This window comes from Ralstonia sp. Ralssp110 (assembly GCF_047325135.1).
In the GTDB taxonomy this organism is placed as follows: domain Bacteria; phylum Pseudomonadota; class Gammaproteobacteria; order Burkholderiales; family Burkholderiaceae; genus Ralstonia; species Ralstonia mojiangensis.
In genome coordinates this window covers 3,049,078-3,160,684 of sequence record NZ_CP168610.1, presented here as the reverse complement: position 1 = coordinate 3,160,684, position 111,607 = coordinate 3,049,078, and the positions used below count along the sequence as shown (strand labels likewise).

Annotated in this window: 112 protein-coding genes (2 of these 112 running past the window's edge); 48 read left to right on the top strand and 64 right to left on the bottom strand. The window is 64.4% G+C overall.

All coding sequences use genetic code 11. The features are described from left to right. From ACEN9T_RS23760 to ACEN9T_RS23750, 3 genes are all read left to right on the top strand, one after another. A protein-coding gene (locus ACEN9T_RS23760) for an acyl-CoA dehydrogenase family protein (RefSeq protein WP_065860218.1) crosses the window boundary here: on the top strand, nt 1–997 show its 3' portion. It extends 161 nt beyond the left edge of the window; the window shows 997 of its 1,158 coding nt (coding positions 162–1,158); the start codon falls outside the window, past its left edge; it ends in the stop codon at nt 995–997. A 4-nt stretch (nt 998–1,001) separates the two neighbouring features. Further along, nucleotides 1,002–2,996, top strand: coding sequence for an acetyl/propionyl/methylcrotonyl-CoA carboxylase subunit alpha (locus ACEN9T_RS23755; RefSeq protein WP_413707219.1), 1,995 nt, complete (start codon nt 1,002–1,004; stop codon nt 2,994–2,996). Nucleotides 2,997–3,080: 84 nt separating this feature from the next. Beyond that, nucleotides 3,081–4,667 (top strand): AMP-binding protein, encoded by a 1,587-nt coding sequence (locus ACEN9T_RS23750; protein ID WP_413707218.1) that lies wholly within the window; start codon nt 3,081–3,083, stop codon nt 4,665–4,667. Between the two features lie 6 nt (nt 4,668–4,673). On the opposite strand, the gene ACEN9T_RS23745 is transcribed toward ACEN9T_RS23750, so the two are convergent. The 20 genes from ACEN9T_RS23745 to ACEN9T_RS23650 all read right to left on the bottom strand — a co-directional run bounded on the left by ACEN9T_RS23745 (nt 4,674) and on the right by ACEN9T_RS23650 (nt 25,770). Beyond that, nucleotides 4,674–5,339, bottom strand: a complete 666-nt coding sequence (locus tag ACEN9T_RS23745; RefSeq protein ID WP_413707217.1) for a TetR/AcrR family transcriptional regulator — start codon at nt 5,337–5,339, stop codon at nt 4,674–4,676. A 61-nt stretch (nt 5,340–5,400) separates the two neighbouring features. Continuing rightward, nucleotides 5,401–6,354, bottom strand: coding sequence for an MBL fold metallo-hydrolase (locus ACEN9T_RS23740; RefSeq protein ID WP_413707216.1), 954 nt, complete (start codon nt 6,352–6,354; stop codon nt 5,401–5,403). Between the two features lie 12 nt (nt 6,355–6,366). Beyond that, on the bottom strand, nt 6,367–6,633 hold the full coding sequence (locus ACEN9T_RS23735; RefSeq protein ID WP_413707215.1) for a DUF1289 domain-containing protein: 267 nt from the start codon (nt 6,631–6,633) through the stop codon (nt 6,367–6,369). Nucleotides 6,634–6,643: 10 nt separating this feature from the next. Next, nucleotides 6,644–7,144, bottom strand: a complete 501-nt coding sequence (locus ACEN9T_RS23730) for a YbaK/EbsC family protein (protein WP_092973654.1) — start codon at nt 7,142–7,144, stop codon at nt 6,644–6,646. A gap of 22 nt (nt 7,145–7,166) precedes the next feature. Continuing rightward, nucleotides 7,167–8,096, bottom strand: a complete 930-nt coding sequence (locus tag ACEN9T_RS23725) for a hydroxymethylglutaryl-CoA lyase (protein WP_413707214.1) — start codon at nt 8,094–8,096, stop codon at nt 7,167–7,169. Nucleotide 8,097: 1 nt separating this feature from the next. Further along, nucleotides 8,098–9,039, bottom strand: coding sequence for a 2-hydroxyacid dehydrogenase (locus tag ACEN9T_RS23720; RefSeq protein ID WP_413707213.1), 942 nt, complete (start codon nt 9,037–9,039; stop codon nt 8,098–8,100). Between the two features lie 86 nt (nt 9,040–9,125). After that, entirely contained in the window at nt 9,126–11,150 is a 2,025-nt protein-coding gene (locus tag ACEN9T_RS23715; protein WP_413707212.1) for an acetyl/propionyl/methylcrotonyl-CoA carboxylase subunit alpha, read from the bottom strand. 644 nt (nt 11,151–11,794) lie between these two features. Beyond that, nucleotides 11,795–12,874, bottom strand: a complete 1,080-nt coding sequence (gene bioB, locus ACEN9T_RS23710; protein WP_413707211.1) for a biotin synthase BioB — start codon at nt 12,872–12,874, stop codon at nt 11,795–11,797. Nucleotides 12,875–12,917: 43 nt separating this feature from the next. Further along, complete coding sequence (locus ACEN9T_RS23705) at nt 12,918–13,712, bottom strand: enoyl-CoA hydratase/isomerase family protein (protein WP_092973644.1); 795 nt, start codon at nt 13,710–13,712, stop codon at nt 12,918–12,920. Further along, nucleotides 13,709–14,647 (bottom strand): dienelactone hydrolase family protein, encoded by a 939-nt coding sequence (locus ACEN9T_RS23700; RefSeq protein ID WP_092973643.1) that lies wholly within the window; start codon nt 14,645–14,647, stop codon nt 13,709–13,711. The genes ACEN9T_RS23705 and ACEN9T_RS23700 overlap by 4 nt, the downstream gene beginning before the upstream one ends. A 30-nt stretch (nt 14,648–14,677) precedes the next feature. Next, nucleotides 14,678–16,285 carry a carboxyl transferase domain-containing protein gene (locus ACEN9T_RS23695; RefSeq protein ID WP_413707210.1) on the bottom strand — a complete coding sequence of 536 codons (1,608 nt, stop codon included), beginning with the start codon at nt 16,283–16,285 and terminating at the stop codon, nt 14,678–14,680. A 28-nt stretch (nt 16,286–16,313) separates the two neighbouring features. After that, on the bottom strand, nt 16,314–16,754 hold the full coding sequence (locus tag ACEN9T_RS23690; RefSeq protein WP_092973639.1) for a YchJ family protein: 441 nt from the start codon (nt 16,752–16,754) through the stop codon (nt 16,314–16,316). Next, nucleotides 16,754–17,443 (bottom strand): HAD family hydrolase, encoded by a 690-nt coding sequence (locus ACEN9T_RS23685; RefSeq protein ID WP_413707209.1) that lies wholly within the window; start codon nt 17,441–17,443, stop codon nt 16,754–16,756. Before ACEN9T_RS23685 ends, ACEN9T_RS23690 begins: the two co-directional genes overlap by 1 nt. 27 nt (nt 17,444–17,470) lie before the next feature. Further along, nucleotides 17,471–18,601: an acyl-CoA dehydrogenase family protein gene (locus ACEN9T_RS23680; protein WP_343661702.1), complete on the bottom strand. Its 1,131-nt coding sequence runs from the start codon at nt 18,599–18,601 to the stop codon at nt 17,471–17,473. A gap of 10 nt (nt 18,602–18,611) precedes the next feature. Further along, nucleotides 18,612–19,325 (bottom strand): SDR family oxidoreductase, encoded by a 714-nt coding sequence (locus ACEN9T_RS23675; protein WP_413707208.1) that lies wholly within the window; start codon nt 19,323–19,325, stop codon nt 18,612–18,614. A 9-nt stretch (nt 19,326–19,334) separates the two neighbouring features. Next, nucleotides 19,335–20,531 carry an acetyl-CoA C-acetyltransferase gene (locus tag ACEN9T_RS23670; protein ID WP_092973631.1) on the bottom strand — a complete coding sequence of 399 codons (1,197 nt, stop codon included), beginning with the start codon at nt 20,529–20,531 and terminating at the stop codon, nt 19,335–19,337. Nucleotides 20,532–21,212: 681 nt separating this feature from the next. Beyond that, on the bottom strand, nt 21,213–21,893 hold the full coding sequence (can, locus tag ACEN9T_RS23665; RefSeq protein WP_092973629.1) for a carbonate dehydratase: 681 nt from the start codon (nt 21,891–21,893) through the stop codon (nt 21,213–21,215). Nucleotides 21,894–21,916: 23 nt separating this feature from the next. Next, a complete protein-coding gene (aceK, locus tag ACEN9T_RS23660) occupies nt 21,917–23,755 on the bottom strand; it encodes a bifunctional isocitrate dehydrogenase kinase/phosphatase (RefSeq protein WP_413707207.1) in 1,839 nt (612 codons plus the stop codon). 159 nt (nt 23,756–23,914) lie between these two features. Next, on the bottom strand, nt 23,915–25,096 hold the full coding sequence (locus ACEN9T_RS23655) for an isovaleryl-CoA dehydrogenase (protein WP_004633702.1): 1,182 nt from the start codon (nt 25,094–25,096) through the stop codon (nt 23,915–23,917). A gap of 176 nt (nt 25,097–25,272) precedes the next feature. After that, entirely contained in the window at nt 25,273–25,770 is a 498-nt protein-coding gene (locus tag ACEN9T_RS23650; RefSeq protein ID WP_092973798.1) for a MerR family transcriptional regulator, read from the bottom strand. Between the two features lie 185 nt (nt 25,771–25,955). Between ACEN9T_RS23650 and ACEN9T_RS23645 the strand changes: the two genes are divergently transcribed. Further along, the gene (locus ACEN9T_RS23645) at nt 25,956–27,035 is read left to right on the top strand and encodes an MBL fold metallo-hydrolase (RefSeq protein ID WP_413707206.1); all 1,080 of its coding nucleotides are present in this window, start codon (nt 25,956–25,958) and stop codon (nt 27,033–27,035) included. Nucleotides 27,036–27,069: 34 nt separating this feature from the next. Then, complete coding sequence (locus ACEN9T_RS23640; RefSeq protein ID WP_045202377.1) at nt 27,070–27,456, top strand: antibiotic biosynthesis monooxygenase family protein; 387 nt, start codon at nt 27,070–27,072, stop codon at nt 27,454–27,456. Nucleotides 27,457–27,525: 69 nt separating this feature from the next. Here the strand turns inward: ACEN9T_RS23640 and ACEN9T_RS23635 are convergent, their stop codons facing one another. The 5 genes from ACEN9T_RS23635 to argS all read right to left on the bottom strand — a co-directional run bounded on the left by ACEN9T_RS23635 (nt 27,526) and on the right by argS (nt 32,659). Further along, the gene (locus tag ACEN9T_RS23635; RefSeq protein WP_413707205.1) at nt 27,526–28,371 is read right to left on the bottom strand and encodes a helical backbone metal receptor; all 846 of its coding nucleotides are present in this window, start codon (nt 28,369–28,371) and stop codon (nt 27,526–27,528) included. After that, nucleotides 28,368–29,168 carry an SDR family oxidoreductase gene (locus ACEN9T_RS23630; protein ID WP_413707204.1) on the bottom strand — a complete coding sequence of 267 codons (801 nt, stop codon included), beginning with the start codon at nt 29,166–29,168 and terminating at the stop codon, nt 28,368–28,370. The genes ACEN9T_RS23635 and ACEN9T_RS23630 overlap by 4 nt, the downstream gene beginning before the upstream one ends. A gap of 111 nt (nt 29,169–29,279) precedes the next feature. Then, nucleotides 29,280–29,936 carry a thiol:disulfide interchange protein DsbA/DsbL gene (locus ACEN9T_RS23625; protein WP_004633713.1) on the bottom strand — a complete coding sequence of 219 codons (657 nt, stop codon included), beginning with the start codon at nt 29,934–29,936 and terminating at the stop codon, nt 29,280–29,282. 161 nt (nt 29,937–30,097) lie between these two features. Next, a complete protein-coding gene (locus tag ACEN9T_RS23620; RefSeq protein WP_092973615.1) occupies nt 30,098–30,808 on the bottom strand; it encodes an SPOR domain-containing protein in 711 nt (236 codons plus the stop codon). 60 nt (nt 30,809–30,868) lie between these two features. Next, nucleotides 30,869–32,659 carry an arginine--tRNA ligase gene (gene argS / locus ACEN9T_RS23615; RefSeq protein ID WP_413707203.1) on the bottom strand — a complete coding sequence of 597 codons (1,791 nt, stop codon included), beginning with the start codon at nt 32,657–32,659 and terminating at the stop codon, nt 30,869–30,871. Nucleotides 32,660–32,836: 177 nt separating this feature from the next. Between argS and ACEN9T_RS23610 the strand changes: the two genes are divergently transcribed. Beyond that, nucleotides 32,837–33,160 carry a DUF1840 domain-containing protein gene (locus ACEN9T_RS23610; RefSeq protein ID WP_024976829.1) on the top strand — a complete coding sequence of 108 codons (324 nt, stop codon included), beginning with the start codon at nt 32,837–32,839 and terminating at the stop codon, nt 33,158–33,160. A gap of 128 nt (nt 33,161–33,288) precedes the next feature. Here ACEN9T_RS23610 and ACEN9T_RS23605 read toward each other — a convergent pair whose 3' ends face one another. The 3 genes from ACEN9T_RS23605 to ACEN9T_RS23595 form a co-directional block, all read right to left on the bottom strand. Beyond that, nucleotides 33,289–33,846, bottom strand: a complete 558-nt coding sequence (locus tag ACEN9T_RS23605; protein ID WP_260804037.1) for a ferritin-like domain-containing protein — start codon at nt 33,844–33,846, stop codon at nt 33,289–33,291. A 35-nt stretch (nt 33,847–33,881) separates the two neighbouring features. Next, a complete protein-coding gene (locus ACEN9T_RS23600) occupies nt 33,882–34,310 on the bottom strand; it encodes a DUF883 family protein (protein ID WP_092973609.1) in 429 nt (142 codons plus the stop codon). Nucleotides 34,311–34,454: 144 nt separating this feature from the next. Then, complete coding sequence (locus tag ACEN9T_RS23595; RefSeq protein WP_092973607.1) at nt 34,455–34,628, bottom strand: DUF1328 domain-containing protein; 174 nt, start codon at nt 34,626–34,628, stop codon at nt 34,455–34,457. Nucleotides 34,629–34,849: 221 nt separating this feature from the next. Between ACEN9T_RS23595 and ACEN9T_RS23590 the strand changes: the two genes are divergently transcribed. Further along, a complete protein-coding gene (locus ACEN9T_RS23590) occupies nt 34,850–36,292 on the top strand; it encodes a CHASE3 domain-containing protein (RefSeq protein ID WP_252691917.1) in 1,443 nt (480 codons plus the stop codon). 84 nt (nt 36,293–36,376) lie between these two features. Here the strand turns inward: ACEN9T_RS23590 and ACEN9T_RS23585 are convergent, their stop codons facing one another. The 6 genes from ACEN9T_RS23585 to ACEN9T_RS23560 all read right to left on the bottom strand — a co-directional run bounded on the left by ACEN9T_RS23585 (nt 36,377) and on the right by ACEN9T_RS23560 (nt 42,551). Next, nucleotides 36,377–36,517 (bottom strand): entericidin A/B family lipoprotein, encoded by a 141-nt coding sequence (locus ACEN9T_RS23585; RefSeq protein WP_092973605.1) that lies wholly within the window; start codon nt 36,515–36,517, stop codon nt 36,377–36,379. A gap of 72 nt (nt 36,518–36,589) precedes the next feature. Then, nucleotides 36,590–37,030, bottom strand: coding sequence for a response regulator (locus ACEN9T_RS23580; RefSeq protein WP_092973603.1), 441 nt, complete (start codon nt 37,028–37,030; stop codon nt 36,590–36,592). A 102-nt stretch (nt 37,031–37,132) separates the two neighbouring features. Next, nucleotides 37,133–37,765 carry a response regulator transcription factor gene (locus ACEN9T_RS23575; protein ID WP_009277190.1) on the bottom strand — a complete coding sequence of 211 codons (633 nt, stop codon included), beginning with the start codon at nt 37,763–37,765 and terminating at the stop codon, nt 37,133–37,135. A gap of 310 nt (nt 37,766–38,075) precedes the next feature. Next, nucleotides 38,076–38,501 (bottom strand): hypothetical protein, encoded by a 426-nt coding sequence (locus ACEN9T_RS23570; protein WP_413707202.1) that lies wholly within the window; start codon nt 38,499–38,501, stop codon nt 38,076–38,078. 241 nt (nt 38,502–38,742) lie between these two features. Continuing rightward, nucleotides 38,743–41,460 (bottom strand): methionine synthase, encoded by a 2,718-nt coding sequence (metH, locus tag ACEN9T_RS23565; RefSeq protein WP_413707201.1) that lies wholly within the window; start codon nt 41,458–41,460, stop codon nt 38,743–38,745. A gap of 50 nt (nt 41,461–41,510) precedes the next feature. Then, nucleotides 41,511–42,551 carry a homocysteine S-methyltransferase family protein gene (locus tag ACEN9T_RS23560; RefSeq protein WP_413707200.1) on the bottom strand — a complete coding sequence of 347 codons (1,041 nt, stop codon included), beginning with the start codon at nt 42,549–42,551 and terminating at the stop codon, nt 41,511–41,513. A gap of 152 nt (nt 42,552–42,703) precedes the next feature. Here ACEN9T_RS23560 and ACEN9T_RS23555 point away from each other — a divergent pair, with 152 nt between their 5' ends. Beyond that, nucleotides 42,704–43,096 carry a rhodanese-like domain-containing protein gene (locus tag ACEN9T_RS23555; protein WP_092973787.1) on the top strand — a complete coding sequence of 131 codons (393 nt, stop codon included), beginning with the start codon at nt 42,704–42,706 and terminating at the stop codon, nt 43,094–43,096. Nucleotides 43,097–43,201: 105 nt separating this feature from the next. Here ACEN9T_RS23555 and ACEN9T_RS23550 read toward each other — a convergent pair whose 3' ends face one another. The 4 genes from ACEN9T_RS23550 to ACEN9T_RS23535 all read right to left on the bottom strand — a co-directional run bounded on the left by ACEN9T_RS23550 (nt 43,202) and on the right by ACEN9T_RS23535 (nt 46,593). Continuing rightward, on the bottom strand, nt 43,202–43,459 hold the full coding sequence (locus tag ACEN9T_RS23550; protein WP_012760982.1) for a DUF3567 domain-containing protein: 258 nt from the start codon (nt 43,457–43,459) through the stop codon (nt 43,202–43,204). A gap of 318 nt (nt 43,460–43,777) precedes the next feature. Next, nucleotides 43,778–44,617, bottom strand: a complete 840-nt coding sequence (gene pcaD / locus ACEN9T_RS23545) for a 3-oxoadipate enol-lactonase (RefSeq protein WP_413707199.1) — start codon at nt 44,615–44,617, stop codon at nt 43,778–43,780. Nucleotide 44,618: 1 nt separating this feature from the next. Further along, complete coding sequence (locus tag ACEN9T_RS23540; protein ID WP_092973594.1) at nt 44,619–45,755, bottom strand: DUF3108 domain-containing protein; 1,137 nt, start codon at nt 45,753–45,755, stop codon at nt 44,619–44,621. Further along, a complete protein-coding gene (locus tag ACEN9T_RS23535; protein WP_092973592.1) occupies nt 45,721–46,593 on the bottom strand; it encodes an IclR family transcriptional regulator in 873 nt (290 codons plus the stop codon). Before ACEN9T_RS23535 ends, ACEN9T_RS23540 begins: the two co-directional genes overlap by 35 nt. An 82-nt stretch (nt 46,594–46,675) precedes the next feature. Here ACEN9T_RS23535 and ACEN9T_RS23530 point away from each other — a divergent pair, with 82 nt between their 5' ends. After that, on the top strand, nt 46,676–47,668 hold the full coding sequence (locus ACEN9T_RS23530) for a fumarylacetoacetate hydrolase family protein (RefSeq protein WP_092973590.1): 993 nt from the start codon (nt 46,676–46,678) through the stop codon (nt 47,666–47,668). A 3-nt stretch (nt 47,669–47,671) separates the two neighbouring features. On the opposite strand, the gene ACEN9T_RS23525 is transcribed toward ACEN9T_RS23530, so the two are convergent. Continuing rightward, nucleotides 47,672–48,580, bottom strand: a complete 909-nt coding sequence (locus ACEN9T_RS23525; RefSeq protein WP_413707198.1) for an IclR family transcriptional regulator — start codon at nt 48,578–48,580, stop codon at nt 47,672–47,674. A gap of 103 nt (nt 48,581–48,683) precedes the next feature. Here ACEN9T_RS23525 and ACEN9T_RS23520 point away from each other — a divergent pair, with 103 nt between their 5' ends. The 5 genes from ACEN9T_RS23520 to ACEN9T_RS23500 all read left to right on the top strand — a co-directional run bounded on the left by ACEN9T_RS23520 (nt 48,684) and on the right by ACEN9T_RS23500 (nt 53,945). After that, on the top strand, nt 48,684–49,688 hold the full coding sequence (locus tag ACEN9T_RS23520; RefSeq protein ID WP_413707197.1) for an LLM class flavin-dependent oxidoreductase: 1,005 nt from the start codon (nt 48,684–48,686) through the stop codon (nt 49,686–49,688). Between the two features lie 84 nt (nt 49,689–49,772). After that, nucleotides 49,773–50,936, top strand: coding sequence for an ABC transporter substrate-binding protein (locus ACEN9T_RS23515; protein WP_413707196.1), 1,164 nt, complete (start codon nt 49,773–49,775; stop codon nt 50,934–50,936). A 68-nt stretch (nt 50,937–51,004) separates the two neighbouring features. After that, the gene (locus tag ACEN9T_RS23510; RefSeq protein ID WP_092973582.1) at nt 51,005–51,823 is read left to right on the top strand and encodes an enoyl-CoA hydratase/isomerase family protein; all 819 of its coding nucleotides are present in this window, start codon (nt 51,005–51,007) and stop codon (nt 51,821–51,823) included. A 49-nt stretch (nt 51,824–51,872) separates the two neighbouring features. Continuing rightward, nucleotides 51,873–52,757: a PhaM family polyhydroxyalkanoate granule multifunctional regulatory protein gene (locus ACEN9T_RS23505; protein WP_413707195.1), complete on the top strand. Its 885-nt coding sequence runs from the start codon at nt 51,873–51,875 to the stop codon at nt 52,755–52,757. 3 nt (nt 52,758–52,760) lie between these two features. Next, nucleotides 52,761–53,945, top strand: a complete 1,185-nt coding sequence (locus tag ACEN9T_RS23500) for a patatin-like phospholipase family protein (protein WP_413707194.1) — start codon at nt 52,761–52,763, stop codon at nt 53,943–53,945. Here ACEN9T_RS23500 and ACEN9T_RS23495 read toward each other — a convergent pair whose 3' ends face one another. Next, nucleotides 53,946–54,641 (bottom strand): glutathione peroxidase, encoded by a 696-nt coding sequence (locus ACEN9T_RS23495; RefSeq protein WP_092973576.1) that lies wholly within the window; start codon nt 54,639–54,641, stop codon nt 53,946–53,948. A gap of 404 nt (nt 54,642–55,045) precedes the next feature. Here ACEN9T_RS23495 and ACEN9T_RS23490 point away from each other — a divergent pair, with 404 nt between their 5' ends. Both ACEN9T_RS23490 and rfaE2 read left to right on the top strand, forming a co-directional pair. Beyond that, nucleotides 55,046–55,900, top strand: a complete 855-nt coding sequence (locus ACEN9T_RS23490; RefSeq protein ID WP_092973574.1) for a ferritin — start codon at nt 55,046–55,048, stop codon at nt 55,898–55,900. Nucleotides 55,901–55,974: 74 nt separating this feature from the next. Then, on the top strand, nt 55,975–56,472 hold the full coding sequence (gene rfaE2, locus ACEN9T_RS23485) for a D-glycero-beta-D-manno-heptose 1-phosphate adenylyltransferase (protein ID WP_413707193.1): 498 nt from the start codon (nt 55,975–55,977) through the stop codon (nt 56,470–56,472). Between the two features lie 4 nt (nt 56,473–56,476). Here the strand turns inward: rfaE2 and ACEN9T_RS23480 are convergent, their stop codons facing one another. From ACEN9T_RS23480 to ACEN9T_RS23470, 3 genes are all read right to left on the bottom strand, one after another. Further along, nucleotides 56,477–57,262, bottom strand: a complete 786-nt coding sequence (locus tag ACEN9T_RS23480; RefSeq protein ID WP_413707192.1) for an SPOR domain-containing protein — start codon at nt 57,260–57,262, stop codon at nt 56,477–56,479. A 101-nt stretch (nt 57,263–57,363) separates the two neighbouring features. Further along, a complete protein-coding gene (locus tag ACEN9T_RS23475; protein ID WP_253536125.1) occupies nt 57,364–58,245 on the bottom strand; it encodes a type III pantothenate kinase in 882 nt (293 codons plus the stop codon). Further along, nucleotides 58,242–59,123 carry a biotin--[acetyl-CoA-carboxylase] ligase gene (locus tag ACEN9T_RS23470; protein WP_413707191.1) on the bottom strand — a complete coding sequence of 294 codons (882 nt, stop codon included), beginning with the start codon at nt 59,121–59,123 and terminating at the stop codon, nt 58,242–58,244. The genes ACEN9T_RS23475 and ACEN9T_RS23470 overlap by 4 nt, the downstream gene beginning before the upstream one ends. A gap of 186 nt (nt 59,124–59,309) precedes the next feature. On the opposite strand from ACEN9T_RS23470, the gene ACEN9T_RS23465 reads away from it, so the two are divergent. From ACEN9T_RS23465 to ACEN9T_RS23445, 5 genes are all read left to right on the top strand, one after another. Continuing rightward, nucleotides 59,310–60,434, top strand: coding sequence for an MlaE family ABC transporter permease (locus tag ACEN9T_RS23465; RefSeq protein WP_092973565.1), 1,125 nt, complete (start codon nt 59,310–59,312; stop codon nt 60,432–60,434). Continuing rightward, a complete protein-coding gene (locus ACEN9T_RS23460) occupies nt 60,431–61,309 on the top strand; it encodes an ABC transporter ATP-binding protein (RefSeq protein ID WP_092973563.1) in 879 nt (292 codons plus the stop codon). Before ACEN9T_RS23465 ends, ACEN9T_RS23460 begins: the two co-directional genes overlap by 4 nt. Then, on the top strand, nt 61,309–62,277 hold the full coding sequence (locus ACEN9T_RS23455) for an MlaD family protein (protein WP_413707190.1): 969 nt from the start codon (nt 61,309–61,311) through the stop codon (nt 62,275–62,277). Before ACEN9T_RS23460 ends, ACEN9T_RS23455 begins: the two co-directional genes overlap by 1 nt. A gap of 9 nt (nt 62,278–62,286) precedes the next feature. After that, nucleotides 62,287–62,952 carry an ABC-type transport auxiliary lipoprotein family protein gene (locus tag ACEN9T_RS23450; protein ID WP_092973559.1) on the top strand — a complete coding sequence of 222 codons (666 nt, stop codon included), beginning with the start codon at nt 62,287–62,289 and terminating at the stop codon, nt 62,950–62,952. 103 nt (nt 62,953–63,055) lie between these two features. Next, nucleotides 63,056–64,255 carry a VanZ family protein gene (locus ACEN9T_RS23445; RefSeq protein ID WP_413708503.1) on the top strand — a complete coding sequence of 400 codons (1,200 nt, stop codon included), beginning with the start codon at nt 63,056–63,058 and terminating at the stop codon, nt 64,253–64,255. On the opposite strand, the gene ACEN9T_RS23440 is transcribed toward ACEN9T_RS23445, so the two are convergent. Both ACEN9T_RS23440 and ACEN9T_RS23435 read right to left on the bottom strand, forming a co-directional pair. After that, nucleotides 64,243–65,487 (bottom strand): rhizoferrin export MFS transporter, encoded by a 1,245-nt coding sequence (locus tag ACEN9T_RS23440; RefSeq protein ID WP_413707189.1) that lies wholly within the window; start codon nt 65,485–65,487, stop codon nt 64,243–64,245. The two genes, ACEN9T_RS23445 and ACEN9T_RS23440, sit on opposite strands and share 13 nt — an antisense overlap. Further along, nucleotides 65,484–67,451, bottom strand: coding sequence for an NRPS-independent rhizoferrin synthetase (locus tag ACEN9T_RS23435; RefSeq protein WP_413707188.1), 1,968 nt, complete (start codon nt 67,449–67,451; stop codon nt 65,484–65,486). The genes ACEN9T_RS23440 and ACEN9T_RS23435 overlap by 4 nt, the downstream gene beginning before the upstream one ends. A 595-nt stretch (nt 67,452–68,046) precedes the next feature. Between ACEN9T_RS23435 and ACEN9T_RS23430 the strand changes: the two genes are divergently transcribed. Then, the gene (locus ACEN9T_RS23430) at nt 68,047–70,146 is read left to right on the top strand and encodes a phosphocholine-specific phospholipase C (RefSeq protein ID WP_413707187.1); all 2,100 of its coding nucleotides are present in this window, start codon (nt 68,047–68,049) and stop codon (nt 70,144–70,146) included. Nucleotides 70,147–70,322: 176 nt separating this feature from the next. Here ACEN9T_RS23430 and ACEN9T_RS23425 read toward each other — a convergent pair whose 3' ends face one another. From ACEN9T_RS23425 to ACEN9T_RS23415, 3 genes are all read right to left on the bottom strand, one after another. Then, a complete protein-coding gene (locus tag ACEN9T_RS23425) occupies nt 70,323–70,625 on the bottom strand; it encodes a hypothetical protein (protein WP_092973549.1) in 303 nt (100 codons plus the stop codon). Further along, the gene (locus ACEN9T_RS23420) at nt 70,622–71,692 is read right to left on the bottom strand and encodes an EamA family transporter (protein WP_413707186.1); all 1,071 of its coding nucleotides are present in this window, start codon (nt 71,690–71,692) and stop codon (nt 70,622–70,624) included. Before ACEN9T_RS23420 ends, ACEN9T_RS23425 begins: the two co-directional genes overlap by 4 nt. A gap of 186 nt (nt 71,693–71,878) precedes the next feature. Beyond that, a complete protein-coding gene (locus ACEN9T_RS23415; protein ID WP_413707185.1) occupies nt 71,879–73,324 on the bottom strand; it encodes a PAS domain-containing protein in 1,446 nt (481 codons plus the stop codon). A 268-nt stretch (nt 73,325–73,592) separates the two neighbouring features. Here ACEN9T_RS23415 and ACEN9T_RS23410 point away from each other — a divergent pair, with 268 nt between their 5' ends. From ACEN9T_RS23410 to ACEN9T_RS23390, 5 genes are all read left to right on the top strand, one after another. Continuing rightward, a complete protein-coding gene (locus tag ACEN9T_RS23410; protein ID WP_413707184.1) occupies nt 73,593–75,116 on the top strand; it encodes an aldehyde dehydrogenase family protein in 1,524 nt (507 codons plus the stop codon). Nucleotides 75,117–75,133: 17 nt separating this feature from the next. Continuing rightward, the gene (gene betA, locus ACEN9T_RS23405; RefSeq protein ID WP_413707183.1) at nt 75,134–76,855 is read left to right on the top strand and encodes a choline dehydrogenase; all 1,722 of its coding nucleotides are present in this window, start codon (nt 75,134–75,136) and stop codon (nt 76,853–76,855) included. Further along, the gene (locus ACEN9T_RS23400; RefSeq protein ID WP_413707182.1) at nt 76,855–77,664 is read left to right on the top strand and encodes a TorF family putative porin; all 810 of its coding nucleotides are present in this window, start codon (nt 76,855–76,857) and stop codon (nt 77,662–77,664) included. Before betA ends, ACEN9T_RS23400 begins: the two co-directional genes overlap by 1 nt. A 65-nt stretch (nt 77,665–77,729) precedes the next feature. Then, entirely contained in the window at nt 77,730–78,032 is a 303-nt protein-coding gene (locus ACEN9T_RS23395; RefSeq protein WP_413707181.1) for a CBU_0592 family membrane protein, read from the top strand. 246 nt (nt 78,033–78,278) lie between these two features. Further along, entirely contained in the window at nt 78,279–78,740 is a 462-nt protein-coding gene (locus ACEN9T_RS23390) for a hypothetical protein (protein WP_413707180.1), read from the top strand. Nucleotides 78,741–78,818: 78 nt separating this feature from the next. On the opposite strand, the gene lipA is transcribed toward ACEN9T_RS23390, so the two are convergent. The 3 genes from lipA to ACEN9T_RS23375 form a co-directional block, all read right to left on the bottom strand. Next, nucleotides 78,819–79,820: a lipoyl synthase gene (gene lipA, locus ACEN9T_RS23385; RefSeq protein WP_004633801.1), complete on the bottom strand. Its 1,002-nt coding sequence runs from the start codon at nt 79,818–79,820 to the stop codon at nt 78,819–78,821. A gap of 42 nt (nt 79,821–79,862) precedes the next feature. Then, nucleotides 79,863–80,552 carry a lipoyl(octanoyl) transferase LipB gene (lipB, locus tag ACEN9T_RS23380; protein ID WP_413707179.1) on the bottom strand — a complete coding sequence of 230 codons (690 nt, stop codon included), beginning with the start codon at nt 80,550–80,552 and terminating at the stop codon, nt 79,863–79,865. A gap of 159 nt (nt 80,553–80,711) precedes the next feature. Then, the gene (locus tag ACEN9T_RS23375) at nt 80,712–81,071 is read right to left on the bottom strand and encodes a DUF2917 domain-containing protein (protein WP_092973533.1); all 360 of its coding nucleotides are present in this window, start codon (nt 81,069–81,071) and stop codon (nt 80,712–80,714) included. A gap of 150 nt (nt 81,072–81,221) precedes the next feature. Between ACEN9T_RS23375 and ACEN9T_RS23370 the strand changes: the two genes are divergently transcribed. Further along, nucleotides 81,222–82,184 (top strand): transcriptional regulator GcvA, encoded by a 963-nt coding sequence (locus ACEN9T_RS23370; protein WP_092973781.1) that lies wholly within the window; start codon nt 81,222–81,224, stop codon nt 82,182–82,184. Nucleotides 82,185–82,255: 71 nt separating this feature from the next. Here the strand turns inward: ACEN9T_RS23370 and ACEN9T_RS23365 are convergent, their stop codons facing one another. From ACEN9T_RS23365 to ACEN9T_RS23350, 4 genes are all read right to left on the bottom strand, one after another. After that, complete coding sequence (locus tag ACEN9T_RS23365; RefSeq protein WP_092973531.1) at nt 82,256–82,555, bottom strand: YbeD family protein; 300 nt, start codon at nt 82,553–82,555, stop codon at nt 82,256–82,258. A gap of 20 nt (nt 82,556–82,575) precedes the next feature. Continuing rightward, nucleotides 82,576–83,778, bottom strand: a complete 1,203-nt coding sequence (locus ACEN9T_RS23360) for a D-alanyl-D-alanine carboxypeptidase family protein (RefSeq protein WP_092973529.1) — start codon at nt 83,776–83,778, stop codon at nt 82,576–82,578. A gap of 83 nt (nt 83,779–83,861) precedes the next feature. Next, complete coding sequence (locus tag ACEN9T_RS23355; RefSeq protein ID WP_092973527.1) at nt 83,862–84,509, bottom strand: alpha/beta hydrolase; 648 nt, start codon at nt 84,507–84,509, stop codon at nt 83,862–83,864. A gap of 33 nt (nt 84,510–84,542) precedes the next feature. Further along, a complete protein-coding gene (locus ACEN9T_RS23350; RefSeq protein ID WP_092973525.1) occupies nt 84,543–84,872 on the bottom strand; it encodes a (2Fe-2S) ferredoxin domain-containing protein in 330 nt (109 codons plus the stop codon). Between the two features lie 450 nt (nt 84,873–85,322). Between ACEN9T_RS23350 and ACEN9T_RS23345 the strand changes: the two genes are divergently transcribed. The 3 genes from ACEN9T_RS23345 to ACEN9T_RS23335 all read left to right on the top strand — a co-directional run bounded on the left by ACEN9T_RS23345 (nt 85,323) and on the right by ACEN9T_RS23335 (nt 90,068). Further along, a complete protein-coding gene (locus ACEN9T_RS23345) occupies nt 85,323–86,612 on the top strand; it encodes a dicarboxylate/amino acid:cation symporter (RefSeq protein WP_413707178.1) in 1,290 nt (429 codons plus the stop codon). 95 nt (nt 86,613–86,707) lie between these two features. Further along, entirely contained in the window at nt 86,708–88,726 is a 2,019-nt protein-coding gene (locus tag ACEN9T_RS23340; RefSeq protein ID WP_092973521.1) for a sensor histidine kinase, read from the top strand. Between the two features lie 25 nt (nt 88,727–88,751). Continuing rightward, the gene (locus ACEN9T_RS23335) at nt 88,752–90,068 is read left to right on the top strand and encodes a sigma-54-dependent transcriptional regulator (RefSeq protein ID WP_092973519.1); all 1,317 of its coding nucleotides are present in this window, start codon (nt 88,752–88,754) and stop codon (nt 90,066–90,068) included. Between the two features lie 57 nt (nt 90,069–90,125). On the opposite strand, the gene ACEN9T_RS23330 is transcribed toward ACEN9T_RS23335, so the two are convergent. The 3 genes from ACEN9T_RS23330 to ACEN9T_RS23320 all read right to left on the bottom strand — a co-directional run bounded on the left by ACEN9T_RS23330 (nt 90,126) and on the right by ACEN9T_RS23320 (nt 92,178). Then, complete coding sequence (locus ACEN9T_RS23330) at nt 90,126–90,863, bottom strand: DUF2278 family protein (protein WP_092973517.1); 738 nt, start codon at nt 90,861–90,863, stop codon at nt 90,126–90,128. A gap of 143 nt (nt 90,864–91,006) precedes the next feature. Next, entirely contained in the window at nt 91,007–91,561 is a 555-nt protein-coding gene (locus ACEN9T_RS23325; protein WP_413707177.1) for a TlpA disulfide reductase family protein, read from the bottom strand. Nucleotides 91,562–91,662: 101 nt separating this feature from the next. After that, nucleotides 91,663–92,178, bottom strand: a complete 516-nt coding sequence (locus ACEN9T_RS23320; protein ID WP_092973513.1) for an O-acetyl-ADP-ribose deacetylase — start codon at nt 92,176–92,178, stop codon at nt 91,663–91,665. 86 nt (nt 92,179–92,264) lie between these two features. Between ACEN9T_RS23320 and ACEN9T_RS23315 the strand changes: the two genes are divergently transcribed. Further along, the gene (locus ACEN9T_RS23315; RefSeq protein WP_092973511.1) at nt 92,265–92,834 is read left to right on the top strand and encodes a hypothetical protein; all 570 of its coding nucleotides are present in this window, start codon (nt 92,265–92,267) and stop codon (nt 92,832–92,834) included. Between the two features lie 96 nt (nt 92,835–92,930). Beyond that, a complete protein-coding gene (locus tag ACEN9T_RS23310; protein WP_092973509.1) occupies nt 92,931–93,584 on the top strand; it encodes a LysE family transporter in 654 nt (217 codons plus the stop codon). A 64-nt stretch (nt 93,585–93,648) separates the two neighbouring features. Here ACEN9T_RS23310 and ACEN9T_RS23305 read toward each other — a convergent pair whose 3' ends face one another. The 3 genes from ACEN9T_RS23305 to ACEN9T_RS23295 all read right to left on the bottom strand — a co-directional run bounded on the left by ACEN9T_RS23305 (nt 93,649) and on the right by ACEN9T_RS23295 (nt 96,335). After that, a complete protein-coding gene (locus ACEN9T_RS23305) occupies nt 93,649–95,181 on the bottom strand; it encodes a YifB family Mg chelatase-like AAA ATPase (RefSeq protein ID WP_092973507.1) in 1,533 nt (510 codons plus the stop codon). 215 nt (nt 95,182–95,396) lie between these two features. Then, on the bottom strand, nt 95,397–95,909 hold the full coding sequence (locus ACEN9T_RS23300) for a DUF1269 domain-containing protein (protein WP_092973505.1): 513 nt from the start codon (nt 95,907–95,909) through the stop codon (nt 95,397–95,399). Between the two features lie 168 nt (nt 95,910–96,077). Then, complete coding sequence (locus ACEN9T_RS23295; protein ID WP_413707176.1) at nt 96,078–96,335, bottom strand: accessory factor UbiK family protein; 258 nt, start codon at nt 96,333–96,335, stop codon at nt 96,078–96,080. Between the two features lie 12 nt (nt 96,336–96,347). On the opposite strand from ACEN9T_RS23295, the gene ACEN9T_RS23290 reads away from it, so the two are divergent. From ACEN9T_RS23290 to bfr, 11 genes are all read left to right on the top strand, one after another. Further along, nucleotides 96,348–96,485: a hypothetical protein gene (locus ACEN9T_RS23290; RefSeq protein ID WP_175537159.1), complete on the top strand. Its 138-nt coding sequence runs from the start codon at nt 96,348–96,350 to the stop codon at nt 96,483–96,485. Nucleotides 96,486–96,868: 383 nt separating this feature from the next. Continuing rightward, nucleotides 96,869–97,684, top strand: a complete 816-nt coding sequence (locus tag ACEN9T_RS23285; RefSeq protein WP_092973503.1) for a TorF family putative porin — start codon at nt 96,869–96,871, stop codon at nt 97,682–97,684. Nucleotides 97,685–97,730: 46 nt separating this feature from the next. Then, nucleotides 97,731–98,069, top strand: coding sequence for a P-II family nitrogen regulator (locus ACEN9T_RS23280; RefSeq protein ID WP_027678364.1), 339 nt, complete (start codon nt 97,731–97,733; stop codon nt 98,067–98,069). A 30-nt stretch (nt 98,070–98,099) separates the two neighbouring features. Next, entirely contained in the window at nt 98,100–99,641 is a 1,542-nt protein-coding gene (locus tag ACEN9T_RS23275) for an ammonium transporter (RefSeq protein ID WP_413707175.1), read from the top strand. Between the two features lie 367 nt (nt 99,642–100,008). Beyond that, on the top strand, nt 100,009–101,304 hold the full coding sequence (gene gshA / locus ACEN9T_RS23270; protein ID WP_092973498.1) for a glutamate--cysteine ligase: 1,296 nt from the start codon (nt 100,009–100,011) through the stop codon (nt 101,302–101,304). A gap of 31 nt (nt 101,305–101,335) precedes the next feature. Next, the gene (gene gshB, locus ACEN9T_RS23265; RefSeq protein WP_092973496.1) at nt 101,336–102,307 is read left to right on the top strand and encodes a glutathione synthase; all 972 of its coding nucleotides are present in this window, start codon (nt 101,336–101,338) and stop codon (nt 102,305–102,307) included. 119 nt (nt 102,308–102,426) lie between these two features. Next, nucleotides 102,427–102,882, top strand: coding sequence for a PTS sugar transporter subunit IIA (locus ACEN9T_RS23260; protein WP_027678360.1), 456 nt, complete (start codon nt 102,427–102,429; stop codon nt 102,880–102,882). Further along, nucleotides 102,851–103,120: an HPr family phosphocarrier protein gene (locus tag ACEN9T_RS23255; protein WP_004637085.1), complete on the top strand. Its 270-nt coding sequence runs from the start codon at nt 102,851–102,853 to the stop codon at nt 103,118–103,120. The genes ACEN9T_RS23260 and ACEN9T_RS23255 overlap by 32 nt, the downstream gene beginning before the upstream one ends. 46 nt (nt 103,121–103,166) lie before the next feature. Continuing rightward, on the top strand, nt 103,167–104,918 hold the full coding sequence (ptsP, locus tag ACEN9T_RS23250) for a phosphoenolpyruvate--protein phosphotransferase (protein ID WP_413707174.1): 1,752 nt from the start codon (nt 103,167–103,169) through the stop codon (nt 104,916–104,918). 228 nt (nt 104,919–105,146) lie between these two features. Next, a complete protein-coding gene (locus ACEN9T_RS23245) occupies nt 105,147–105,422 on the top strand; it encodes a bacterioferritin-associated ferredoxin (RefSeq protein WP_092973492.1) in 276 nt (91 codons plus the stop codon). 150 nt (nt 105,423–105,572) lie between these two features. Beyond that, on the top strand, nt 105,573–106,052 hold the full coding sequence (gene bfr, locus ACEN9T_RS23240; RefSeq protein WP_004637092.1) for a bacterioferritin: 480 nt from the start codon (nt 105,573–105,575) through the stop codon (nt 106,050–106,052). A 67-nt stretch (nt 106,053–106,119) separates the two neighbouring features. Here the strand turns inward: bfr and ACEN9T_RS23235 are convergent, their stop codons facing one another. The 3 genes from ACEN9T_RS23235 to gpmA form a co-directional block, all read right to left on the bottom strand. Next, a complete protein-coding gene (locus ACEN9T_RS23235; RefSeq protein ID WP_413707173.1) occupies nt 106,120–106,869 on the bottom strand; it encodes a HesA/MoeB/ThiF family protein in 750 nt (249 codons plus the stop codon). 69 nt (nt 106,870–106,938) lie between these two features. Further along, a complete protein-coding gene (locus ACEN9T_RS23230) occupies nt 106,939–108,555 on the bottom strand; it encodes a S41 family peptidase (protein ID WP_092973488.1) in 1,617 nt (538 codons plus the stop codon). Nucleotides 108,556–108,673: 118 nt separating this feature from the next. After that, nucleotides 108,674–109,420 (bottom strand): 2,3-diphosphoglycerate-dependent phosphoglycerate mutase, encoded by a 747-nt coding sequence (gpmA, locus tag ACEN9T_RS23225; RefSeq protein WP_024976760.1) that lies wholly within the window; start codon nt 109,418–109,420, stop codon nt 108,674–108,676. A gap of 174 nt (nt 109,421–109,594) precedes the next feature. On the opposite strand from gpmA, the gene ACEN9T_RS23220 reads away from it, so the two are divergent. The 4 genes from ACEN9T_RS23220 to ACEN9T_RS23205 form a co-directional block, all read left to right on the top strand. Then, nucleotides 109,595–110,017, top strand: a complete 423-nt coding sequence (locus ACEN9T_RS23220) for a rhodanese-like domain-containing protein (RefSeq protein ID WP_092973487.1) — start codon at nt 109,595–109,597, stop codon at nt 110,015–110,017. Nucleotides 110,018–110,035: 18 nt separating this feature from the next. Further along, the gene (grxC, locus tag ACEN9T_RS23215) at nt 110,036–110,293 is read left to right on the top strand and encodes a glutaredoxin 3 (RefSeq protein ID WP_413707172.1); all 258 of its coding nucleotides are present in this window, start codon (nt 110,036–110,038) and stop codon (nt 110,291–110,293) included. Between the two features lie 173 nt (nt 110,294–110,466). Beyond that, nucleotides 110,467–110,985, top strand: a complete 519-nt coding sequence (gene secB / locus ACEN9T_RS23210) for a protein-export chaperone SecB (protein WP_024973710.1) — start codon at nt 110,467–110,469, stop codon at nt 110,983–110,985. A gap of 107 nt (nt 110,986–111,092) precedes the next feature. Next, nucleotides 111,093–111,607, top strand: partial view of an NAD(P)H-dependent glycerol-3-phosphate dehydrogenase gene (locus ACEN9T_RS23205; protein WP_092973779.1) — the 5' portion only. It continues 502 nt past the right edge of the window; 515 of the gene's 1,017 nt are visible here — the first part of the coding sequence; its start codon is at nt 111,093–111,095; its stop codon lies off the right edge, out of view.

The window sequence follows — 111,607 nt, the reverse complement described above, 5'->3', positions numbered from 1 at the left end:
GCCCACCGAATTCGGCGGCCTGGGGCTCGACTATTCGTATGCGATGGCGATGGCCGAGACGCTTGGGCACATCCACTGCGGCGGCGTGCCGATGGCGATTGGCGTGCAGACCGACATGGCGACGCCCGCGCTCGCACGCTTCGGTTCGGACGAACTGCGCGCGCAGTTTCTCGCCCCCGCCATCAGCGGCGATGCGGTGGCGTGCGTGGGCGTGTCGGAGCCGAGCGCGGGCTCCGATGTGGCGAGCATCAAAACCACCGCGCGCAAGGACGGCGACGACTACATCATCAACGGCAGCAAGATGTGGATCACCAACAGCCTGCAGGCCGACTGGATGTGCCTGCTGGCCAACACATCCGATGACCCGGCCCACCGCAACAAGTCGCTCATCATCGTGCCGATGAACACAAAGGGCGTGTCGGTGGGCAAGAAGATCCGCAAGATCGGCATGAATTCGTCGGACACCGGCCTCATCTATTTTGATGACGTGCGCGTGCCCCAGCGCTACCGCATCGGCGAGGAAGGCAAGGGCTTCACCTACCAGATGCTGCAGTTCCAGGAGGAGCGCCTGTGGGCCGCGGCCAGCAGCCTGGCGACGATGACGATGTGCATCGAGACCACCGCCGAGTACGCACGCGAGCGCAAGCTGTTTGGCGCCAGCCTGCTCGACAACCAGTGGGTGCACTTCAAGCTGGCCGAGCTGAAGACGGAAGTGGAAGCGTTGCGCGCGCTCACGTATCGCGCGTGCGACCTGTACATCAACGGGCAGGACGTGACGGAGCTGGCATCGATGGCCAAGCTCAAGGCCGGGCGCCTGGCGCGCATCGTGCCCGATGCCTGCCTGCAGTTCTGGGGCGGCATGGGCTTCACGTGGGACAACCCGGTCTCGCGCTATTACCGTGACGGGCGTCTGGGCTCGATTGGCGGCGGTGCGGACGAGGTGATGCTCGGCATCATCTGCAAATACATGAACACGCTGCCGGGCAAGAAGGGCTAACGCGATGGCCACCTCGCATGCCGCATTCCGCTCGATCCTCATCGCCAACCGGGGCGAGATTGCGCTGCGCATCATGCGCACTGCGCGTCGCCTTGGCATGCGCACCATTGCCGTGTATTCCGAGGCTGACCGCGATGCGCCGCATTGCCGCGCGGCCGATCTTGCGTTGTCGATTGGTGCATCGCAACCGCAGGCGTCATACCTGAACGTTGCGGCGTTGTTGGAGGCCGCGCGCAAGTCGGGTGCGCAGGCGGTCCATCCGGGCTACGGCTTCCTTGCAGAGAGCGATGCCTTTGCCGGCGCATGTGCGGATGCCGGCCTCGTCTTCATCGGCCCACCCGCAGATGCCATCCGCGCAATGGGCAACAAGGCCGGCGCCAAGCGCCTCATGGAAGCCGCCGGCGTGCCGTGCGTGCCGGGCTATCAAGGCGAAGACCAATCGGCCGAGCGCATGGCCGAGAAAGCCGCACGGATTGGCTATCCGGTGATGATCAAGGCGGCCGCTGGCGGCGGCGGACGCGGCATGCGGCGCGTAGACCGGGCGGAGCAGTTTGCGGCGGCGCTGCAGTCCGCGCGCTCCGAAGCGGAAAACGCGTTTGGCTCGGGCGAGTTGATCCTCGAAAAAGCCATCGTCGAGGCGCGCCACATCGAGATTCAAGTCTTTGCCGATGCGCACGGCAACGTGGTCCACCTCGGGGAGCGCGATTGTTCGGTGCAGCGCCGGCATCAGAAGGTGATCGAAGAATCGCCGTCACCGGCCGTATCGCCCGAGCTGCGTGCGCGCATGGGTGCAGTGTCGGTGGCGGCGGCACGCGCCATCGGCTACGTGGGCGCGGGCACGCTGGAATTCTTGCTCGCCCCGGACGGCGCGTTCTACTTCATGGAGATGAACACACGCCTGCAAGTCGAGCATGCGGTGACCGAAGCGATCGTCGGCATCGATCTGGTCGAGTGGCAGTTGCGCGTGGCGCTGGGCGAGCCGTTGCCACTGGCGCAAGACGCCATCGATGCACGCCGCGCGCAAGGCGGCCACGCTATCGAAGTGCGGCTCTGCGCAGAAGACCCGCAGCAGAATTTCCTGCCGCAGAGCGGCACCGTCGCGCGCTGGCGTGCGCCCGGAGATGTGCGCACGGACCATGCGTTGACCGACGGGCTCGTCGTCTCGCCGTACTACGACTCGATGCTCGCCAAGATCGTCGCGCACGGCACCGACCGCGCCGATGCCTGCCGACGTCTTGCGCGCGCCCTGGACGATTGCCTGCTGCTTGGGCTGCCGACCAACCGGGCGTTTCTGCGCGACTGCGTGGCGCATCCGGCGTTCCTTGCCGGCGATGTGTCGACGGCGTTCATCGACCGCCATTTCCCGGCGGCGACGCGGCAGGCGGCCGTACCCGATGCAGCGGTCTGCCAGGCGGCTGCCGTGCTGCTCACCCACTTGCGTGAAGACACCGCACGCCGCTATCCCGCAGAACTGCATGGGTGGGCCAGCAGCCGCACGTATCCGACGCTGTGCCGCTTTACGCTCGACGGCGAAGCGATAGACATGCGCGTGCGTGCGCTCGGTGCGCAGCAATGGGAACTGGCCTGGGACGGCGGTGCCACGCAGGTGGCGCTTGTGTCAGAGGGCGACGGTCGCGTCACGCTGGCGCTGGGCGACACATTCCGCGCGGTGGATTACGCCGTCACGGCCGGCGCTTGCCACTTCGTGCTGAATGGCATCGAACACACCGCCATCGACACCACCTACGCCAAGGCCGAGCGCAGCGGCGCGCAAACCGGCAGCGGCCGCATCAGCGCACCGATGAACGGCCGCGTGGTTGCCGTGCACGTGGCCGAAGGCGAGGCCGTTTGCGCCGGTCAGGTGCTGCTGGTGGTGGAGGCGATGAAGATGGAGCACAGCATTGCCGCGCCGCTCGCAGGCGAGGTGAAAGGTCTGTTCACCCAGGTCGGGGCACAGGTTGCGCCCGGCGGGTTGTTGATGGAGATTGCCGCGGCCTGACGGCTGCACTGCCGTCCCGATCCATCGTTTCGTCGTGCAGTTCATGTGGTCAATGCAGTCAATGCAGTCCATAGGAGACGTCCCATGTCCGAAGCCACGCCAGACACCACGCTTGAAGCCAACCTGCTGAACCGGGTGGCGCTGGGCGACACGTTGCATCGCAGTGCACGCAAGTTCGGCGCGAAGGTCGCGCTGGTGGACGGCCCGCGCCGCATGACGCATGGCGAACTCAATGCAGACAGCAATCGCTATGCGCACGCGCTGCTTGCAAGCGGCCTCACGCCCGGCGACAAGGTCGCGATGGTGTGCGGGAACTCCGCGCAGTTCCTGGTGGCCGCGTACGGCATTCTCAAGGCGGGGCTGGTGTGGGTGCCGATCAACGCGATGCTCGGTCCGGACGATGTGCGCTACATCCTCGAGCATGCCGAGGCGCGGCACGTGGTGATCGACGCGGCGCTTTACCCGGCGCTGCGCGACACGCTGTCGGCGCTCGCGCTGCCCGCGCATCAATGCTTCGGCGCACCGGTTGCCGATGGCCCGCAAACCGTGGAGCAGGCGCTGCAAGGCCACGCCGATACGCTGCCCGCCGTGGTGATCGACGATCGCGATCTCGCGCTCATCATGTACACCAGCGGCACGACCGGCCGGCCGAAGGGCGCAATGCACTCGCACCGCTCGGTGCATGCCGCGTTGATGTCCAACATCGCCGGCCTCAATCTGAACGAGACCGACGTGTTCTCGTGCCTGCTGCCGATGTTCCACTGCGCGCAGTTTGCGACCGCCGCGTCCGCGATGACGGTGGGCGCCACGCTCGTCATACAGCGCGGCTTTGATCCGGCGGCGCTGCTCGATGCGATTGCCAACGAGCGCATCACGCAGCTGTTCGGCCTGCCGCTCATGTACGCCGCGCTGCTGCACCATCCGCTGCGCGCGCAGCGAGATCTGTCCAGCCTGCGCCTGTGCCTGTATGCGATGGCGCCGATGGCCAAGCCGCTGCTCGAGCGCCTGATTGCCGAGGTGTGCCCGAACTTTGCCCTGGGCTCCGGGCAGACCGAGATTTTTCCGATGACGATGTACTTCGCGCCCGACCAGCAACTGCAGCGCACCGGCAACTATTGGGGCCAGCCGTGCATGGTGAACGAAGCAGCGGTGATGGACGATCAAGGCAATCTGCTCGGCCCGAACCAATTGGGCGAGATCGTGCATCGCGGCCCCAACGTCATGCTTGGCTACTACAAGGACCCGCAGGCCACCGCCAACGCGCGCCGTTTCGGCTGGCACCACACGGGCGACCTCGGCATGTGGGATGCCGACGGCCAGCTTCAGTTCAAGGACCGCATCAAGGACATGATCAAGACCGGTGGTGAGAACGTGCCTTCGGTCAAGGTGGAAGAAGTGTTGCTGCGGCACCCGGCCGTGGCGAATGCCGCGGTGGTCGGCTTGCCGCATGTGCACTGGGTGGAAGCGGTGGCTGCGTTTGTCTGCCTCAAGCCCGATGCACAAGCCGATGCTGCCGCGTTGCAGGCACACTGCCGAGAGCATCTCGGTGGCTTTGAAGTGCCAAAACACATTGCCGTGGTCGACAAGCTGCCCATGACGGCGACCGGCAAGATCCAGAAGCACGTGCTGCGCACTGCCAACCAGACGTTGTTCGAGGGCGATGCGCGCTAGGGGGGGCTAAGCCGCCGGCTGGGGCGGCGTACGCAGGATGAACAGCACGGCCTGATCGGCCAGCGCGTCAATGCTGATGCCCGCGCCCGCCTGATACCACTGCGCCGTCCAGTTGAGCGCGCCGAACATCAGCAGGCGGTCAACGGGCGTCGGGTGTGCCCATTCGCCTGAGGCGCGCAGGCGGTCGATCACGCGCGTCCAGATGTCTTCGTAGCGATCCTTGAGCGCGATGATGCGTTCTTGCGCCTGCGTATCGAGCGAGCGCCACTCGTACAGCATCACCGGAATGAAATCCTGGTGGGGCGCAAGGATCGTGTAGAGGTGCGCACGCACGAGTTGGCGCATGGCCTCGCGCGGCGGCAGGCCGTCGATATCGATGGCTTCGATATCGGCCAGCGCCACGGTCAGGCCGTGTTCGATCACCGCTTGCAGGATGTCCTGCTTGGTCTTGAAGTAGTAGAACCAACTGCCCGCATGGACGCCCGTGGCGGCGGCAATGTCGCGCACTGTGGTGTTGCCGTAGCCCTTCTCGCGGAACAGCCTGGCCGATTGCTCGATCAACGCGCGGCGCAAGCCCTCGTTGGCATCCTGCGCGGGGCGGCCGCGCTTGCGGCGCGGTGTTTCGGCTTCTGTGGCAGATTCGGGCGGGGTGGGTGTGGCAGGTTTCGGCATGCCAAGGCGAAGAGAAGAGGCGTCGCTGCATTGTAGCGGGGCATCGCCACCGCGCGGCACGTCAATCGCGGTTCAGGATGCGGCCGTGTTCGACGGTGGCGGCGCCTGCCTTGACCAGCGCTGCGATCGCGGCATCCACCAACGTTTCCATCGATTGGCTTGCGAAGAAGCGCGCCTGCAAGCGCGGCATCAGCGTGGTCTGCGTGAACCACGCAAACAGTGCCTCGTGCGACAGGGCCTGCTGCTCCAGCAGCTTGAACTTCACCAGCACGCGGATGGCGTGCAGCGCATTGCGCTCCGGGTCTGCACGCAGATACGCAAGACGCCCCAGCGATGCATCAATCGCGGCGTTGACGCTGGTGAACGGCCGGCCATGTCCGGGAATCACCACGCGCGCATCGAGCTGCGCGATGCGCTCAAGGATGGCCTGCTGTTCGGCAAAACCGCTCTCGCCTTCCAGCTCGGGAAAGATCACGCCGAAGCCGCGTTCCCACAGTGCGTCGGCCGAGATCAGCACGCGCGTGTCTGGGCTGAACAAAATGACCGCGTGCGGGTCGTGCCCGGGTGCGCTGATGACCTGCCAGTCGAAGCCGCCCAGTCGTGCAGTCATACCGTCAGCGAGGCCTGCGTCGGCATCGCGATCCGGCAACGTGAAGCGTGCGCACTCCTGGCCGGTGGGGCCGTAGCTGAGGGCGTCGGTATCCCAGCGGCGCACGTCGTCGATCTGCGCGGCGGGCACGCGCGTGTGACTGCCGTAGATGGCCTGCAGCGCCGCGTTGCCGCCGCAATGGTCGGAGTGCAGGTGCGTGTTCAGCAGACGGCGCAGCGGCCTGCCTTGCAGCGCGTGCTGCACAAGCGCCACGGTTTGCGGGGCGTGCGTGAGGTAGCCGGTGTCCACCAGCGCGCAACCGCCCTGCGCATCGTCATCGAAGAAAAGGATGTTGTTGGACGACAGCCAGCCGCGCTCGAACACGCGCATCGAATCAGGCAAGGTGACGATGTCGTGTTCGGCCATGGTGATGGGCGCTCAGGCGCAGGGCGTGTCGTTGAGCCAGGCGCAGGCGCGCTCGGGCAAGGTTTTCCACACGCTCAGGCGAGCGGTGTCGTCCATGGTCGACCATGCGGCAATCTCGTCGATGGTGCGCATGCAGCCGATGCACAGGCCGTGCGCCTCGTCCATCTTGCACACGCTGATGCACGGCGATGCCACAGGCTGCGCGCGCTCGGCTTGCGCGCGGCTATTGCGCAGCTTGCCGAGCGAGAGCTTCAGTTGCGCGCGTGTGCAGGCGTCCATGCTTGTGCGGTCAGTCGCGCAAGGCGACGTCGGCCACCGGCGCGCCCGTCATGGCTTCGAGTTCCGCGGGCGTGAGGTTGAACACGGCGTGCGGGTGGCCGGCAGCGGCCCACACGCTGTCGTACTGGAACAGATCGCGGTCGAGCAGCATCACAGGCTTGACCGCATGGCCGACCGGACACACGCCGCCGATGGCGTAACCGGTCTTCTCGCGTACGAACTTCGCATCGGCCTTGGCCAGCGCGCCCACGTGCGCGGAAACCTTTGCCTCGTCGACACGATTGGTGCCGCTGGCGATCACCAGCACCGGCACATCGTCTTCCGCGCGTCGGAAGATGATCGACTTGGCGATCTCGGCCACGGAGCAGCCCAGCCCGGCAGCCGCTTCAGCGGAGGTCTTGCCGGTGGCCGGCAGCATCACGATGTTTTTTTCGTAGCCGAGCGTGCGCAGGTGGTCGGCCACGCGTTGGGCGGATTCAGGCAGCGGTGCGTTCGTATCGGTAGAGGTCATCGTCGTTGTTCTTGATGGGGTTTCAGATGCAGCCCTGGGCGATCTGGTCCTGCAGCTTGAGCAGCAGCGCGCGGCCCGCACGCGAGGCGGTCGGGCGGCCGATGGCCTGCGAGATGAAGTCACCCGCCAGCACGACCTTGTCGAGGTCGATGCCGGTGCGGATGCCCAGGCCGTGCAGCAGGTACAGCACGTCTTCGGTGGCGACGTTGCCGGTCGCGCCCTTGGCATACGGGCAGCCGCCCAGCCCGGCCACCGAGGCGTGGAAGATCGCGATGCCGACTTCCAGGCTGGCGAGGATGTTGGCCAGCGCCTGCCCGTACGTGTCGTGGAAATGGCCCGAGAGGCGGTCGATCGGGAACGTCGCCGCGGCGGCTTCCATCACGGTTTTCACCTGCCCGGCCGTGCCCACGCCGATGGTGTCGGCAATGTCGATCTCGTCGCAGCCCAGATCAGCCATGCGCTTGATGACATCCACCACCGACGACACCGGCACCTCGCCCTGATACGGGCAGCCCAGCGAACACGAGATCGACCCGCGCACGCGAATGCCCGCAGCCTTGGCGGCCTGGGCCACCGGCACAAAGCGTTCGATCGATTCAGCGATCGTGCAGTTGATGTTCTTCTGCGCAAAGGCCTCGCTGGCGGCGCTGAAGATCACGATCTCGTCCGCGCCTGCTGCAGCGGCGCCTTCGAAGCCCTTCATGTTGGGTGTGAGCACCGAATACAGCGTGCCCGGCCGGCGCTGTATGCGCGCCATCACGTCGGCGCCATCGGCCATTGCGGGCACCCATTTGGGTGACACGAACGACGCGGCTTCCACGTTGACGAAGCCGGCCTCGGACAGCCGGTTAACCAGTTCGACCTTGGTGTCGGTGGAAACCGGCGCCTTCTCGTTCTGAAGACCGTCGCGCGGGCCGACCTCGACCACCTTCACAAAATTCGGAATGCTCATCTCAGTAACCTCGTTGCAGATCGACGATGCCGGCAATCGGTTCGCCGGCTTCCAGCGCGCGGATCTTGCGCGCGATCTGGGCAATGCTGACCTCACGCAGCGTCAGCGCCGAAATGTGCGGCGTGATGTGGATGCGCGGTTCGGTCCAGAAAGGGTGGTCGGCGGGCAGCGGCTCGGTGCGGAATACGTCGAGCGCGGCGCCGGCAATGTGGCCGCTGCGCACGGCGGCCAGCAGGTCCTCTTCCACCAGATGCTTGCCGCGTGCCACGTTGACAACGAACGCGCCCGGCGCGAGCTGACCGAGCAGCTTTGCGTCGATCACGTTTTCGGTGTCTGCCGTCAGCGGCAGCACGTTCACCAGCACGCGCGTGCCGGCAAGGAAGCCTGGTAGGGCATCGCTGCCTGCGCGGCAATCGACGCCCTCGACATGCTTGGCAGAGCGGCTCCAGCCGCGCACCGGAAAGCCGAAGCCCGCCAACGTCTTGGCGATGTGCGTACCGAGCACGCCCAGGCCCAGCACGCCGACGACAAACTCATCGCGGTTGAACGGCTTGAGGAAACGCCACATCTTGGCTTGCTGCTGGCGCTCGTATTCATCGAGCCGGCGGAAGAAGCGCAGCACGGCGTGCGTGACGTATTCGCCCATCTGCGCGGCCATGCCGGCGTCGTCCAGCCGCACGATCGGCAGGCTTTCCGGAATGGCATCAGGCGATTGCGCGCGCAGGCCGAGGATCGCATCGACGCCCGCGCCCAGATTGAACACGGCGCGCAAATCGCGACGATCGCGCAGCATGTCGGCAGGCGGCTGCCAGACCACGGCGTAATCGGCGTCCTGCGCCGCGCCTTTCTCCCACACCGACAGCCGCGCTTCGGGCAGTGCCTGCGCAAAACCATCGAGCCAGGGTTGGGGCTTGCCGTCGGGCGTGTAGATCTGGATGTGCATGTGGGGCGACTTCAGTGCGGGTGATTGACGTATACGTCAAGCAGTGTAGCAGGGGCCGCCAAGGCGTGTGGCAGCCCCGTTGGGCGTCATTCGGCGGGCTTGAACGCCAGCAACTGCACGCCTTCCGTCACCTGATCGCCCACGCCATACAGCACGGATTCGACGACGCCGTCGGCAGGTGCCGTGAGCGTGTGCTCCATCTTCATGGCTTCCATGACGACGAGCGGCGCGCCCTTGGTGACGGTCTGCCCTGGGGCGGCCAGCACAGCGATGACCTTGCCGGGCATCGGCGCGGTCAGCTTGCCGCCTTCGTCGTCGGCTTCGCCCGCGTGCGCCAACGGGTCGTGGCGCTCCAGCGTCCAGTGCGCGCCGCCGGTGAAGACGTGGAATGTGTCGCCGTCGACATGCACCTGACCAGTCGCCTTGTGCGTGCCGAGCGTGACGGTGAAGGTCTCTGCATGGCGCTGCGAGGTGAAGGGCGCTTCGCTGCCGCCAACTTTCAGCCGCGATCCGTCGCGGCCGTAGACGAGCGTGGCGTCGACGGCCTGATCACCGTGGGAGAAGCGCAGCGTGCGCTCAGCCGCGCCGTTCAGACGCCAGCCGCTGCCGCGCGCCCACGGCGAATGCGGATCGCGTGTGTCCGTGCGCAGGCTGCGTGCCTCGCGGGCAAGCAGCGCAGCTACGGCCAGGGCGATGGCGTCTTGCGGCACCGCCGGGGCTGCCGGGAACAGCGTGTCGTGATTGCGCGCGATCAGGCCGGTATCCAGATCGGCGGTCGCAAACGGCTTCGATGCAACGAGCCGGCGCAGGAATGCCACGTTGGACGACAGCCCCACCAGGTGGAAGCTGCCCAGCGCCTGCAGCATGCGCGCGAGCGCTTCTTCACGGTCACGGCCCCAGACGATGAGCTTGGCGATCATCGGATCGTAATAAGGGCTGATGGCATCGCCTTCGCGCACGCCCGCGTCGATGCGCACGGCGGCGGGCTCGCCATTGGCCTGCGCGCCCACGGTAAATTCCACCGCCGCCGGCGTGCGCAGCACCTTCAGCGTGCCGATGGACGGCAGAAAATCGCGCTCGGGGTTTTCTGCGTAGATACGTGCTTCCAGCGCGTGGCCATGGATGTGCAGTTCGTCCTGCGCGCGCGGCAGCGGCTCGCCGGAGGCGACGCGCAATTGCCATTCGACGAGGTCCTCGCCCGTGATCATTTCGGTGACCGGATGCTCGACCTGCAGGCGCGTGTTCATCTCCATGAAGTAGAACGTGCCGTCTTCATCGACGATGAACTCGACCGTTCCGGCACCCACGTAGCCCACGGCGCGCGCGGCAGCCACGGCGGCTTCACCCATCGCGCGGCGACGGTCCAGCGTCATGCCGGGGGCAGGCGCTTCTTCCAAGACCTTCTGGTGGCGGCGCTGCACCGAGCAGTCGCGTTCGAACAGGTAGACGGCGCCGCCGAAGCTGTCGGCAAACACCTGGATTTCAATGTGGCGCGGGCGCGTGAGGTATTTCTCGATCAGCACGCGGTCATCGCCAAAGCTGGAGGAGGCTTCGCGCTTGACAGAAGCCAGCGATGCTTCGAACGCATCGCCCGATTCCACCACGCGCATGCCCTTGCCGCCGCCGCCCGCGCTCGCCTTGATGAGCACCGGATAGCCGATGCGATCAGCCTGCGTGCGCAGGAATGCGGCGTCTTGGTTGTCACCGTGGTAACCGGGAACGAGCGGCACGCCCGCGGTTTCCATCAACGCCTTTGCCGCGCTTTTGCTGCCCATGGCTTCGATGGCCGAGGCCGGCGGGCCGACGAAGATGATGCCGGCGTCTGCGCAAGCCTTGGCGAAAGCTTCGTTTTCCGACAGGAAGCCGTAGCCGGGGTGGACGGCCTGAGCGCCCGTGGCGCGCGCGGCTTCGAGGATGCGGTCGGCGCGCAGGTAGCTGTCGCGGGCGGCGGGCTCACCGATGTGGATGGCTTCGTCGCAGGCCGCGACGTGGCGGGCGTTGGCGTCGGCATCAGAGTAGACCGCGACCGTGCGGATGCCGAGCTTGCGGCAAGTGGCGGCGACCCGGCAGGCGATTTCGCCTCGGTTGGCGATGAGGAGCTTGGTGATCATTGGTGTGTGTCTCCGGTGCTTTCTGTCTGCATCTTCTGCACTTGTGGTGCATCCCTTGTTTCATCCCCTGCCGGGGCTGAGTCACTTTCTTTGTCTTGCCAAAGAAAGTAACCAAAGAAAGGCGCGCCCGAGATGGCGACCCCCTTCCTTGAATTTGTGTAACCGGGCGGAGATGGGGAAAACTCGCTGCGCTCAGACAGTTCCCCATCTTGTTTCCGCCCGCTTACACAAATTCAAGGCGCCATCAAGGGCAGGAACGTCAACGGCCAAACCGTTGGCTTGCATGCTCTGTCTGGCTCTTGCTTCTTGCTTCTTGCTTCTTGCTTGCTGCCGTTTGCCTCGCTCCGCGTCTTGCCGCGTACCCACCACTGCGTTTGCACTGCGATGGTGGGGCCGTTGATGCCCTAGATGGCGCCTTGAATTTCTGTTGCAGAGAGGAAAAAGAGAGGAGGCTGTTTGAGCGAAGCGAGTTTGCCTCCTCTCCCTCTCTGCGACATAAATTCAAGGAATCCTTCGCCATCTCGGGCGCGCCTTTCTTTGCTTACTTTCTTTGGCAAGACAAAGAAAGTGAGTCGGCCCCGGCAGGGGACGAAAGGGAGGCAGACCACCAACAAAAAACCAAGACCCACCCCCACAACAAAGCATCAGTCCGCAGGCGTAATGTCGATATGACAATGCGAAGACTGCGCCCCTGCATGCGATTCATGGTGCATGTGATCCTGCACCTCCACCCGCATCCCCAACCGCGCCAGCAGCTTCCGATCTGCATCCGCCTCCGGGTTATCCGTCGTCAGCAGCTTCTCGCCATAGAAGATCGAGTTGGCGCCCGCCATGAAGCACAGCGCCTGCAGCGCATCGTCCATCGCCTCACGGCCAGCGGAGAGCCGCACCATCGCCTTGGGCATCGTGATGCGCGCCACCGCAATCGTGCGCACGAAATCAAACGGATCCAGTTCTTCGTTGCCCGCCAGCGGGGTGCCTTCCACCTTCACAAGGTTGTTGATGGGCACCGAATCCGGATACGGTTCCATGTTCGCCAACTCTGCGATCAGGCCTGCACGCTCGTGCACGGATTCACCGAGGCCGACGATGCCGCCGCAGCACACGTTGATGCCAGCGTCACGCACGTGCTCCAGCGTATCGAGCCGGTCCTGATACGTGCGCGTGGTGATGATCTCGCCGTAGAACTCGGGCGCGGTATCGAGGTTGTGGTTGTAGTAATCCAGGCCCGCGTCCTTCAGTTGCGCGGCCTGTTCCTGCTTGAGCATGCCCAGCGTCACGCATGTCTCCAGCCCCATTGCCTTCACGCCGCGCACCATGTCGGCCACGGCATCAAGCTGATGCGGCTTCGGGTTGCGCCAGGCTGCGCCCATGCAGAAGCGGCTTGCGCCGTTTTGCTTGGCGCGCGAGGCGGCTTCCAGCACCTCGTCGATCGGCATCAGCTTTTCAGCCTCGACACCGGTGTCGTAGCGTGCCGATTGCGGGCAGTACGAGCAATCTTCCGGGCAGCCGCCAGTCTTGATGGACAGCAGCGTCGACAGCTGCACCGCATTCGCATCAAAGTTGGCGCGGTGTACCTGCTGCGCCTGGAACAGCAGGTCGTTGAACGGCAGCGCGAACAGCGCTTCGATGGCTTCGCGGCTCCAGCGCGCGTCGGGCGCCTGGCTCGGCGTGACGGGCGCCTTGGCGGCGTTCGGAACGAAGTTGAGCGGAGTGGATTGCATGAGGACTTCCTTCAAGTGATGCGTGGTTTCGTTGTTATGCGGATCAGGCCGGCAGCAGCCAGTTCGGCTTGCGCTTGCCCAGAAAACTTTGCACGCCTTCGCGGCCTTCTTCCGAAGCGCGAATGGCGGCGATGCGTTCAGCGGTATCGGCCAGCAGTGCGTCATTGACCGCGGCGCCAGACACCTCGCGCACGAGGCGCTTGCTCTCACGCACGGCGTTCGGGCTGTTGGCGACGAGCGCAGCGGTGATGTCAGCCACCTTGGCGTCGAGCGCATCTGCGCTCACCAGTTCATGCACGAGGCCGAGGCGATGCGCTTCGGCAGCCGAAAAGCGTTCTGCGGTGATGAAGTAGCGGCGCGACGCCTGCTCGCCCAGGGCGCGGATCACATACGGGCTGATGGTGGCCGGAATCAAGCCGAGCTTCGCTTCCGACAGGCAGAAGTTGGCCGTGTCGACGGCGACCACGATGTCGCACGCGGCGACCAGGCCGACGCCGCCGGCATACGTGTCGCCCTGCACGCGCGCGATCACGGGCTTGGGGCACGTGTAGATGGCGCGCAGCATTTCGGCCAGGCGCAGCGCGTCGGCGCGGTTTTCGTCATCCGAGTAGCCGGCCATCTTCTTCATCCAGTTCAGGTCGGCGCCCGCGCAGAAGGCGGGGCCATTGCCGGACAGGACGATGGCGCGCACGCTGGGCTCATCGGCCAGCGCGCGGAACGCGCCGGTCAGCTCGGCGATGACGGTCTCGTTGAAGGCGTTGCGCACGTCCGGCCGGTTGAGCGTGAGCGTGGCGACGGCGCCGTGCTGGGCGAAGGCGAGGGTCTCGAAAGCGTTCATTCGGGGTCCTTGTTGGTGTCGGACTTGGGGTCGTCTGCGCCGGAGGCTTCAGCGTTGCTGCCGGGGGCCGCCGCTTGAACCGGGCCTGCCGGCAGACCGAGCTCACGTAGGAAGGCATCGACTTGCGGCAGCCAGATGGCAAGCCCTGCATGGCTTGCAAACATGCCGTGCGAGTCGCTCTTGAAGTTGCCGAAATCCACCAGCCGGCCTTTGCCGCCGGCACCGGTGTAGGCCGCGAACATCTTGTCGGGCATCGGCGTTGGCCAGTAGCTGTCGTTGTCGCCGTAAAACCAGAGCGAGGGGTAGCGTGACTGGCGGCCGTACGTCTCGAAGGCGCGCACGAGGTTGCCTTCCCAATCGACGCAGGTGTCGTTGCGCAGGCCACCGGCAAAGTTCACCAGCCCACGCACGCCGGGGTAGGCGATGGTGCCGAAGGCCAGCGTGGTCAGGCCGCCATGCGACTGGCCCATGACGACGATGCGGTTGCGGTCCACATACGGCTGCGCGGTCATGTAGTCGAGCGTGGCCACCACGTCTTCGGCCTGGATGATGCCGTTGGCTTCCACGTTGCAACCGCTGCCGATGTACGCGCCGCCGGATTTGGAAAACCCCTGCCGCATCGGAATGGCCACCACGTAGCCGCGTGCGACCAGTGCCGCAGCCTGCTCGCTGTAACGGGCACGCGCTTGGAATGCCGCCTTGCCGCGCGCCTTGCCATGGTTGAGCACGATGAGCGGGAACGGGCCGTCGCCGGCCGGTTTGTAGACGGTTGTCTCCAGCTTGAGCGTGAAGATGCCCGCTGACTTGGGCACCTCCACGATGGTCTCGCTGATGCCGGAAGACGCGGTCTCGCTTGCATGCGCGGCCGCAAGCAGCAGCGCGCAGCCGACGGCTGCCCAGGCGCTGCGCCACGTTCGCGCGGTGATGCTGTTCACTGCAAATTCCCTGGTCGATGGGCGGCCCGCTTACATGCGGAACACGCCGAAGTTCATATCGCCGATCGGCGCGTTCAGGCTGGCCGACAGCCCGAGGCCCAGCACGCTGCGCGTGTCGGCCGGGTCGATCACGCCGTCATCCCACAGGCGCGCGCTGGCGTAGTACGGGTGGCCCTGGCGCTCGTACTGGTCGCGGATCGGTGCCTTGAAGGCGGCTTCTTCATCCGCGCTCCACTGGCCGCCCTTGGCCTCGATGCCGTCGCGGCGTACCGTGGCGAGCACGCTTGCGGCCTGTTCGCCGCCCATCACCGAGATGCGCGCGTTCGGCCACATCCACAGGAAGCGCGGCGAATACGCCCGGCCGCACATGCCGTAGTTGCCCGCGCCAAACGAGCCGCCGATGATGACCGTAAACTTCGGCACCTGCGCCGTCGCCACGGCCGTCACCATCTTCGCGCCGTTCTTGGCGATGCCTTCGTTCTCGTATTTGCGGCCGACCATGAAGCCCGTGATGTTCTGCAGGAACACCAGCGGAATCTTGCGCTGGCAGCACAGCTCGATGAAGTGCGCGCCCTTGAGGGCAGCTTCTGAAAACAGGATGCCGTTGTTGGCGATGATGCCGACCGGGTAGCCCCAGATGCGCGCAAAGCCGCAGACCAGGGTGGTGCCGTAGCGCGCCTTGAATTCGTCAAACGCAGAATCGTCGACGATGCGGGCGATGACTTCGCGCACGTCGAACGGCTTGCGCGTGTCGGTCGGGATCACGCCGTAGAGTTCTTCCGCCGGGAAGCGCGGTTCGACCGGCGCATGGATTTGCACCTGCTCCGGCTTGCGGCGGTTCAGGTGCGCGACGATGCTGCGCGCTTGCGCCAGCGCGTGCGAGTCATTGTTGGCGAAGTAATCCGCCACGCCCGACAGGCGTGTGTGCACATCGGCGCCGCCCAGATCTTCGGCACTGACGACTTCACCGGTTGCTGCTTTCACCAGCGGCGGGCCCGCCAGGAAAATCGTGCCCTGCTCCTTGACGATGATCGATTCGTCGCTCATGGCCGGCACATACGCGCCGCCGGCCGTGCACGAGCCCATCACCACCGCGATCTGCGGAATGCCCTTGGACGACAGGTTGGCCTGGTTGTAGAAGATGCGACCGAAGTGATCGCGATCAGGAAACACGTCGTCCTGGTTCGGCAGGTTGGCGCCGCCCGAATCGACGAGGTAGACGCAGGGCAGGTGGTTCTGCTCGGCGATCTCCTGCGCGCGCAGGTGCTTCTTCACCGTCATCGGGTAATACGTGCCGCCCTTGACCGTGGCGTCGTTGCAGACGATCACGCATTCCTGCCCCGAGATGCGGCCGATGCCGGTGATGATGCCGGCGCCCGGCGCGGCATCGTCGTACATGCCGTACGCCGCCATCTGAGAGAACTCCAGGAACGGCGTGCCGGGGTCGAGCAGTTGCTGCACGCGGTCACGCGGCAGCAGCTTGCCGCGGGCGAGGTGCTTGGCGCGGGCGTCTTCACCGCCGCCCTGGGCGATGCGTGCAACCTTGTCGCGCAAGTCGGCGACGAGCGCGCGCATGGCATCGGCGTTGGCCTTGAATTCTTCAGCGCGGGGGTTCAGCTTGGTCTCTAGCGTCGGCATGGCAGCAGTGCAAGAAGGTCGGTGCGGTTCAGTCAGGGAAGGTGCCGTCGACGTACAGCCAACGGCCTTCGGCGGATTCAGCGCCGCTTGCGTCCAGGCGGACGAAGCGGCTGGTTTCGTGCAGGCGATGCGCGCGCCCGCCCACCTTGTAGCGCGCGACGAATTCCACCGTCGCGTGCGTGGCGTCTTGCGGCGTGTGGCGCTTGACGTCCAGGCCGAGCCAGCGCGTGGCGGCGGCCTCGGCTTCGCTGGTTTCCAGGTCGACAGGGCAGGTGGACGGATGCCACGTGCGGCGCAGGTACGCCGTGTCGCCCAGCACATAGGCGCTGTAGCGCGAGCGCATGAGCTGCTCGGCCGTCGCCGGCACGGCGTCGCCCGCATGGAAGGGGCCGCAGCAGCGCGCATAGGCGCCGTTGCCGCAGGGGCAAGCGTCGGCAGGGCCGATGGGCCTGGTTTGTGCGGCTGGCATCAGGCCAACAACTCCGGCAGCTCGCGCATGTCGGTAAACGCGCGCGTCGCACCGGCGGCGATCAGCGGGCCCGGCGCATTGCGGCCGGCGTATGCCAGCACCGTCATGCCGGCAGCGTGCCCTGCGGTGACGCCCGTGGGGCTGTCTTCAATCACCAGGCAACGCGACGGCGATACCCCCAGGCTGCTGGCGGCCAGCAGATACACATCGGGTGCGGGCTTGCTGCGCGCAACCTCGGTAGCCGAGAAGATGCGCACGTCCGTGGGTTGGAAGTGCTCGATCAGCCCGGTGCGGTTGAGCTGCAGCTCAACCTTCGTGCGATCGGCGCCCGAGGCCACCGCCATCGGCAGGCCCAGCCTGGAGAGCACGTCGATGGCGTGCGCGATATGCGGCACGGCTTCCACCTCGGCTTCGAGCAGCGCGTTGCGGCGCGCGTGGAAGGTGGACAACCAGTTCGGCGGCAGCGGCGCGCCGCGCATTTCGGCAATCGCATCCAGTTCTTCGCGAATGGCCTTGCCGAGGAAGCGCTTGATGGAATCTTCCAGGCTGATGCTGATGCCAAGCTCGGTCAACATCTCCCAGATCAGGCGGTTGACAAGGGGTTCGCTGTCGACCAGCACGCCGTCGCAATCGAAGAGGATCGCGTCAAAGCGCGGGTGGTTCGAAACGGGGGAAGTCACTGCGGTCATGCCTATTGCGTTGAGAGTTGAGACCGCCTACGCCAGCGCGCGGGCGATCAGGATTTTCTGGATATCGCTCGTGCCCTCGTAGATCTGGCACACGCGCACGTCGCGGTAGATGCGCTCCACCGGAAAGTCGTTGACGTAGCCGTAACCGCCGAAGACCTGGATGGCATCGGAGCAGACGCGCTCGGCCATCTCGCTGGCGTTGAGCTTGGCCATGGCCGCCTCTTTCAGGCACGGCAGCCCGGCGTCTTTCAGGCTGGCGGCATGCCAGACCATCTGTCGTGCGACGTCTACGCGCGTGGCCATCTCGGCCAGGCGAAACTGCACGGCCTGATGCGCGAACAGCGGCTGGCCGAAGCTTTCGCGCTCCTTGGCGTACGCCAGCGCGGCCTCGAAAGCCGCACGCGCCATGCCCACGCTCTGCGCGGCAATGCCGATGCGCCCGCCTTCCAGCCCGGACAGCGCCATCTTGTAGCCCGCGCCTTCTTCGCCCAGCAGGCAATCGGCGGGGATGCGGCAGTCTTCAAACACGATCTGCGCCGTGTCGGATGAGTGCTGGCCGAGCTTGTCTTCGAGCCGCGCGACGATGTAGCCGGGCGTGTTGGTCGGCACCAGGAACGCGCTGATGCCGCGCTTGCCTGCTGCCTTGTCGGTCACGGCCATGACGATGGCCACGTCGGCATGCTTGCCGCTGGTGATGAACTGCTTCACGCCGTTCAAGACCCAGTGGTCGCCATCGCGCACGGCCGTGGTGCGCAGCGCCGATGCATCGGAGCCGACATGCGGCTCGGTCAGGCAGAACGCACCAAGCATCTCGCCCCGCGCCAGCGGCACCAGCCACTGCTGCTTCTGCGCGTCGTTGGCAAACGCCATCAGCATGCTGCACACGGGGCAGTTGTTCACGCTGATGACGGTGGAGGTGCCACCGTCGCCGGCAGCAATTTCTTCCAGGATCAACGCCAGCGAAAGATAGTCGAGCCCCGCGCCGCCCAGTTCTTCCGGCACGGCCACGCCATAAGCGCCCAGCTCGCCCAACTGGCGGTGCACGTCTTTCGGGAACGTCGCTTCGCGGTCCCATGCCGCCGCATGCGGCACGATCGCCTCGCGCACAAAGGTGCGGATGGCGTCGCGAATCATCTCTTGCTCTTGGGTCAGCAGCATCGTTCCGGCCTCACCATTCAATGACGCTGCCGTCGTAGTTGCGGAACCCGCCGTTGTCGGCGCGCGTGGCACCGGCAATCACGCGGCGGATACCGGCCACGCTCTCCTGCGGCGTGATGGCCGCGCCCGCGCCGCCCATGTCCGTCTGTACCCAGCCGGGGTGGAAGGTCAGGCAGGTGGCGTGCTTGGCATCAATCGACACCGCGCGCAGCACGGCATTCACCGCCGCCTTGCTGGCGCGATACAGCCAGCCGCCATTGCCGGCCATGTCGCCGATGCTGCCCATGCGGCTGGAGATGACAGCAAGCACGCCGCCAGGTTCGTCCGCGTCGTTGCGTCCCGCCTCCACCATCGGCAGCACGGCGGGTAGCACGCTCATCGGACCCCACACGTTGGTGTGCATCACGGCATCGAAATCCGCCTGGCTGACGGGCGTGGCGCCCTGCGTGCGCGGGCCGTAGATGCCCGCCACGTAGATCGCCACGTCCAGCGCTTCGCCGTCCAGCTTCCACGCCAGGCCGGCAACGGCGTTGGCGTCGGTCAGATCAAGCACGTGCGTTTCCGCGCCCAATGCCTGCAGCGCCTGCGCGGCGCCTTGCGTGCGCACGGTGGCAATCACGCGCCAGCCATCCGCACGGTACTGCTTGACCATTTCCAGACCGATGCCGCGCGACGCGCCCAGGATGAGCGCGGAGCGCGTGCGGCGGGACGTTGCGTTCGTCATGCGTGTGCCTTAGTAGAGTTCGATGCCGACGGCCGTGGCTTCGCCGCCGCCGATGCACAGACTTGCCACGCCGCGCTTGCCGCCGCGGTGTTGCAGGGCGCCCAGCAGCGTCGCGATCAAGCGCGCGCCAGACGCGCCGATCGGATGGCCCAGCGCGCACGCACCGCCGTTCACGTTCACCTTTTCGTGGGGGATATTCAGGTCGTGCATGGCAGCCATCGGCACCACGGCAAACGCCTCGTTGATCTCGAACAGATCGACGTTGCCCGAGTTCCAGTCGAGTTTCTTGAACAGCTTGTCGATGGCCGTGACCGGCGCCGTGGTGAACCAGCCCGGCGCTTGCGCGTGCGTGGTGTGGCCCAGCATCACAGCGAGCGGCGTGATGCCGAGTTGCTTGGCAGTCGATTCGCGCATCATCACCAGCGCAGCCGCGCCATCGTTGATCGACGAAGACGACGCGGCCGTCACCGTGCCGTCTTTCTTGAACGCGGGCTTGAGCGAGGGGATCTTGTCGACCTTGATGCGGCGCGGGCCTTCATCGGTGTCGATAACGGTGTCACCGGCTTTGCTCGACACGGTAACGGGCGTGATCTCCCAGCGGAACGCGCCGGATTCGGTGGCCTCTTGCGCGCGGCGCACGGACGTCATCGCGAAGTGGTCCTGGGCCTCGCGCGTGAAGCCGTACTTCTCGGCACAGTCCTCGCCGAAGGTACCCATGGCGCGGCCCCCGCCTTTTTCGTCACGCTCGTAGGCATCTTCCAGGCCGTCAAGCATCATGTGGTCGTAGATCATGCCGTGACCGATGCGGTAGCCGCCGCGGCCTTTCGGGATCAGGTACGGCGCGTTGGTCATGCTTTCCATGCCGCCCGCAACCACAACATCCAGCGACCCCGCGAGCAGCGCGTCGTACGCATTCATGGCGGCGCGCATGCCCGAACCGCACATCTTGTTGACCGTGGTGCAGCCGACTGACAGCGGCAGGCCAGCGCCCAATGCGGCTTGGCGCGCCGGCGCTTGCCCCTGCCCCGCAGGCAGAACGCAGCCCATGATGACTTCTTCAATCTGTTCCGGTTTCAAGCCCGCACGCTCGACTGCCGCGCGGATGGCAGCGGCGCCGAGTTGCGGAGCAGTGAGGCTGGCGAGTTCGCCCTGGAAGGCGCCCATCGGGGTGCGGGCGGCGGAAGCGATGACGATGCGGTCGGACATTGCTGCAATCTCCTGGAACTGTGCTTGGGACAGGTTCTGCACTTGTGGGTGCAGGGGTTGTGTGTCTCTTGCTTTTTGCGTGGGCCTTGGTGGTCCATCTGCGTATCGTCCCCTGCCGGGGCCGACTCACTTTCTTTGTCTTGCCAAAGAAAGTAAGCAAAGAAAGGTGCGCCCGAGATGGCGACCCCTTCCTTGAATTTGTGTAACCGGGCGGAGACGGGAAAAACTCGCTTCGCTCAGACAGTTTCCCGTCTTGTTTCCGCCCGCTTACACAAATTCAAGGCGCCATCTAGGGCAGGAACATCAACGGCCGAACCGTTGGTGTGCCTGCTCAGTCAGGCCCTTGCGTGTTGCGTGTTGCGTGTTGCGTGTTGCTGTTTGCTTCGCTCCGCGTCTTGCCGCGTACCCACTACTGCGTTTGTGCTGCGATGGTGTAGCCGTTGATGCCCTAGATGGCGCCTTGAATTTCTGTTGCAGGGAGGAAAAAGAGGGGAGGCTGTTTGAGCGCAGCGAGTTTGCCTCTCCTCCCTCCCTGCGACATAAATTCAAGGAATCTTTCGCCATCTCGGGCGCGCCTTTCTTTGCTTACTTTCTTTGGCAAGACAAAGAAAGTGAGTCAGCCCCGGCAGGGGATGAAACAAGGGATGAACCACCAACAAAACCCCATCCCCAAAAAGAAATTCAGAACCCCACCGGGCTAGGCGTACTCCCTTCCTTCCCATAATTCAGCCAAGCCTCACCCAGCTGAGCATGCAGTTCCTCATTGGAACTCGCCGCCATTCCCAGATTGCGCAACATCCCGTCCTTCACGCCGTAAATCCAACCGTGAACGGTCAGCGGCTGCCCGCGATCCCATGCGTCCTGCACGATCGTCGTCAGGCACACGTTGTTGACTTGGTGAATCACGTTCAGCTCGCACAGCCGGTCATGCTGATCTTGCTCGCGGACCACCGTACCGAGATACGTTTCGTGTTGCTCGGCCACGTCACGCACGTGACGAATCCAGTTGTCGGCCAGCCCGAAACGTTGCTTCGTCAACGCTGCCTTCACACCCGAGCAGCCGTAGTGGCCCACCACCGTGATGTGCCGGATCTTCAGCACTTCCACCGCAAACTGCAGCACCGACAGACAGTTCAGGTCAGAGTGCACCACCACGTTGGCGATGTTGCGGTGGACAAACACCTCGCCCGGCGGCAGACCGATGATCTGGTTGGCAGGCACGCGCGAATCCGAGCAACCGATCCAGAGGTATTCCGGGTTCTGCTGGTTGGCCAGGTTGGAGAAGAAATCCGGGTCTTCAGCGTGGACGCGCTCGACCCATTTCCGGTTGTTCTCAAACAGTTCTTTGATGCGATGTGGCATGGTTTCCCGTCGTGTTGAAGGGGTTAAGCGGCGGCGCGCTGCTGCAGCGTCGTGTTGTCTTGCGCTGCGTTATCGGGCGCGCTTGCGCCGTAGCGATTGACGAAGCGCTCGGCTGCGTCATACGCGTAGAAATCGTGCATCTGCCCCGAGAGCAGGCGCTCCTTGTACCCCTGCCACATGGAGGCCTCGAAGAAGTCTGCGTGGTGTTTGAGGAAGGCTTCACGCACGCGTGGGTCGCCAAGCAGGAACGTGCGATACGTCTCCGGGAAAATGTCGTGCGGGCCGACGCTGTACCAGACCTCGCCGGACATTTCTTCTTCTTCCGTGCGTGGCTCGGGCACGGTGCGGACGTTGCAGTCGGTGAGGTATTCGATTTCGTCGTAGTCGTAGAAGACCACGCGGCCGTGGCGCGTCACGCCAAAGTTCTTGTACAGCATGTCGCCCGGGAAGATGTTCGCGGCGATAAGTTCCTTGATGGCGTTGCCGTATTCGATGATGCCGTGCTCGACCTGCGCATCGGTGCCTTCGTGCAGCCAGATGTTCAGCGGCGTCATGCGGCGCTCGATATAGACGTGGCGGATGACGATCTCTTCGCCGCCGTCTTCGCTGCGCTGGTATTCAACCATCGAAGGCGCGTGCTTCTCCAATTCCTTGATGAGATCGTCATCAAAGCGCGAGAGCGGAAAGGCCACGTCGGAATACTCCAGCGTATCCGCCATGCGCCCCACACGATCGTGGCGCTTCACCAGTTGGTACTTGCTCTTGATCAGTTCGCGCGTGGTTTCCTTCGGCGGCGGGAAGTAATCCTTGATGACCTTGAACACGTACGGGTACGAGGGCAGCGTGAACACCAGCATCACAAGGCCCTTGATGCCGGGCGCGATGATGAACTTGTCCGACGAGTGTTGCAGGTGATGCAGGAAGTCGCGATAGAACAGGTTCTTGCCCTGCTTCTGCAGGCCGAGCGAGGTATAGATTTCGGCGCGCGGCTTGCGCGGCATCAGGTCACGCAGAAAGGTCACGTAGGCGGACGGAATTTCCATGTCCACCATGAAATACGAGTGCGTGAACGAGAACAGGATCAGCAGTTGCTCCTGCCGCAGCAGCACCGTGTCGAGCGAGAGCTGGCCCGCGGCATTGCGCAGCATCGGCACGGCCAGCGGGAATGTCTTGTCGCCGTTGATCACGCGTCCGATGATGTACGCCGCCTTGTTGCGGAAGAACAGCGACGACAGCACATGGATCTGGAAATTCGGCGCGATGCGGAAATCGCCAAAGTGCTCGCCCACCGCGCGCACGACGTAGCCGATATCGCGTTCCAGATCTTCAAACGGCGCGTTGAGCTGGAAGTTGTGGACAATGCGCTCGAAGCAGGGGCCCAGGCCGTCGCGTGTGCCGGGGTAGTAGGCGCGGTACGTCGGCTTGGTGGGCGACTCTTCGTTCTCGATGTACTCCGTCGAGATGGCCGGGCGCACGAAGATGAAATCGTTGTTGAAGTACGAACGATGCAGGATGCGCGTACACACCGAGTTGAAGAAGGTCTCGGCCAATTCCGGCTGGTGATGGTTGGTCAGCAGGCCGATGTAGTGCAGCTTGATCTGGCGCCAGATTTCGTCGTCGATGTTCTCGGCGTCGTATTCGTCTTCGAGGATGACCGACGCTTCGCGCACGCGCTCGTCGTAGTAGGCGATGCGATCGCGCTGCAGTTGCTGCAGGCCGCCCCAGTCCCCGGTCTCAAACGCGGTCTTGGCCTGTACGCTCACTTCCCGGAACAAGCGGTAGTGCTTGTCGAAGCCGTCGAGCATCGTGCGGGCGACGTCAAAGGCGATCTGCGACGAGAGGAGCTTGGGGAAATGGGACATGGCGTGTGCGCGGGGAGGAGCAGGGAAGCGGCAAAACCAGCAAACCAGGCAGACCTAGATTGTATGGTCTTCGGTGCCGTGTTCGCGTCCTGAAACCGTTGCGCCTCCTTATCCGTTTGGCTGATGGCCCCGTGCCACCAGCCCGCCTGCTCCCGCCCGTTACATCGTCTCTGCGTACAGCTCCCGACCGATCAGCATGCGGCGGATTTCCGACGTGCCGGCGCCAATTTCGTACAGCTTGGCGTCGCGCCACAGGCGGCCGACCGGGAATTCGTTGATGTAGCCGTTGCCGCCCAGGATCTGGATGGCTTCGCCGGCCATCCAGGTGGCCTTCTCGGCGGTGTAGAGGATCACGCCAGCGCAGTCCTTGCGCACCTGGCGCACATGGTCGCGGCCCAGCGAGTCAAGGTTCTTGCCCACCGTGTACAGGTACGCGCGGCACGCCTGCAGCGTGGTGTACATGTCGGCCATCTTGCCCTGGATGAGCTGGAATTCGCCAATGCTCTGGCCGAACTGCTTGCGGTCGTGGATGTACGGCGTGACCACGTCCATGCAGGCTTGCATGATGCCGATCGGGCCGCCGGAGAGCACCGCGCGCTCGTAATCCAGACCGCTCATCAGCACCTTGGTGCCGCCGTTTTCCTGGCCGAGGATGTTTTCCACCGGCACTTCCACGTTCTCGAACACCAGCTCGCCGGTGTGCGAGCCGCGCATGCCGAGCTTGTCCAGCTTCTGCGCAACAGAGAAACCCTTCATGCCCTTTTCGACGATGAACGCCGTCATGCCGCGCGCGCCCAGTTCAGGCTCGGTCTTGGCGTAGACGACGAGCACGTCGCAGTCGGGGCCGTTGGTGATCCACATCTTGGTGCCGTTGAGCACGTAGCGGTCGCCTTTCAGCTCCGCACGCAGTTTCATGCTGACGACGTCGGAGCCGGCATTCGGCTCGCTCATCGCGAGGGCACCGACCCATTCGCCCGAAACCAGCTTGGGCAGGTATTTGGCCTTCTGGGCCGCCGTGCCGTTGCGGTGGATCTGGTTCACGCACAGGTTCGAGTGCGCGCCATACGACAGACCAACCGACGCCGATGCGCGGCTGATTTCTTCCATGGCGATCATGTGCGCCAGGTAGCCCATGTTGGCGCCGCCGTACTCCTCGGCCACCGTGATGCCGAGCACGCCCAGCTCGCCCATCTTGCGCCATGCGTCCATCGGGAACTGGTCGGTGCGGTCGATTTCGCCGGCACGCGGTGCCAGTTCACCCTGCGCCCAATCGCGCACAGCCGAACGCAGCATCTCGATGTCTTCGCCCAAGTCGAATTTCAGGCCGGGCAGATCAATCATGGTGGTCTCCTTGGGCGCGGTCCAAGCCGCGTTGTCTCGGGTAAGTGGTCTGGCGCTGTGCGGTGCACGCCGCTTGTGGCGGACGCACCGGTGCCGGAAGGGTGCTTCAAGGTGTTGCGTATTGTATTGACGTTTACGTAAACGTCAATGATCGGCCGTTACGTAGATTTGCGGAATCAGGCGGCCTTGCGTCGCTTGGGCGGCTTGCCCGTGCCGGCCTGCGCATCTTCCAGCAGGCGGCGGCACTGGCGTTCGTGCTGGTCGATCTCGGCCAGTTGGGCGTTCAGGTCTTCCAGTTGCTGCGTAAGCACCGCACGGTGTTGCGCCAGCGACGCCAGGAAGCGCTCCAGCTGCGGCACCGTATCGCGCGGCGATTCATACAGATCCAGGATCTCCTTGATCTCGCCTAGCGATAGGCCGAGTCGCTTGCCGCGCAAGGTCAGCTTCAGGCGCGTGCGCTCGCCGGCCGAATACACGCGTCGACGCCCGCCCGGGCCTTGGCGATCCGGCGCCAGCAGGCCCTGGTCTTCGTAGAAGCGGATGGCGCGCGGCGTGATGTCGAACTCGCGTGCAAGATCGGTGATGGTGAAGCTTGCGTCGGCAAGCTCGCCGGCATCGCCCGATTCAAGATCGGCGGCAAGCGCGGCGGCGGCAGACGGAGTAGAGGCAGACATACGGCGGGGAACGGAGTAACGGCAGAGGTGTGATTGCGCATGCACGCCGGCCAGCGACATTAAGTTTTCGCTTAAGATGGATGACCGGCGGCGAATTGACGTTTACGTTAGCGTCAATGGCGCCAAACCGCAATCGCAGAGACCGCCGCACAGCAGCTCAAGGCGGCGACCGAGACCACATCCCCATGAACGCGCTCGAACACCAACTCGACTATCCCATTGGCGACACGCTTCCCGAAGGCGGCACGCGGTTTGAAGTCGCCCCCGGCGTCTACTGGCTGCGCATGCCGCTGCCGTTTGCGCTCGATCACATCAACCTCTGGCTGCTACGTGATCGGCAGGACGGACAAGATGGCTGGACGATCATCGATTGCGGCATCAACCACGAAGCGATCCGCGGGTATTGGGAAAGCATTTTCACGAACCACCTGGACGGCCTGCCGGTGCTGCGCGTGCTGGTCACGCACTGCCATCCGGACCACGTTGGCCTCTCGAACTGGCTGTGCGAAGGCGGCGACGAAAAGCGCTGGAACGTGCGCCTGTGGATGAGCCTGGGCGATTACGCCTTCGCGCGCATGCTGGTGGGCGGCACCGGCGCATCGAACGCCGGCGGCGAATTTGCCGCGCGCCATTTCGAGCGCCACGGCTTGACGGACCCGACCTCCATCGAAGGCATCCGCAACCGCAAGGATTACTACAGCACGCTCGTGCCCGGCGTGCCGAGCCAGTACCGTCGCCTGATGGATGGCGATGTCGTCGCCATCGGCGAGCACAAGTGGCGTGTCATCACCGGCTTCGGCCACGCGCCCGAGCATGTCGCCCTCTACAGTGAAGATGCCAACGTGCTGATTTCCGGCGACATGGTTTTGCCGCGCATCTCCACCAACGTGAGCGTGTTCGATCTGGAACCCGAAGCGGATTCGCTCACGCTGTATCTGGATTCGCTGGGCAAGTACGAGCCGCTGCCGGCCGACGTGCTGATCCTGCCGTCGCACGGGCGACCGTTCCGCGGGTTGCATACGCGCATCCAGCAACTGCGCGACCACCATGCCGATCGGCTGGCTGAAACGTTGGCTGCATGCAAGGCTGCGCCGCAATCGGCACGCGACATCGTCAACGTCATCTTCAAGCGCCAGTTCGATGTGCATCAGATGACCTTCGCGATGGGCGAGGCGCTTGCCCACCTGCACGCGCTGTGGCATCGCGGCGAACTGGTGCGCGAAACCGGCGCGGACGGTATCGTTCGATTCCACGCCGCTGCATAAACCACACAACCCGTGCTTTCTACCGGAGCCGACCATGGCTGACCAGCATGACGTTCTCGACGACAGCGCCGTTGTCCTGCCGTTTCCCGCGCAAACGCCGACCGCGCCGTATTACGCGGTGATTTTTTCCTCCACGCGCACCGACGGTGACAACGGCTACGGCGCCATGGCCGACCGCATGGTGGAGTTGGGCCGCAGTATGCCGGGGTTTCTCGGCATCGAGTCCGTACGCGATGAACTGGCCGGCGACCAGGGGCGACCGGGCATCACCGTGTCGTATTGGTCGTCGCTGGAGGCCATTCGCGAGTGGAAGAACCAGGGCGACCACCTTGCCGCGCAGAAGCTGGGGCGCGAGCAGTGGTACGCGTCGTACCACCTGCGCATTGCCAAGGTGGAGTACGACTATGGGTTCGAGCGATAACGCATCGCTCCTGCCAAAAAAAGAACCCGCCAGTTGGCGGGTTCTTTTTTTTGTGCACCGCTGGAAGATCTAACGCAGCGTCTTCGCAAATTGCCCGAGATACCGCACGCCGTCGATCGCGCGGCTGCCGTACCACGACACCATCTCGCCATCGACGAGATAGACGGGCTTGCCGATCTGCTTTTCCAGCGCGTCGACATGCTCTTCGGTAAAGCTGTAAGGCTCGGTGGAGAGCAGTACGCAGTCGATGTTGCGCACGACATCATCGCTCCAGCGGAACGTCGGGTAACGCGTGTCCGGCCGGTTGGGACGAGCGCAATCGCCGCTCTTGTCGGTGCCGCATTGCACGGGCGCAGGGTCGTTCGGCCACGTATGGCAGTTCACGAGCTGGAGCATGCGCGAGATGTACGTGTCGCGCGATACCGTCATCCACGGGTCTTGCCAGATGGCGTACAGCACGCGGTGCGGCAGGAAGTGGCGGCCGCGCAGCGCCTCCAGCTCCTGCGTGAGCGCGTCGGACAGCTTTTGCGCCTGCGCCTCGCGGCGGAAGATGTCGCCCAGCAGTTGGTATAGCGCAAGGTTGTCTTCCGGCGAGCAAGGATGCGTGACGATGATGTGCGGGATGAATTCGCGCAGCTTGTCGACGGTCGGGCGCGTGTTCTCGTCAATGTTGACGATGACGTGCGTGGGCGCCAGCTCGCGCAACTTGTCGAGTTTGACGGTCTTGGTGCCGCCGACCTTCGGTACGTTGCGCACCGCGTCGCGCGGGTGGATGCAGAAGCCGGTGCGGGCGACCAGTTGATCGCCCAGATCGAGCGAGAACAGCAGATCGGTAATCGAAGGGACCAGGCTGGCGATGCGCGGTGTGGTGTCGACAGGGGCGTGCGCGAGGCCAGCCGCATCGGTGTAAGTCATGACGAAATCTCGGGGTTGCGGGGTTTGCGCCCAGCGCGCGCAAACGCAAAGTCATAGAGCCCGCGCGGCAGCACGTGCAGCAGCTTGGCGACGATGCCCATCGGCCATGGCAGCACCGTGAAGCGCACGCCGCGACGGATCGCATTCACGGCTTTCTGCGCGAAGCGGTCCACCGGCATCAGGAAGGGCATCGGATACGGATTGTGTTCGGTCATCGGCGTTTTGATGTAGCCGGGTGCGATTGTCACCACGCGCAGGCCAAGCGCGCTGAACTCCACGCGCAGGCTCTCCATCAGCTTGATCACCGCCGATTTGGAGGCGCTGTAGGCCGCCGCACCGGGCAGGCCGCGCACGCCCGCCACGCTGGCAATGCCGACCAGCGTGCCGCCGGGCTGCCCGGGTTTGGCGCGTGCCAGCATCGGCGCGACGAACGGCTGGAACGTGTTCAGCACGCCCATCCAATTGGTGTCCATCACGGCGGCAAAGGCTTTCAGGTCGCCCGGTTCGCGCAAGTCCGTGCCGACCGAGATGCCGGCGTTGGCGATCACCACATCGGGCAGCCCGACCGTGGCGATAAATGCGCTGGCCACCTCGCGCATCGATTCGGCGCTGCGCACGTCGGCGGCGTAGCAATGGCAGCGACCCTGGAGAGCCGCTGGCAGCGTCTGCACAAACGCATGGAGCGCATCGACACGCCGCGCGACCAGCCCGATCGTAGCGCCCTGTGCTGCGTACTGACGTGCCAAGGCTTGGCCGATGCCGCTGGAGGCGCCGGTGATGAAGACGATCTCGCTCATGTCGATGTCCTGTTGGTGTGTAGAAGGGCGACGCACAAAAAACGCCCGCACAGGGGCGGGCGTCGATGGCGGTGTCACGCCCGGGCAGAAGCCCGGAAACGCGGCAACCCGTCACATCTTGCGGTTGCGCACCTGGTCGACGAGGTAGTCGAGCGTCTGAGCAGCGCCCACGTTGCTGCCTGCATCTGCCGGCGACGTGGTGTACTTGCCCTGCACAACGACGGTCGGCACGCCTTCGATCTTGTACTGGTCGGCCAGTTGCGCGGCGCGTTTGGTATTGGCGTTCACACTGAACGAGTTGTAGGTGTCGCGGAACTGCTTCTCGTCGACGCCGTTAGCGGCCATGAACTTAGCGATGTCATCCAGTTCGGACATCGAGCGGTAGTTCTTGTGCAACTGGTCGAACACGCGGTCATGCAGCGTCTTGCCGCTGGCGTCCTTGGCGTCGAGCTTGCCCAGCGCTTCCAGCGTGTAATAGATGCGGGTATGCGGCTCCAGCTTGGCATTGAAGGCCACCGGCACGCGCTTGATCACCACGTCCTTGCCTTGCTTGGCGACCCACGCCGTCCAGGTGTTTTCAAAGTCATAGCAGTGCGGGCAGCCGTACCAGAAGAACTCCGTCACTTCGATCTTGCCTGCGGGCACAGGCTGCGGCGTTTGCAGCACTTTGTATTCCTTGCCGGCGGTGGGTGCGGCATTGGCCGGCGCGGTCATCAGGAAGCCGGCGCCAGTGGCGAGAGCGATCAGGAAAGCAGCGAGTTTTTTCATGGTGAATGGACGACGGATTAGACGGCTAACTGGACGAAGCAACGGGAAAACCAGCGAAATCGAGTGCCGAGCCGCTCGACGCGGGTGTCAGCGTAACTGAATCTCAGGTTTCTGACCGATCACAGCCCGCCGGGTTCACAGCGGGCTGCGCGGACTTCGCGTTACTGGCGGGCGAAGCGGATGACCGACGATTCCACGCCTGTCGACTGCAGGCGGCTGCGCACGGCGGTCATCTCGTCGAGCGAGTTGAACGGCCCCAGGCGCACGCGATACATGGTGGCGCCGTTCACCTCGCGCTGCGTCACCTTGGCTTCAAAGCCTTGCATGGCCAGATTGCCCTTCTGGCGCTCAGCGTCTTCGGAGGATTTGTAAGCACCAACTTGCAGGAAATAGCCCGTCTTGGCGGCATCCTGGCGAGCAATCTCGGCAATCGGGTCCGTCACCGGCTTCTCGTTGGAGGCAGTGACCGGCGGCTTGGGCGGTTTGGCGCCTGGCGCGCTTGCCACCTGCGGGGCCGAGCTTGGCTGGGCAGGGTGGATGGTGATGCCCGGCGGCGGATTGTTCTGATCGGCGGCCTGATCGACCGGTTTGGCCGGCACGCGGCTCCACAGCGGCGCGTTCGGGTCCGCCGCCTGCGGGGCGCTGGCTTGCGGCGCGGGTTGCACCGGCGTCGGCAGCGTGTTGACTACGTTGCCCGCTTCGCTCGGCTTGGGCTGTGCGCCGCCACGCGACACGAAGGGTACCGGCGCCTTGGTGATGTACACCGCCACCACCACGGCGATCGCCAAACCGACGATCAAGCCCAGCACCAGACCCAGAAACGTGCCGCCCCGTTGCGAGCGGGCACGGGAAGATTGCGTATTGCGTGCCATGTCGATCCTTCTAGAAGCGCCCGATTATAAGAGCGCCGTGTGATGCCAAATCATGCGCGTTTACATCTTTTGCGGTGCGGACACGCCGATCACCGCCAACCCGTTGCGCAGCACCTGACGCGTGGCGGCCAGGAGCGCCAGACGGGCGCGCTTGACGGCCTCGTCGTCGACCAGCACGCGATCGGCGTTGTAGAACGCGTGGAAATCGCCCGCGAGGTCGCGCAGGTAGAACGCCACGGCGTGCGGGGCCAGTTCGCGTGCGGCGTCGGCCAGCATGTCGGGGAATGCGGCCAGGCGTTGCACCAGGGCTGTCGCCTGCGGGCTGACGTCCGGGCCCGTCACCGCAGCCAGATCGGCGTTGGTGAGCGAAGCAGGGTCAACGCCTGCGCGTTCGAACACCGAGCAGATGCGCGCGTGGGCGTATTGCACGTAGTACACGGGGTTTTCGTCGCTCTGCTTGAGCGCCAGATCGACGTCGAAGACGAATTCGGTATCGGCCTTGCGCGACAGCAGGAAGAAGCGCACGGCGTCGCGGCCACGCGTGAAGCGTGCAGGCCAGTTCGGCTCGCCGGCGTCCACGCAGGCGCGGATGGTGTCGACGCCGGCTTCGCTCTCGGCGTCACCGTTGGACCATTCGATGAGGTCGCGTACGGTCACGTACGAGCCGGCGCGCTTGGAGATCTTCACCTCGGCGCCGTCCTTCATCACCGTGACCATCTTGTGAAGGACGTAGTCCGGATAGCCCTTCGGGATGCCGATATTCAGGCCCTGCAGGCCGGCGCGCACGCGAGCGATGGTGCCGTGGTGGTCGCTGCCCTGCACGTTGATGACCTGCGTGAAGCCGCGGCCCCACTTGGTCGTGTGATACGCCACGTCGGGCACGAAGTAGGTGTAGGCGCCGTCGGACTTGCGCATGACGCGGTCCTTGTCGTCGCCATCATCGGTCGTGCGCAGCCACAGTGCACCTTCCTGCTCGTACGTCTTGCCGGCGGCAACGAGTGCGTCCACCGTCTGCTGCACCTTGCCTTCGGTGTAGAGCGACGACTCCAGGTAGTAGCGGTCGAACTTCACGCCAAAGGCCTGCAAGTCGATGTCCTGTTCGTTGCGCAGATACGTCACCGCAAAGCGGCGGATGGCTTCGAGGTTTTCCACATCGCGCTCACCCGTCACGGGTTCGCCATCGGAGGCGCGTACGGTCTTGCCTGCGAGGTAATCGGCGGCAATGTCGGCGATGTAGTCGCCGTTGTAGGCGGCTTCGGGCCAGTTGGCGTCGCCCGGTTTGAAGCCGCGCGCGCGGGCCTGCACCGAGACAGCCAGGTTCTGAATCTGCACGCCGGCGTCGTTGTAGTAGAACTCGCGGTGGACCTTGTGGCCTTGCCAGTCGAGCAGGCTCGCCAGCGCATCGCCCAGCGCGGCTTGGCGGCCGTGGCCGACGTGCAGCGGACCGGTCGGATTGGCCGAGACGAATTCCACCAGCACGGGCGCGCCGTCATGCGTATTGGCGGCGCCGTAGCGGTCGCCTTCCGCGAACACGGCGGCAATCACGTCGGCACGCGCGGCGGCCGACAGGCGCAGGTTGATGAAGCCGGGGCCGGCGATCTCAACGGCGGACACCAGGCGTTGGCCGCGGGCATCGGCGCGGATGGCGTCGGCGATCTTGCCGGCCAGCTCGCGCGGGTTGGTGCCCAGCGGCTTGGCGAGCTGCAGCGCGACGTTGCAGGCGATGTCGCCGTGCGCGGCCTGCTTGGGGCGCTCCAGGACGATCTCCGGTCGGGCTTGGCCCTCGGGCAGCAGGGAGCCGACGGCGTCGGACAACAATTGGGCGATCGTCTGTTTGTGGGAGGGCAGCATAAAGAAACCATGACGCCGGCAGTGCTGAAATGGATTGAAATCCAGTTCTGGCGCCGCCAGTTGCGTTGTTCGGGGAAAAGTACGAAATTTTATCAGGTGAGCCGCGGTCTCAGAGGTATCCGCCCCCAGTCATGGCAATCGGCGGCTCCCCCACCCAACCAAGGGAAACAAGAAATCATGATCACCTTTACTTCGCACGCTTCGCAAAAATTCTCGATGCAGAAGGATCTCGCCATGGTGTTGCTGGGCGTGATCGGCAAGACGCTGGGCGAGCGCGGTGTCATCACGCCCGAAGAAATGCCCCACGCCATCGATCGCCTCAAGCGCGCCATCAAGGATGACACGCACCAGGCACATATCAAGGTGGCCGAACTCTCGGCGCCCGAGCTGGACGAAGACGGCGAAGAAGAGCCGCCGCATCTCGGCCAGCGCGCCTATCCGCTGCTGCACATGCTGGAAGAATCGCTGGTCGAAAAGTCCAGCGTGCTCTGGGGCGTCTGAGTTTCGGGGGCAGGCCCAAAAAAAAATGCCCGGCCGCCAAACGGGGCGGTCCGGGCATCCGGCCACGGGGGCCGGGAGCGGGGGAGGGGCTGGCGCGTTGGCCGGTGTCTCGTCCTGCAGCGTTTGCGTTATTGGTCGTGGAGCATGTCGGACAGTTCGTCCGCGTGTTCTTCCTCAACGGCCAGAATCTGTTCCAGTACCCGCCGGGTGGTGGGGTCTCGATCCCCGATGTAGCGGATCATCTCCAGGTAGCTGTCGATCGCGATCCGCTCGGCCACCAGGTTCTCCTTGATCATGTCGACCAGGCCGTCGGCTTCCACGTATTCAGAATGGCTGCGCGTGGACAGGCCTTCGGGGTTGAAGTTGGGCTCGCCGCCCAGTTGCACGATGCGCGTGGCGATGCTGTCGGCGTGCGCCTGTTCCTCGTTGGCGTGCACCAGGAATTCTGCGGCGATCGGTTCTGCGTTGATGCCCTTGGCCATGAAGTGATGACGCCGGTAGCGCAGCACGCAGATCAGCTCCGTGGCCAGCGCCTCGTTCAGCAGCCGCAGCACGGTCTCCCGATCGGCTTTGTAGTCTTCGGTCACCGCGCCTTCCTCGATGTGCTTACGGGCACGTTCGCGCAAGGTTTTGATGTCGGTGAGGAAGCCGCTTTCCGAGGGGGCGGCGACGTTGGTCCGGCTCATGTGGTTGCTCCTGCGGGGTAATTGGCGGGATGGGTTTATTCGCTGGCGTCGCGTCGGCTGCTGCCGCCGGCCAGCGCCACGACCAGCCCGATCGCTGCGCCAATCGCCACGGCTACACCAACAGACTTGAAGGGCGCTGCGGTAATGGTTTCTTCCGTGCGATCGAGCGCCCAGTCCATGCGTTCGCGGGCCTGCTGCGCGCGGTCGTTGGCGGCTTGGCGCAGTTGGTCGGCACGCGCATGCAGCGTGCGGCTGGCGCGCCGGGCTTCGGTGCTGCCTTCGTCGGTCAGTGTATGGATGGCGTTTTCGAGCGATCGCAGCAGGCTCTGCACGTCTTCGACGGCGGGGCGAGCAGCGTAGCGGGCGTGGTCGACGGCGTCGCTGGCACTGTTCATGGCGCGGTGCGCGCGATCATTGACGTCGTCAATTCGGCTTCGGACGCGTTGGCTAGCAAAGAGTGACATGGTGAAGCTCCTCATCGTGGCGCCGCGGGAAGCACGCACCGGCGGCGCGGTTGGTTTGGGTGCGATTTCGGCTTTTGCGAAAGCGGGCCGCATGCCAAATGGTTTAGCAAGACACGGGCCGCGCTCCCGCGTGGGTCTTCTGCACTAATCGACGGCTTTGAAGACCGTGACGCCCAGCACCAGAAACAGCACGAACAACACCACAAAGATGAAGAACAGGACCTTGGCGATACTCGCCGCGCCTGCGGCAACGCCGGTAAAGCCCAGAACGCCGGCCACCAGGGAAATGATGGCGAAGATGAGTGCCCATTTCAGCATGTTGTCGTCTCCGGTTCGGATGGATGGAATGCAGGGCAGCGGTGAATTGCGTGAGGCCCGCGCCCTGTGGCGTACTCCCACGCACATCGCGTGCCTGACCGGGGTGCGCCCCAAGTGTCGCGCGGCGCGCCCACGCGGTATCATCCGAATTGCCAAAAAAACACAAACGCAACGCGCGCCGCGTCGGGCGGTTTGACGCGTTTCCTATGGGTCTGCATGCCATGCGGTCATCCTTGCGCTCCACTCTGCTGCTCGCCGGCGGCATTCTGCTGACGCTCGGGGTGCTGATTGCCTCGGAGACGGGCAACATCCGCCTGAGCCAGGGCTATCGGCAGGTGATTCAGTCGCAGCAGGCTGAAACCGCCATCAACGAACTGCTTGCCGAGCTGGTGAACGCCGAGGCCGGGCAGCGCGGTTTTTTGCTCACGGGCAAGGACGAATATCTCGATCCGTACAACAAGGCCATTCCGCATATCCATGCGTTGATGGCAGAAATTCGCGATCACTACGCCAACGATCCGGACGCGCTCAAGCTGTTCTCTGAGACGGCGCTCCAGGTCAGCCGCAAGCTCACCGAGATGGAACTCACGCTCATCTACGGCAAGCGCGACCTGGAAGTGGCGCTCGATCTTGTGCGCACCGATTTCGGCAAGGCATCGATGGAAGCGGTGCGGCAGGGTCTGGATCGCCTGCGTCAGCGTGAGATTGCCACCGTGGCCCGCAGCCTTGAACACGCCGAGCGCGATCTGGCGCTGTCGCGCTACGGCATTGCGCTGATCACTGCGGTCAACATCATCCTGCTGGTTGTGCTGGGCATGCAGCACGCCAAGCGCCTCGCCCTGACCGAGCGCGAGCGCGACATGGCCGAAGAGGAAAGCCAGAAACTCGACCGCATGGTGCGCGAGCGCACGCGGCAGTTGTCCGACTTGGCCGCCCACTTGCAGCGCGTGACTGAAGACGAGAAGACGCGCCTTGCGCGCGAGCTGCATGACGAGTTGGGCGCCATCCTTACCGCCACCAAGATGGATCTGCATTGGCTGCGCTCACGCATTCACGCCAGCGAGCCCGCGGTAAGCGAAAAGATCACGCGCGTGATGGCGCACGTGGATCAGGGCATCCAGATCAAGCGCCGCCTGATCGAAGACCTGCGCCCGACGATCCTGCTTAACCTGGGTTTGGTGGAGGCGCTCTCGCAATTGACGGAGGACGTCGGCACGCGCAACGGCTGGCATACGGAAGTGAGCCTGCCCGACGACATGCCCAAGCTGACTGACGATGCGGCCATCGCGTTGTACCGCATCGTGCAGGAGTCGCTGACCAACGCATCGAAATACGCGCATGCGACCACGGTGTCGGTGGCGCTCGATGTGGATGACGAGGGCGTGCGTTTGCGCGTGCGCGACAACGGCCGCGGCTTCCCGGCCGATATCGAGCGGCGCCGCATGGTCGGCCATCACGGCCTGCTGGGGATGGAGCAGCGCGCCATTGCGCTGGGCGGCACCCTCGTCATCGATTCAATGCCTGGCGGCGGAGTGACGATCATCGTCGAGCTGCCTCCCAGCGATGCCGTGTTCGACCGAGGTGCGGCCAACGAACCGTCGGGCATGCAGGCGCTGACTGGCGGTATTGCGCCCGCGCCGGGCCACGGAGGCGCGACGGTGTAAGCCGCCCGGGTGATGCCAACGCCCAAACAAAAAGCCCCATCGCGGGGCTTTCTGTTTTTGATGCCGGCGTAGCTGGCGCTGGCGTTACATCTTCTGCTTAGCGTTGTCGGCCGAGTTCTCCAGCTTCTGACCACCGGTCTGGATGTCCTTGCCGGCACCAGCCATGGTGTTGCAGCCGGCCAGGAACATACACGTGACTGCAAACGCGGCACACAAGGTCTTCATCGAACGCTCCTTGGGGTGAGAAATGGCGTTGGGCGCGCGCCACGACGGCAGACGCGGCGGGCGCGAAGAATCTCAGGGATGGAAATGCTGGGCGGCTTGCTGGCGGGGGCGGCCGACGCCAGCGCGCTCTTCGATCACCTCGAACACCTTGTCCAGCTCGAGCGATTTGTCGAAGAAATAGTTTGCGCCTGCCTCAAAGCAGCGCTGCCGGTAGGTCGGCACCTGCGCGTGGTTGGTATAGACGATGCGTACGCTGGGCGACGCTTGATCGCGCAACGTTTGAAGGACCTTGAAGCCATTGCCCTGCCGCAATTGCAGGTCGACGATCACGACGTCGTAGTGGCCCTGTCCGAGAAGGCCCAGCGCCAAGTCTTCGGTGTCTGCCCATTCGACCGTCGCCACGAAGGCGGAAGCCTTGAGGTATTCCAGCACCATGCCGCGAAGCACGGGGGAGTCCTCAATCAGGAGGACGCGCAGGCCACGGGTGGAGAGGGTGACGGCTTGATCCAGCATGGGTTGATGTTAGCCAGCGGGTTGCCGAGGTGGTATCAGGCGTTGTCCTACATGCCAGTTGGGTTTGCGGCGCGCCGAGGCGGTTTGGCGCCCAACCGGGTGCTACTCGACCAAGCCGTTTTTGATGGCGTAATACGTCAGATCGGCATTGGATTTCATGCCCATCTTTTCCAGAATCCGCGTGCGGTAGGTGCTCACCGTCTTGACGCTCAGGAACAGCTCTTCCGCGATGATCGACACCGATTGCCCACGCGCCAACTTGCAGAAGATCTGGAATTCGCGCTTGGAAAGTGTCTGGTGCAGAGGTTGGTCGGTTGGCTTTTCCAGGCCACCAATCAGCAACTCCGCCACGGTGGGGCTCACATAGCGACGACCTTGCGACACAGTGCGAATGGCCTTCACCAGCTCATCTGGCGCGCTTTCCTTGGTCAGATAGCCCGATGCGCCCGCGCGAATCAGATTGATGGCGTACTGGTCTTCCGGGAAGGTCGACAGGATTAGCACCGGCAGATCGGGATGGCGCTGGCGAGCGAGCTTGAGGGTGTCGATGCCGTTGCGATCGGGCATGGAAATGTCGAGCACCACGACGTCAAAGGCGCCGGTGCGGAGTTGCTCCATCACCTCTTCCCCGCTGGCCGCTTCCCCCGCGACTTCGATGTCCCGCTCTTCCGACAGGAACTGTCGAAGGCCGGCACGGACGATCTCGTGGTCGTCCGCAATCAGGACGCGAATCATGCTGCTCCTTATGAGCGCGCTGGGCGGGCTGCCCGGCTCCGCGCGCTGCGCTTGTTGGTTCGATACGACAGCAATTGTATCGGACTGTTGCGCCGAAACGGGGCTCCTCGTGCTGGCGCGCTCAGAGGGAGTTGTCTGCGTTTCCATAAAAGACCTCGGGAATGTGCATGAGTCGCAACATGTGGATGCCTGCCAATGAGCAATCCATGTGCCTGAGCGCGTGCGGCCAAAGAAAACGGGGCGGAAGAGTTCCGCCCCGGTGGGTAGCCACGATTGCCGGAGAAGGCCGGCAGTCTCGTCTAGCGACGTGTTACTTCGTCTGGGTGGTCGCGGCGGCGTTTGCGCCAGCGTCGGCGCTCAGACCCGCGCCGGTATCAGCCTTGGCAGCCTTGCCCGACTTCTCCGCCGACTTTTCCGTCTTGCTGACCGACTTGCCGACCTTATCGGCGGTCTTGTCGACGCCGGCTTCTGCCTTGGCCTTGTGCTCGTGCGCGGCCTTGGCGCCGTGCTCGGCCTTGGTGTTCAGTTGGCTCTTGGCGGACTCGGTGTCCAGCTTGGCGCCGCCGTCCGACTTCACATCGGCCTTCAGGCCTGCACCAGTATTGCCTTGCGCCGGAGCCACGGCAGCCGTGCCATTGGTTTGCAGCGATGCGCCGGCCGACGGGGTTTGCGCGTTGGCGTAAGCCGAAGCAGCAGCGATGGCGATGGCGGACAGGGAGATCAGCAGCTTGTTCATGGAAGAGACTCCTTTCGTTCTGAACGGCCACGCGAAGGATTCGTCGCGGCATCACTCTGTGTGTGTTGAGTGAATGGGTTCAGTCTATGGAGCTCTTCCGGTTACGACTGTTAGGGGGTGTAAGCCTTTGTAATGTAAGGATCGCCCCTCTTGAAACCCTAGCAAAGCCAATGCCGGTAAGGGTTTGTGGACGTAAGACACAGTGTGGATCACGCCATGTCTTAAACGTCTTGTCACAGAATCAGAGATTGGGCGCGAGGGCGCGCTCCACAAACGCGCGATCTTCACCGCTGCGGGCGATCATGTCGTCCACCTGATCCTGGCCGATCTTGCCCAGCGTGAAGTACGTGCTGTCCGGGTGCGATAGGTAGAAGCCGGATACCGATGCAGCGGGGGTCATCGCCAGCGCTTCGGTGAGGTTCATGCCGATCTCCTGCGCGTCCAGCACGCGGAACATGTCACGCTTGACGGTGTGTTCCGGGCAGGCCGGGTAGCCGGGCGCGGGGCGGATGCCCTTGTATTCCTCGCGGATGAGCGCATCGTTGTCGAGCGTTTCATCCGCCGCGTAACCCCACAGGTCGCGACGCACGCGGGCGTGCAAGCATTCGGCAAAGGCTTCGGCAAAGCGATCGGCCAGGGCCTTGAGCATGATCGCGCTGTAGTCGTCGTTGTCCGCTTCGAACTGCTTCTCGCGCTTTTCCACCCCGATGCCGCCCGTCACAGCAAAGAGGCCGATGTAGTCGGCAATGCCGGTGCTCTTGGGCGCGATGAAATCGGCCAGGCAGCGGTTCGGGCGCATCACGCCGTCGATGATCGGGCGCTCGCTCTGCTGGCGGATGTTGCGCCAGGTGAGCGCGACTTCCGAGCGCGATTCGTCGGTGTAGATTTCGATGTCGTCGTCGTTGACGGTGTTGGCCGGCAGCAGCGCGATCACACCGTTGGCCGTGAGCCAGCGGCCGGCGATCAGCCGCGCGAGCATGCTCTTGCCATCGGAGAACACGCGACGGGCTGACTCACCCACGATTTCGTCGTTGAGGATGTCCGGGAATTTGCCGGCCAGGTCCCACGTCTGGAAGAACGGGCCCCAGTCGATGTACTGTGCGAGTTCGTTCAGGTCGTAGTTGCGGAACACGCGGCGGCCGATGAACTTGGGCTTGGGCGGCTTGTAGTTCGACCAGTCGATCTTCGTCTTGTTGGCGCGCGCGGCGGCCAGCGACACCATCGGCTGGGCCTTCTTGTTGGCGTGCTGCGTGCGGATGCGGTCGTAATCCGCATGCAGCTCTTCGACGTAGCGCGCGGCGCCTTCGTCCGACAGCAGGCTCGAGGCCACGCTCACCGAGCGCGAGGCGTCCGGCACATAGACGACCGGGCCTTCGTAATTCGGGGCGATCTTCACGGCGGTGTGCACGCGGCTCGTCGTCGCGCCGCCGATCAGCAGCGGGATCTTCTTCACGCGGAAGTATTCGTCGCGCTGCATTTCCGATGCCACGTAGGCCATCTCTTCGAGCGACGGCGTAATCAGGCCCGACAGCCCGATGATGTCCGCGCCTTCCACCTTCGCCTTCGCCAGAATCTCGTTGCAGGGCACCATCACGCCCATGTTGACGACTTCAAAGTTGTTGCACTGGAGCACGACGGTGACGATGTTCTTGCCGATGTCGTGCACATCGCCCTTGACCGTGGCGATAACGATCTTGCCGCGTGAGCGCACGTCGCCGCCGGCCGCTGCAATCTGGCGCTTCTCTTCTTCGATGAACGGAATCAGGTGCGCCACCGCCTGCTTCATCACGCGGGCGGATTTCACCACCTGCGGCAGGAACATCTTCCCGGCGCCGAACAGGTCGCCGACGATGTTCATGCCGTCCATCAATGGGCCTTCGATGACCTGAATCGGGCGGCCGCCGGCTGCAAAAATTTTCTGGCGAACTTCTTCTGTGTCTTCGACCACGTAGTCGTTGATGCCATGCACGAGCGCGTGGGCCAGGCGCTTTTCCACCGGCTCCTGGCGCCAGGCGAGGTTCTCTTCGCGCTTGGTGCCGCCGCCCTTGTAGCGGTCGGCAATTTCCAGCAGGCGATCGGTCGCATCTGGGCGGCGGTTGAGCACCACGTCTTCCACGCGGTCGCGCAGTTCGGGGTCTAGGTTCTCGTACACACCCAACTGGCCGGCGTTGACGATGCCCATGTCCATGCCCGCCTGAATCGCGTAGTACAGGAACACGGTGTGGATCGCTTCGCGCACCACGTCATTGCCGCGGAACGAGAACGATACGTTCGACACGCCGCCGCTCACCTTCGCGTACGGCAGGTTCTGCTTGATCCAGCGCGTCGCTTCGATGAAGTCGACGGCATAGTTGTTGTGCTCTTCGATGCCGGTAGCGACCGCGAAGATGTTCGGATCGAAAATGATGTCTTCCGGGGCAAAGCCGACCTGGTTCACCAGGAAGTCGTAGCTGCGCTTGCAGATCTGGGTTTTGCGCTCGAACGTGTCTGCCTGGCCTTGTTCGTCGAAAGCCATGACCACAGCGGCCGCGCCGTAGCGCTTGATCAGCTTGGCATGGTGCGCGAACTGTTCTTCGCCTTCCTTGAGCGAGATCGAGTTGACGATCGCCTTGCCCTGCACGCACTTCAGACCGGCCTCGATCACCTCCCACTTGGACGAGTCGATCATGATCGGCACGCGTGCGATGTCGGGTTCCGAGGCGATCAGATTCAGGAAGCGAACCATCGCCGCCTTGGAGTCGAGCATCGCCTCGTCCATGTTGATGTCGATGACTTGCGCGCCGTTTTCGACCTGCTGGCGTGCCACGGCCAGCGCCTCGTCGAACTGGCTGTTCAGGATCATGCGCGCGAACGCCTTGGACCCGGTGACGTTGGTGCGCTCGCCGACGTTGACGAACAGCGTGTCCTCGCCGATGTTGAACGGTTCGAGGCCGGAGAGGCGCATGGGATGGTCGATCATGATCGTTTGATGCGAATGGGGACGGCGGTGTACGGGTGTGGGGCCTGAGCTCAAGCGGCTTCTTTGTACTGGCCCGGCCATGCGCGCGGCTTGCGGTTCGCCACGCGGTCGGCAATCGCCTTGATGTGCTCTGGCGTCGTGCCGCAGCAGCCGCCCACCAGGTTCACCAGGCCGGCCGATGCAAACTCGTCAACCAGGCTGGACGTGACATCAGGCGTTTCATCGAAGCCGGTGTCGCTCATCGGGTTGGGCAGGCCGGCATTCGGGTAGCACGAGACGGCCGTGTCGCAAATCTTCGCCAGCTCGGCAATGTACGGACGCATCAACGCGGCGCCCAGCGCGCAGTTCAGGCCAAAGGTGATCGGCTTGGCGTGGCGCAGGCTGTTCCAGAAGGCCTCCACGGTTTGGCCCGAGAGAATGCGGCCGGAGGCGTCGGTAACGGTGCCGGAGATCATCACGGGCACGCACTCGCCGGTGTCTTCGAACAGCTGATCGATGGCGAACAACGCCGCCTTGGCGTTGAGCGTGTCAAAAATCGTCTCGACGAGGAACACGTCCGCACCGCCTTCGAGCAGCGCCTTGCCCTGTTCGTAGTACGCGTCGCGCAGCAGGTCGAAGCTGACGTTGCGGGCGCCCGGGTCGTTCACGTCGGGCGAAATGCTGGCGGTCTTGGGCGTCGGTCCGAAGGCACCGGCCACGAAGCGGGGTTTGTCCGGCGTGCTGTATTTGTCGCAGGCCTCGCGTGCAAGGCGCGCGGCCACGACGTTCATCTCGTAAGCCAGCTCCGCCATCTTGTAGTCTTCCTGCGCGATGGTCGTCGCACCGAAGGTATTGGTTTCGATCAGGTCGGCGCCGGCCGCCAGGTACTGCTCGTGGATTTCACGGATGACGTCGGGGCGCGTGAGCACCAGCAGCTCGTTGTTGCCCTTCACGTCGATCGGGTGGTCGGCAAAGCGCTCGCCGCGGTATTGCGCCTCTGTCAGCTTGTAGCGCTGGATCATGGTGCCCATCGCGCCGTCCAGGATCAGGATGCGCTCGCGCAGCAGCGCGGGCAGGTTGGCGGCACGGGTGTAGGGCAGGGGCGCGGTCATGGGGAGGGACTCCGAGGTGCTGCGGCCGGTCAAATATTCAGAATTTGCGGCCAAAGGTGAATTTTACCAGTCGCATCAATGACTTGCCGCTGTTGTGGGCAATTGCGCTCCTATAATCCACATCACGCCATTTGTCCGCCCTGACGCCCGCCATGCAATTGCTCGATCCTACAGACGCCCACGCCTTCCTGGAGCGTACGCCCGCCGCGCTTTTTGTCGACTGCCGCAGTGAAATGGAACACCTGTTCGTGGGCCATCCGGCCGGCGCCCATCATGTCTCGTGGAACGACGGCCCGCATTGGGAGGTGAACCCCGAGTTTGTGCCGACCGTGCGCAAACTGACCGGCCATGGCATCGAGCGCCCTATTGTGCTGATCTGCCGGAGCGGCAATCGCTCGGCGGCTGCGGCGCACGCGCTGGAAGAGGCGGGTTTCCGTGACATCTACGTCGTGCGCCATGGCTTTGAGGGAGACCTGGACAGCACGCGCCATCGCAACACGCTCAATGGCTGGCGTCATGCCGGCCTGCCGTGGGAGCAATGCTAGAAGCATGCTATCGACGCGATAGTCGATCGAAAAAACGCCCGGCAGCGCCATGCTCCGGGCGTTTTTTGTTGATCCGTCGGCGGGCTGCTTTGCCCGCGCGGTACGTTAGTGCATCGTCACCGGCTGCGTCATCACCGTGTCAAATTTGCCGAGAAAGTCGTCGACTTCTTCAACGGTGGGCTCGCTGGCGATCAGCTTTTTCACATCCTCGCGGAAATGCTCGGCCAGCTCGCCGCCGAGAAAGATCTCGCGTTTGAGGTTCTTGTCCACGATTTCGTAGCCGCCCGCTGCCAGCATGGCGTGTTGGCCGTCTACACCGAACTCAACAACACAGTAGTTGTCGCTGTTGTAGATCATCTGCATGGTGCACCTCCGAGGCGTCAATCGTCTTGCTGTTGTGGGGACTGCTCTACTGCTGCACCGGGTAGATGGGGCCCACCAACACGACTTCAAGGGCCGATCAACTCCCGTCACCTGACCGTTCTGCCCATCTGCTCCTTGGGCTTCATGATCGGTCACAAAGTTCGCGAACGCGAGGCGAAATGTGTGACGTGCGTTGTGATCGCGTAACAAGACCTTTCCGCTCCTGCATCGAAAGAAGCAACTGGCCTTCCGCCATTTGGCGGGTAGACGGCGGGCCGTGTGCGGGGCGCTTGCAACTATCGACAAGGCAAGCAGGCCTTATGGCGTGTCACATTGGCTTCCGCATCCCGCGTGCCCGAAGAACTCATCCAGATCGGCGAGAAAGGCCTCCTCCTGTTCGATAGGGGCCAGGTGTGCTGCGTCGGGAATCACTTTCAAACGGGCGTCGGGGATGTGCGAGGCGATCGCCTGCGCTACTTCCACCGGCGCACCGGTGTCTTGTTCACCTGTCATGACGAGCGTTGGGCAAGCGATGCGCGCAAGCGAACTGCGTGTGTCGAGCGCCTTGATGGCCAGGCATGCACCGACATAGCCGTGCGGTGGCGTGGCGCGCAGCAGCTCGCGAATGCGTTCCACCACGTCGGGATGGGCTTCACGAAACGGCGTGGTGAGCCAGCGCTGTATCGTGGGTTCGACAATGCCGCTCATGCCGTGCGCTTCGACTTGGCCGATGCGTTCATCCCACATGGCGTGCGCTGACACCGGCGTGTAGCACACCGTGTCGCACAGCGTGAGCGAGAGCAGCCGATGCGCGTGCCGTACCCCCAGAATTTGCCCCACCATGCCGCCCATCGACAGACCAACGAAATGCGCCTGTTCAATCGACAGCGCATCAAGCAGGCCGGCCGCATCATCCGCCAATTGGAACAACGTGTAGGCGCCGTGCGGCGCGCTGGTCTTGCCATGGCCGCGTGCGTCATAGCGCAGCACGCGGTGGCGGCTGGCCAAGCGTTGGGCGATGCTGTCCCACAACTGATGGTCCACGCCCAGCGCGTGCGCAAGCAAGACCCATGAGCCATCAGCGCCGTCGGTGCGGTAGTGGATATCGATGCCGTTGGCGCACACCGTGCCGGAGTTGGAGAGGGCGTTGGCGTCCATGTCAGCCTCCTTCCTGGGACTGGTAGACCAGATCGAATTGCATGCCGTTGGGCTCGGTCTGGCGCAGGCGTACTGGGAGCCAACCGTGATCGGCAGACAGCCAGATCTCTACACGCCGTTTGTCATCTGCACGGCGCGGCAGTCGTATGAAGTGTTGTGCACGAATCGTGCCGTTCGGAGTGTCGATGGTTTCCTCGCCCACGTGCTGGACGCGGGCCACTTCCACGCTGTCGGTATCGGCGATCGGGAATTCCAGCGTAAGGCCCGGGCTGGCGATGCGCGCGGGGCCGCCGCGGGCCAGTCCGGTCAATTGCAGGAAGACGCTGAAGCGGTCTTGCGTGCCCTCGGGCAACGGCAACACGGCTGGCGTGCGCGAGAAGGTGACCGTCGATGCGCTTTGTGCGCCGGACGCAGGCCTCTGCTCAGTCGCGTAATGGAAGGTGGTGACGTCGGGCTGTCTACGACCGCGCACTTCTTCGTAGCGTGTGGGGGTCAGGCCATATGCGCCGACGGTGCCCGCGCTGCGAAAGGCGAGCGTGCCGAAGAACAGCGGCAACGGAATTTCCACGGCAAGCGTGTAAGTTTTGCCATCGGTGGCCCAGCGGATCACGCCATCTTCGTTGCGTACGCCGTTGACGTAAGTGGCGTACCGCAGCGTGGTCGACGGCGGCAGCGAGAACGCGTCGCCCGGCAGGGCAGGCGGTCCGCTCGGGCCTTCGCCGCTCAGATCCTTGACCACGCCGGTATCGCCCGAGGCTTGAGCGCCAGCGCTGGTGAATTCGGATGGATCCATGCTTGCCAGATCAGGCGCCGGCGACGTAGGTGTCGGCGCGGGAGCAGGTGGGGTCTGAGCACGCGGACGGGGCGGCGCCGGGCGGGGCTTGGGCGCAGCCGGGGGCGTTGGCGGCTGTACGGGCTCGGGATGCAGCAACAGCGCGGGGATGATCTGCTCGGGCGCCGGCGGCCACGTCACCTGACGGCTGCGGGCGATCCACACGACGGCAATCACGTGCAGCACGAGCACGGCCAGCAGCACGAGCCCGAACCGGCCAAGCCGGTAGAAGCGGCGCCTGCGGGGTTGCTCGCGGTCGGTATTCAGTTCGTCAGGACTGCGGGGCGTTGGGTGCAACGTATCCAAGATCGGCGGAAAGCTGTTGTGCGGCCAGCCGCAAGCGCCGCTCCAGCGGGCTGCTCCAGGTGGTGTCGAAGGTGCTTTGTGCGCCCAACGCGATCAGCACAAGACACAATTGGCCGTTGGCGTCGAACACAGGCAGCGACATCGCGTTGATGCCCGGCAATACGCCGCCGTGGATGCGCGAAGCGCCGTGCTTGCGCACGTCGGCGCAGATGGCGTCGTAGGCTTCGAGCGTTTGCGGCAGTTCGGGGTTCTCGGCGCTCGGGGTATTCCCTGCTGCCGTAATGCGGTCGAGTTCGCGCTGGATGAACGAGCGCGTCTGCGCGCGCGGCAAGTACGCGCCGAACACGCGGCCGGTGGCCGAGTTCAGCATCGGCATCACGTCGCCCAGGCGCAGGCTGACTGTTACGGGATGGCTGGCTTCTTCCCAGTGAACGATGGCCGGGCCCTGGTTGCCCCACACGGCCAGGCCGATGGTGTGATCGATCTCGTCGCGCAATGCGGCGGCTGCGGGGCGGGCGCGGCGCATCGGGTCTTGCCGGTTCAGGCTCACCAGACCCATTTCCAGCGCGAATGGCCCCAGGTCGTAACGGCCTTCGGGCGTTTGCGTGACGAGCCCCAGGCGCGCAAAGCTCACCAGATAGCGGTGCGCCTTGGCGGGGTTCATGGGTGCGGCACGCGCCAGATCGCGCAGCATCATTGGGCCATCGGTGTGCGTGAGCACTTCCAGCAGCCGGAAGCCGACTTCGATGGACTGGATACCGGAGCGCGCGGGCGCATCCAGCTCGCCATCGGCATCGGACTCCAGGTCGAGATCGGTGTCGGCGGGCAGCGGTGACATGGTGAGCGATGATGGATCGGTTCGGGCCAGTTTAGCCGATGCAAGGTGTACCATCCGCGCAGCCTTTTTTCATACAACGCACATGAAACTCGCCACCCTCAAGGATGGCTCGCGCGACGGTCAGCTGGCCGTGGTCTCGCGCGACCTGAAGACCGCTCACTTCGCCACGCACATCGCCGGTACGCTGCAGCGCGCGCTGGACGACTGGGCCTTCCATGCACCGCAGTTGCAGGATCTGTACGATCAACTCAACGCGGGCCGTGCGCGCCACCCGTTTGCGTTCGACGCCGCAAACTGCATGGCGCCGCTGCCGCGCGCGTACCAATGGGCCGATGGCTCGGCCTATGTGAACCACGTTGAACTGGTGCGCAAGGCGCGCGGTGCCGAGATGCCCCCCGAGTTCTGGACCGACCCGCTGATGTACCAGGGCGGCTCGGATGACTTGGCCGGCGCGTATGACCCCATCGTTTGCCGCAGCGAAGCGTTCGGCATCGATTTCGAGGCCGAGGTGGCCGTCATCACCGGCGACGTGCCGATGGGCACCGAGCCGGCCGCCGCTGCCGAGGGCATCCGCCTGATCATGCTGGCCAATGATGTGTCGCTGCGCAACCTGATTCCGGCGGAGCTGGGCAAGGGTTTCGGCTTCTTCCAGAGCAAGCCGGCTACGTCGTTCTCCCCCGTGGCCGTCACGCCCGATGAATTGGGCGGCGCCTGGCGCGAACGCAAGGTGCATCTGCCGATGACGGTGCGCTGGAACAACAAGAAGGTTGGCCAGCCCGAGTGCGGTACTGACATGGTGTTCGACTTCGGCCAGTTGATCGCGCATATCTGCAAGACGCGCAACGTGCGCGCGGGCAGCATCGTCGGCTCAGGCACGATTTCCAATGTGGACCGCAGCAAGGGGTACGCGTGCATCGCCGAGAAACGCATGCTGGAAACCCTCGAATCCGGCGCACCCGTCACCGAATACATGCGCTATGGCGACACCGTGAAGATCGAGATGTTCGACGCCAATGGCGTGTCGATTTTCGGGGCGATCGACCAGGAAGTCGTTGCCCCGGGCACGCAGGCGTAAGGCTTAAGCGGATTCGGGTGCCGCTTTCGGACGGCGCCCCCGCCTTGGTGCCGCGGCACCCGCTGTCAGCGCCTGCCCGTGATACCCCAGGCGCAGCGACAGCGTCCGCCCGGCCTCGCGCAGCAGCCGCGCGGCGGGCCCTTCCAGGCTGGAATCGAACACGCTGGACAAGCCCAGCGCCGTGATCGCCCCCGCCAGCTTGCCTTGTGAATCAAGCACCGGCACGGCCACCGAATCGATGCCGTGCACCAACGTGCCGCCAATGCGCGCCACGCCTTCCTGCCGCACCGCCTGCCAGCGCGCGCGGCAGTTCAGCCAGTCGGTCAGGCCAGCCTTGCCTGCGCCGGGGCCGCGCAGTTCGCGGTCGATGAGCGAGACGATCTGGATTTCCGGCATCCACGCGGCGCACGCCTGGCCCGTGGCCGAGTTCAGCAGCGGCATGACCGAGCCCACCCGCACGTTGACTGCCACCGGCCGGCCGCTGTCTTCCCAGCGCACGATGACGGGGCCGCGCGCGGTCCAGATCGACAGAAACACGCTTTCGTTCAGCCGCTCGGCCAGCTTGGGCAGCAGGTTGCTGCCCTCACGGACGAAATCCACGTCGGACAGCGCCGACAGCCCGACCTGCAATGCCTGTGCGCCCAGCCGGTAGCGGGCCGAGGCAGGATCCTGCTCCACAAAACCCATGCGTTCCAGCGACACCAGATAGCGGTGAACCTTTGCGCGCGGCATGCCGAGCTGCCGGCCCAGTTCAGAGACGGCGTGTGCGCCACCGGCATGCGCCATCGCCGAAAGCACGGTCAGCGCGATCTCGGCGGACTGGATGCCGGCGCTGGTGCGTTCAGGCGCGGCGTCTTCTGCGGGCGGTTCGTCCGGCGATGTATCGGGGGGCAGGGGGGCGTCGATGGGCATCTTGAAGTCTCGGGTGTCGCTTTATAAGATACGCGTTACGTAAAAAGATACAACCGGCGCGGCGGCCCTGCGCGCTGGAAAAGACCTCGAACCTGGAGACGCCATGAAGCTGTCGATCTTTTCCGTGCAGGACCACTACCCCGACCGGCCCCGCAGTCTGCCGCAACTCTACGCAGACGTCATCGCCCAGGCGCGTCATGCCGAAGCGCTCGGCTACGACACCTTCTGGGTGGCCGAGCATCATTTTCACGAGTACGGCGCGGTTCCCAACCCGGCGGTCTTTCTCTCGCATCTGGCCGCCCAGACGCAACGCCTGCGGCTGGGCACGGCCATCTCGATCCTTACCTTCCATCATCCCGCCACCGTGGCCGAGAACTACGCCATGGTCGATGCGCTTTCGGGCGGGCGGCTGTCGCTGGGCGTGGGCTCTGGCTACCTCAGGCACGAGTTCGAAGGCTACGACGTCGACCCCGCCATCAAGCGCGAGCGCTTTGATGAAGCGTTGATGTTCGTCGAGCGCTTGCTCGCTGGCGAGCGCGTGCAGCACGCGGGCCAGTTCCACACGCTGCGCGACGTGCGCCTCAACGTTCTGCCGGTGCAGGCCCGCGTGCCGATCCACGTGGCGATCCTGCGGCGCGAAGCGGCGTATCACATTGGGCGGCAGGGGCGGCGCATGCTGTTCGTGCCGTATGCCTCGGTCGAAAGTTTCGATGACATCCGCACCTTGATGGACGATTACCGGCGCGGCCTGGCCGAAGCAGGCATTGCCGACACGCGCGGCATGGCGGCCGTCGCGCTGCACACGCACGTAGGCCCCACCGAAGCCGCCGTGCGTGCGACGGCCGCCGACGCGTTCGACCTGTATGTCGCCACGCGCCTCTACGCGCGCCGCCAAACCTACGACGATGTGCTCGCCAGCGGCCTGTCGTTGTTCGGCACGCCCGACGCGGTGGCCGAGAAGCTCGCGCGGCTGTCTGACATGGGCGTCGATCACGTGATGGCGCTACACAACTTCGGGTTGATGCCGCAATCGGCCGTGCTCGAATCGATGCGCGCGTTGGTGGAGGATGCATTGCCGCGTGCTGGCATCACTGCGCTCGCTGCCTGAGCCTGTCTAGCCTGGGCGACTCCGCATCGCCAAACCGACGCAAAACCGCTACGCTCTTTGCCAAACCACGGGAGGAGACCCGCAATGCAGCGACCGAAGTGGCGGCACGCAGGCGTACTGGCTGGTTTGGCTTTGTTGTCTTCTGCCGCGCTGGCGGACATCCGCATCGGGGTCACGGTGTCGGCCACCGGGCCGCAGGCGTCGCTGGGGCAGCCCGAGAAGAACGCCACCACGCTGTGGCCGCGCGAGATCGGCGGTGAGAAGGTCGACGTGATCGTGTTTGACGATGCGTCGGACACCACGCGCGCTGTCACCAACACGCGCAAGCTGATGAGCGAGTCCAACGTGGACGTGATCGTCGGCTCGTCCACGACGCCGAATACGCTGGCGATGATCGACGCGGCGGCCGAAGGCAAGACGCCCGTGATCTCGCTGGCCTCATCCGCCCGGTTGATCGAGCCGATGGATGCCAAGCGGCGCTGGATCTTCAAGACGCCGCATTCGGACTCGCACATGGCGTCGCTGATTGCCGAGCACGCCGCAGCGCACGGTGTGAAGACCATCGCCTACATCGGTTTTGCCAACGCACTGGGCGAAGCCTTTCTCGCGGAGGTCCAGCGCTTTGCCGATCTCAAGCACATCCGCATTACCGATACCGAGCGTTTTTCGCCTACCGACAACAGCGTGACGGCGCAAGTGCTCCATCTGCTGGCCAACAAGCCGGACGCCGTGGTGATTGGCGGCTCCGGAACGCCCGCCGCGCTGCCGGCCCGCGCGCTGGCCGAGCGCGGCTACACCGGCAAGATCTACTTCAACCACGGCGTTTCCAACAACGACTTCGTCAGGCTGTGCGGCAAGGACTGCGAAGGCGCCTACGTGCCGACCGGCCCCGTGATGGTCGCCGCCGAATTGCCCGACGCCCACCCCGCCAAGATGCAGGCACTGGATTTTGCGCGCCGCTACGAGGCGGCCTTCGGCAAGGGAAGCGTGTCGATCTTCGCCGCCTACACGGGCGACATCGGCTTGCTATTGCAACGTGCGGTGCCGGTGGCGCTCAAGCGGGCCAAGCCGGGCACGCCGGCCTTTCGCGAGGCGCTGCGCGACGCACTGGAGCAGGTGCGCGATCTGCCCACCAGCACTGGCGTGGTCAACATGAGCCCGCAAGACCACGTGGGCCTGGACCAGCGCGCCCGCGTGATGGCGCAGATCCGCCGCGGCCAATGGCATTTGGCCGATACCGCAAAGTGACGATGACGCACATCCCGCGTTGCACGCGCGATCGCATCCGCTATGCTTGATCCATTACCTCAGACGCCATGACTTCGCTCGCTCCCCGCTTCGCCCGCTATCAGGCGCTGACGCTCGTCCAGCACGGCCCCATCCTCGAAATCGTGATGGGCGCAGCGCAGTCGGCCAACCGCAAGCTGTCCACTGCCGATGCTGGGCTGCACCGCGAGCTGGCGGAGATCTGGCGCGATGTATCCGCCGAGCCCTCGGTGCGCGTCGCACTCATCCGCGGTGAGGGCAAGGGCTTCTCAGCCGGCGGCGATCTGCACCTCGTCGAGCAGATGGCCGAAGACTTCGACGTGCGCACCCGCGTCTGGCACGAGGCACGCGACCTCGTCTACAACGTCATCAACTGCGACAAGCCCATTGTCAGCGCCATGCACGGCCCGGCCGTGGGGGCAGGGCTGGTCGCCGGATTGCTGGCCGATATTTCCATCGCTGCCAAGGATGCCCGCATCGTCGATGGCCACACGCGCCTGGGCGTGGCGGCGGGCGACCATGCAGCGATTGTCTGGCCGTTGCTGTGCGGCATGGCCAAGGCCAAGTATTACCTGCTGCTGTGCGAGTCCATGACCGGCGAGGAGGCAGAGCACATTGGGCTGGTTTCGCTGGCCGTGCCCGAATCGGAACTCGTCAACCGCGCATTCGAAGTCGCCGAGCGCTTGGCGGCGGGTTCGCAGACGGCCATCCGCTGGACCAAGTACGCGCTGAACAACTGGTTGCGCATGGCGGGCCCGAGTTTTGATACATCGCTGGCGCTTGAATTCATGGGTTTTGCGGGCCCCGACGTGCGCGAGGGTATTGCGAGCCTGCGCCAGAAGCGTCCGCCCACGTTTGATGGCGCCTGATAGGAAATACGCCTGCATGCCCGACCCCGACCGATTTGTAGGAGACACCATGTTCACCCAGATGCCCAATTTCGCCGAAGGCGGTTTCGAATTTCTGCGCAAGCTGTGGGGCGGCGGCTTTGCCGGGATGGCCGCTGGCGGCATGCCCAACATGGCCAGCTTTGCCGCGCCGCCGATGGATCTCGAGGAAATCGACAAGCGCATCCATGACCTGCGCGCTGTTGAGAGCTGGCTGCAACTGAACGCCAGCCTGCTGCGCACGGCAATCCAGGGCCTGGAGGTGCAGCGCGCCACGCTGGTGGCCTTGCAGACCTTCGGCTCCGCGCTGTCGCCCGACGCCATGAAGTCCGCGTTCGACAGCCTGACGCCGGATGCGTCCTCCTCTTCGTCGTCCCCCGATGAAGCGTCCAAGCCCGCCTGGCCGCACACCGCTGCCACAGCCAAGCCGGCCGAAGATGAGCCGCCGACCGAAGACGAGGCCGAGGCAGAAGAAGACACGGACGACGACCAAGCCGAAGCCCGCGCCGAAAATGCCCAGGCCCAAGCCGCTGCGCAGACGCAAGCTGCTGCACGTGCCGCCGCGGCTGCGCTGGATCCCTCGCCGTGGTGGAACATGCTGCAGCAGCAGTTCAACCAGATCGCCAGTTCGGCTGCCGCCGCCATGCCGATGCCGCAGAACTTGATGCCGGGCTTCCCCGGAGGCTTCCCCGGGTTTGCGGGGGCTCCGGGCGCAGAAGGGTTGGATGCGGCGCCGGAAGACATCGAAGACAAGACGGCGCCGCCCAAGCCCAAGCGCGCCGCCTCCAAGCCAGCGCAGAAGCCGGCCGCCAAGACGCCTGGCGGCAACTCGGGCAAGCCAGCCACCAAGAAGGCGGCTGCCAAGAAAGCGCCGGCGAAACCAGCGCCGCGCAAGCCGACCAACGACACGCCCTGATCGATGTCGCCAGATTGCACTGCACTCTTGATGATGGGCGGCGGCGCGCGGGCCGCCTATCAGGTTGGTGTGCTGCGCGGCATCGCGGGGTTGGCGCGGGAGTATGCGCCGGGCGTGGCACGCACGCCGTTCGACGTCATTTGCGGTACGTCGGCGGGGGCCATCAACAGTTTGGGCCTCGCACGCGGTGCGCAGGATTTCACGCTCGCCACCGAGGCGCTCACCCAGCTCTGGGGCAGTCTGCACGCCGATCGTGTCTATCGCACGGACGTCGGCCGCGTGGGCTCGAGCGGTGCGCGGTGGCTGACCGCACTGGCGTTCGGCTGGATGACCGGCCGCACGCCGCGCGCGCTGTTCGACAATACGCCGCTGCGTGAACTGCTCGAGTCGCAACACGACGGGCAGCAGGTGCAAGCCGCATTCGAGGCTGGAGCGCTGCGCGCGCTGGCCATCACCGCGCTGTCTTACACCACAGGGCGTCACGTCACGTTCTATCAATCGCCGCACGTGGTGCTGCCGTGGCGGCGTTCGCAGCGGATTGCGGTATCAGACCAGATTGGCGTGTCGCACATGCTCGCGTCGTCGAGCATCCCGTTCATCTTTCCGGCCGAGCCAGTGCCGCTCGAAGGTAACGACGAATGGTTCGGTGACGGCACGATGCGCCAGATGTCGCCGTTGAGCCCGGCTATTCATCTGGGCGCGAATCGCATTCTGGTGGTGGGCGCCGCGTCTCGCTCGCAGCCGGGCTGGTACGACACGGTGCCGGCGTCCGGCTATCCGTCGCTCGCGCAGATCGCGGGGCAGGCGCTGGCGAGCATCTTTCTCGACGGGCTCTCGGCCGATATCGAACGGCTGCAGCACGTCAACGCAGTGGTGGCCCGCAACCCCGAGATTGCCGACGCGCGCGACGGCTGGCGCAAGATCGAAGTGCTGGTGATGGCGCCGTCCGAGCGCATCGAGCTGATTGCCTCGCGCCACGTGCAGCGCCTGCCGGGCACGGTGCGTGCGCTCCTCAAGCCGTTGGGCGGCACCGAGGCGCGCGGTGCGGCATTCGCCAGCTATCTGCTCTTCGAACCCGAGTTCACGCAGGAACTGATCGACCTGGGCGAGCGCGATGTGCGGGCCCGCCGCGACGAGTTGGCGGCGTTCCTGTACGGCGCGATTCCGGACACAATGCGCGCGGCCTGATCAGCGCGATGAGCGTGTCGAGGGTTCAGCCAACAGCGCATCGATGCGTTTGATGAGCGCGGGGTCGCTCGGCTCGACGCTGCTCGGGAACACCGCCGCCACGCGGCCGGTGCGGTCCAGCAGGTATTTGTGGAAGTTCCATTTGGGCGGCTGGCCCGTCTGCGTTGCGAGCCACGAGTACAGCGGCGACGCATCCGCGCCAATCACCGCCGTCTTCGAGAACATCGGAAATTTCACGCCATACGTGTTGTAGCAAAAGTCGGCGATTTGCTTGCTATTGCCGGGCTCTTGCTGGAAATCGTTGGACGGAAAACCCAGCACCGTCAGGCCCTTGTCGCGGTACTTCGCGTAGAGCGCTTCGAGCCCTTCGTACTGGTGGGTGTAGCCGCAATAGCTGGCGGTGTTGACCACCAGCACGACGCGGCCGGCGTATTGGCAGAGGTCTTGCGGCGCATCGTCCTGCAGGCGCTTGACGCGAAAGTTCAGGCTGGCCGGGCAGGCGCTTGCGGCAGCCGGTCCTGGCACGAGAGGTGCGGCGCCCGAAGCGGCAGCATGCCCCGTGCGCGGCAGCAGCAAGGCGATCACGGCAATGGCAATCGCAATGGCGATCATCAACAGATGATGTCGACGCAGCACCCCCGACGCGTGCAATTGCAGGCGTGGGCGACGCGTGGAAACGGTGGCAGAAAACAACATGGCGAATCTCCAAAAGCGGACGCTCAGCTGGCGAGCCGGAACTTGTCTTCAGTCTAGGGTATAACGCCCCGGAGTCGCCCCAGGGGAAATGTGCGGTATGCGTGGCGCGCCATTCGCCGCACGAATTGCAGCGCTTCCTATACTGGAAACCTTGCCGGGCGGTGCCCGGTCCGACACAAGAGACGACGGCCGGCGTGCTGTCGATCACATCGCGGCGTACCGCGAGACAACGCGCAACCGCATCGCGCGTGAGGGGGTCGCCAAGCCACGTCGCGGTAGTGGCGTTGGCAGGCCTGTTGTCACGAGGAAACGGGCAGACACAGAACTTTGCTCCGGCAACCATGAAAAACGGGGGCTGGTCAAGCATGTCTGCTAGAATCCGCCTGCAAATTCAAAGGCTTACCATGCTCTATCCCGAATTGTTCAAGTCGTTGGAAGCGGTCCGCTGGAATATGGAAAAGGATATTCCGTGGGACACGTTCGATGTGTCGCTGCTGACCGACGCGCAAGCGCAGACCATCAAGATGAATGCCATCACCGAGTGGTCCGCCCTGCCTGCCACCGAGATGTTCCTGCGTGACAATCGCCACGATTCCGATTTTTCGGCGTTCATGAGCGTGTGGTTCTTTGAAGAGCAGAAGCACTCGCTGGTGCTGATGGAATATCTGCGCCGCTTCCGCCCGGACCTCGTGCCGACCGAAGAAGAGCTGCACAACGTGCGTTTCGAGTTCGATCCGGCTCCGCCGCTGGAAACGCTGATGCTGCACTTCTGCGGCGAGATCCGCCTGAACCACTGGTACCGCCGTGCCTCCGAATGGCACACCGAGCCGGTCATCAAGGCGATCTACAAGCATCTGTCGCAGGACGAAGCCCGCCACGGTGGCGCCTACCTGCGTTACATGAAGAAGTATCTCGGCCAGTTTGGCGACAGCGCACGCAGCGCATTCGCCAAGATCGGCGTGCTGATGGCCTCGGCGCGCCGCACCGAGAAGCCGCTCCACCCGACCAACCTGCACGTCAACAAGGCGCTGTTCCCGCAAGACACGGTGCAGTCGCGCCTGCCGAACCCGGATTGGCTGGAGCATTGGCTGGACGAGCAGATCAAGTTTGACGCCGGCTGGGAAAAGAAGGTCATCGAGCGCATCCTGCACAACATGGGTCTGCTGTTCGAGCGCACCTTCGAAACCGTGCAAGACCTGAACCGCTACCGCAAGGAACTCAACGCACGTCTGCTCGGCTCGACCGAACAAGCTGCCTGATCCTTGCCACTGGCAGCCAGCGGCCCATCGATTCGATGGGCCGTTTTGTTTTCCACCCCGATTTCGCTTTCGTCATGACCGCTCGCCAGCCTGCGCCCGCCTTTGAACAGAAGATCTGCGACTCCGCCGATGTGGAAGCCCGCGTGCGCGCCTTGCCGCGCCCAGTGGTCTTCACCAACGGCGTGTTCGACATCCTGCATCGTGGTCACGCCACATATCTGGCGCAGGCGCGTGCGTTGGGCGCGTCGCTCGTGGTGGGCGTGAACACCGATGCCTCGGTGCGGATGCTGGGCAAGGGCGACGATCGCCCGCTCAACACACAGGACGATCGCCTGGCCGTGCTGGCCGCCCTGGAAGCGGTGAGTCTGGTGGTGTTGTTTGCCGAGCGCACGCCGGTCGAACTCATCGAGCGCGTGCGTCCCGACATCTACGTGAAAGGCGGCGACTACGACATCGATGCGCTGGAAGAAACGCGGGTCGTGCGTGGCTGGGGCGGTACGGCGCTGGCGATTCCCTTCGAGCATGACCGCTCGACGACGGCGCTGCTCAAGCGCGTGCGCGCGACGTCCTGAACGCTTAGCGCGATGCCGTGACCGCCGCGCAAGCGTGCAGGTCTTCGGCGCCCAGGGTCTTCTTGAGGGCGGCCAGTTGGGCTGCGACGCTCGAAGCCGCATCGGCGGTGGTGGTCACGCGCAGCGAGGTCTGTGAGCCGAGCCGGCGCGTTTGCGTGACCACAGCGGTGCGCACGTCCTTGGCGCGCAGTTCATCCAGACGCTGCTGCGCGCGCTCCTTGTCGCGGAACAAGCCCAGCGACACCACAAACGTATTGCCTTCCTGCACGATGGCTGAATCTGCCACGTTGCGGCGCTTGAGTTCTGCCACCTTGCGATCGGCGTCGTCGCGCGTGTCGCGGGCCGGCATGTGGACCCACCAGCGGTTGTCTTCCTGACGCGTGATGCGCTCAACCTGCACGCCTGCCAGTTGCTTGAGCTGATCGATGCCGCGCGTGGCCTGTGCTTCGGTCAGGCCGCCCAGCTCGGTGCAACTGCCGCCGCTTTCAGCGGTGCCGGCAGTGGTCAGAGCCGTACGCTCGATGTGCGTCTGCGGGCCCGATGCGGCGGGCGAGGAAGCCGACGGCGCCGAGTCCGGCGCCGATTTCGGTGCGGCGGCAGCCGGTGCGGAAGCGGGTGCTGGTTCGAGAATACGGATCTCGTCGGTGCGGATCTGGCGGCGCATCCGGTCAGGCTCGCGTTCGCTCTCGAACCACGCCTTGGACACTTCGGGCCCGAACACGCCGGTATTGGCCGCGAGCAGAACGCCGTTGACGAGCAGCAGGAGCAGCAGGGCGAGGCGAAGCGTCATGGTGCGAACGGACGTGGATTCGGGTGGTGGTTCGGAATGCAGAAACACAGCAGCAACAACGGTAAGACGTCAGACGAAAATTGCAGCCCGGCCGACCGAGGCTACGCCAACGTCGCGGCGCCTTCCCGGCTCGCGCGCGCCAGCACCTGAAGGCCGAGCAGCACGAGATTATCGTGCATCTGGAACGGCATGCGCAGATGCGGCCCCAGCGCGGCGCGTGCTCCGCCGCTCAGCACGCAGCGTGCCGGGCCGGGGTATTGCTTTTGCAGTGCCATCCAGGTCTGTGCAATTGCGCCCGCCTGGGCGATGACGCAGCCCAGCGCGATGGCGTCCTGCGTGTTGTCGGCCCAGGGCGGCGCAACGACGTCGCCGGCACTCAGGTAGCTGACATCGACTTCGGGCAACTGCGCCGTGTTGCGTGACAGCGCGCGCATCATCAACGTGAGGCCGGGAAGGATCAGGCCGCCGGCAAACAGGCCATCGGGCGTGACGATGTCGAGTGTGGTGGCGGTGCCTGCCGTCACCAATAGCAGGGCCGTGTCGGGCCACAAGTGGCGTGCGCCGACCGCGCCGACCCACCGGTCAGTGCCAAGCTGCGTTGGGTCGCGATACCCATTGCGCAGCCCAGCGGTAGCATCTTCCGACGCGGCAATGCGCACGCGCGCCCCGTCGAACACGCGGGCGATGCGCGCAGTAAGTGCATCGCGCAATGCCGGGCCGGCCACCGCGCTGATCCACACCTCGGGTGGGGCAACGCCGGAGGCGTGGCAATCGCGCCAGTCTTCCACCAATTCTGCCAATCGATCGTGGGCGCGGGCGCCGGCATGCTGCCAGGGTGTGCCGCCGGGTTCTTCGGGCAGGGCGAGTTCGGCATCGGCACCGCCGGCAATCCACGCCCATTTGATGCGCGTATTCCCCGCGTCGATTAGCAACAGCGGACGGGCGGGGGCAGCGTGCGCGGCCGAGACCTTCAGGCGTGTCATGGCTGCTCCGCGTCTGCGCTACGCAAGGAGACCTCGCCGCTGTGGACCCATTGCACACGTCCGCCCGACTCAATCGCCAGGCGGCCTTGCACGTCGATACCATGCGCGACGCCTTCGAGCACAACCGTGCCGTCCTGCCACAGGCGCACGCGCTCTCCGGCAAAGGCATCGCGGGCGGCAAACGGCGCAACGAACGGCGCCAGGCCCTGGGCGCCGAAGCGCTGCAGGTGTTCACCTAGCGACGTGAGCAGTGCCGAGAACACGGCATTCGGTTCCGGCGCATCCACCAGTTCTTCCACGCCCGACAGGCCACGGCCCAGCGTGGTCTCCAGCACGCGCGGTCGTTCCAGGTTCAAGCCGACACCGATGACGGCCCAGGTCTGGCCCGCTTCCTTCCGCACGGTTTCGACCAGGATGCCGGCTAGCTTGCGCCCCGCAATTTGCACATCGTTGGGCCATTTCAGTGCGAGCGCCTGTCCGCTGCCGCCCCGGGCTTCCGCGTACTCAGCCACGGCGTCGGCCACGGCTACACCCACGGCCAGGCTCAGGCCGCCTAGCTGCGCGGGCTCGCTCGCGAAGGCGCAGGCGATGGAGAAGGTCAAGCCGTGGTCGCCACCCCATGGGCGGCCCTGCCGGCCGCGGCCGGCGGTCTGGCGTTGCGCGGCCAGCACGCGCGCGCCGAGCAGTGGAGCGGTGCCGGCGTGGGCCGGCGGTGCTGCGTCGGCAGGCCAGGCGGCATCACGCACGGCGGCCATCAGATCGGCGCTGGTGGAGCCGGTGGTCTCAACCACATCGACAGGCCAGCCGGCAGCCGGGCCGCTGGGCTGGATGCGCTCGCGCGCAACGCGCCACCGCGCGGAGGGTTCGGCAAGAGACATAAAAAAAGGGCGATCAAGTTCGCGCTAAGAATGCGCGCATTGTACGAGCGGCGCTGCAAACACGGGACTGGCGCTTGCTTCAAGCGATGCAAAGGCCTCACAGTGTGGCAGCCAGTGTGACAGCGTTTGGCGGCGCGTTGGCTACAATTCGACCGATATCCGGCATCACCGCTTACGGAGAACCGTTTGATCACCTGCCGTACACCGCAGCTTGAGGTGCGCGTTGTCGATGGACGCTCCGTCGCCTTTCTTTCCGGCGACTGGACCACGCTCGCGCTGGCCGAGCGCGCAGGCGTGCGCAGCGCGCGCCAGCAGATCCGCGCCGGGCTGGATAACGCGAACGCGTGGTGCCTGACCGAAGTTGGCCGTATCGACCACTTTGGCGCGCAACTGCTCTGGCGCGCCTGGGGCAACCAGTGGCCCGAACATCTGGATGCCCGGCCCGACCAGCGCCGCATGCTCGATCGCGTTGCCAAGCTTGACCCGGGCGGCTGGAAGCAGCGCTTGGCGCCGCGCATGAACCCGGTGGCGATCCTCGGCGAGGGCATGCTCGATTTTTTCGATCACGCCCGCAACGGGATCGCCATGGTTGGTCAGCTGATGTTCGATTTCGGCAGGTTCATGCGCGCGCCGCATCGCGGGCCGTGGCGCGAGATCTCCGCCAACATCTACAGCACGGGCTACAAGGCGCTGGGCATTACGGCGCTGGTGGGCTTCCTCATTGGCATCGTGCTGAGTTATTTGTCGGCTAACCAGCTGCGCGTGTTCGGGGCCAGCATCTTCATCGTCAACATCTTGGGGATGGCCATCATCCGCGAGCTTGGGCCAGTGCTGGCTGCGATCCTAGTGGCCGGGCGTTCGGGGTCGGCCATCACTGCGCAGATCGGCGTGATGCGGGTGACCGAAGAGCTGGATGCGATGCGCGTGATGGGCATCTCCCACGGTTTTCGGCTGATTCTGCCCAAGGTGATTGCGCTGGCGATTGCCATGCCGCTGCTGGTGGCGTGGACGGATCTGCTGGCGCTGGCCGGCGGCATTCTTGCGGCCAAGTTCCAGCTCGATATCAGTCCGACGTATTTCATTACCTCGCTGCCCGATGCGGTGCCGGTGGCCAACCTGTGGCTCGGCATCGGCAAGGGCGTGGTGTTCGGCATGCTGATTGCGCTGGTGGCGTGCCACTTCGGTCTGCGCATCCAGCCCAACACGCAGAGCCTGGGCGAGGGCACGACCACGTCGGTGGTGGTGTCGATCACCATCGTCATCCTCGCCGATGCCGTGTTCGCCATCCTCTTCAAGGACGTTGGGATATGACGCGCCCCCGCCATCCGCATATCGAGCATGCCGCGGCCCCGCCGGCGATCACGCCCGCGCGCGAACGCGTGATCGAGGTGCGCAGCGTCACCAAGCGCTACGGCAAGGTGACCGTGCTCGACAACATCGATCTGGACGTATTTCGCGGCGAGGTGCTTTCCATCGTCGGCGGCTCGGGCAGCGGCAAGACGACGCTGCTGCGCCAGGTGGTGGGGCTGGAGAAACCCACCTCGGGCACGATCCACATCTTTGGTGAAGAGCTGACCTGCCAGGTGGGCAACGATCTGCAGTCGATGCGCAACCGCTGGGGCATGCAGTTCCAGCACGGCGCGCTGTTCTCGGCGCTGTCCGTGATCGACAACGTGGCGTTGCCGATGCGTGAATTGCGCACACTGCCCGACGCGTTCGTCCAGCGCGTGGCGATGCTCAAGCTGCAGATGGTGGGGCTCAAATCGACCGATGCCGACAAGATGCCGTCGGACCTGTCGGGCGGCATGATCAAGCGCGTGGCGCTGGCACGGGCGTTGTCGCTGGAGCCGGAGCTGGTGTTTCTGGATGAGCCGACGGCCGGTCTGGACCCGCGCGCATCGGACGATTACGTTGCGCTCATCCGCGAATTGCGCCAGGAGCTGGGCCTGACCGTGGTGATGGTGACGCACGATCTCGACACACTGGTTGCGCTGTCCGACCGCATTGCCGTGCTGGCGGATCGCAAGGTGCTGGCGGCCAAGCCGCTGGACCAGATCATTCAGATCGATCATCCGTTCATCAAGGAATACTTCCTGGGTGAACGGGGCAAACGGGCCTTGATGGCATTGGGCCCGCAGATGACGGAGGCGGTGGCTGCAGCCTCGCTTTCGACGCAGGAGGATTGATGGAAAACAAAGCCCACGCATTCCTGGCCGGGCTGTTTACGATTGGGCTGGTCATCTTCATCGGGCTGGCGGTGATGTGGTTCAACCGTGACCAGACCGTGCGCGTGCCGTACGAGGTGGTCACGCGTTCGACCGTCAATGGGCTGAACCCGCAGGCTTCCGTGAAGTACCGCGGCCTGGATGTCGGCAAGGTCGACAGCATCCGCTTTGACGACAAGGTGCCCGGGCAGATCGTGGTGCGCGTGCTGGTCGACAAGGATGCACCTATCACCACCACGACGTATGGCCGCCTCGCGTACCAGGGCGTAACGGGCCTCGCTTATGTGCAGCTTGACGATCGCGGCTTCGACAACAGCAAGCGGGCGCCCAACCCCGTGCACCTCGCCACGTCGGAAAAGAACCCCGCGCGCATCCGCATGGAAGCCGGGTTCCTCGATGAGCTGGACAAACGCGGCGACCAGATGCTCTCCAAGCTCGATCAGACGCTGAACTCGCTGTCGATTATGTTTGACGACGAGCACCGCCAGCAGATCACGGCGTCGCTGCAATCGTTCCAGAAGACGATGGACGCCTACAGCACGCTCGCGCAGCAGGCTGAGCCGACCATGCGCCGTCTGCCGCAGATTGCCGATAACCTCGACTCCACGCTGGTGGCCACGCGCAAGCTCACGCAGTCGCTGTCCGACCCCAAGGGGCCGTTGATGACGACGCTTTCCGGCGCGGGGACTGATCTGACGACGGCTACGCAGTCGATGCAATCCGCCGCCAATGTGCTGACCTACGAAACGCTGCCGCAGCTCAACGGCTTTGCGCGTGAGGCTCGTCAGGCCGTGCGCGGCTTCGACCATGCCGTGACCGACTTCAACGCCCGGCCGCAGAGTGTGCTGTTTGGTCCCGCGCCCGGCGTGCCCGGCCCCGGTGAGACCGGCTTCACCGCGCCCGCCGCCCGCACTTCGGCCCAGCCCTGAGGAGATTCCATGCCGATGTTGTCTGCTGTGTTCCGCCGCTCGCACGCGCTGCCTGCTTTGATGGCGCTGTCGCTTCTGGCCGCTTGCTCAAGCGCCCCGGTGGCGCCCGCCGCGCTGTATGACTTTGGGCTCGCGCCGGCCACCAGCGCAGGCGCACGCCTGCCCACCGCCTTGCGCGTGGCCGACGTGGCCGGCCCCGGCTGGATGGACGGCAACGCCATCTACTACCGCCTCGCCTATGCGCAAAGCCAGCGTACCGACGCCTATGCCAACAGCCGCTGGGTGGAATCACCCGTGAGCCTGTTCGACGCGCGTTTGCGTAACGCGGCGGCCGCACGCGGCCAAGTGGTCGGCTATCCCTCGCCCGATGTGCCCAGCCTGCGTATCGAGCTGGTGGACTTTTCGCAGGTGTTCGACCGGCCCGAAGCCAGCCGGGGCGTGGTGCGGCTGCGGGCAACGGTGTCGCTGGCGCGCGGCGTGATCGACCAGCGCGTGGTGCAGGCCGATGCGCCTGCGCCCAGCCCTGATGCTGCGGGTGGGGTGACGGCGCTCACGCAGGCGTCCGACAAGGCCATCGGCGAGGTACTCGACTGGGTGGCGGGTTTGCCGTTGGCGGCGTCAACCTCGACCGTGCCTGCAACGTCCGGTGCTGCATTCGGCACGCGCCGACGCTGATACCCGATCTCTCCACCGGATGGAGGAACCATCCGTGATGTGCGGCATCGGACGCTATCATGGGCGGTTTCTTCCGGGCATGTCCGCTCCTCCTTCTAGATAGCTGCTTCCGGTGACGGACTTCCACTCGCAACCCGCTGCACCCACCCCGCATCGCCACTCGCCGCTTGCACGCGCCGGGCTGGGGTGGTTCGTGCTGCTGGTCGTCTACGCAAGCCTGTATCCGTTTGCCGGCTGGACAGACACCGGCGTCTCGCCGTTTGCCTTCCTGAGCGCACCGCTGCCGCGCTACAACACCGGCTTCGACATGCTCACCAACGTGTGGGGCTACATGCCGCTGGGCATGCTGACGGTGCTGGCGCTGCATCCGCGCATTACGGGCTGGCGCGCAGTGTTGCTGGCCCTGCTGGCGGGGCTGCTGCTGTCGGGCGCCATGGAAGCGATCCAGACTTATCTGCCAACGCGCGTGTCCTCCAACGTCGATCTGGCGACGAATACGCTGGGCGCGCTGCTGGGCGGCATCGTCATGCTGCCGTTTTCAGCGCGGCTGATCGACCGGGGCGGGCTGCGCCGTCTGCGCCGCCGCTGGTTCGAGCCGCATGCGACCTTTGCGATCCTGCTGATGCTGGTATGGCCGTTTGCACAGATCTTTCCGCAGGAATTCCTCTTCAGCATGGGCGGAGTGATCCGCAGCATCCTGCTCGATCCATCGCCGGATGCGTTTGTGGTCAATTTCCTCAACGGCTGGTTTCCGGAGCTGTTCGACTGGCAGGACAAGCTGACGGCGCACCCGGAAGCACTGCAGCGTCAGGAGCTGCTGGAAGCCCTCATCACCGCTTGCAGCTGGATCGGCACGGGGCTGCTGGCCAGCGTGGCCATGCGTCGCGGCGCGCCCATGCTGCGCCTGCTGGCTGCGCTGCTGGCGGGCGCGCTGCTGGTGAAGGCGGGGGCGACGGTGCTGCAGTTTCCGCTGGGCGGCGCGTGGGATTGGCTTTCATCGGGTGCGCGTTTCGGGCTGGTCGTCGGCTCGCTGGTGTTGGTGCTGCTGGTGCGCCTGCCTCGCTGGCTGCGCGGTGCGCTGGCCATGGCCCTGCTGATCGCGCTGATCATTCTGTCCAACGTGCTGCCGCCGAGCCCGTATTCGTGGGTGTCGGCGCAAAGCTGGCGGCTCGGGCGCTTCGTCCATTTCAACAGCCTGTCGCAATGGATCGGCTGGTTGTGGCCGTTTCTCGGTCTTGGCTATCTGGCCTGGCGCGCCGAGCAGACACAGCTGCAGCGGCGCGCCGGACGTCAGGCGCGTTGAGCGCGCACCGTCGCCGATGCTGCGCGTGGTGATGCCACGCGGCGTACCGCAACTAGCGCTGCCAGTGCTGCAAGGTACACCGCGGCCATGGCGACAAAGCCCGCACGCCACCCAAACAGACCGGTCGACAACGCCGCCACGCCCAGGCCGATGAGCGCGCCGCCCTTGGCTGCGCTGCTGCACAACCCCAAGGCAAAACCTTGACGATCTTCGGGGCTGGTTTCTGCCACCAAGCTGTTGAGTACCGGCAGCAGACCGCCAAGGCACAGGCCCCACGCCAGGCGCGCAGCGATGAACGCGGTTTCCCCTTGCGCAATGCCTTGCCAGAGCGCGGTAAGTCCGCAGACGGCGGTCAACGCACAGACGCGCCCCAGCGTGACGTGCACGGGCAGGCCCGCAAAACGCTTCGCCCACCAGCGCGCAGACAACGCCAGTGTCGCGGCCGTGGCGCTGTAGGCCAGACCGGCTAGCATCACCGACCCATGCAGCGTCTCGGTGATATACGGAGCAAGGAAGCTTTGCGGCATGACGCGCGCGGCTTGCACTGCCACCATGCCAAGCAGCAGGCCGATCACCAAACCTCCCAGCGGAGCGCGACGTGCCTGGCGAGTGTCGGCGTCCGGCTCGGGCTCGGATCTCGGAGCCCGCTTGATCGCGGGCAGGCAGAACATCGCCAGCGGAATGCACGCCAGGATGACCGCCGCGCCCGCCGTGTTGGCCATGCGGAAGCCCATCCACGCGACGAGCCATGCACCGACCGGCGGCGCCATGAAGCTGCCGCACGCCGTGACGGTCTGCAGATCGGCGAAGACGCGCCGGCGCATGTCGGATGGCGCCACGCGCATGGCGTAGATTTGCGCGGCTGCAAGGAAGCCCGCCAGCCCGCCTTGCACCGTGCGCGCCAGCAGCACGCTTGCGGCTGAATCTGCATAGACCGACCACAGTTGTGACGCGGCCAGCGCGACCAGCGCCCGCAGAATCATCGGCTTGGGCCCGACGCGGTCGGCTAAGCGGCCCCACCATGGCGCGGTGACGAGCGTGGCTGCCATCGGCGCAAAGTACGCGGCGCTCGCCACCCACGCGAATGGCACATGAGGTATCGGCGACAACTCGCGCAGGAACAGCGGCCAGAACGGCCCCGTCATTTCCATCGCGCCCATTGAAAGGGCCTGGATGACGAGGAGCCACCGGATGGCCCCCCGCCACGCGTCTACGGTCGTTGCCGCGTTCATGCGCGAGCGGCTGCAGCCAGCGGGTTGGGCAGCGCGGCGTGCATGTCGTCAGACTGGTCGCGCAGACGCATGCGGACGAACGTCTTGAACGTCCATGGCGCTTCGAGCAGCGCGTGGCGCTCATGCTTCCATGTGTCGGCATCCAGCGCTGTGCGGTTGGCTTCGAACACGGCCTGCATGGCGTCATGCCACTGGCGTAGCCCGACGGCGCTACCGTGTTCGGGAAACAGCGCCAGGGCGAGTTCACCGATATGGCACAGCAGGAAGGCGTGAATCAGCTTCTTGCGCGGAATGTCCCGATCGGGATACGTGGTGTGGCCGGCACGGAAGGGCTCGATCGAGAAGCCTTGTGCCTGCAGCGTCGGCAGCGCGATCTTCACGTCGCCAAAGTCGCGCACCACCAGCCGCACCGGCATGCCGGCCGCGTCGATGACGACGAAGGTGTTCTGCTGATGCGCCTCCAACGCAATGCCGTAACGCAGATACAGGCCGACGATGGCCGGAATGGCTACGCCCAGGTACGCGTCGAAGAAACGCGCTGCCCGCTCGGCGCGCGTGCCGTCGGCCTGGCGCGCCAGCACGGTGTCGAGCAGCATGGGGGCGTCTGCGTGCGTCATGTCGGCGGTGAAGTCCGGCGTGAAGAGGGCGCCGACCGGCAGCAGCCGCGCGGTCCCGGCAATGCGCGTGGTCGGGTTGTCGCGCACGATCATCGACAGATGCCGGGCGCGATCGTCATCCGTGCCGGCCACGTGAATGCCGTGGCGTTCGGGCACGATCGACAGGACGTTCGCCAGTCCTGCATCGGTTGCGAGAATGCGTTCCAGCAGCGCGCTCACGCGTGGCCCCATCACTGCCGATTTGGGCGATACGGTGCGCTCAACGCTGGTCAGCCGCATGCTGACCGGCAGTTTGAGCATCGGGCCGCCCGGCGCGTCCGTCGCGGCCACGGTGCGGAATGACATCGTTGGCCGGGCGACGATGCTGATGTCCGGCAGGCGGATCAGTTCGCCCGTGGCAAATTCAGCGGCGAAGGTCTCGCCGAGTGTCGTGTCGCGCTGCCACGGGTGAACGGGCAGCGGCAGCCACGCTTCGGGCGCGAGCTGGCGTGCCAGCAAGGCTTTGCGAAACGCCGCCATGGCTTCGGGGAAGGTCGCTGCGAACCAATTGGCGTAGGGCTGCACACCGTCCATCGTCGTGATCTGCAGACGATGCGCCGCCACGGCCACCACGCCCAGGGGCACCTGCGCCTCGAACTCCGGTGAGAGCGCAATGACCTGATCGAGCGAGAGCCCCAGTCGCGTCTTGTAGGCCGGATGCCATGGGTGGCCGCCAGTGCCCCACTGCTCGGTACGCGCCAGGGCGTGCGGCGTGCCATCGCCGCAGAGCCGGGCCAGCGCGTCCTGCGACGCCGCAACGCGATGCTCGGCGGCTAGACGCTCGCCCCAGACCAGTCGATAGGCTTGGCAGAGCGTGTCGTTGTCCTGGCTGTTGTCCAGTTCCGTCGCGAGCCGGGCAACGGCTGCCACGCGCTGTGCGTCGGCGGCATCGCCAATGTCCAGCATGGGCGCGAGCCAGTGGAGCAGGGCAGACGGACGTTCAATCGGCGTTGGTGGGCGATCGTGCGCCAGCACGGCGACGTCGCCTGCCAGTGTCCAGCTACCGAGCGCGCCCGGCCGCAAGCCGGTGAAGCGCAACAGCACGCGCTGCTGCCAGATCGGCAGCAAGGTCACATCGGCGCGCGTATCGGCGATGAGTTGGTCTGCGCTGAGCAGCGCTTCACGAAACAGCGCCTGCAGCAGGCGCGACAGCACCCGCCGGCGTGCCAACTGCTGCGCTGCCGACCAATGTTCGGCCTGCACGCCGGCGTCGTGCAGCGCGGGAACGGATTCAAGACGGAGGTTGCCGGCCGCGGCGGCAGCAGATGCGGTTTCGGTGTGGGCGGCGGTATCAGATCGACGTTGCACGAGGGCTCCTACGGGACATGAGCGTGTGCAGGCGAGCGGGGCTCGGCCCTGCAGCACAGGGGGTCCAGATGTAGGGGCCGCGTCGGAGGCAGGCGGGAATGCTACGCCCTCCCTGAGAGGCTGCAAGGGAGGCTCGTTCTTCTAGGTATGTGGGCCACGCCAACAGCCTGATCGGCTGCGCGGTGGCGCCATTTGGTGCGCTGCAGTGTAGATGAGAATTATTCGCAATTGCAACACTATTCCATCGATCTACGGAGATCGGGTGACGGAACCGACCCGTGCCGTCTTCACGTAACCGACATGAATCCTTTCTACCTTAGCGCGTGGTGAGTAGACGGCGCGCGCAGCATAGTCCGGCTCTCTGATGTCATCTGGAGGTCATCTGTGTCTGCCAACCGAAATGCCAGCGCTTCACGCCGCATGCCTGCTTCCGTGTCGCCTGCCTCGCCGCCGCATGCCGTTGCCTCGCAAAACGGCCTGGCATCGCCAGTGATTCATACCGTCGACTGACTTTGTTCGTTGCGTTCAGTCAGTCGCTGCCCCGTGTTGTTCCCCCACCCCCCCAAAAAAATACACAGACATTCAGGACGAGAACATGACCTCTAACAGTCGCCGTGGTTTTCTCCGTTCCGCTGCCCAGCTGGCTGCTGCATCCGCAGCCATAGGCGCGGTGCCCGAAGGCGTTCGCCAGGCGCTGGCGATTCCCGCCCATAACGCGCACCGCACGATCGAAGACGTGCAGCACATCGTGATCCTCATGCAGGAAAACCGCTCGTTCGACCATTACTTCGGCACGCTGCGTGGCGTGCGCGGGTATGGCGATACGCGCACCGTCACGCTGCCGACCGGCAAGAGCGTCTGGCACCAGCCGATGGCCGGTGGCGTGGGCGAAGTGCTGCCGTTCCGCCCGAGCGCGCCAGATCTGGGCCTGCAGTTTCTGCAAGACCTGCCGCACGGCTGGAATGACACGCACCTTGCCGTCAACGGCGGCCGTTACGATGGCTGGGTCCCGCACAAGGGCACGACGACGATGGCGTACCTGACGCGGCAGGACATTCCGTTCCACTACGCGCTGGCCGACGCCTTCACCATCTGCGACGCCTATCACTGCGCGACGCCCACGTCGACCGACCCGAACCGCTACTACATGTGGACCGGCTATGTCGGCAACGACAACGTCGGCGGCGGCCCCGTGATCGACAACGCAGAAGCGGGCTACGGCTGGTCGACCTATCCGGAAGTGCTCGAAGCTGCCGGCATCTCGTGGAAGATCTACCAGGACATCGGCACCGGTCTCGACGCCGCAGGCTCCTGGGGCTGGACGAGCGACGCCTACATCGGCAACTACGGCGACAACTCGCTGCTGTACTTCAAGCAATATCAGAACGCGCAGCCCGGCAGCCCGCTGTACGACAAGGCGCGCACCGGCACCAACGCCTCGGCGGGCGACGGCTACTTCGACATCCTCAAGCGTGATGTGCAGAACGGCACGTTGCCGCAGGTGTCGTGGATTGCCGCGCCCGAGGCTTTCTCGGAGCACCCGAACTGGCCGGCCAACTACGGCGCCTGGTACATCGATCAGGTCTTGCAGGTCCTGACTTCCAACCCCGAGGTGTGGAGCAAGACCGCGGTGTTCATCACCTACGACGAGAACGACGGTTTCTTCGATCACCTCGTCCCGCCGTTCGCATCGTCGGGCAGCAATGGGCTGTCGACGGTCGACACCACGGGCGAATACTTTCCGGGCAACAGCACGTACGGCGCCGGCAGCTACGGCCTGGGCCAGCGCGTGCCGATGCTCGTGGTGTCGCCGTGGTCCAAGGGCGGCTTCGTGTGCTCGGAAACGTTCGACCACACGTCGATCATCCGTTTCATCGAACAGCGCTTCAAGCGCACGCACAACGTGCGCTCGCCCAACATCTCGAAGTGGCGTCGCGCCGTGTGCGGCGATCTGACGTCCGCGTTCAACTTCGCCACGCCCAACGAGGTGGTGCCCGCATTGCCGAGCACCGCCGCCTACGTGCCGAAGGATAAGCTGCGCCACGCCAGCTACGTGCCGCTGCCGCCGCTGGTGCAGGCCGTACCGAAGCAGGAAGCCGGTGTGCGCCCGTCGCGCGCCCTGCCGTACGAACTGTTCGTGCGCGGCCGCCAGGATGAAGCCGCCGGCAAGTTCCAGCTGGAATTCGTGAACACCGGGGACGTGGGTGCAGCTTTCCTCGTCTACGCCGCCGCCCCTGACGCGCCGCGCACCTACACGGTAGAAGCGGGCAAGCGCTTGTCGGACAAGCTAGCCGTGAGCGCGGGCGGCGCCTACGACTTCACGGTGCACGGCCCGAACGGCTTCCTGCGCCGCTTTGTCGGCAAGCTCACGCTGTCGGGCCTGCTGCGTCCGCATGGCCGCGCGTTGGAAGTGAAGGAAGGCTACGACGTGGCCAACGGCAACCTGCAACTGCGTCTCATCAACCATGGCCGCGCGCCTACCGTCTTCACCATCAAGAGCGCCTACACGGGCGAGAGCGTGCAGCGCGAAGTGCGCGGCGGTGACGATGCGTCGGTGTACCTCGACCTGCGCAGCCAGCACGCCTGGTACGACCTGACCGTCACGGCCAGCAGCGATGCCGGTTTCGAGCGTCGCCTTGCCGGTCACGTTGAGACCGGCCGTGTCAGCGCGTCCGATCCGGCTCTGAGCGCATAAGCGAGACCCAAGCAAAACGGCCCGCAAGCTTGATTAGCCTGCGGGCCGTTTTTGTTACGACGCTCAGCGTCAGAGTTGTTTCGTGTAAGTGCGTGCCTGATACAGCGCCAGCGCGCTCAGCCCGACGATCACCACGATCGCCAGCACATCGGCAAACGGATAGCCCCAATATTGCGTCATTGCGTTGCCCCCTTCTGTTCGAGGTCGAGCAGGCCGGTGTCGGCCATGCGTTGACGGCCAAACTCGGTGATGGCGTAGCGGAAGTGCACCTTGTTCGTGGCTTCGTCCAGCGTGTCTTCAGCCGTTTGCACCAGGCCGCCGGAGTAGAGATCCGCGAGGATGGCGCGAATGCTGCCCGTCCAGTATTCGTCTTCGGGCTTGCCGTATTCGATGCAGGTGCGATGAGCGATTTCGCTGTCCCACAGCGTGTCGCTGCCCGCAAGCAGTTGCAGGATGTAGCCCTTCGTATGCAGTTTCATGCGTGCGTCTCCGTGGTTGCAGGTGCCGCGCTGCCGCGGATGACTTCCAGGTTTTCCGCACTTTCCGACACCATCACGAAGCCGCCAAAGATCACCAGCGCCAGCCCGATCAGGAAGTACCACTCCGGAAACTGCAGCGTGAAGATGGCCGTGAAGAGGGTGGCGAACATCGCGTAGAACGCACCCAGCGCCTGACCGCGCCCCACGCCGATTAGCGGGAACGACTTGTACCAGGCCACCGCGCAGAACGAGAAGGTGACGCCGCCCACGACAAGCCACAGCAGCGCCTTGCTGTGGACAATGCCCGAGGCAATCTCCGTAACCGGCACAGGCACATGCGCAAACAGCGCGATGGCCGGCAGGATGAGGACGACCCAATAGATGGCCTCGGCGGTGTAGCGGATGGAGACCCCGCAGTCAGGGTCGGTCACGTCCATGGCACGGCCCACGATCGCCCCTTCCAGGCCCCAGCCGATCGCCGCCATGGCGCCGCCCAGGTAGCCGATCCACTGATTGCCGCCGCTGTGCGATTCGGCCATCAGTGCCGGCGCATAGATCGCCACGCCGCCCAGGATGATGATGGCGATGCCCACCGCCGCCCGCGCGCTGATGCGCTCGTTGTACCAAAGCTTGGCGACCGTCGCGCCCACCACCGGATACAGCAGCCCGGCCACTGCTGCGAACACGGCGCCGACATAGCCCATCGCCAGATACGAGCCGAAGTTGGCCATCAGCCCGCCGACGACTGCGGCAATGAAGTACCAGCGCGAGATCTTCCGAAACTGGCCGATGGTGCGGAAGTAGTCGCCAAGCTTGCCGAGAGAGCCGAGCCACACCCACTGGAAGAGCATCACCATGACGCTATGGAACGCCGTGATGACGGCCGCACAGACCAGGAAGGCGCGCGGGTCGGAAAGGTCCATCGAGGCAAACGGAGATTCATGCCAGACGGCCGTGCCTGGTACGTACCAGGCGCCCCAGAGGATGGCGGCCCATAGCGCCCAGCGGTAACCCCACTGCAGCGTACGTCGATGATGTGCCGCGCGGGCGGCGGAGGAAGAGGCCAAAACCGATCTCCTTGTTCTGTATGCGTCAGGCGCGGGACACGCGCGTGATGCATTCGTTACTGGAGGTTAAGAAATTTACTGTGAGTTTTTCTGGTGTCGATGCCGGCCCTCCAGACGTGCCGGAAAAAACGTGGTGGATTGGAAATGTCAGGGGTTGACGTTCGCGACGTCAGCTGACGCCGTGGGCTAGGACGTGCCCGCCTCGGGCACCAAATTGACCACGGCGATCATGTGCAGCGGTGCCTCTGTGGCCGGGTCGCGTGCCAAGGACGTGGTCATGTGCACTGGCATTGCCGAGCCGTCCCCCCGTACCAACTGCAGCGTGAGCGCATACTTGGGCACCGACCCGGCGAGCAACTCGCCGTATTGACGCAGGTGGCGTGCGAGGTCACTGCGGTGTGTGAGGTCCAGCAGCGTGCGTTGCTGCAGCGCCGCTTCGGACTGGCCCAGCAGCGTGCATAACCACGGGTTGGCGCTCAGGCAGCGGCCTTCCAGGCTCACCTGCGCGATACCGATCGGCGCTTGCTCGAACAGCGTGCGCAGCTTGGACTCACTGTCGCGGAAGGCGGCTTGGGCTTCCACTTCAGCGGTGATGTCTTGCGCCGCGCCGATCATCGTGGGCGTGGCGGCCGACGGGTCCTGCGCTTCGCCTTCTTCACGAAGATGCCGGTGCGAACCGTCGGGCAGGGTGATGGTGTATTCAACGCGATACGGCTGGCGCGATGCCACGGCGCGGTCCAGCACGGCCTGCACGCGGGCGCGATCGGCAGGCACGATGGCCTCCAGATAGCGCGCCATCGTGACGGGCGTGGATTGCGGCGCCCAGCCGAAGATGCGGTAAGCCTCGTCCGTCCATCGGCAGGCATCGGTGCCCGGTTCCCAGATCCAGCTGCCGAGGTGTGCGATCTGTTGCGCCTTGGCCAGGAGCGCCTCCGAATCACGCAACGCGGCTTCGGCCGTGTGGCGCTCCGTGGTGTCCAGGCTCAGGCCGATCATCTTGACCGGGCGGTCCTGCGCATCACGCACGAGCGTTGCGCGCGAGACGATCCAGCGGACCACGTCTGGCGCCGGCGCAATGCGGAATTCATGCTCATAGACGCCCCCCGCACTCAGGTTCTGCGAGACCGCGGCCTGCACACCGGGCACGTCCTCGGCGAGCACGCATTGCCAGAAATCTTCCAACGTGCGGATCGGCCGGCCAAACAGGCGCGCCACATTCGGCGAATAGGCGACCGCGTCCGTCAACAGGTTCCACTCCCACGTGACCACGCCGGAAATCTCCTGCGCGAAGGTCATGCGCGCCTCGCTTTCCATGATCGCGGCGATGTGCTTTTGGCGGCCTTCGCGGGCGCGGGCGTCGGTCGTCAGGCTCGCTTCAAGGTCGGCCAGGGCGCGGTCGCCGTAGCGCAGCCAAAGCCAGTTCACGTTCAGGAAGCGGGCCAACGCCAGCAGGTTGGCGTATTCGATCTCGCCGCCACGCGTCCATTTGTGGACCGCCGAGGGCGACACGCCCAGCGCTGCCGCCACTTGCTTGAGCTGGATGCGGCCGCGTGTCAGCACACCTTTGAGGCGGCCGGCAAAGCTGTCGTCATCAAGCGGGCCGTCGGACGGCGGAAGTGCTGCGGCGGTCATGGGGCGGATTGACTGGAAGTGATTCGCGACAGTATAGCGCGGCATAAATAGGAGAAATTTATTGAATATCTGTTGTGTTAGGTCATAACGATTGGCCCGAAGCAACTAATTTTTCCTAGACTAGTCCAAAATTCTCCAAAGGTAAATAAAAACACCATAAGTGAATTTACGGGTCGCCGCACTGGATTGGCGTCTGACAAGACGCCACCGTGCCGGCATTTCGGGCGCCGACTTCTTTGTGCGCCCACCATCCATAGGGGTACTGGATATGACGCAAGCTTCCCTTTCCACCGATTTCCGTTCCGCCATGCTGGCTCCTCGTCTTGATCTCTACATCGACGGTCAGTGGGTGCAGCCCGAAGGCGGCGTGTACCGCGACATCGTTGATCCCGCCACTGAAAACGTCCTGACGCAGGCCGCCGACGCCTCCGTGGCCGATGCGCAGCGCGCCATTGCTGCCGCCCGCCGAGCATTCGACGAGGGCCCGTGGCGCCAGACTGGCGCGCGCGAGCGTGCGCGCCTGCTCAACCGCATTGCAGACGCCATCGACGCGGACGCCGAGAACCTCGCGACGCTCGAATCGCTCAACACCGGCAAGACCATTATCGAAAGCCGCTGGGACATGGACGGCATTGCTGCGACGTTCCGCTACTTCGCGGGCTTGGTCGCCACGGAATCCGGCCTAATTAACGAGGCTCCGGACACCGTCATCAGCCGCACGCTGCGCGAGCCGGTGGGCGTATGCGGCCTCATCACGCCGTGGAACTACCCGCTGCTGCAAGCCGCATGGAAGATCGCGCCGGCGCTGGGTGCGGGCAACACTGTCATCGTCAAGCCGAGCAACCTGACGCCGCTCACCACGCACCGCTTTACCGAGCTGCTGGTTGAAGTCGGCCTGCCCGCGGGCGTGTTCAACCTCGTCACGGGCGCGGGTGAAGCCGGTGCCGAGCTGTCGCGCAATCTGGACGTGGATCTCGTTTCGTTCACGGGCGGTGCTGTTGCAGGCGCGGCGGTCATGAGCGCGGCCATCGGCAACTTCAAGAAGATCGGCCTGGAGTTGGGCGGCAAGAACCCGAACATCATCTTCGACGATGCGGATTTCGATACCGCCGTCGATTACGCAGTCAACGCGGCGTTCTTCCACGCGGGCCAGGTGTGCTCGGCCGGATCGCGCCTGATGCTGCAAGACGGTATCCACGACCGCTTTGTCGATGCGCTGGTCGAGCGCGTCAAGCGCATCCGTATCGGCAACGGCTTTGCCGAAGGCACGGAGATGGGGCCGGTGCAATCCGCATTCCAGCGCCAGAAGATCATCAACATGATCCAGGCGGGCGTGCAGGAAGGTGCTGTGCTGCGCTGTGGCGGCAAGGTGCCGGAAGGCGATGCATTCCAGCGAGGCTTCTGGCTCGAGCCGACCGTGCTGACCAACGTGCGCGACGACATGAAGATCGCCACCGAAGAAATCTTTGGCCCGGCGCTGACCGTTGAGCGCTTTTCCACCGAAGAAGAAGCGGTGCGCCGCGCCAACGCCACGCCGTTCGGTTTGGCCGGCGCTGTGTGGACGGCCGACCTGAACCGCGCCAACCGGGTGACCCGCGCACTGCGTTTCGGCACCGTGTGGGCCAACGACTATCACCCGTACTTTCCCGAGGCACCGTGGGGCGGCTACAAGGCCAGCGGCATCGGCCGCGAACTGGGCCGCGGCGGCCTGGACGAGTACACCGAACTCAAGCACAGCTACATCAACCTCGCTCCGCAGCCGATGGGCTGGTTCGGTGCGGACGCTGAGTAAGAACGGGAGGGCATGTTTTGACCACGAATACCGCACAGGAATACGACTACATCATCGTGGGCGCGGGCTCGGCTGGCTGCGTGCTGGCTGCGCGCCTGACTGAGGATCCGGACGTGACCGTGCTGCTGCTCGAAGCGGGCGGCCCCGACCACCGCTGGGATTTCCGCACCCAGATGCCGGCGGCGCTGGCGTATCCGCTGCAGGGCACCACGTACAACTGGGCCTACGAAACCGAGCCCGAGCCGCACATGAACAATCGCCGCATGTCGCAGGGCCGCGGCAAGGGGCTGGGCGGCTCATCGCTCATCAACGGCATGTGTTTCATTCGCGGCAACGCGATGGACTACGAGCGCTGGGCGAGCGATTTTCAGTTGGACGACTGGACCTATGCCGACTGCCTGCCGTACTTCCGAAAATCGGAAACGTATGACAAGGGCGCCAACGACTGGCACGGCGATGCCGGCCCGCTGCAGGTCACCACGCCCAAGCACGACAACAGCCTGCTGTTCCACGCCTTTATCGAAGCCGGTGAGCAAGCCGGCATTCCGGCCACGGACGATCTGAACGGCTACCGCCAGGAAGGTCTGGGGCCGATGGATCGCACCGTGACCGCCAAGGGCCGCCGTGCCAGCACATCGCTGTGCTACCTCGACAACGCGCGCAAGCGGTCCACGCTGACGGTGTTGCCGCGCGTGCTGGCCGATCGCGTGATCTTCGACGGCACGCGTGCCGTGGGCGTCGAGGCGCTGATGGATGGCAATCGCGAAACGTGGCGGGCGCGCCGTGAGGTGATCGTCACCAGTGGTGCCATCGCGTCGCCGCAGTTGCTGCAGCGCTCGGGCGTGGGCAATGCCGACGAGCTGCGCGCCCTGGGCATCCACTCGGTGGCACATCTGCCCGGCGTGGGCGAGAACCTGCAGGACCATCTGGAGATGTACATCCAGTACGAGTGCCTGCGCCCGGTGTCGATCTACGAAAACACGCTTTGGTACAACAAGCCGAAGGTCGGGCTGGAGTGGTACATGCACGGCACGGGTCCCGGCGCCAGCAACCATTTCGAGGCGGGCGGCTTCATCCGCAGCGATGACAGCTTCGAGTGGCCGAACATTCAGTACCACTTCCTGCCGCTGGCCGTGAACTACGACGGCAGCAACCCGGTGAAGATGCATGGGTTCCAGTGCCACGTGGGTTCGATGCGTTCGCCATCCACGGGCTACGTGAAGCTCGCTTCGCGCGATCCGCGTGATAAGCCGCGCATCCTGTTCAACTACATGGCGCACGACGTGGATTGGCGCGAGTTTCGCGCTGGCGTGCGGATCACGCGCGACATCATCGCGCAGCGTGCGTTCGATCAATATCGCGGTCGCGAAATCAGCCCCGGGCCGAGCGTGCAGACCGACGCCGAGATCGACGCCTTTGTGCGAAGCCATGCCGAGACCGCACTCCATCCGTCTTGCACCTGCAAGATGGGGCCCGCAGACGACCCGATGGCCGTGGTCGACAACGAAGGCCGCGTGCACGGCTTGGAGGGCCTGCGCGTGGTCGACGCGTCGATCATGCCTCGCATCGTTACCGGCAACCTGAATGCGCCGACGATCATGATGGCGGAGAAGATCGCCGACCAGATTCGCGGTGTGGCCCCGCTCGCGCGCTCGGATGCGGCGTTCTATGTGCATGGCAAATCGCCGCTGCAGGCGCCGGCCAAGCCGCTGGTCGCCAATGAACTGGTGGTGGCCTGATGCGCTGGCGCAAGGTCGCGACGATGCTGGGCGGGGCGGCGGCGTGCGCTGCTGCGCTGCCCGCACCGGCAGCGGAAGTGCCGGCCGGCGAGGACAAGCGCTGGTCGGCCAATACATCGGTTGTCTCGCAATACGTCTCGCGCGGCCTGCGCCAGACATGGGGAAAACCTGCCCTGCAAGCCGGCGTTGATTACACCGCGCCAAGCGGTTTCTATGCCGGTGTGTGGAGCTCCCAAGTCAGCGATCACGTCATCGCAGGCGCGCATGCTGAGGTTGATACTTACCTCGGCTATGCCGCCACCGTTGCGCCTGGCGTCGAGTTGACCACCGGGCTCTATCGCTACTGGTATCCCGGTGCACGCTACGACAAGGCTATCGGCGGCGGCCCTGCCACCGGCTACGACTACACGGAATGGATGGTTGGCGCCGGCTGGCGCGGCGTGTCGGTCAAGCTATGGACCACGCTGTCGAACTACTTCGGCTTCGATGGCAATTCGCTGGCTGACGGCATCGACCGCGGCAGCCGCGGCTCCACTTACGCCGAAGCCAACTGGGCTGTGCCGTTGCCGAATAACTTCACACTCGGCCTGCACATCGGCCATGAGCACGTGCGCAACCACAGCGCGTTCAGTTTTACCGACTACCGCATCGAACTCTCGCGGCCCATCAACAAATTTCTGACGCTGTCTGCTGCTTTGACTGGTGCCGATGCATCGGCCTATGCGCATCAGCTCTCCGCGCGCAACGGCACGGATCGCATGACGCTCAGCCGACGCACGGTCGCACTCAAGCTGACGGCCACGTATTGAGCGGCAGGCGACGGCGCTCTACCCACAACCCTTTTTCTACAACCTCTGCTTTCAAAGCACACACCATGGCCTCCCTGGGTTTTACCGACGTTGTCGGTCTGGTCGGCGTCGCCGCTTATGTTTCTGCGCACTTTGGCGTGCAGGTCCTGCATAAGCTGCCGACCGGCGCATTCGCCGTTCGCCTCAACCTGCTTGGACCGATTTGCATCCTGATTTCGCTGATGGGCTCATTCAATCTTGCGTCGTTTCTCACCCAGTTCTTCTGGCTGGCGCTGACGTTGATGGGCTGGTGGCGCAATAAGCAGGCGGGGCGGCCGGTAGCGGAACCCACTGGCGCACCACGCCCGGGGCATCCAGCGCAGCAGTAGGTTCGCCGCTCACGGTTAAAACCGTGTCGACGTACGCGGTTTTTTTGCGGGACCGATTTGAGGATCGCCGCGAAAGATGTGCCTCAAGAGTCCCTTTTTTCGGTACGTGTGCTGAACAATTGTTGATGCATGAAGAACAGTATTTTCTTCAATTGAGTATTTATTCGTCGTTGGCAACGATCTATTCTGATCGCAAGCGCAACGAACTGAGCGCAACCGAATATCCAGACAGATCAGGAGTCCATCATGAACACCCGTCTCGCAACCGCTTTCTCCCGTAACGCTCTGCTGGCCCTGGTGGCCACGGTTTCGGCTTCCGCCGCTCTGCTGTCGGCCCAGCCGGCCGCCGCCGCCGTCCAAAGCAGTGCTGATCCGTACACGCAAGGTGCTGCCGCCAAGGCTGATCCGTACACCCAGGGCGCTGCCGCCAAGTACGACGTCTACACGCAGGGTGCGGATCGCCAGGCTGATACTTACGGCTATCTGTCGTGGAAGAACGACCGCTTCGATCCGTACACCCAAGGTGCTGTCGGCAAGGCTGACCCATACACCGATGGCGCAATCGCGAAGGCCGATCCGTACACCGACGGCGCTGCCGCCAAGTACGACGTCTACACGCAGGGTGCGGATCGTCAGGCTGATACCTACGGCTATCTGTCGTGGAACGGCGATGCCTCGTATCCGAAGGATGCTGCTTCGCGCGCCTGATCGAACCGCATCAAAGCAAAAGGGCCTTGGGGTGCAACCCAAGGCCCTTTTTATTTGTGCAGCGTTCCTGCTTCGTGATCAGACCACGCCGGCTTCGTGTGCCTGCTGATCCGCATGGTACGAGCTGCGCACCATGGCGCCCACTGCCGCGTGTGTGAAGCCCATCTCGTACGCCTTCTCTTCGAACATCTTGAAGGTGTCCGGATGCACGTAGCGAAGCACCGGCAGGTGGTGGCCCGACGGCGCCAGATATTGGCCGATGGTGAGCATGTCGATGTCGTGCTCGCGCATGTCGCGCATGACTTCCAGGATTTCCTCGTCCGTCTCGCCCAGGCCGACCATCAGGCCGGACTTGGTCGGCACGTTCGGGTTGCGGGCCTTAAAGTCCTTCAGCAGCTTGAGCGAGTGCGCGTAGTCCGCACCAGGGCGGGCCTGCTTGTACAGGCGCGGCACCGTTTCGAGGTTGTGATTCATCACGTCGGGCGGGCATTCCTGCAGAATATCCAGCGCCTTTTCCAGGCGGCCGCGGAAGTCCGGCACCAGCACTTCGATGCGCGTGGCCGGCGACAGGGCGCGCGTACGCGAGATGCAATCGACGTAATGCTGGGCGCCGCCGTCACGCAGGTCGTCGCGGTCGACGCTCGTGATGACGACGTAGTTGAGCTTGAGTTCAGCGATCGTCTTGGCTAGGTTTTCCGGCTCGTTCACGTCGAGCGGGTCTGGGCGGCCGTGCCCGACGTCGCAGAATGGGCAGCGGCGCGTGCACTTGTCGCCCATGATCATGAACGTGGCCGTGCCCTTGCCGAAGCACTCGCCGATGTTCGGGCAGCTGGCCTCTTCGCACACCGTCACGAGATTGTTGGCGCGCAAGATGTCTTTGATTTCGTAGAAGCGCGAGTTGCCGGTGGCGGCGCGCACGCGAATCCAATCCGGTTTCTTGAGCTTCTCGGCCGGCACGATCTTGATGGGAATGCGCGCGGTCTTGTCGAGCGACTTCTGCTTGGCCGTCGCGTCGTACGGCTTGTTCGACGGGGTGGCAGGGGTGGCGACTTCAGTGGCGCCAGCGGCGGAATCGGTCATCGTGTTCTCCGCACGGGCTTGCGGCTCGTGCATTTCAGGGCGCTATGCAGTAGCGGCCTCGGCGGGATGCGCTTGCGCGCGTTGCTGCAATTGGGCGACCAGCGCATCGGCCAGGTCGCGGGAAACGGTTTGCCAGTCGTTCGCATCGACGGCGCGCCCGGACGCATCACGGGCGCCGACGGTCACCATATCGACGGTTTCCAGGCCGGCATAGCCACACGGGTTGATCTGCGTGAAGGGCGACAGGTCCATCGCCAGGTTCAGGCTCACGCCGTGGTAGCTGCAGCCGTTGCGGATCTTCAGGCCCAGCGCGGCAATCTTGGCGCCAGCATGCGGCCCGCTCGACAGGTAGATGCCGGGGGCGCCAGCCTTGCGTTCGGAGGCGACATTATACGTGGCGAGCGTCTCGATGACGGCCGCCTCGATGGCGTCGACCAGCGCCTTCACGAACAGCCCGCGTCGGCGCAAATCCAGCAAAAGGTAAGCGACGACTTGGCCGGGGCCGTGGTAGGTGATCTGGCCGCCACGATCAACTTTCACCAGCGGGATGTTGCCGGGAGCCAACAGATGCGCCGGATCGCCGGCCAGGCCGAGCGTGAACACCGGCGGGTGTTCAACCAGCCAGATCGTGTCGGGCGTATCGGGGCCCCGCTGCGCGGTGAATGTCTGCATTTCGTCGAAGCAGGCGGCGTAGTCCTGCAAGCCGCGCTCGACGATGTCAATCGGAATCATGCCCGCGAGTGTAGCGCAGGGCTGCTAACGGCGCCCCGCGCCTTTGCCCGCTTCGGTCGCAGGGTTGCGCAAAAAAATGCCGGCGCGATGGGAGGCATCGGCGCCGGCGTCGGCTTTTGCGGCAGATGCCGCAAAGGAGGCTAGGAACAGGTTTCGGGCTCAGGCGGCCACGACCGGCGTGTCGGCGTGCTCGTTCCAGCCGAGTGCGGCGAGTGTGTGGCGCCATCCGTTGGTGACGTGCCACGGCTGGCGCGGCATGTGGCCATCGGTGGCTTCCACGGCCAACGCGACTGGGCCGAGGGCTTTCGGGTCCACCGAGACGACGATTTCTTCACCGCGTTTCACGGCAACGGTGCCGCCCGCGTGCAGCCATTCGTCGCCGGCTTTGTTTTCGTGTGTGATCCACACGTCGTGCCCGTAGGCTTCTTCAACGCGCAGATTCTGGTTGGCCGGCATGCGCAATGCCACCACTTCGCCGGGCTGCAGAGTGAATACAATTTTTGTTAGTACAGCTTTCATGATCGGCTCCTTCACGGCAGTGGGATGGGGCCTTGCCGTTGAAGGAATTCTAGGCGCTTGGTTGCCTTGTACCAAACGATATATATTGCGTTTCTTGATAGCACGGCTCACATAAAAACTATGTCGCGCTACGAAAATCCGGAGGGAAAGATGACCGAAATCCGCGAACCGATGCGCTTGCCGTCACTTGGCGCGCTGCGGGTGTTCGAGGCGGCGGCCCGCTATGAGAGTTTTTCGCGTGCGGCGACGGAGCTGTTCGTTACGCACGGCGCCGTCAGCCATCAGATGCGCACCCTGGAGGACGAGCTGGGCGTGCCGCTGTTTGAGCGGCGCGGCAAGCGCGTCATGCTCACCCACGCGGGCCGTGCCTACGCCGATCGCGTGCGCGAGGCGCTTGACCAGATCGCCCAGGCCACGCACCAGCTGCGCGCCGGCAACCGCGACAACCGCCTGGCCATCAGCACGATGCCGTCGTTTGCCGCGCGTTGGCTGACGCCACATATCGGCACCTTCATCGAGCGCCATCCCGAGTTGGAAGTGGAGCTGTTCTCCAGCCCTGCGCTGGTCGACTTTGGGCGCGAAGAGATGGACGTGGCACTGCGCATGGGTTCGGGCAACTATCCGGGCCTGTACGTGGAAAAGCTGCTCGACGATGTGTTCTTTCCGGTCTGCAGTCCGTCGTTCAACGGCGGGCGCCTGCCGCGTACGGTGGCCGAGATGGCGACCATGACCCTGCTGCGCAGCGAGGGTGAGGATTGGGAGCCATGGTTCGAGGCTGCTGGCGTCTCAGGGTTTGTGGAGCCGCGTGGCGGGCTGATGTTCCAGGACTCGTCGCTGCTGTTGCAGGCAGCGGCGGCGGGGCAGGGCATTGCGCTGATCCGCCCGACGCTGGCGTTCAACGAATTGCTGGCCGGCCGCGTGGTGCGCCTGTTCGAGACAACGACGCCGTGCCCGTGGAACTACTACTTCGTCTGCCCGCACAGCGCGCTGCAGACGCCCAAGATGCAGGCGTTCCGCGCGTGGCTGCTGCCGGAGATTGCGGCGTTCAAGCTGAAGCTGGCGCGGTTGATGGATGACAACACGGTCTGCCTGGGGCACGTGGCCAAAGGCTGACGCGGTATCGCCGCACAAAACAAAACGCCCCGGCATGACCGGGGCGTTTTGCTTGGCTGCACAGAGACGCGTTACAGCACGATCTTCACCATCGGGTGGCTCGTCAGCGCCTGATAGAGCGCGTCGAGTTGTTCGCGGCTCGTTGCACGCACGATCACCGTCAGGCCCAGGTAATTGCCGCTCGAAGACGGGCGTTTTTCGAGGCGCCCTTCGTGGAACTCCGGATCGTGCAGGCGCACCACCTCGACAATGGTGGCGGCAAAATCGTCATGCATCGGACCCATCACCTTGATGGGGAAATCGCTCGGGTACTCGATGAGCGACTGTTCGGGCGGAATGTGGCCCGGCGGTGTGGTGTGAGAGGAGGTCATGTCGAAGTAAATGGGGGTGATTACTTCTTTTTAAACCACAGCTTGACCGCGTCGATCGTGCGGCCGACGAAGCCGGCTTCCGGCACGGCTTCGAGCGCCACCACCGGGAACTCCGACACCACGGTCGAGCCGTCCATCACCTTGACCGCGCCCAGTTGCTGGCCCTGCGCGATCGGGGCGATCAGCGGGTCCTTGCGCTCCAGCACCGGCTTCAGGCGCGCACCTGCGCCCTTGGGCACCGTGATCCACTTGTCTTCCGGCACGCCCAGATTCACGCTCTTGGCCTGACCCTTGTACACCTCAGGCGTCTGCAGTGCTTCCTTGGCCTTGTACAAGCGAACCGTATCGAAGAACTGATAGCCGTAGTTCAGGACCTTCAGGCTCTCCTGTGTGCGGATAGCGTCGCTCTTGGTGCCGACGATGACCGACAGCAGACGCCGGTTCGCACCGGGCACATCCGGCAGCGGACGATTGGCCGAGGTGACGAGGCAGTAGCCGGCCGACTTGGTGTGGCCGGTCTTGCCACCATCGACAGTCGGGTCGAGCCACAGCAGGCGGTTCCGGTTGGACTGCTTGATGTTGTTATAGGTGAAATCCTTCTGCGAGTAGAACTTGTAGTCCTGCGGGAAATCCTTGATCAGCGCTGACGTCAGGATCGAAAGATCACGTGCGGTCGAGTAGTGATTCGGGTCGGGCAGGCCCGCGGCATTCATAAAGTGCGTGTTCTTCATGCCCAGGCGCTCGGCTTCGCGGTTCATCAGCATCACGAAGTTGGTCTCGGTGCCGCCGACGGCCTCGGCCAGCACCAGGGCTGCATCGTTGCCCGACTGGATGATCAGACCTTGCGTCAGCTCACGCACCGAGGCGGGCTTGCCGGCTTGCAGGAACATGCGCGATTCGTCGGTCTTGACCGAGCGTACGGTCTCGGTGGGCGTGATCATCTGGTCGTACTTGAGCTTGCCGTCGCGCACGGCTTCAAAGACCAGATAGGCCGTCATCAGCTTGGTGAGCGAGGCGGGCTCGATGCGTTCGTCCATGTTCGCGCCGCCGAGCACCTGGCCGCTGGTCACGTCAGTGAGCATCCACGAGCGGGCCGCGACTTGCGGGGCGGGCACTGGCTGCGCCATGGCGGGCAGTGCGGTGACCAGCACGGCGGCTGCCACAGCGGTTGCGGCGGCGGAATGGAAGGCGAGGGGCGTGAAATGGGCGAAGCGGGTCTGCATGTCGGGTCCTGCGGTCTGCTTGGAGTTCAATGGCGCCGTGCACCGGGGGAGGCACGGCATCCGGAAAAATCAACGGGTTGGTGTTACGGCCGCGGCGCCCAGGCGCCGGTAATGAGCTGCCTGATCAGATGCAGCTTGCGGTGGAAGAAATGATCGGCGCCCGGGATGACGATCACGGGCAGTTCCTGAGGGCGCGCCCAGTTGAGCACGTCGATCAGTGGCACGGTGTCATCCTGTTCGCCGTGGATGATGATGGTGTCGGCCGGCACTGGCGCGACATCCCAGCGTGAGGTGGCCGTGCCGACCAGCGCCACACGCTCGGCGGGCGTGCCGGCTTCGGCCAGGCGGCGAGCCACTTGCGACACCACAAAGCTGCCAAACGAGAAACCACCCAGCGCCAGCGGCAGCGTGGCCACGTCGGCGGACCATTCGGTCTGCGTACGCATCCAGTCGAGCACGGCCAGCATGTCGTCCTGCTCGCCGATGCCGTTGTCGTGCGTGCCTTCGGTCTTGCCCACGCCGCGAAAATTCAGGCGCACCGTCACGTAGCCCAGGCCGACGAAGGTGCGTGCCAGCGTCTGCGCGACCTTGTTGTCCTTGGTGCCGCCGAACAGCGGATGCGGGTGGCCGATCAGCGCCAGGCCGCGTGGCGCGGTGTCCGGCTGGTCGATCGACAGGTCGATCTGCCCGACCGGGCCGGGAATCAGGCGTTCTTCGGTATGAACGTTCATGGAAAAGGGAAAGCAGATGCAGTAAAGCCGGGCTCACGCGTTGGCAGGGCGGTCGACCATCAGCCGTTCGACCGGTCTGCCTTCAACCAGATGGCTCTGGATGATTTCGTCGATGTCTTCCTTGTCGACAAAGGTGTACCAGACGGCCTCGGGGTAGACCACCATGACCGGGCCGAGTTCGCAGCGGTCCAGGCATCCGGCCTTGTTGATGCGCACGCGGCCTTCGCCGTTGATGCCGAGTTCCTTGCAGCGCTTCTTGGCGTATTCCTGCATGGCCTTCGCGCCAAAGTCGGCGCAGCAGCGCGAGCCGTCCTCGCGTTCGTTCAGGCAAAAGAAAACGTGGTGCTGGTAGTGGCTGCTCATGGGCGGACCGAGAAGGCTGGCAGGGCTGCGTGACGGTACGCGCGGCAGGACATGACAGGCTTCCTGGCGTCGCGCACATATGTGGATTTGCGTAACGAGCCGGCATTATACGACCCCGATGTCGCGCTCCCTTCCAACAAGCTGGCTCGGCGCAACGCGCGATGCTGCGTCGCAACACGTTTTCCGGATGTCTGGACGCCCCTCTGCGCGGATTCCGGGATTGACGACGGCTGGGACGGGTGCCATCGTAGTCACACCAAGCTGGTACAAGGGCTGGCGGGCCGCCAGCGGTAGAAATTGGTGTTGGCATAGCCCTTGCAATAACGACCGACCTGCTGCGGGAAACGCCGGACACATCAGCGTATCGAGGCAGGAGAGAGACCACACCAGGGCGGGTCGGACCGGGCGAGCAGTTGAGCGCACGGCCGGTCTGTGACACTCGAGGAAGACATGAAAAAACCGTTCTACAAAATCCTGTACGTACAGGTGCTGGCGGCGATCGTCATCGGCGTTCTGCTTGGCCATTACTCGCCCGAACTCGCCGTGAAGATGAAGCCGCTGGGCGATGGCTTCATCCAGCTGATCAAGATGGTGATCGGGCCGATCATCTTCTGTACCGTCGTCTCCGGCATTGCCGGCATGCGCGACATGAAGAAGGTTGGCCGCGTGGGCGGCAAGGCGCTGATCTACTTCGAGATCGTCTCGACCTTCGCACTGGTGATCGGCCTGGCTGCAGGCCACATCTTCAACCCGGGCGCGGGCTTCAACGTTGATGTGAACACCATAGACGCCAAGGCTGTTGCCCAGTACGCCGCCAAGGCGCACTCGGCCAGCACGGTCGACTTCCTGCTCAACATCATCCCGAGCACGGTGGTGGACGCCTTCGCAAAGGGCGACATCCTGCAGATTCTGCTGATCGCGTTGCTGTTTGGCGGTGCGCTCTCCGCCATCGGTGACCGTGCACAGGTGGTGACGGATTTCATCGACCAGATCTCGCACGTGTTCTTCCGCATCGTGCACATCATCACGCGCGTGGCCCCCATCGGTGCCTTTGGCGCTATGGCATTCACCATCGGCAAGTACGGCGTGATCTCGCTGGTGCCGTTGCTCAAGCTGGTCGGTACGTTCTACCTGACGGCCATCATCTTCGTGGTGGTGGTACTGGGCATCATTGCGCGGCTGGTCGGCTTCAACATCTTCCGCTTTGTGTCGTACATCAAGGAAGAGCTGCTGATCGTGCTGGGTACGAGCTCGTCGGAATCGGCGCTGCCGCACCTGATGGAAAAGATGGAGAAGCTGGGCTGCTCGAAGTCGGTGGTGGGCCTGGTGGTTCCGACCGGTTATTCGTTCAACCTGGACGGCACCAACATCTACATGACGATGGCGGTGATCTTCATCTCGCAGGCGCTGAACATCGAGCTGACCTGGACGCAGCAACTGACCATCCTGGCCGTTGCCATGCTGACGTCGAAGGGCGCTTCGGGCATCACCGGCGCGGGCTTCATCACGCTGGCCGCAACGCTGGCCGTGGTGCCGGATATTCCGGTGGCGGGCATGGTGCTGATTCTCGGTATCGACCGCTTCATGAGCGAATGCCGTGCCCTGACCAACATCACGGGCAACGGCGTGGCCTGCGTGGTGATCTCGGCCTGGGAACGTGAACTGGATCGCGCCAAGCTGACCCGCGTGCTGTCGGGCGACCGTAGCGATGAGGGCGTGCCGGCCTCCCCGGCAGTTTGATCGTTCGAATCTGGCTGGCGCCCGCGGGCGCTTGAAAGCGCAAAGCGTATGATTGCGGGGCCTGTCCTTCCAGACGGCCCCGCTTCTTTTTTGGGATGCACCTCGTGAAGCACCTCGGCGGCATGCCGACTGCGGGCGCGGCGTTGGAAGGCACGGCAACACTCTCTGCCGCCGACCTCCAGCCGATGTCCGATCCCGATTTCTCCTTGACCAGCGCCTCCGGCTCGCGACGCGGCTTCTGGTGGCTGGTGGCGCTCGGGCTCGTGGTGGTGATGGCCGTGGTGTGCGCGACCACATTTGTGGTCGCGTGGAACCGGGGGCTCACGCAGGCTCAGCAGGCCGCCGGCGGCCGGGTCGATCGTTATGCCGCCAACCTCAAGAGCACGCTCGACCGCTACGAATACCTGCCGGCGCTGGTGGCGCTGCATCCGTTCATTCACGATCTGCTCGCCAATCCGACGCCAGCCAACGTCGACCGCGCGAACCGCTATCTGCGCGAAGTCAACGATCGCGCTCACGCCACCGCCACCTATGTGATCGCCCCCAGCGGCAAGGCTCTGGCCGCGTCCAACTACAACCAGCCTGACAGCTTCGTCGGCGCTGAATATCTATTCCGGCCGTATTTCCAGCAGGCAGCGGAAGGGCACGTCGGGCGCTTTTACGGCATTGGCATCACACGTGAAGAGCCCGGCTATTACATCTCGCAGCCGGTTATGCAGGACGGTCGCGTGATCGGCGTGACGGTCGTCAAGCTGAACCTCGAATGGTTCGGCCGCGCCAGCCACGACGCGTCGGAGCCGGTGATGGTGGCGGATGAGAACGGTGTGATTTTCCTGTCGTCCGTGCCCGCGTGGCAGTACCGCACGGTGGAGCCGCTCACATCCAAGCTGCAGGCGCAGTTGGAAGCGACGCGCCAGTATTACCGCAAGCAGATCACGCCACTGCCGCTGCAGCCGGAGGCGCCGGCCTTTCTGCGATTGACCGGACGGTTGCCGGAAGGTGCAGAACTGATCCGCGTTGGCGAGCGGACGAACGCCACGCGCTATCTGCAGGTTTCGCGTGACCTCGTCGAGCCCGACTGGACGCTGATGTACCTCACACCGGTGGATCCCGTGATGAGCGCGGCGCGCAGCGCCACCGTGGCGGCGGCGTTTGCCTTTGCGTTTGCGTGCCTGCTGCTTTTCTACTGGCGTCAGCGCCGCCTGCGCATGATGGAGATGCTGCGCAGCCGTCGCCTGCTCGAAGCCGCGTATGACCAGCTCGAACGCCGCGTTGAAGACCGCACGGCAGATCTGATGGCCACCAACGAACAACTGCAACACGAGATCGTCGACCGCACGCGCGCCGAGGCCGAGTTGCGTGCAACGCAGGATGAACTCGTGCAGGCCAGCAAGCTTGCCGCCTTGGGTCAGATGGCCGCCGGCATCACGCACGAACTCAACCAGCCGCTGGCCGCGCTGCGCACGTTTTCCGACAACACGCGCATCCTGCTCGAACGCGGCCAGCACGGCGCCGCCACTGACAACCTGCAGGCGATTGCCGATCTGACCGAACGCATGGGCAAGATCACGGCGCAGCTCAAGCTGTTCGCGGGCCGCTCACGGCGCAAGGTGGTGGATGTGCAGGTGCGCGTGGCGCTCGATCACACACTCGCGCTGCTGCGCCCGCGCTTGGGCGACGTGGCACTCGAACTGCACTGGCATATCCCCGAAGCAGATGCCGTCGTTCGTGCGGATGAACTGAAGCTGGAGCAAGTGCTGATCAATCTGATTGGCAACGCGCTCGATGCGATCAACACCAATGAACCCGCCCGCCCCGGACGCATCGACATCAGCATCGGGCCCCCCGAGGGTGTGCCGGCGCAATCGAACCAACTGACCATCGCCGTGCGCGACAACGGCCCGGGCATTCCACCCGACGCCATGCCGCACCTGTTCGAGCCGTTCTTCACCACCAAGGAGATCGGCCAGGGGCTCGGCCTTGGGCTGGCGATCTCCACCAGCATCGCGCGCGATTTTGGCGGCTCGCTGTCGGCTGCCAACATGCCGGGTAGCGGTGCGCAATTTACGCTGACGTTGGTACGCGCCGACGTCACCTCCGCGGCGTCCATCTGATCCGTTTTCTACACAGACACGAACCATGTCCGAAGGCTTGAACGTTCTCTTCATCGAAGACGACCCGCCTGTGCGCCAGGCCACCGCGCAGAGCCTGGAGCTGGCCGGCTTCAACGTCCAGGCGTTCGGCAGCGCCGAAGAAGCAGTCGGCAAGATCGACGCAAACTTCCCCGGCGTGGTCGTCAGCGACCTGCGCTTGCCGGGCGCAAGCGGCCTGGACGTGCTCGCGCACTGTCAGTCGTTTGGCACGGGAATTCCCGTGGTGCTCGTCACTGGCCACGGCGACATCACCATGGCCGTGCAGGCGATGCGCGAAGGCGCGTTCGATTTCATCGAGAAGCCGTTTCCCGCCGAACGCCTGACCGAGACCGTACGCCGTGCCGTCGAGCGTCGCGCGCTGGAGCTGGAAAACCGAGCACTGCGCCGTGAACTGGCCGGCCCGGCGGCAGGCACGCGCATCATTGGGCGCTCGCCTGCGATGGGCGCTGTGCGCGCGCTGATCGAGAACGTCGCGACCACCGATGCGCCGGTGCTCATCAACGGCGAGACCGGCACGGGCAAGGAGCTGGTCGCGCGCAGTCTTCACACGCTCTCGCCGCGTCACGACAAGCCGTTCATCGCGCTGAACTGCGGCGCCGTGCCCGAGCAAATTTTCGAGAGCGAGATGTTCGGCCACGAAGCTGGTGCTTTCACCGGTGCGGGCAAGCGGCGCATCGGCAAGCTCGAGCATGCCTCGGGCGGCACGCTGTTCCTCGACGAGATCGAGAGCATGCCGATCGCGCTGCAGGTCAAGCTGCTGCGCGTGCTGCAGGAGGGCGCGCTGGAGCGGCTGGGCTCGAATGCTTCGGTGCGCATCGACGTGCGCATCGTTGCGGCCGCCAAGGGCGATATGGAAGCGCTGATTGAAGCGGGCGGTTTCCGGCGCGATCTGTATTACCGGCTAAACGTCGTCGTCATCGATTTGCCGCCGCTGCGCGAACGCCGCGAAGACATCATCCCGCTGTTCGAACATTTCCTGCTCGAAGCCGCCGTGCGTTATCAGCGCCCGCTGCCGATGTTGGCCGAGCGTCAGCGCCACGAGCTGATGCAGTCGAACTGGCCCGGCAACGTGCGCGAACTGCGCAATGCGGCTGATCGCCTTGTGCTTGGCGTGGGCCGCACGCCGGTCGTGCCGGATGCATCGGAAGACGGCATGCCGCTCAAGGAGCGCGTCGAGCGCTACGAACGCACCGTTATTGCGGAAACCCTGGCGCGCACGGGCGGCTCGGTGCACCAGGCGGCGGATATTCTGCAGGTTGGCCGAGCGACGCTGTATGACAAGATCAAGCGATACGGCCTTTGACTTGGCACGCCCGCGCCCAACAACGCTCGGCATCAACTGGGCGTTTTCTTTTCGCGCTCAACCCAGAATCGGATGGGCATCTGCTACCGGATATCCACGGTCGTCCGTCGGAATCCGCTGGGTTTGGAATGCGATCAGCAGTGCCTGAAACCTGCCGTCGATTTCCACGATGACCGCACCGTCCTGCTGTGTGCCGTTCTCGCGCGAATGGTCCTTCACCCCCGGTGTATGCACGACCGGGTTGCCCTGGTTCATGTGGGTTTCGTGCAGGCCGTTGTGCTGCGGCTCAAACAGGAAGCCAAAGCCGTAAACCATCACGTCGGTGCGCGGCGGCCAGCCTTTGCGGTCGTCGTCGCCGGAGCTGCCGTGGTAGACGTAGTCGACCGGCGTGGCGGTGCGGTCGAGGTTGAGCATGTCGTCAACGAGCGCGTTGATGTCGTTGTGCTCGGTCTCTGTATCCAGCGCGATTGGCCGCATGTTCGGAAAGTCGACCAGCCCGGCGTCGCGCACGTAGTCCAGGCGCGGGAAACCGTTCTCGTGCAGCCCGGGTGCCAGCGCAGCCAGATCGGCGGTGATCGGCAACCGCAGATCGGCCGTCCACTGATACAGCACGTGATAACCGGCGGCACCCGCACCCGGCATGCTGGAGTCGGATTTCACGTTGGCGAGCACCACGAACTCCGAACCATCCGGCGCTTCCACCACGATCGCGTAATGCGGATTGCCGTTGTAGCCCTCCAGATAGGGCACGCCGAATTTCAGCTTGCCCTTGAACATGCAGTAGTGATTGGCCATGCAAACTCCATCGAACCTAGGATTGACGGACCGCCATTGCAACAGGCCCGCGTGAACCTAGTGTGGAACGCGCGTCGCCCAGAAACAAAAACGCCCGGCGTTGACCGGGCGTTTCGTTTGAACTGCGAGGAGGCGCGGACCGCTTAGGCCTGCTTGCCCAGCGTCTGCTTGAGCAGCGCGTCGAACGACGACCATTCCGGTTCGCCCACGTAGCGCTTGAGGATGCGGCCGTCGCGGTCGACCAGGAATGTGGTCGGCGTGAGCTGCACGTCGCCGAAGGCCTTAGCGGCGGAGCCGTCGGCGTCCATTGCGACCTTGAACGGCAACTGGCGCGTCTGGCTGAAGTTCATCACGTACATTGGCGCGTCGTAGCTCATCGCCACGGCCACGTATTCCAGTCCTTCGCCCTTGTACTTGTTGTACGTCTGGATCATGTTGGGCATTTCCTTGATGCACGTGGCGCAGCTCGTGGCCCAGAAGTTGACGAGATAGACCTTGCCCTTCAGGTCTTGCGTCGAGAGCTTTTGCCCATCCAGCAGTGTGAAGGTGGCCGCCGGCACCTTCTGCGATGGCGAGAACGCACGCCAGCCGAACCAACCGGCCCCAGCCAGCACCAGCACGATCACAGGGAGCAGCCAGCGGCGCCCGCCAGACATGGCGGTAGCAGGGGCTGCGGAGGAAGTCAGGGTCGAGGCCATGTCGGCAACGGATCTGGAAGGGAATCAAACATCTATTGTAGGCCCGCCGTGCCAGCGTCGCATGTCAGCCACGACAATCCGTCCGTAGAGCGATTTGCGCGTCACTTCCCATTGGCGAGAGCAGCTTCGTACAAGGCCAGGTCCGTGGGGGAAAAGCAGCAAAAGGTGACGGTGTCCAGGCTGGCGCCGTGTTCTCGCGCGGCACGCACGGCAATCGGCGCCGCCAATTGCGGCGGGAAGCCGTACACGCCGGTGCTGATGCATGGGAACGCAATGGTGCGCACCTCGTGCTTGCGCGCCAGTTCCAGGCTGTTGCGGTAGCAGGCGGCCAGCAATTCCGCCTCGTCTTGCCGGCCGCCGCGCCAGATCGGCCCGACGGTGTGGATGACGTAGCGGGCCGGCAATCGAAAACCGGGCGTGAGCTTGGCCTCACCGGTGCGGCAGCCATGGAGGGCGCGGCACGCCGCCAGCAGTTCCGGCCCGGCCGCACGGTGGATCGCGCCATCCACGCCGCCTCCGCCAAGCAGCGAGCTGTTCGCCGCGTTGACGATGGCATCGCAGTCCAGCGTGGTGATGTCGGCGCGAAGGGCGCGCAAGGTGACGGACGGGATTGGCATGGTGCGGTCCTTGGCAGGCAGCGGGTGGGCGTCTCTGTCCGATAATAGGCGGCTCGGAAACGGACAGAAAACCTACAGGAGGAGACGTGGCAGTCACAGCAACGGCAGGGTGGCGGATCGGGTTGGGCGCGGTGGCGAGTGCGCTGTTGATGGCCTGCTCGCCCAAGTACGACTGGCGCACGGTCCATTCCAACGATGGCGCCTACGCCGTGGATTACCCCGCCAAGCCCACCGCAGAAGCCCGGCCTATCGCCATCAACGGCCAACGCATGCCGATGACGATGCAGGCCGCCAGCATCGACGGCACGCTGTTCGCCATCGGCGTGGTGGAACTGCCCGCGGATGATCCAGTCTGGCGGCAGCGCGCGGTGGAAGCGCTGCGCAATGGCTTGTCCGCCAACTTGAAGGGCCGCGTAACCGAGCGCGACATCGCCGTGCAGACCGCCGCACAGCCGCCTTTGTCATTGCCGGCGGTAGAGTTGATTGCCCAGGGGGCGGGCGGGGACGATCCCGCGCCGCGCCGGCTGACCGCGCGCGTGGTCGCCACGGGCAAGCGCGCATACCAGGCCGTCGTGCTGGAATCGGGCGATGCCGCACGCGATGCCCGCCAGCACGAGCAGGTCGACCAATTCCTCTCCAGCTTCCATCCGTACTAGACCCTGAGCACGCCCGAGCGAACTCGCCGCAGCCGGTGCACAATCGCCGTCTTCCGCTTTACCGCTACACAATTCACCACATCACGGGGAACCATCATGACGTTGCAAGTCTGGCTGGCCTTCTTTCTGGCCGCCTGGGTGATCGCCATCTCGCCGGGGTCGGGCGCCATCCTGTGCATGAGCCACGGCCTGACGCATGGCGTGCGCCGCACGTCGGTCACGATTGCAGGACTGGAACTGGGCATTGTCGTGATCCTGTTCATTGCGGGTGCCGGGCTCGGCGCGTTGCTGATCGCCTCGGAGCACGCCTTTACGGCCATCAAGATCATCGGCGCGATGTACCTGATTTACCTGGGCATCGTGCAATGGCGCACACCCATTCAGATCGCCAAGCCGGCTGAGGGCGAGCCCACGAATGTAGCGCCTCGGGTGTCTGGCAGTGGCGCGCACCGCCGCTTCCTCGTGGGGTTGCTGACCAACCTGACGAACCCGAAAGGCATTCTGTTCATGGTGGCCGTGCTGCCGCAGTTCATCGATCCGGCCAAGCCGCTGCTTTCGCAACTCGGCATCCTGGCGGCGACGATGGTATTCGTCGACCTGATCGTCATGCATGGATATGCGCTGCTGGCCTCGCGGGCGCAGCGCCTGTTCCGCAATCCGCGCGCGCTTCGCTGGCAGAGCCGCTTCTTCGGCGGCATGCTGATGAGCATTGGCGCCGCGCTGTTCTTCGTGAAGCGGCAGACCAACTGAGTTTCAAACGCCGCCCCCGGGGCGACTAGCCAACTGGGTTGGAGGCGCAGCGCGTGGATGGATGCTAATCGGCCTTCACCCCGCGCCGATACTGAATTGCCTCGCCCACATGCGCAGCATCGATTTGCTCATCGCCGGACAGGTCGGCAATCGTGCGGGCGAGCTTGAGCACGCGCGCATAGGCGCGTGCAGACCACGAAAAGCGCGTCATCGCGTGGCGCAGCAAGCCATCGGCCGCATCGGTGCGGCTGCAATGCAGATCGATTTCATGACCGCCCAGCAAGGCGTTGCGCTTACCTTGCCGTGCAAGTTGTCGCGCGTGCGCAGCAGAAACCCGCTCAGCCACGTTGAGCGTCGGTTCGCCAGGCGGCCCGTCGAGCAACTCTTCCTGCGAGGGTGTTGGCACTTCGATCTGCACATCGATGCGATCAAGCAGCGGCCCCGAAATGCGTGCCTGATAACGCTCTACCTGATCTGGCGTGCAGCGGCACGCTCGCAGCGGATGCCCGCGATAGCCGCACGGACACGGGTTCATTGCGGCAATCAGTTGGAAGCTGGCAGGGAAGTCTGTCTGATGCGCGGCGCGTGAGATGGTGATGTGGCCCGTCTCCAATGGCTCACGCAGGACTTCGAGCACGCGGCGCTCGAACTCTGGAAGTTCATCAAGGAAAAGCACGCCCTGATGCGCCAGCGAGATTTCGCCCGGCCTTGGCGTGTTGCCCCCGCCCACCATCGCCACTGCAGACGCTGTGTGGTGTGGTGAACGAAACGGCCGCACCTTCCAGCGCCGCGCGTCGAAGCCGCGCGTGGTGAGGCTCATCACGGCGGCAGCAGAAAGCGCTTCGTCATCGCTCATGTCCGGCAGCAAGCCGGGAAAACGTTGTGCGAGCATCGACTTGCCCGTTCCGGGCGGTCCGATCATCAGCATGGAATGACCGCCGGCGGCGGCCACTTCCAGCGCGCGCCGCGCCTGCGGCTGGCCCCGCACGTCAGCCAAGTCGGGATAGCGGATATCCGCGTCGACCGGTGCGGGCAGCGCGGGGGCGAGCTTGCGGTCCGGCGCGCTCAGGTGGTCGCACACCTCGATGAGCGTGCGTGCCGGGAGGACTTTTGTGCCGCTCACGAGTGCGGCTTCGGCGGCGTTCTCGGCGGGCAGCACGAAGGCGCGGGCGAGCGGTGCGTCGCCGTCGGCGAGGACGGGGTTGCGCGATAGCGCATACGCCATCGCCAGCGCACCGCGAATCGGCCGCAGATCGCCGGACAGCGACAGCTCACCCGCAAACTCATGCGCATCCAGATGCGTGTGCGGAATCTGCCGGCTTGCAGCGAGGATCCCCAGCGCGATTGCTAGATCGAACCGGCCCGATTCTTTTGGGAGATCCGCGGGCGCGAGGTTGACGGTGATGCGCCGCGCAGGAAACTCGAAGCGGCTGTTTTGGATCGCCGCGCGTACGCGGTCCTTGCTCTCCTTCACCTCGGTGTCGGGCAGGCCGACGATGGTGAACGATGGCAGGCCATTCGCCAGATGGACCTCCACCGAGACGGCTGGCGCATCGATTCCCGAGAGCGCGCGCGAACGCAGTACAGCGAGGCTCATCGCGCGATCCTCCGGGAGAACTCACGAGCAAGGCGGAGGGCGTGGCATCGGTGCATGGCGTAACGGAGCATGGCGGTTGCGGAACCCTCCACTGTGCCAGCCGCGTTGCGCCGCCATGTTCACCGGCATCCAAATTTGACGATCGTCGTCGACATGAGAAACGGGCAAAAAAATACCGGAGCACTGGGCTCCGGCTTCGTTGTCGGCAGATCAACTCAGGGGAAGGCCGGCATGGCCGTGTCTTCGCCGCTGAAGTGGCCTTCGGGATGCGTCTTCTGCAGCAGCGCACGTACCTCTTTCACACGCGAGCGCGGCACATCGACCATCAGCAGAATCTGCCCATCCTCCACTGCCTGCTTGAATGGTTTGAGGCGGCTGTTTGGCACGGAGCTTCCGATCATGCTCGAGGCCCATGCGCCAAAGAGCGCGCCCACCACGGTGGTAATGCCGACCATGCCCCACTGCGGTCCTTCGCCGATGACCGGGAAGATGGCCGCCACGATGCCCGCCAGCACGCCGGCACCCCCGCCGATCACCAACCCGTTCTGGGTGGCGTGGACGATGTCCGACGTCTGGAGGATGTTGGCCTCGTGCAGGCCGGTGAGATCGACGCCGGGCCTGGAGACGAAGTGGATGTGGCGCTCGGTAATGCGCGCCAGCAGGAGGTCGTTCATTACGCGCCGGGCGCTGACGACGTCCGGCATCAGGAAGTAGAGGCGATGCTGCATGATCTTCTCCTCAAGCGCGGTGCACGCGCGTCTTAAGGACGTTCTAGATCAGTTAGCCAGCCGCAACAAGGCGGCATATGGATCTTTTCGCTGTGCGCCGCAGCAGGGGTGCGGCGGCCGGCACAGCAGCCACGCAGATGCGTGCCCGGCGCAACACCGGGCCGCGGGTTACTGATCTGCCGGGGCAGCGGACTTCAGTTGGGCTTCCAGCGCGGCCACGCGCGTTTCCAGTTCTTCCAGACGCGCGCGCGTACGCGCCAGCACTTGCGATTGCACGTCGAATTCCTCACGCGTGACCAAGTCGAGCTTGGAAAAGCCCTGGGTCATCATCGCGCGGACGTTCTTCTCGATGTCGGCCGCCGGCGAGTTACGCAGGGCTTCGCTGACGCGGCTTTGAAAGTCGGAAAAGAGATCGGTCGGTTTCATGTCATTTGCTCCGTGGGTCGTGCTATCTGCGCCAAGCCGGTGCATGCACCGAAGCTGTGCGTGGAAATTGCTGTGCCGTGGTGCGAAGGCCTGCGCGTGGCGCGTGGTTTCGGTGCTGCCGGCCGCGATGGTACCGGCTGGGCGCTCTAAACGGCACACCTTGCGTCAAATCTCGCTGCGATGCGGCATTGGCGGCGCCATACAAACGGGGACAGAACGGGCCGCCGCAGTTTCCGCGCCCGGCCGTGCGAGCGACTGCATGGGGCTGAAATCACTCTATCACATGGTTTTTATCGCGCCATGACGGTGTAGACCACTTGGCGTGGACCCGCCTGCTGCAACCGTTGGCGGGCAGCGAGCGCTGCCAGGAGCGACCCGTCCCCAATTTCCTGCGCTTTCGTACCTTGGCGTCGCGCGCCGCTGTAACCGAAGACACCCTCCAATCCGACGACATCGACATGGCATGACAGTTGCAGAACTGGTGCGAATTTTTTTCCATTGCCGTTGCGACTTTCTAAAGGGGGAGAGCCGTTATGAAGAAGTTTGCGTACGCAGCCAGCCTTGTACTCCTGACCGGTGCCGTTGCCGGTGTGAGCCAATCCGCCATCGCGCAGTCTGCACCTGCGGCTGACGCACCGGCCGCCGCGCCCGCGCCGGCGCCTGCTGCGCTCACGGCCAACGTGACGCTGGCGAGCCAATACCGCTACCGCGGCATCATGCAGACCAACAACAAGCCGGCCATCCAGGGCGGCTTTGACTACGCCATTCCGGGCGGTGTGTTGCCCGAAGGCTTCTACATCGGTAACTGGAACTCGTCGATCAGCTGGTTGAGCGATTCGAACTCGAACGTCTCCGCGCCGATCGAGATGGACTTCTACGGCGGCTACAAGACCGAGATCATCAAGGACGTGCCGATCGACGTGGGCGTGCTCCAGTATTACTACCCGGGCAGCTACCCCGACGGCTTCACGCGTCCGCACACCACCGAAGGCTATGCCCAGATCGGCTACGGCCCGGTCACGTTCAAGTATTCGCACGCGTTTTCGAACCTGTTCGGCACGCCTGATTCGCATCACAGCCAGTACTTCGACCTGTCGGGCAACTTCGACACCGGCTTCTGGGGCCTGACGCTGAACCTGCATGCTGGCTACCAGCAAGTGCCGCATCAGACCGTGCGCGCCTCATATGCCGACTGGAAGGTCGGTGTGACGAAAGACTTCGGCAACGGCTGGGCGGCATCGCTGGCCTACATCGATACGAACGCTTCGCGCGCGTTCTATACGAACACGCGCGGCAACTACATGGGCAAGGCCACGGCCCTGCTGTCGATCACCAAGACTTTCCAATAACGATGCGCGGCGGCGCTCCGGTGCCGCCGACCGAGGAGCAACCAGCATGAAACTCATCATGGCCATCATCAAGCCGTTCAAGCTCGACGAGGTCCGCGAGGCATTGTCCGAAGTCGGTGTGTCGGGCATTACCGTCACGGAAGTCAAAGGCTTCGGACGCCAGAAAGGTCATACCGAGCTTTACCGCGGCGCGGAGTACATCGTCGACTTCCTGCCTAAAGTGAAGATCGAAGTGGCCGTGCCCGACGACGTGGTCGAACGCGCCGTCGAGGCCATCGAAAAATCTGCGCGCACCGGCAAGATTGGCGACGGCAAGATCTTCGTGGCCGAGGTCGAACAAGTCATCCGCATCCGCACCGGTGAGACCGGCGGCGACGCCCTATAAGCCCCAATCCGCCAAGGAAGAGGTCAAAACATGAAAACCTGGTTCACACGATTCCTGACGGCTGGGGCCGTCGCTGCCGTGCTCGCAGGCGCCGTAGTGTCGGCGCCGGCCGTTGCACAGGACAAGCCGGCGGCTGAAGCTTCGGCGCCGGCTGCCGCGGCTGCCGCTTCCGAGCCGGCCGCTGCCGCTGCCGCTGCCCCGGCTTCAGCGCCTGCCGCCGCCGCTGCTCCGGCTGCCGCTGCGCCCGCCGCCGCTACGCCCGTCCCCAACAAGGGCGACACGGCGTGGCTGCTGATCTCCACAGCCTTCGTCATTCTGATGACGCTGCCGGGTCTGGCGCTGTTCTACGGCGGCCTGGTGCGCAAGAAGAACATGCTGTCGGTGTTGATGCAGTGCATGGGCATCTTCTCGCTCATCATCATCCTGTGGGCTGTCTACGGCTACAGCTTCGCGTTCACTGAAGGCAACGCTTTCTTCGGCGGGCTTGATCGTCTGTTCCTCAAGGGGCTGACGCCGGATTCGGTCGCTGCCACCTTCAGCAAGGGCGTGGTGGTGCCGGAATACGCGTACTTCGCTTTCCAGGGCGCGTTTGCGGCGATTACGTGCGCGCTGATCATCGGCGCCTTCGCCGAACGTGCGAAGTTCTCGGCTGTCCTGCTGTTCGTGGTGCTGTGGTTCACCTTCAGCTACCTGCCGATCGCGCACATGGTCTGGTTCTGGCCGGGTCCGGACGGCTTTACCGACGCCAAGGCGGCCGAGGTGATGACTGCTAAGTCGGGCTGGCTGTTCCAGAAGGGCGCGCTGGACTTTGCGGGCGGTACCGTGGTGCACATCAACGCAGCCGTGGCGGGTCTGGTGGGTGCCTTCCTGTTCGGCAAGCGCATCGGTTTTGGCCGTGAGGCGCTCAAGCCGCACAGCCTGACGCTGACGATGGTCGGTGCCTCGCTGCTGTGGTTCGGCTGGTTCGGCTTCAACGCCGGTTCGGCCCTGGAAGCCAACGGCAGCGCCGCGCTGGCCTTCGTCAACACGCTGCTGGCAACCGCTGCGGCCGTGCTGTCGTGGAGCTTCGGCGAGTGGTTCGGCAAGAGCAAGCCGTCGATGCTGGGTGCTGCATCCGGCGCCGTGGCTGGCCTTGTGGCCATCACGCCGGCTGCCGGCTTTGTCGGCCCGATGGGTTCGATCGCGCTCGGTATCATCGCCGGCCTGCTGTGCCTGTGGGGCGTGAACGGCCTCAAGCGCATGCTGGGCATGGACGACACGCTGGACGTGTTCGGCGTGCACGGCGTGGGCGGTATCCTCGGCGCGCTGCTGACCGGCGTGTTCGCGGCACCGAGCCTCGGCGGCACCGGCATCTACGACTATGTCGCCAACAAGGTTGCAGATGATTACTCGATCGGCGGCCAGCTGTGGATCCAGTTCCAGGGCGTGGTGACCACGGTCATCTGGTCCGCAGTGGTGGCGTTCATTTCGTACAAGATCGTCGATGCCATTGTTGGCCTGCGCGTGCCGGAAGAAGAGGAGCGCGAGGGTCTGGACATCACGTCCCACGGCGAAACCGCCTACGAAGACTGATCCGCTCACTCACCTTGCAAAAGACCCGGTTGCGCGCCGGGTCTTTTGTTCCGGCGCCCCTGAGCCGGACGTCCTTAACTCCGATGTAAAAAACCTTCAATTGCCTCTCGTTATGCGGACGCTTACATTGCAGACGTGGTTTCCTCCACCTGCAGAACGCTCCCCGTATCTGTCAGGCTATTCCCCAAGCGCGGCAGCCCCGCGCTTTTTTTTGTCCGCCTTTTTTGTGTGGCTTGCTGTACCGCCGCACTTCGCCTCTTGCGAATCCTCTTTCCTGACCGCATATCGATAGCCCGCTGTCGTCTGCAAGCTATTGCCTGTTCCTCTACAATCGGAGCGGGCGATAAATAACATCAATAGGAAGGGTATGGTTCCGCACTTGATCACCGCGCTGAACGGGCCGCTGCTCGAGCTCGAGCAGAAGATTCTTGACGCCACGCCCGCCATCGAACGCTGGTTCCGCCTGGAGTGGCAGGAACACACGCCGCCGTTCTACTGTTCTGTCGATTTGCGCAACGCCGGCTTCAAGCTGGCGCCGGTCGACACGAATCTGTTCCCGGGCGGCTTCAACAACCTTGCGCCCGAGATGCTGCCGCTGGCCGTGCAGGCCGCCATGGCCGCCATCGAAAAGATTTGCCCGGACGCCAAGAACCTCTTGCTGATCCCCGAGCGCCACACGCGCAACATGTTCTACCTGCAGAACGTCGCGCGCCTGTCCCAGATCATGCGTCAAGCCGGCTTGAATGTGCGTCTGGGGTCTCTCTCTGAGGACATCACCGAGCCGACGCCGATCGATTTGCCGGATGGGCAGCGCCTCGTTGTCGAGCCGATCAAGCGCATCGGTACCAAAGGCCGTCGCCTGGGCATGGAAGACTTCGATCCGTGCTCGATCCTGCTGAACAACGATCTGTCAGCCGGCGTGCCGCCCATCCTCCAGAACATCAACGAGCAGTATCTGCTGCCGCCGCTACATGCCGGCTGGTCGCAGCGTCGCAAGACCAACCACTTTGCCGCCTACGACGAAGTGGCCAAGAAGTTCGCCAAGCTGATCGACATCGACCCGTGGATGGTCAACCCGTACTTCACCAAATGCAGCGGGCTGGACTTTCATGAGCGGGCCGGTGAGGAAGAATTGGCCCACGCCGTGGAAACGGTGCTCAAGAAAACCGCCAAGAAGTACAAGGAATACGGCGTGACCGAGACCCCATACGTGGTGGTCAAGGCCGACGCCGGCACCTATGGCATGGGCGTGATGACGGTGCGCGATCCCTCCGAGGTGAAGGGCCTCAACCGGAAGGAGCGCAACAAGATGAGCGTGGTCAAGGAGGGCCTCGAGGTCTCCGAGGTGATCGTGCAGGAAGGCGTGCACACCTTCGAGAAGATCAACGAGGCGGTGGCCGAGCCGGTCGTCTACATGATCGACCGCTATGTCGTGGGCGGTTTCTACCGGGTTCACACGGGCCGCGGCGTGGACGAGAATCTCAACGCGCCGGGCATGCATTTCGTGCCGCTGCCGTTTGCGTCGAATTCGCTGCCGGACAGCCATGCCAAGCCGGGCGCCGGCGAGCCTAACCGCTTCTATATGTACGGTGTGGTGGCGCGCTTGGCGCTGCTGGCTGCATCGCTCGAGCTTGAGAAGACCGACCCGAACCCGCTGATCTGATCGGCCATAAAACGCTGTAGAAGGAACCGCCATGCGCATCCTGTTCATCGTCGATCCGCTGTCGACGTTCAAGACCTACAAGGATTCCACCTTCGCGATGATGCGCGAGGCGGCGGCGCGCGGCTATGCCATCTACACGTGCTTGCAGTCACAGCTCACGCTGGCGAACAACGTCGTCGAAACCGTGGCCACGCCGATCGCCTTGACCGGCGACGAGCACGACTGGTATCGCGCCGGCGATGCGCGCCTGCTACCGCTCACCGGCTTTGACGCGGTGCTGATGCGCAAGGATCCGCCGTTCGACATGGAGTACGTCACCAGCACATGGTTGCTGGAGATTGCCGAGCGTCAGGGCGCACGCGTGTTCAACAAGCCGCAGGCGATTCGTGACCACTCGGAGAAACTCGCCATCGCGCAGTTCCGCGAGTTCACCGTGCCGACCATCGTGTCGCGCGATGCCAAGCGCCTGCGCGAATTCCACGCCGAGCAGGGCGACGTCATCTTCAAGCCGCTCGACGGCATGGGCGGTGCGGGCATCTTCCGCGTGGGGCCGGACGGCATGAACCTCGGGGCGGTCATCGAATCGCTCACCGACAACGGCGCACGCACGATCATGGCTCAGCAGTACATTCCTGCGATCCGCGAGGGCGACAAACGCATTCTCCTGATCGGCGGTTCGCCGGTGCCGCATTCACTAGCACGCGTGCCGATGGCCGGCGAGGTCCGCGGCAATCTGGCGGCTGGCGGGACGGGCAAGGCTCAGCCGCTGTCCGAGCGTGATCAGGTGATTGCGCATGCACTTGCGCCCGTGCTCTGGCAACGCGGTCTGCTGCTTGTCGGTCTGGACGTCATTGGGGATTACCTCACCGAGGTCAACGTCACCAGCCCGACGTGCTTCCAGGAAATCACCCAGCAGACGGGCTTCAATGTGGCCGGAATGTTCATCGATGCACTCGAGCGCGCCGCAGGCAAGAACAGCGGACTGGGGCGCAAGCCCGCCTGATTTGGCGGAATGGCCCCTCTGCCGAGGGTCCTCCACAAGGGGGAGGTTCGGCACACGGCCGCACAATTGCGCCAAATGGCCCTGATACAATCAGCGTTATACCGATTCGCTTTTCGATCATGGCAGGGATTCTGATCATCGCTCATGCGCCGCTGGCCAGCGCACTGCGCGATTGCGCTGCACACGTCTATTGCGGTCAGCCCGAGCGGCTGGGCGCAATCGATGTCCTGCCCGATGCCGAGCCGGCTGCCGTGCTGGCTCAGGCGCGCGACAAGCTCGCCGAACTCATTGAAGCCAACGGCGCACTGGTGCTGACCGACATCTTCGGGGCCACGCCCGCCAATATCGCCTCGCGCCTGGCCGATCCGGGCCGTGTGCGCGTGCTGGCCGGCGTAAACCTGCCGATGCTCGTGCGCGCCATCTGCTATCGCTCCGAAAAACTCGAACAACTTGCCGCCAAGGCTCTGGCCGGCGGCGCGCAAGGCGTACTGCAGGTCGGCTCGACAGCCGTTCAGAACCAGGTTGCCAATCATCCAGACAAATATGCTGCAGAGGGATATCACCATCATCAATAAGCTCGGGCTGCATGCCCGCGCCTCCGCCAAACTCACGCAGCTCGCCAGCAAGTTCGACAGCCAGATCAAGATGTCGCGCAACGGCCGTCAGGTCGACGCCAAGAGCATCATGGGCGTGATGATGCTGGCCGCGGGCATCGGCTCCACCGTCACGCTGGAGATCGACGGCCCCGACGAGCACGATGCCATGGATGGTCTCGTCGCGCTCATCAATGACCGCTTCGGCGAAGGCGAATAACCCCTCCCAGCCGCACTCCACTTCAACGCCGCTCCGGCCAGCGTCTATGCCTTTTACCCTGCACGGTATTCCGGTCTCGCGCGGCATCTCCATCGGCCGCGCTCACATGCTGGCGCGCGCGGCGCTCGATGTGTCGCATTACCTGGTCGACGAAGACAAGGTCGACGCTGAGATCGAGCGTTTGCGCAGTGCCCGCGCTACCGTGCGTGCCGAGTTGGCTGCGCTCAAGCGCGATCTGCCCACCGATGTGCCCGAAGAGATGGGCGCCTTCCTCGATGTGCACGCGATGATTTTGGATGACGCGTTGCTCTCGCAGGTGCCGGAGACGTTGATTCACCAGCGGCGTTACAACGCAGAGTGGGCGCTCACAACGCAACTTGAAGAACTGATCCGCCAGTTCGGCGAAATCGAAGACGAATACCTGCGCGAGCGAAAGGCCGACATCGAGCAGGTGGTCGAACGCATTCTGAAGGTGCTGGCCGGCGCGCCCGCGTTGGCGCCTGCGCCGGTGGCGGTCGGTTGCGATCCGGATGCTGGGATGATCGTCGTGGCGCACGATATTGCGCCGGCCGACATGCTGCAGTTCCGGGGCCAAACCTTCGCTGGCTTCGTGACCGACCTGGGCGGTCGCACCTCGCACACCGCCATCGTGGCGCGTAGCCTCGATATCCCGGCGGCCGTGGGTGTTCATAACGCCAGCACGCTGATTCGCCAGGACGACATCGTCGTCATTGATGGCGACAACGGCATCGTCATCGTCGATCCGAGCGCGTCCATTCTCGAGGAATACCGCCACCGCCGCAGCGAAGGCGAATTGCAAAAAAAGCGCCTCGAACGCCTGCGCCATACACCCACCGTCACGCTCGACGGTACGCAAATCGATCTGCACGCAAACATCGAAATGCCGGAAGATGCGGCCGCGGCCGTCAAAGCCGGTGCCGTGGGCGTGGGCCTGTTCCGCTCCGAGTTCCTGTTCATGAACCGTCGCGGTGCGCTGCCCGACGAGGAAGAGCAGTTTCGCGCGTACCGCACCGCCGTTGAATCGATGATGGGCCTGCCCGTCACGATCCGGACCATCGACATCGGGGCTGACAAGCCGCTGGACATCCGCGACGACGTGTTCGAGACCGCACCGAATCCGGCGCTTGGTTTGCGCGCGATCCGCTGGTCGCTCTCGGAGCCGGCAATGTTCCTGACGCAGTTGCGCGCGCTGCTGCGGGCGTCTGCGTTTGGGCCCATCAAGATTCTTGTGCCGATGCTTGCGCACGCCCGCGAGATCGACCAAACGCTTGAGTTGCTGGCACGCGCCAAGGCCTCGCTCGACGCCGATGGCGTGGCCTACGACCCGACCATCAAGGTCGGCGCCATGATCGAGATTCCGGCCGCCGTGCTGATCCTGCCGGTGTTCCTGCGCCGCATGGATTTCCTCTCGATCGGCACGAACGATCTGATTCAGTACACGCTCGCTATCGACCGCGCCGACAACGCGGTTGCGCATCTGTACGACCCGCTGCACCCGGCGGTGCTGCAATTGATCGCGCGCACCATTCGCGAAGGGCATCAGGCAGGCAAGCCGGTTTCAGTGTGCGGCGAGATGGCGGGGGACGCTTCCATGACGCGCCTGCTGCTGGGTATGGGCCTGACCGAATTCTCGATGCATCCGTCTCAGTTGCTGAGCGTTAAGCAGCAGATCCTGCGCTCGGACCGCCCTCGCCTGATGCGCGAAGCGGACCGCCTGCTGCACGCCTGCGAGCCAGCCGAAATCGAGGAAGCGCTGGGCGCGCTCGCACGGGCCTGAGTCGCGCGTCCTCAAAGCGCCGGCCGTACCCAGTGTCGCGCCGGCGCATCGCTTTCCTAAGGTGTAGCTTCCATAAGTGATTGAAATTTCACGTCTTTCTCTGAAAAGACGGCTTGCGTACACCTGCATGACCCTCCGCTCAGAATGGGGTAGAACAAGAATTGTTCTCATTTCGATTCTCTGTTATTCTGGTTTTACAGCGTGTTCCGAGCGCTGCGGAGGAATCCCGTGTACGTCTGTATCTGCAACCAAGTGACCGACCGCGAAATCCATGGCGCCGCCCGTCTAGGCGTGTCGACGATGGACGAACTCGCCGAAACGCTCGGCGTGGGCACCTGCTGCGGACAATGCCGGGACTGCGCCAAGCAGGTGCTTGCCGAAGCGGTGAGTTGCGTCCCCGTCGACCAGATTTTGGGCCGTGCCAGCACGCATGCCATAATCGAGCGTCGCGACGAGCCCGTTGCCAATGATCAGGCCATTTTGCCTGGAGCATTGGCTGCCTGATTCCCCCCGTCTTTTCCTGTCGCCGCGAATTGCCGCCCAGGCGTTGAGCCTCGGCGGCATTTGTTGCTTGCTGGTCAGGCAAAGGGCTCGCCTTGAACGGACGCGTGCGTGCGTCCATCACCGCAGTTGCACTTTGCTGGAGCCCCAAGAATGAAAGGCGATAAGAAGGTCATCCAATATCTGAACGCCCAGCTCAAGAATGAGCTGACCGCCATCAACCAGTATTTCCTCCACGCGCGCATGTACGGCCACTGGGGGCTCAAGCGCATCGGGGACCACGAGTACAAGGAGTCGATCGGCGAGATGAAGCATGCCGATCGCCTGATCGAGCGGATCCTGATGCTCGACGGCCTGCCTAACCTGCAGGACCTGGGCAAGATCTTCATCGGCCAGGACACGAAAGAGATCATCGAGTGCGACCTGAAGCTGGAGCGCGCCGCACACGGCACCGTGGTCGAGGGCATCGCTTACTGCGAATCGGTGAAGGACTACGTCAGCCGCGAAATTCTGGTCGACATCCTGGACGACACCGAAGAGCACATCGACTGGCTGGAAACGCAACTCGAGCTGATCGACAAGGTCGGCATCCAGAACTACCTGCAATCGCAGATGGAGCCCGAGGGCGAGTAAGTCTCGTCGGGCGGCAAAAAAAGAAGGAGGCCTCGGGCCTCCTTTTTGTTGCGCGGTTTCGGGCGTCTCAGTGCGCTCCGCCGCAGACCGGGCATGACCGCTGGCGCGCGATGCGCATCGTCGTCCATTCCATCGATAGACCATCGAGCATCAGCAGGCGACCGGCAAGCGATTGACCGATACCCGCGATCAGCTTCAGCGCCTCAGCAGCCTGCACCGTACCTACCATGCCCACCAGCGGCGAGAACACGCCCATCGTTGCGCACGCGACCTCGGGCGCGGGCTCGTCGGGCGGGAACAGGCACGCGTAGCAGGGGCCGCCGTCGCGGCTGTCAAACACGCTGATCTGCCCGTCAAAACGGATGGCGGCGCCCGACACCAGCGGCACCCTAGCCCGCACGCAGGCAAGGTTGGTGGCCTGGCGAGTGCCGAAGTTATCGGAGCAGTCCAGCACTACGCTTACGCCTTGAAGCAGCGCGCCAATGGCATCGGCATCGAGCCGGCGCTGTAACGCATTCACGCGCACGTCCGGATTCAGTCGGGCAATGGCCGCCTGGGCCGATGCCACCTTCGGTTGTCCGACCGATTCCGTGGTGTGGATGATCTGGCGCTGCAGATTGGTCAAGTCCACCGTGTCGTCGTCGACGATGGTGAGCGTGCCCACGCCGGCCGCAGCCAGATAGGGCAGGGCCGCAGCGCCAAGCCCGCCCGCACCGATGACGAGTACATGGCTCTCAAGCAGGCGCGTCTGCCCCTCGATGCCGATTTCGTCGAGCAGGATATGGCGTGAGTACCGCAGCAGTTGATCGTCGTTCATGGTGGTGCAATGAAAAAGGCCGTGCAGTGCACGGCCTCGTAAGTTTGCCAGTGTTTGCCGGCCCGTGTCTTAACGGGCCCCGGTGGGCTCCGGTGCAGGCTGCACGCCGCTGGCCGGGACATTGGGTTTCGGAGCTGCCGGCTCGGAGGCCGGTGCCGCCTTGCCCTTCGGCAGCTTGGCCGGGGCGCTCGATTCCTTGGCCGCCGACGACTTCACCGCCTTGTCCGGCACCGCGGCAGCGGCTGCTTCCAACACCGACTTCGAGCGCTTGACCGGCTGACCCTTCAGGTCGGCGATGGCCTGTTGCAGCATGAAGTCTTCAGCCGAACCGAACTCGATCGGCTTCTTGTTGCGCTCCTTCTCGCGCTGCTCGGGCGTCTTCTTGGCGTTTTCCTCTTCCAGACGACGCAACTCTTCAACGCGGCGCTTTTCGCGCTCCGTCATCTCGGCTTCTTCCGATTCCTGCTTGTTATGCAGGTGGCGTTCGGTGTCGATTTCGCGCGTGATCAGCGCGTCGTCCGGGTCGCCGTCCGGGTTCTGGTCAACCGGAATATCCGGGCGGATGCCCTTCGCCTGGATCGACTTGCCCGAGGGCGTGTAGTAGTACGCGATGGTCAGCTTGATGCCAGTGTCGTTCGACAGCGGACGTACGGTCTGCACCGAGCCCTTGCCGAACGTCGTCTTGCCCATCGTCTTGGCGCGGTGATGATCCTGCAGCGCACCAGCCACGATTTCAGAGGCCGAAGCCGTGTAGGCGTTAGTCAGCACGATGATCGGCACGGTCTTGAACTCGGGGTCCAGGCCGACCAGCGGATCGGAGTCGAAGTTGCTCAAGCGGTAGTTGGCGAAGGTCGCCTTGTACGTGCGCTTGGCATCCGGCACTTGGCCGTTTGTCGATACCACCGTCACGTCCGGCGGCAGGAACGCAGCCGACACGCCAACCGCAGCTTGCAGCACGCCACCGCCGTTGTTGCGCAGATCCAGGATCACACCCTTGAGGTGCGCATCCTGTTTGGCCAGGTCATTGAGCTTCTTGGCCAGGTCCGGAACGGTGCGTTCCTGGAAGCTCGTGATGCGCACCCACGCGATGCCGTTGTCCAGCATCTTGGCCTTGACCGACTGCACCTGGATCTCGGCGCGTGTGATGGTCAGCGGGAACGTGCGCTCTTCCTTCTTGCGGTAGATCGTGAGCGTGACCTTGGTACCCGGCGCGCCGCGCATGCGTTTGACGGCTTGCTCCAGCGGCATGCCACGCACGGGCTTATCGTCGATACGGGTGATCAGGTCGCCCGGCTGCACGCCGGCGCGGAACGCCGGAGTGTCTTCGATTGGGTTGATGACCTTGACCAGGCCTTCTTCCTGCGAGATCTCGATGCCCAGACCGGCGAAGCGGCCCTGGGTCCCTTCCTGCAGTTCCTGGAAGTCCTTCTTGTCCAGATAGGCCGAATGCGGGTCGAGGCTGGCGACCATGCCCTTGATGGCTTCGGTCAGCAGCTTGTCGTCATCCACCGGCTCGACATATTCACGCTTGATCTGGCCAAAGATGTCCGCCATGAGCCTGAGCTTCTCCAGCGGGAGCGGGCCGACCGTCGCGTTTTGCGCAGTGGCGGAGAGCTGGAGCGTCGCCAGAACCCCGGTGACGAGGCCGATGGCGATCAAGCTGATGTTCTTGAGCGAAGTTCGCATGTGTCGAGCGTGGACGTGGGAACAGTAGATAAACATGGCCCGGGACGGCTCGCGCACATCCCGGGCTACAGGCTTCGACAGTATAAAGGCGTTGGAGTGCCGTAGCGCCCGTTACGGTTTATTTCGACTTGCCTTGGCTGGCGACCGCCGCGAGCGAAGCGGCAATCGCTTCCTGGTCGCCCAGGTAGTAATGGCGGATCGGCTTGAGGTTGGCGTCCAGCTCATACACAAGTGGCGTGCCGTTGGGGATATTCAGGCCGACGATGTCTGCGTCGGAAATGCCGTCCAGGTACTTCACCAGCGCGCGGATGCTATTGCCGTGCGCGGCGATCACCACGCGCTTGCCGCTCTTGATGGCCGGTGCAATCGATTCATCCCACAGCGGCATCACGCGCGCAACGGTGTCCTTCAGGCATTCGGTCAGGGGCACCTGCTCGCGCGTGAGACCCGCGTAGCGGGGGTTGCCGAAGGCGTCGTTGTCGGCGCCGGGCTCCAGCGCGGGCGGCGGCGTGTCGTAGCTGCGGCGCCATACTAGGACTTGCTCGTCGCCATATTGCGCGGCGGTTTCGGCTTTGTTCAGGCCCGACAGCGCGCCGTAGTGGCGCTCGTTCAGGCGCCACTCATTGCGGGTCGGAATCCACATCAGATCCATTTCGTCCTGTACATGCCAGAGCGTGCGGATCGCGCGCTTGAGCACCGAGGTGTAGGCCAGATCGAACGTGAAGCCGGCTTCGCGCAGCAGTTTGCCGCCTTGGCGGGCCTGGGCGACGCCTGTGTCGGTCAGGTCGACGTCGACCCAGCCGGTGAAGCGGTTCTCCAGATTCCACGTCGATTCGCCGTGGCGGATGAGGACGAGCTTATGCATGACTGCCATGATGAGAAGTGAGAAAACCTGCGCGCGGCTGCGGCGACGTGTGGTACGTCATCGTGCAGCCGCTGAAACCGACTATTTTATAATGCCGCGGGCATTGGGCCCCCGAATCGTTCGGCTGATGTTCGCCCAGTAGACTTGCCCGACCCATCCCAGGAAACCGATACCGTGAAGTTCTTCGCCGATTACAACAACCTCGCACTGCTTGCCGTCGCCATCGTTTCGGGTCTGCTGCTGCTCTGGGCGCCCATCCAGCGCCGCATCGCGGGCGGCGGCGGTGCCAAGGTGGGTGCTTCGGCGGCCACCCAGCTCATCAATCGCCGCAATGCCGTGGTGGTGGATGTGCGTGAAAGCGGTGAATACGCCGCCGGGCATCTGCCGCAAGCCAAGCACGCGCCGCTCGGGGAACTTGCAGGCAAGGCTGCCGGGCTTGCAAAGAACAAAGAGACCCCCATCATCCTCGTATGCCAGACGGGTCAGCGTGCCGGCCGGGCGCAAGCAGTCCTGAAGCAGGCCGGTTACAGTGAGGTGTATTCGCTCGAGGGCGGATTGGCCGCCTGGCAACAAGCGGGCCTTCCGGTTGTGAAATAAAGAAACGAGGTTCAACTTATGGCGCACGTGGTCATGTACAGCACCACCGTCTGCCCCTATTGCGTGGCAGCGGAACGACTCCTGAAGCAGCGCGGTGTCGAGCAGATCGAGAAGATCCTGATCGATCGCGAACCCGGCAAGCGCGAAGAGATGATGACGCGTACGAATCGCCGCACGGTTCCACAGATTTATATCGACGAGCGCCACATCGGCGGCTTCGATGATCTGTCTGCGCTGGACCGCGAGGGTGGCTTGGTTCCGTTGCTGGCTGTCTGATTCGGCGGCCCGATCTGGCGACCTGCGCACCACACAAAAACGCCCGGCTTAGACCGGGCGTTGTACTTTTGGGCCGGCTCTCATAGCGGGCTCCATTTGGTCATGTACCATACGCGTCTTGCGCGGCGGACGCTTCCGCCAAGCACTGACCACATCCCATTTGAAGGCGAGTCATGAGCGACCAGCAACAGCAGCAACCGGGCCAGGATGGCCAGCCGTTCTTCAACATCCAGCGCGTCTATCTGAAGGACCTGTCGCTGGAACAACCGAACTCGCCGCACATCTTCCTCGAGCAGGAACAGCCGTCTGTGGAAGTGCAGGTGGACGTCGCCGCTTCGCAACTGGCGGAAGGCGTGTTTGAAGTGACCGTCATCGGTACGGTGACGACCAAGGTGCAAGAGAAGGTCGCGTTCCTGGTGGAAGCCAAGCAAGCGGGCATCTTCGACATTCGCAACGTGCCGGCCGAACAGATGGACCCGCTGCTGGGCATCGCCTGCCCGACCATCGTGTACCCGTACCTGCGCTCGAACATTGCCGACACCATCGGTCGCGCCGGTTTCCAGCCGATCCACCTGGCCGAGATCAACTTCCAGGCGCTGTACGAACAACGCCTGGCCGCTGCCATGGAGCAGCAAGGCCAAGCCGGCGGCGCTGGTCTGGTGATGCCGGACGGCTCGAAGGCCACCCACTAAGTACGAGGCGCACTGCGCCAGACGCCCGCGCCAGCCGCACGCTTGCGCGGGCTTTTTTTTGCCCGACCTGTTGCTCGACCTTTGCCTGACCGATGCTGAACACGCGCATGCGAATTTCCGTTTTGGGTGCCGGTGCCTGGGGCACTGCCCTGGCCAGCCACGCCGCGCAATCGCACGACGTTGTGCTGTGGGGGCGTGACGCAAAGCTTGTCACGCAGATGGCCGCCACGCACATCAACGCGCCGTATTTGCCGGGCATGACGCTGCAGGCGTCGTTGCGTTTTTCTGCTGATTTGCAAGCCGCGCTCGACCATGCCGCGGGCGATGATGCGCTCGCCGTCATCGCTTCACCCGTCGCCGGGCTCGCCGACCTGACGCGCACGATTGCGGCACACGGCGGCGTGCGCAACGTGATCTGGCTATGCAAGGGTTTCGACCCTGAGACCAGCGCACTGCCGCACGCCATCGTCGCCGATGTGCTGAAGGCGTCGGGCCGTACCGACCTTGCTGTCGGTGTGCTGTCGGGGCCGAGTTTCGCCAAGGAGGTCGCGCAGGGTTTGCCGTGCGCCATGACGGTCGCCTCGACCAGCGAGGCGCTGTGCAAGCTCACGCAGCGCGGCTT

Coding starts and splice junctions, on each gene's coding strand:
- ACEN9T_RS23755 (WP_413707219.1), top strand. CDS start 1,002: ATGGCCACCTCGCATGCCGCATTCCGCTCGATCCTCATCGCCAACCGG.
- ACEN9T_RS23750 (WP_413707218.1), top strand. CDS start 3,081: ATGTCCGAAGCCACGCCAGACACCACGCTTGAAGCCAACCTGCTGAAC.
- ACEN9T_RS23745 (WP_413707217.1), bottom strand. CDS start 5,339: ATGCCGAAACCTGCCACACCCACCCCGCCCGAATCTGCCACAGAAGCC.
- ACEN9T_RS23740 (WP_413707216.1), bottom strand. CDS start 6,354: ATGGCCGAACACGACATCGTCACCTTGCCTGATTCGATGCGCGTGTTC.
- ACEN9T_RS23735 (WP_413707215.1), bottom strand. CDS start 6,633: ATGGACGCCTGCACACGCGCGCAACTGAAGCTCTCGCTCGGCAAGCTG.
- ACEN9T_RS23730 (WP_092973654.1), bottom strand. CDS start 7,144: ATGACCTCTACCGATACGAACGCACCGCTGCCTGAATCCGCCCAACGC.
- ACEN9T_RS23725 (WP_413707214.1), bottom strand. CDS start 8,096: ATGAGCATTCCGAATTTTGTGAAGGTGGTCGAGGTCGGCCCGCGCGAC.
- ACEN9T_RS23720 (WP_413707213.1), bottom strand. CDS start 9,039: ATGCACATCCAGATCTACACGCCCGACGGCAAGCCCCAACCCTGGCTC.
- ACEN9T_RS23715 (WP_413707212.1), bottom strand. CDS start 11,150: ATGATCACCAAGCTCCTCATCGCCAACCGAGGCGAAATCGCCTGCCGG.
- bioB (WP_413707211.1), bottom strand. CDS start 12,874: ATGCAATCCACTCCGCTCAACTTCGTTCCGAACGCCGCCAAGGCGCCC.
- ACEN9T_RS23705 (WP_092973644.1), bottom strand. CDS start 13,712: ATGAACGCTTTCGAGACCCTCGCCTTCGCCCAGCACGGCGCCGTCGCC.
- ACEN9T_RS23695 (WP_413707210.1), bottom strand. CDS start 16,285: ATGCCGACGCTAGAGACCAAGCTGAACCCCCGCGCTGAAGAATTCAAG.
- ACEN9T_RS23690 (WP_092973639.1), bottom strand. CDS start 16,754: ATGCCAGCCGCACAAACCAGGCCCATCGGCCCTGCCGACGCTTGCCCC.
- ACEN9T_RS23685 (WP_413707209.1), bottom strand. CDS start 17,443: ATGACCGCAGTGACTTCCCCCGTTTCGAACCACCCGCGCTTTGACGCG.
- ACEN9T_RS23680 (WP_343661702.1), bottom strand. CDS start 18,601: ATGCTGCTGACCCAAGAGCAAGAGATGATTCGCGACGCCATCCGCACC.
- ACEN9T_RS23675 (WP_413707208.1), bottom strand. CDS start 19,325: ATGACGAACGCAACGTCCCGCCGCACGCGCTCCGCGCTCATCCTGGGC.
- ACEN9T_RS23670 (WP_092973631.1), bottom strand. CDS start 20,531: ATGTCCGACCGCATCGTCATCGCTTCCGCCGCCCGCACCCCGATGGGC.
- can (WP_092973629.1), bottom strand. CDS start 21,893: ATGCCACATCGCATCAAAGAACTGTTTGAGAACAACCGGAAATGGGTC.
- aceK (WP_413707207.1), bottom strand. CDS start 23,755: ATGTCCCATTTCCCCAAGCTCCTCTCGTCGCAGATCGCCTTTGACGTC.
- ACEN9T_RS23655 (WP_004633702.1), bottom strand. CDS start 25,096: ATGATTGATCTGCCCGGCCTGAAATTCGACTTGGGCGAAGACATCGAG.
- ACEN9T_RS23650 (WP_092973798.1), bottom strand. CDS start 25,770: ATGTCTGCCTCTACTCCGTCTGCCGCCGCCGCGCTTGCCGCCGATCTT.
- ACEN9T_RS23645 (WP_413707206.1), top strand. CDS start 25,956: ATGAACGCGCTCGAACACCAACTCGACTATCCCATTGGCGACACGCTT.
- ACEN9T_RS23640 (WP_045202377.1), top strand. CDS start 27,070: ATGGCTGACCAGCATGACGTTCTCGACGACAGCGCCGTTGTCCTGCCG.
- ACEN9T_RS23635 (WP_413707205.1), bottom strand. CDS start 28,371: ATGACTTACACCGATGCGGCTGGCCTCGCGCACGCCCCTGTCGACACC.
- ACEN9T_RS23630 (WP_413707204.1), bottom strand. CDS start 29,168: ATGAGCGAGATCGTCTTCATCACCGGCGCCTCCAGCGGCATCGGCCAA.
- ACEN9T_RS23625 (WP_004633713.1), bottom strand. CDS start 29,936: ATGAAAAAACTCGCTGCTTTCCTGATCGCTCTCGCCACTGGCGCCGGC.
- ACEN9T_RS23620 (WP_092973615.1), bottom strand. CDS start 30,808: ATGGCACGCAATACGCAATCTTCCCGTGCCCGCTCGCAACGGGGCGGC.
- argS (WP_413707203.1), bottom strand. CDS start 32,659: ATGCTGCCCTCCCACAAACAGACGATCGCCCAATTGTTGTCCGACGCC.
- ACEN9T_RS23610 (WP_024976829.1), top strand. CDS start 32,837: ATGATCACCTTTACTTCGCACGCTTCGCAAAAATTCTCGATGCAGAAG.
- ACEN9T_RS23605 (WP_260804037.1), bottom strand. CDS start 33,846: ATGAGCCGGACCAACGTCGCCGCCCCCTCGGAAAGCGGCTTCCTCACC.
- ACEN9T_RS23600 (WP_092973609.1), bottom strand. CDS start 34,310: ATGTCACTCTTTGCTAGCCAACGCGTCCGAAGCCGAATTGACGACGTC.
- ACEN9T_RS23595 (WP_092973607.1), bottom strand. CDS start 34,628: ATGCTGAAATGGGCACTCATCTTCGCCATCATTTCCCTGGTGGCCGGC.
- ACEN9T_RS23590 (WP_252691917.1), top strand. CDS start 34,850: ATGCGGTCATCCTTGCGCTCCACTCTGCTGCTCGCCGGCGGCATTCTG.
- ACEN9T_RS23585 (WP_092973605.1), bottom strand. CDS start 36,517: ATGAAGACCTTGTGTGCCGCGTTTGCAGTCACGTGTATGTTCCTGGCC.
- ACEN9T_RS23580 (WP_092973603.1), bottom strand. CDS start 37,030: ATGCTGGATCAAGCCGTCACCCTCTCCACCCGTGGCCTGCGCGTCCTC.
- ACEN9T_RS23575 (WP_009277190.1), bottom strand. CDS start 37,765: ATGATTCGCGTCCTGATTGCGGACGACCACGAGATCGTCCGTGCCGGC.
- ACEN9T_RS23570 (WP_413707202.1), bottom strand. CDS start 38,501: ATGAACAAGCTGCTGATCTCCCTGTCCGCCATCGCCATCGCTGCTGCT.
- metH (WP_413707201.1), bottom strand. CDS start 41,460: ATGATCGACCATCCCATGCGCCTCTCCGGCCTCGAACCGTTCAACATC.
- ACEN9T_RS23560 (WP_413707200.1), bottom strand. CDS start 42,551: ATGACCGCGCCCCTGCCCTACACCCGTGCCGCCAACCTGCCCGCGCTG.
- ACEN9T_RS23555 (WP_092973787.1), top strand. CDS start 42,704: ATGCAATTGCTCGATCCTACAGACGCCCACGCCTTCCTGGAGCGTACG.
- ACEN9T_RS23550 (WP_012760982.1), bottom strand. CDS start 43,459: ATGCAGATGATCTACAACAGCGACAACTACTGTGTTGTTGAGTTCGGT.
- pcaD (WP_413707199.1), bottom strand. CDS start 44,617: ATGGACGCCAACGCCCTCTCCAACTCCGGCACGGTGTGCGCCAACGGC.
- ACEN9T_RS23535 (WP_092973592.1), bottom strand. CDS start 46,593: ATGTCACCGCTGCCCGCCGACACCGATCTCGACCTGGAGTCCGATGCC.
- ACEN9T_RS23530 (WP_092973590.1), top strand. CDS start 46,676: ATGAAACTCGCCACCCTCAAGGATGGCTCGCGCGACGGTCAGCTGGCC.
- ACEN9T_RS23525 (WP_413707198.1), bottom strand. CDS start 48,580: ATGCCCATCGACGCCCCCCTGCCCCCCGATACATCGCCGGACGAACCG.
- ACEN9T_RS23520 (WP_413707197.1), top strand. CDS start 48,684: ATGAAGCTGTCGATCTTTTCCGTGCAGGACCACTACCCCGACCGGCCC.
- ACEN9T_RS23515 (WP_413707196.1), top strand. CDS start 49,773: ATGCAGCGACCGAAGTGGCGGCACGCAGGCGTACTGGCTGGTTTGGCT.
- ACEN9T_RS23510 (WP_092973582.1), top strand. CDS start 51,005: ATGACTTCGCTCGCTCCCCGCTTCGCCCGCTATCAGGCGCTGACGCTC.
- ACEN9T_RS23505 (WP_413707195.1), top strand. CDS start 51,873: ATGTTCACCCAGATGCCCAATTTCGCCGAAGGCGGTTTCGAATTTCTG.
- ACEN9T_RS23500 (WP_413707194.1), top strand. CDS start 52,761: ATGTCGCCAGATTGCACTGCACTCTTGATGATGGGCGGCGGCGCGCGG.
- ACEN9T_RS23495 (WP_092973576.1), bottom strand. CDS start 54,641: ATGTTGTTTTCTGCCACCGTTTCCACGCGTCGCCCACGCCTGCAATTG.
- ACEN9T_RS23490 (WP_092973574.1), top strand. CDS start 55,046: ATGCTCTATCCCGAATTGTTCAAGTCGTTGGAAGCGGTCCGCTGGAAT.
- rfaE2 (WP_413707193.1), top strand. CDS start 55,975: ATGACCGCTCGCCAGCCTGCGCCCGCCTTTGAACAGAAGATCTGCGAC.
- ACEN9T_RS23480 (WP_413707192.1), bottom strand. CDS start 57,262: ATGACGCTTCGCCTCGCCCTGCTGCTCCTGCTGCTCGTCAACGGCGTT.
- ACEN9T_RS23475 (WP_253536125.1), bottom strand. CDS start 58,245: ATGACACGCCTGAAGGTCTCGGCCGCGCACGCTGCCCCCGCCCGTCCG.
- ACEN9T_RS23470 (WP_413707191.1), bottom strand. CDS start 59,123: ATGTCTCTTGCCGAACCCTCCGCGCGGTGGCGCGTTGCGCGCGAGCGC.
- ACEN9T_RS23460 (WP_092973563.1), top strand. CDS start 60,431: ATGACGCGCCCCCGCCATCCGCATATCGAGCATGCCGCGGCCCCGCCG.
- ACEN9T_RS23455 (WP_413707190.1), top strand. CDS start 61,309: ATGGAAAACAAAGCCCACGCATTCCTGGCCGGGCTGTTTACGATTGGG.
- ACEN9T_RS23450 (WP_092973559.1), top strand. CDS start 62,287: ATGCCGATGTTGTCTGCTGTGTTCCGCCGCTCGCACGCGCTGCCTGCT.
- ACEN9T_RS23440 (WP_413707189.1), bottom strand. CDS start 65,487: ATGAACGCGGCAACGACCGTAGACGCGTGGCGGGGGGCCATCCGGTGG.
- ACEN9T_RS23430 (WP_413707187.1), top strand. CDS start 68,047: ATGACCTCTAACAGTCGCCGTGGTTTTCTCCGTTCCGCTGCCCAGCTG.
- ACEN9T_RS23425 (WP_092973549.1), bottom strand. CDS start 70,625: ATGAAACTGCATACGAAGGGCTACATCCTGCAACTGCTTGCGGGCAGC.
- ACEN9T_RS23415 (WP_413707185.1), bottom strand. CDS start 73,324: ATGACCGCCGCAGCACTTCCGCCGTCCGACGGCCCGCTTGATGACGAC.
- ACEN9T_RS23410 (WP_413707184.1), top strand. CDS start 73,593: ATGACGCAAGCTTCCCTTTCCACCGATTTCCGTTCCGCCATGCTGGCT.
- ACEN9T_RS23400 (WP_413707182.1), top strand. CDS start 76,855: ATGCGCTGGCGCAAGGTCGCGACGATGCTGGGCGGGGCGGCGGCGTGC.
- ACEN9T_RS23395 (WP_413707181.1), top strand. CDS start 77,730: ATGGCCTCCCTGGGTTTTACCGACGTTGTCGGTCTGGTCGGCGTCGCC.
- ACEN9T_RS23390 (WP_413707180.1), top strand. CDS start 78,279: ATGAACACCCGTCTCGCAACCGCTTTCTCCCGTAACGCTCTGCTGGCC.
- lipA (WP_004633801.1), bottom strand. CDS start 79,820: ATGACCGATTCCGCCGCTGGCGCCACTGAAGTCGCCACCCCTGCCACC.
- lipB (WP_413707179.1), bottom strand. CDS start 80,552: ATGATTCCGATTGACATCGTCGAGCGCGGCTTGCAGGACTACGCCGCC.
- ACEN9T_RS23375 (WP_092973533.1), bottom strand. CDS start 81,071: ATGAAAGCTGTACTAACAAAAATTGTATTCACTCTGCAGCCCGGCGAA.
- ACEN9T_RS23370 (WP_092973781.1), top strand. CDS start 81,222: ATGACCGAAATCCGCGAACCGATGCGCTTGCCGTCACTTGGCGCGCTG.
- ACEN9T_RS23365 (WP_092973531.1), bottom strand. CDS start 82,555: ATGACCTCCTCTCACACCACACCGCCGGGCCACATTCCGCCCGAACAG.
- ACEN9T_RS23360 (WP_092973529.1), bottom strand. CDS start 83,778: ATGCAGACCCGCTTCGCCCATTTCACGCCCCTCGCCTTCCATTCCGCC.
- ACEN9T_RS23355 (WP_092973527.1), bottom strand. CDS start 84,509: ATGAACGTTCATACCGAAGAACGCCTGATTCCCGGCCCGGTCGGGCAG.
- ACEN9T_RS23350 (WP_092973525.1), bottom strand. CDS start 84,872: ATGAGCAGCCACTACCAGCACCACGTTTTCTTTTGCCTGAACGAACGC.
- ACEN9T_RS23345 (WP_413707178.1), top strand. CDS start 85,323: ATGAAAAAACCGTTCTACAAAATCCTGTACGTACAGGTGCTGGCGGCG.
- ACEN9T_RS23340 (WP_092973521.1), top strand. CDS start 86,708: ATGCACCTCGTGAAGCACCTCGGCGGCATGCCGACTGCGGGCGCGGCG.
- ACEN9T_RS23335 (WP_092973519.1), top strand. CDS start 88,752: ATGTCCGAAGGCTTGAACGTTCTCTTCATCGAAGACGACCCGCCTGTG.
- ACEN9T_RS23330 (WP_092973517.1), bottom strand. CDS start 90,863: ATGGCCAATCACTACTGCATGTTCAAGGGCAAGCTGAAATTCGGCGTG.
- ACEN9T_RS23325 (WP_413707177.1), bottom strand. CDS start 91,561: ATGGCCTCGACCCTGACTTCCTCCGCAGCCCCTGCTACCGCCATGTCT.
- ACEN9T_RS23320 (WP_092973513.1), bottom strand. CDS start 92,178: ATGCCAATCCCGTCCGTCACCTTGCGCGCCCTTCGCGCCGACATCACC.
- ACEN9T_RS23310 (WP_092973509.1), top strand. CDS start 92,931: ATGACGTTGCAAGTCTGGCTGGCCTTCTTTCTGGCCGCCTGGGTGATC.
- ACEN9T_RS23305 (WP_092973507.1), bottom strand. CDS start 95,181: ATGAGCCTCGCTGTACTGCGTTCGCGCGCGCTCTCGGGAATCGATGCG.
- ACEN9T_RS23300 (WP_092973505.1), bottom strand. CDS start 95,909: ATGCAGCATCGCCTCTACTTCCTGATGCCGGACGTCGTCAGCGCCCGG.
- ACEN9T_RS23295 (WP_413707176.1), bottom strand. CDS start 96,335: ATGAAACCGACCGATCTCTTTTCCGACTTTCAAAGCCGCGTCAGCGAA.
- ACEN9T_RS23285 (WP_092973503.1), top strand. CDS start 96,869: ATGAAGAAGTTTGCGTACGCAGCCAGCCTTGTACTCCTGACCGGTGCC.
- ACEN9T_RS23280 (WP_027678364.1), top strand. CDS start 97,731: ATGAAACTCATCATGGCCATCATCAAGCCGTTCAAGCTCGACGAGGTC.
- ACEN9T_RS23275 (WP_413707175.1), top strand. CDS start 98,100: ATGAAAACCTGGTTCACACGATTCCTGACGGCTGGGGCCGTCGCTGCC.
- gshA (WP_092973498.1), top strand. CDS start 100,009: ATGGTTCCGCACTTGATCACCGCGCTGAACGGGCCGCTGCTCGAGCTC.
- gshB (WP_092973496.1), top strand. CDS start 101,336: ATGCGCATCCTGTTCATCGTCGATCCGCTGTCGACGTTCAAGACCTAC.
- ACEN9T_RS23260 (WP_027678360.1), top strand. CDS start 102,427: ATGGCAGGGATTCTGATCATCGCTCATGCGCCGCTGGCCAGCGCACTG.
- ACEN9T_RS23255 (WP_004637085.1), top strand. CDS start 102,851: ATGCTGCAGAGGGATATCACCATCATCAATAAGCTCGGGCTGCATGCC.
- ptsP (WP_413707174.1), top strand. CDS start 103,167: ATGCCTTTTACCCTGCACGGTATTCCGGTCTCGCGCGGCATCTCCATC.
- bfr (WP_004637092.1), top strand. CDS start 105,573: ATGAAAGGCGATAAGAAGGTCATCCAATATCTGAACGCCCAGCTCAAG.
- ACEN9T_RS23235 (WP_413707173.1), bottom strand. CDS start 106,869: ATGAACGACGATCAACTGCTGCGGTACTCACGCCATATCCTGCTCGAC.
- ACEN9T_RS23230 (WP_092973488.1), bottom strand. CDS start 108,555: ATGCGAACTTCGCTCAAGAACATCAGCTTGATCGCCATCGGCCTCGTC.
- gpmA (WP_024976760.1), bottom strand. CDS start 109,420: ATGCATAAGCTCGTCCTCATCCGCCACGGCGAATCGACGTGGAATCTG.
- grxC (WP_413707172.1), top strand. CDS start 110,036: ATGGCGCACGTGGTCATGTACAGCACCACCGTCTGCCCCTATTGCGTG.
- secB (WP_024973710.1), top strand. CDS start 110,467: ATGAGCGACCAGCAACAGCAGCAACCGGGCCAGGATGGCCAGCCGTTC.